The organism is Bacillus manliponensis, assembly GCF_000712595.1.
In the GTDB taxonomy this organism is placed as follows: domain Bacteria; phylum Bacillota; class Bacilli; order Bacillales; family Bacillaceae_G; genus Bacillus_A; species Bacillus_A manliponensis.
In genome coordinates this window covers 1-110,370 of sequence record NZ_JOTN01000016.1, presented here as the reverse complement: position 1 = coordinate 110,370, position 110,370 = coordinate 1, and the positions used below count along the sequence as shown (strand labels likewise).

The 110,370-nt window shown below is 34.9% G+C and carries 110 protein-coding genes and 4 pseudogenes; 29 read left to right on the top strand and 85 right to left on the bottom strand.

What is annotated here, in order from left to right; all coding sequences use genetic code 11:
• Window positions 1-233: 233 nt before the first annotated feature.
• Complete coding sequence (dhaK, locus tag BAMA_RS24130) at window positions 234-1,985, bottom strand: dihydroxyacetone kinase subunit DhaK (protein WP_034641620.1); 1,752 nt, start codon at window positions 1,983-1,985, stop codon at window positions 234-236.
• Window positions 1,986-2,268: 283 nt separating this feature from the next.
• Here dhaK and dhaS point away from each other — a divergent pair, with 283 nt between their 5' ends.
• Window positions 2,269-2,841 carry a dihydroxyacetone kinase transcriptional activator DhaS gene (dhaS, locus tag BAMA_RS17270; protein ID WP_034641617.1) on the top strand — a complete coding sequence of 191 codons (573 nt, stop codon included), beginning with the start codon at window positions 2,269-2,271 and terminating at the stop codon, window positions 2,839-2,841.
• Window positions 2,842-2,852: 11 nt separating this feature from the next.
• Window positions 2,853-3,851: a DhaKLM operon coactivator DhaQ gene (dhaQ, locus tag BAMA_RS17265; protein WP_034641616.1), complete on the top strand. Its 999-nt coding sequence runs from the start codon at window positions 2,853-2,855 to the stop codon at window positions 3,849-3,851.
• Between the two features lie 151 nt (window positions 3,852-4,002).
• Here the strand turns inward: dhaQ and BAMA_RS17260 are convergent, their stop codons facing one another.
• From BAMA_RS17260 to BAMA_RS17240, 5 genes are all read right to left on the bottom strand, one after another.
• Window positions 4,003-4,314, bottom strand: a complete 312-nt coding sequence (locus BAMA_RS17260; RefSeq protein ID WP_034641613.1) for a YfzA family protein — start codon at window positions 4,312-4,314, stop codon at window positions 4,003-4,005.
• A gap of 29 nt (window positions 4,315-4,343) precedes the next feature.
• The gene (locus BAMA_RS17255; protein WP_034641611.1) at window positions 4,344-4,958 is read right to left on the bottom strand and encodes an ABC-2 transporter permease; all 615 of its coding nucleotides are present in this window, start codon (window positions 4,956-4,958) and stop codon (window positions 4,344-4,346) included.
• On the bottom strand, window positions 4,951-5,820 hold the full coding sequence (locus BAMA_RS17250; RefSeq protein WP_034641608.1) for an ABC transporter ATP-binding protein: 870 nt from the start codon (window positions 5,818-5,820) through the stop codon (window positions 4,951-4,953). Before BAMA_RS17250 ends, BAMA_RS17255 begins: the two co-directional genes overlap by 8 nt.
• On the bottom strand, window positions 5,820-6,197 hold the full coding sequence (locus BAMA_RS17245) for a GntR family transcriptional regulator (RefSeq protein WP_034641605.1): 378 nt from the start codon (window positions 6,195-6,197) through the stop codon (window positions 5,820-5,822). Before BAMA_RS17245 ends, BAMA_RS17250 begins: the two co-directional genes overlap by 1 nt.
• A 345-nt stretch (window positions 6,198-6,542) precedes the next feature.
• A complete protein-coding gene (locus BAMA_RS17240) occupies window positions 6,543-7,781 on the bottom strand; it encodes an esterase/lipase family protein (protein WP_034641604.1) in 1,239 nt (412 codons plus the stop codon).
• A gap of 970 nt (window positions 7,782-8,751) precedes the next feature.
• Between BAMA_RS17240 and BAMA_RS17235 the strand changes: the two genes are divergently transcribed.
• A complete protein-coding gene (locus BAMA_RS17235) occupies window positions 8,752-9,969 on the top strand; it encodes a bacillibactin exporter BcbE (protein WP_034641601.1) in 1,218 nt (405 codons plus the stop codon).
• 76 nt (window positions 9,970-10,045) lie between these two features.
• Here BAMA_RS17235 and BAMA_RS17230 read toward each other — a convergent pair whose 3' ends face one another.
• Complete coding sequence (locus BAMA_RS17230) at window positions 10,046-11,188, bottom strand: DUF418 domain-containing protein (protein ID WP_235184471.1); 1,143 nt, start codon at window positions 11,186-11,188, stop codon at window positions 10,046-10,048.
• A 223-nt stretch (window positions 11,189-11,411) separates the two neighbouring features.
• Here BAMA_RS17230 and BAMA_RS17225 point away from each other — a divergent pair, with 223 nt between their 5' ends.
• The gene (locus BAMA_RS17225) at window positions 11,412-11,834 is read left to right on the top strand and encodes a DUF1801 domain-containing protein (RefSeq protein WP_034641596.1); all 423 of its coding nucleotides are present in this window, start codon (window positions 11,412-11,414) and stop codon (window positions 11,832-11,834) included.
• Between the two features lie 67 nt (window positions 11,835-11,901).
• On the opposite strand, the gene BAMA_RS17220 is transcribed toward BAMA_RS17225, so the two are convergent.
• The 4 genes from BAMA_RS17220 to sleB all read right to left on the bottom strand — a co-directional run bounded on the left by BAMA_RS17220 (window position 11,902) and on the right by sleB (window position 15,239).
• Window positions 11,902-12,408 (bottom strand): GNAT family N-acetyltransferase, encoded by a 507-nt coding sequence (locus BAMA_RS17220; protein WP_034641594.1) that lies wholly within the window; start codon window positions 12,406-12,408, stop codon window positions 11,902-11,904.
• A 110-nt stretch (window positions 12,409-12,518) separates the two neighbouring features.
• On the bottom strand, window positions 12,519-13,115 hold the full coding sequence (locus BAMA_RS17215; protein ID WP_034641591.1) for a YhcN/YlaJ family sporulation lipoprotein: 597 nt from the start codon (window positions 13,113-13,115) through the stop codon (window positions 12,519-12,521).
• 24 nt (window positions 13,116-13,139) lie between these two features.
• Entirely contained in the window at window positions 13,140-14,480 is a 1,341-nt protein-coding gene (gene ypeB / locus BAMA_RS17210; RefSeq protein WP_034641589.1) for a germination protein YpeB, read from the bottom strand.
• Between the two features lie 15 nt (window positions 14,481-14,495).
• A complete protein-coding gene (gene sleB / locus BAMA_RS17205) occupies window positions 14,496-15,239 on the bottom strand; it encodes a spore cortex-lytic enzyme (RefSeq protein WP_415782912.1) in 744 nt (247 codons plus the stop codon).
• Window positions 15,240-15,434: 195 nt separating this feature from the next.
• Between sleB and BAMA_RS17200 the strand changes: the two genes are divergently transcribed.
• Window positions 15,435-15,752: a YqzG/YhdC family protein gene (locus BAMA_RS17200; RefSeq protein WP_034641583.1), complete on the top strand. Its 318-nt coding sequence runs from the start codon at window positions 15,435-15,437 to the stop codon at window positions 15,750-15,752.
• Between the two features lie 37 nt (window positions 15,753-15,789).
• On the opposite strand, the gene BAMA_RS17195 is transcribed toward BAMA_RS17200, so the two are convergent.
• Window positions 15,790-16,698, bottom strand: a complete 909-nt coding sequence (locus tag BAMA_RS17195) for a serine hydrolase domain-containing protein (protein ID WP_034641581.1) — start codon at window positions 16,696-16,698, stop codon at window positions 15,790-15,792.
• Window positions 16,699-17,319: 621 nt separating this feature from the next.
• On the opposite strand from BAMA_RS17195, the gene trhO reads away from it, so the two are divergent.
• Complete coding sequence (gene trhO / locus BAMA_RS17190) at window positions 17,320-18,294, top strand: oxygen-dependent tRNA uridine(34) hydroxylase TrhO (protein ID WP_034641579.1); 975 nt, start codon at window positions 17,320-17,322, stop codon at window positions 18,292-18,294.
• Between the two features lie 51 nt (window positions 18,295-18,345).
• Here the strand turns inward: trhO and BAMA_RS17185 are convergent.
• A pseudogene (locus BAMA_RS17185) lies at window positions 18,346-18,572 on the bottom strand (transposase); the annotation flags it as partial.
• A 173-nt stretch (window positions 18,573-18,745) separates the two neighbouring features.
• Between BAMA_RS17185 and BAMA_RS17180 the strand changes: the two are divergent.
• Complete coding sequence (locus tag BAMA_RS17180) at window positions 18,746-19,579, top strand: alpha/beta hydrolase (RefSeq protein WP_034641577.1); 834 nt, start codon at window positions 18,746-18,748, stop codon at window positions 19,577-19,579.
• Window positions 19,580-19,637: 58 nt separating this feature from the next.
• Here BAMA_RS17180 and pulA read toward each other — a convergent pair whose 3' ends face one another.
• The 8 genes and pseudogenes from pulA to BAMA_RS17140 all read right to left on the bottom strand — a co-directional run bounded on the left by pulA (window position 19,638) and on the right by BAMA_RS17140 (window position 30,972).
• Window positions 19,638-22,526, bottom strand: coding sequence for a type I pullulanase (gene pulA / locus BAMA_RS17175; RefSeq protein WP_235184470.1), 2,889 nt, complete (start codon window positions 22,524-22,526; stop codon window positions 19,638-19,640).
• Window positions 22,527-22,751: 225 nt separating this feature from the next.
• Window positions 22,752-23,378 (bottom strand): pyridoxamine 5'-phosphate oxidase family protein, encoded by a 627-nt coding sequence (locus BAMA_RS17170; RefSeq protein ID WP_034641575.1) that lies wholly within the window; start codon window positions 23,376-23,378, stop codon window positions 22,752-22,754.
• A 245-nt stretch (window positions 23,379-23,623) separates the two neighbouring features.
• Window positions 23,624-25,015, bottom strand: coding sequence for an amino acid permease (locus BAMA_RS17165; protein ID WP_034641573.1), 1,392 nt, complete (start codon window positions 25,013-25,015; stop codon window positions 23,624-23,626).
• Window positions 25,016-25,305: 290 nt separating this feature from the next.
• Complete coding sequence (locus tag BAMA_RS17160; RefSeq protein ID WP_034641571.1) at window positions 25,306-26,073, bottom strand: ABC transporter ATP-binding protein; 768 nt, start codon at window positions 26,071-26,073, stop codon at window positions 25,306-25,308.
• Window positions 26,074-26,084: 11 nt separating this feature from the next.
• On the bottom strand, window positions 26,085-28,421 hold the full coding sequence (locus BAMA_RS17155) for an FtsX-like permease family protein (RefSeq protein WP_034641569.1): 2,337 nt from the start codon (window positions 28,419-28,421) through the stop codon (window positions 26,085-26,087).
• 1 nt (window position 28,422) lies between these two features.
• Window positions 28,423-29,339, bottom strand: a pseudogene (locus tag BAMA_RS24125) (MFS transporter).
• A 119-nt stretch (window positions 29,340-29,458) separates the two neighbouring features.
• Entirely contained in the window at window positions 29,459-30,103 is a 645-nt protein-coding gene (locus BAMA_RS17145) for a TetR/AcrR family transcriptional regulator (RefSeq protein ID WP_034641566.1), read from the bottom strand.
• Between the two features lie 305 nt (window positions 30,104-30,408).
• A complete protein-coding gene (locus BAMA_RS17140) occupies window positions 30,409-30,972 on the bottom strand; it encodes an undecaprenyl-diphosphatase (protein ID WP_034641563.1) in 564 nt (187 codons plus the stop codon).
• A 192-nt stretch (window positions 30,973-31,164) separates the two neighbouring features.
• Here BAMA_RS17140 and BAMA_RS17135 point away from each other — a divergent pair, with 192 nt between their 5' ends.
• Entirely contained in the window at window positions 31,165-31,788 is a 624-nt protein-coding gene (locus BAMA_RS17135; protein WP_034641560.1) for a DUF2238 domain-containing protein, read from the top strand.
• Window positions 31,789-31,919: 131 nt separating this feature from the next.
• Window positions 31,920-32,216, top strand: coding sequence for a hypothetical protein (locus BAMA_RS17130; protein WP_034641557.1), 297 nt, complete (start codon window positions 31,920-31,922; stop codon window positions 32,214-32,216).
• A 68-nt stretch (window positions 32,217-32,284) separates the two neighbouring features.
• On the opposite strand, the gene kynA is transcribed toward BAMA_RS17130, so the two are convergent.
• The 4 genes from kynA to BAMA_RS17110 all read right to left on the bottom strand — a co-directional run bounded on the left by kynA (window position 32,285) and on the right by BAMA_RS17110 (window position 35,577).
• Complete coding sequence (kynA, locus tag BAMA_RS17125) at window positions 32,285-33,124, bottom strand: tryptophan 2,3-dioxygenase (RefSeq protein ID WP_034641637.1); 840 nt, start codon at window positions 33,122-33,124, stop codon at window positions 32,285-32,287.
• 26 nt (window positions 33,125-33,150) lie between these two features.
• A complete protein-coding gene (kynB, locus tag BAMA_RS17120; protein ID WP_034641554.1) occupies window positions 33,151-33,780 on the bottom strand; it encodes an arylformamidase in 630 nt (209 codons plus the stop codon).
• Between the two features lie 3 nt (window positions 33,781-33,783).
• On the bottom strand, window positions 33,784-35,070 hold the full coding sequence (gene kynU, locus BAMA_RS17115; protein ID WP_034641552.1) for a kynureninase: 1,287 nt from the start codon (window positions 35,068-35,070) through the stop codon (window positions 33,784-33,786).
• 69 nt (window positions 35,071-35,139) lie between these two features.
• The gene (locus BAMA_RS17110; protein WP_034641549.1) at window positions 35,140-35,577 is read right to left on the bottom strand and encodes an NUDIX domain-containing protein; all 438 of its coding nucleotides are present in this window, start codon (window positions 35,575-35,577) and stop codon (window positions 35,140-35,142) included.
• 157 nt (window positions 35,578-35,734) lie between these two features.
• On the opposite strand from BAMA_RS17110, the gene BAMA_RS17105 reads away from it, so the two are divergent.
• A complete protein-coding gene (locus tag BAMA_RS17105) occupies window positions 35,735-36,580 on the top strand; it encodes an oxidoreductase (RefSeq protein WP_235184472.1) in 846 nt (281 codons plus the stop codon).
• A 64-nt stretch (window positions 36,581-36,644) separates the two neighbouring features.
• Here the strand turns inward: BAMA_RS17105 and BAMA_RS17100 are convergent, their stop codons facing one another.
• The 3 genes and pseudogenes from BAMA_RS17100 to BAMA_RS25650 form a co-directional block, all read right to left on the bottom strand.
• Window positions 36,645-36,854, bottom strand: coding sequence for a hypothetical protein (locus BAMA_RS17100; RefSeq protein WP_034641543.1), 210 nt, complete (start codon window positions 36,852-36,854; stop codon window positions 36,645-36,647).
• 301 nt (window positions 36,855-37,155) lie between these two features.
• A complete protein-coding gene (locus BAMA_RS17095; RefSeq protein WP_034641539.1) occupies window positions 37,156-37,563 on the bottom strand; it encodes a DUF5391 family protein in 408 nt (135 codons plus the stop codon).
• Window positions 37,564-37,729: 166 nt separating this feature from the next.
• Window positions 37,730-37,981 (bottom strand): annotated as a pseudogene (locus tag BAMA_RS25650) (DUF4181 domain-containing protein); the annotation flags it as partial.
• Window positions 37,982-38,253: 272 nt separating this feature from the next.
• Between BAMA_RS25650 and BAMA_RS17085 the strand changes: the two are divergent.
• Window positions 38,254-39,054: a metallophosphoesterase gene (locus tag BAMA_RS17085; protein WP_034641535.1), complete on the top strand. Its 801-nt coding sequence runs from the start codon at window positions 38,254-38,256 to the stop codon at window positions 39,052-39,054.
• A 326-nt stretch (window positions 39,055-39,380) separates the two neighbouring features.
• Here BAMA_RS17085 and BAMA_RS17080 read toward each other — a convergent pair whose 3' ends face one another.
• The 4 genes from BAMA_RS17080 to BAMA_RS17065 are packed head-to-tail and all read right to left on the bottom strand — an operon-like array spanning window position 39,381 to window position 41,775.
• Window positions 39,381-39,749 carry a DUF4181 domain-containing protein gene (locus BAMA_RS17080; RefSeq protein ID WP_051759008.1) on the bottom strand — a complete coding sequence of 123 codons (369 nt, stop codon included), beginning with the start codon at window positions 39,747-39,749 and terminating at the stop codon, window positions 39,381-39,383.
• 15 nt (window positions 39,750-39,764) lie between these two features.
• Window positions 39,765-40,517, bottom strand: coding sequence for a metallophosphoesterase family protein (locus BAMA_RS17075; RefSeq protein ID WP_034641533.1), 753 nt, complete (start codon window positions 40,515-40,517; stop codon window positions 39,765-39,767).
• A 17-nt stretch (window positions 40,518-40,534) separates the two neighbouring features.
• Window positions 40,535-40,933, bottom strand: coding sequence for a PH domain-containing protein (locus tag BAMA_RS17070; protein WP_034641530.1), 399 nt, complete (start codon window positions 40,931-40,933; stop codon window positions 40,535-40,537).
• A gap of 14 nt (window positions 40,934-40,947) precedes the next feature.
• Window positions 40,948-41,775: a PP2C family serine/threonine-protein phosphatase gene (locus BAMA_RS17065; RefSeq protein WP_034641528.1), complete on the bottom strand. Its 828-nt coding sequence runs from the start codon at window positions 41,773-41,775 to the stop codon at window positions 40,948-40,950.
• Window positions 41,776-41,974: 199 nt separating this feature from the next.
• On the opposite strand from BAMA_RS17065, the gene BAMA_RS17060 reads away from it, so the two are divergent.
• Window positions 41,975-42,382 carry a VOC family protein gene (locus BAMA_RS17060; RefSeq protein WP_034641525.1) on the top strand — a complete coding sequence of 136 codons (408 nt, stop codon included), beginning with the start codon at window positions 41,975-41,977 and terminating at the stop codon, window positions 42,380-42,382.
• A 125-nt stretch (window positions 42,383-42,507) separates the two neighbouring features.
• Here BAMA_RS17060 and BAMA_RS17055 read toward each other — a convergent pair whose 3' ends face one another.
• From BAMA_RS17055 to BAMA_RS17025, 7 genes are all read right to left on the bottom strand, one after another.
• Window positions 42,508-42,885, bottom strand: a complete 378-nt coding sequence (locus BAMA_RS17055) for a hypothetical protein (RefSeq protein WP_034641522.1) — start codon at window positions 42,883-42,885, stop codon at window positions 42,508-42,510.
• Between the two features lie 26 nt (window positions 42,886-42,911).
• Window positions 42,912-43,160, bottom strand: coding sequence for a hypothetical protein (locus tag BAMA_RS17050; protein WP_034641521.1), 249 nt, complete (start codon window positions 43,158-43,160; stop codon window positions 42,912-42,914).
• Window positions 43,161-43,180: 20 nt separating this feature from the next.
• On the bottom strand, window positions 43,181-43,804 hold the full coding sequence (locus BAMA_RS17045) for an NAD(P)-dependent oxidoreductase (protein WP_034641518.1): 624 nt from the start codon (window positions 43,802-43,804) through the stop codon (window positions 43,181-43,183).
• A gap of 29 nt (window positions 43,805-43,833) precedes the next feature.
• Window positions 43,834-44,739, bottom strand: a complete 906-nt coding sequence (locus BAMA_RS17040; protein ID WP_051759007.1) for an aminoglycoside phosphotransferase family protein — start codon at window positions 44,737-44,739, stop codon at window positions 43,834-43,836.
• 87 nt (window positions 44,740-44,826) lie between these two features.
• Window positions 44,827-46,035 carry an MFS transporter gene (locus BAMA_RS17035; protein WP_034641516.1) on the bottom strand — a complete coding sequence of 403 codons (1,209 nt, stop codon included), beginning with the start codon at window positions 46,033-46,035 and terminating at the stop codon, window positions 44,827-44,829.
• A gap of 168 nt (window positions 46,036-46,203) precedes the next feature.
• On the bottom strand, window positions 46,204-47,694 hold the full coding sequence (locus BAMA_RS17030; RefSeq protein WP_157406034.1) for an ABC transporter permease: 1,491 nt from the start codon (window positions 47,692-47,694) through the stop codon (window positions 46,204-46,206).
• Window positions 47,695-47,823: 129 nt separating this feature from the next.
• A complete protein-coding gene (locus tag BAMA_RS17025) occupies window positions 47,824-48,705 on the bottom strand; it encodes an ABC transporter ATP-binding protein (RefSeq protein ID WP_034641510.1) in 882 nt (293 codons plus the stop codon).
• A 183-nt stretch (window positions 48,706-48,888) separates the two neighbouring features.
• On the opposite strand from BAMA_RS17025, the gene BAMA_RS17020 reads away from it, so the two are divergent.
• From BAMA_RS17020 to BAMA_RS25210, 3 genes and pseudogenes are all read left to right on the top strand, one after another.
• Complete coding sequence (locus tag BAMA_RS17020) at window positions 48,889-49,470, top strand: TetR/AcrR family transcriptional regulator (protein ID WP_034641506.1); 582 nt, start codon at window positions 48,889-48,891, stop codon at window positions 49,468-49,470.
• A gap of 260 nt (window positions 49,471-49,730) precedes the next feature.
• A pseudogene (locus tag BAMA_RS17015) lies at window positions 49,731-50,387 on the top strand (hypothetical protein); the annotation flags it as partial.
• A 3-nt stretch (window positions 50,388-50,390) separates the two neighbouring features.
• Window positions 50,391-50,780, top strand: coding sequence for a nuclear transport factor 2 family protein (locus tag BAMA_RS25210; RefSeq protein WP_084158039.1), 390 nt, complete (start codon window positions 50,391-50,393; stop codon window positions 50,778-50,780).
• 44 nt (window positions 50,781-50,824) lie between these two features.
• Here the strand turns inward: BAMA_RS25210 and BAMA_RS23585 are convergent, their stop codons facing one another.
• The 18 genes from BAMA_RS23585 to BAMA_RS16925 all read right to left on the bottom strand — a co-directional run bounded on the left by BAMA_RS23585 (window position 50,825) and on the right by BAMA_RS16925 (window position 67,602).
• Window positions 50,825-51,361, bottom strand: a complete 537-nt coding sequence (locus BAMA_RS23585) for a winged helix-turn-helix domain-containing protein (RefSeq protein ID WP_051759006.1) — start codon at window positions 51,359-51,361, stop codon at window positions 50,825-50,827.
• 46 nt (window positions 51,362-51,407) lie between these two features.
• A complete protein-coding gene (locus BAMA_RS17005) occupies window positions 51,408-51,830 on the bottom strand; it encodes a DUF3995 domain-containing protein (RefSeq protein ID WP_034641503.1) in 423 nt (140 codons plus the stop codon).
• Between the two features lie 340 nt (window positions 51,831-52,170).
• Window positions 52,171-53,076, bottom strand: a complete 906-nt coding sequence (locus tag BAMA_RS17000; protein WP_034641501.1) for a DUF2935 domain-containing protein — start codon at window positions 53,074-53,076, stop codon at window positions 52,171-52,173.
• Window positions 53,077-53,274: 198 nt separating this feature from the next.
• Window positions 53,275-53,613 carry a YmaF family protein gene (locus BAMA_RS16995; RefSeq protein WP_034641498.1) on the bottom strand — a complete coding sequence of 113 codons (339 nt, stop codon included), beginning with the start codon at window positions 53,611-53,613 and terminating at the stop codon, window positions 53,275-53,277.
• A gap of 191 nt (window positions 53,614-53,804) precedes the next feature.
• Window positions 53,805-54,194, bottom strand: coding sequence for a DUF3139 domain-containing protein (locus tag BAMA_RS16990; protein WP_034641496.1), 390 nt, complete (start codon window positions 54,192-54,194; stop codon window positions 53,805-53,807).
• Between the two features lie 4 nt (window positions 54,195-54,198).
• Complete coding sequence (locus BAMA_RS16985) at window positions 54,199-54,696, bottom strand: 8-oxo-dGTP diphosphatase (protein ID WP_034641495.1); 498 nt, start codon at window positions 54,694-54,696, stop codon at window positions 54,199-54,201.
• 12 nt (window positions 54,697-54,708) lie between these two features.
• Window positions 54,709-55,497, bottom strand: a complete 789-nt coding sequence (locus BAMA_RS16980) for a class I SAM-dependent methyltransferase (protein ID WP_034641492.1) — start codon at window positions 55,495-55,497, stop codon at window positions 54,709-54,711.
• Window positions 55,498-55,796: 299 nt separating this feature from the next.
• A complete protein-coding gene (locus tag BAMA_RS16975) occupies window positions 55,797-57,740 on the bottom strand; it encodes an AMP-binding protein (protein ID WP_034641489.1) in 1,944 nt (647 codons plus the stop codon).
• Between the two features lie 211 nt (window positions 57,741-57,951).
• Window positions 57,952-59,493 (bottom strand): acyl-CoA carboxylase subunit beta, encoded by a 1,542-nt coding sequence (locus tag BAMA_RS16970; protein WP_034641487.1) that lies wholly within the window; start codon window positions 59,491-59,493, stop codon window positions 57,952-57,954.
• A 2-nt stretch (window positions 59,494-59,495) separates the two neighbouring features.
• Window positions 59,496-60,284, bottom strand: a complete 789-nt coding sequence (locus BAMA_RS16965; RefSeq protein WP_034641484.1) for an enoyl-CoA hydratase — start codon at window positions 60,282-60,284, stop codon at window positions 59,496-59,498.
• A gap of 4 nt (window positions 60,285-60,288) precedes the next feature.
• Window positions 60,289-61,200, bottom strand: a complete 912-nt coding sequence (locus BAMA_RS16960) for a hydroxymethylglutaryl-CoA lyase (protein WP_034641483.1) — start codon at window positions 61,198-61,200, stop codon at window positions 60,289-60,291.
• Between the two features lie 20 nt (window positions 61,201-61,220).
• Window positions 61,221-61,436, bottom strand: coding sequence for an acetyl-CoA carboxylase biotin carboxyl carrier protein subunit (locus tag BAMA_RS16955; protein WP_034641482.1), 216 nt, complete (start codon window positions 61,434-61,436; stop codon window positions 61,221-61,223).
• Between the two features lie 61 nt (window positions 61,437-61,497).
• On the bottom strand, window positions 61,498-62,835 hold the full coding sequence (locus BAMA_RS16950) for an acetyl-CoA carboxylase biotin carboxylase subunit (RefSeq protein WP_034641479.1): 1,338 nt from the start codon (window positions 62,833-62,835) through the stop codon (window positions 61,498-61,500).
• 17 nt (window positions 62,836-62,852) lie between these two features.
• Window positions 62,853-63,998: an acyl-CoA dehydrogenase gene (locus tag BAMA_RS16945; protein ID WP_034641476.1), complete on the bottom strand. Its 1,146-nt coding sequence runs from the start codon at window positions 63,996-63,998 to the stop codon at window positions 62,853-62,855.
• 212 nt (window positions 63,999-64,210) lie between these two features.
• The gene (locus BAMA_RS16940; protein ID WP_034641475.1) at window positions 64,211-65,179 is read right to left on the bottom strand and encodes a YbgA family protein; all 969 of its coding nucleotides are present in this window, start codon (window positions 65,177-65,179) and stop codon (window positions 64,211-64,213) included.
• A 3-nt stretch (window positions 65,180-65,182) separates the two neighbouring features.
• On the bottom strand, window positions 65,183-65,836 hold the full coding sequence (locus tag BAMA_RS16935; protein ID WP_034641472.1) for a TetR/AcrR family transcriptional regulator: 654 nt from the start codon (window positions 65,834-65,836) through the stop codon (window positions 65,183-65,185).
• 24 nt (window positions 65,837-65,860) lie between these two features.
• Window positions 65,861-66,880: an ABC transporter permease gene (locus tag BAMA_RS16930; protein WP_034641469.1), complete on the bottom strand. Its 1,020-nt coding sequence runs from the start codon at window positions 66,878-66,880 to the stop codon at window positions 65,861-65,863.
• The gene (locus tag BAMA_RS16925; RefSeq protein ID WP_034641467.1) at window positions 66,880-67,602 is read right to left on the bottom strand and encodes an ABC transporter ATP-binding protein; all 723 of its coding nucleotides are present in this window, start codon (window positions 67,600-67,602) and stop codon (window positions 66,880-66,882) included. Before BAMA_RS16925 ends, BAMA_RS16930 begins: the two co-directional genes overlap by 1 nt.
• A gap of 408 nt (window positions 67,603-68,010) precedes the next feature.
• Here BAMA_RS16925 and BAMA_RS16920 point away from each other — a divergent pair, with 408 nt between their 5' ends.
• A complete protein-coding gene (locus BAMA_RS16920) occupies window positions 68,011-68,625 on the top strand; it encodes a hypothetical protein (protein WP_034641465.1) in 615 nt (204 codons plus the stop codon).
• 60 nt (window positions 68,626-68,685) lie between these two features.
• Window positions 68,686-69,429, top strand: a complete 744-nt coding sequence (locus tag BAMA_RS16915) for an SDR family NAD(P)-dependent oxidoreductase (RefSeq protein WP_034641464.1) — start codon at window positions 68,686-68,688, stop codon at window positions 69,427-69,429.
• Between the two features lie 83 nt (window positions 69,430-69,512).
• Here the strand turns inward: BAMA_RS16915 and BAMA_RS16910 are convergent, their stop codons facing one another.
• Complete coding sequence (locus BAMA_RS16910) at window positions 69,513-71,168, bottom strand: ribonuclease J (RefSeq protein ID WP_415782911.1); 1,656 nt, start codon at window positions 71,166-71,168, stop codon at window positions 69,513-69,515.
• A gap of 284 nt (window positions 71,169-71,452) precedes the next feature.
• Here BAMA_RS16910 and BAMA_RS16905 point away from each other — a divergent pair, with 284 nt between their 5' ends.
• Window positions 71,453-72,118 (top strand): CPBP family intramembrane glutamic endopeptidase, encoded by a 666-nt coding sequence (locus BAMA_RS16905; RefSeq protein WP_034641459.1) that lies wholly within the window; start codon window positions 71,453-71,455, stop codon window positions 72,116-72,118.
• A 42-nt stretch (window positions 72,119-72,160) separates the two neighbouring features.
• Here the strand turns inward: BAMA_RS16905 and BAMA_RS16900 are convergent, their stop codons facing one another.
• The 7 genes from BAMA_RS16900 to BAMA_RS16870 form a co-directional block, all read right to left on the bottom strand.
• Window positions 72,161-73,498 (bottom strand): DEAD/DEAH box helicase, encoded by a 1,338-nt coding sequence (locus BAMA_RS16900; protein ID WP_034641457.1) that lies wholly within the window; start codon window positions 73,496-73,498, stop codon window positions 72,161-72,163.
• Window positions 73,499-73,597: 99 nt separating this feature from the next.
• On the bottom strand, window positions 73,598-75,175 hold the full coding sequence (locus BAMA_RS16895; RefSeq protein WP_034641455.1) for an aminotransferase class V-fold PLP-dependent enzyme: 1,578 nt from the start codon (window positions 75,173-75,175) through the stop codon (window positions 73,598-73,600).
• Window positions 75,176-75,188: 13 nt separating this feature from the next.
• Entirely contained in the window at window positions 75,189-75,737 is a 549-nt protein-coding gene (gene plsY, locus BAMA_RS16890) for a glycerol-3-phosphate 1-O-acyltransferase PlsY (RefSeq protein WP_034641453.1), read from the bottom strand.
• A gap of 123 nt (window positions 75,738-75,860) precedes the next feature.
• Window positions 75,861-76,691, bottom strand: a complete 831-nt coding sequence (locus BAMA_RS16885; protein ID WP_034641452.1) for a DUF3974 domain-containing protein — start codon at window positions 76,689-76,691, stop codon at window positions 75,861-75,863.
• 21 nt (window positions 76,692-76,712) lie between these two features.
• Window positions 76,713-77,819 (bottom strand): toxic anion resistance protein, encoded by a 1,107-nt coding sequence (locus BAMA_RS16880; protein ID WP_034641450.1) that lies wholly within the window; start codon window positions 77,817-77,819, stop codon window positions 76,713-76,715.
• Window positions 77,820-78,041: 222 nt separating this feature from the next.
• Window positions 78,042-78,650, bottom strand: a complete 609-nt coding sequence (locus BAMA_RS16875) for an O-methyltransferase (RefSeq protein ID WP_034641448.1) — start codon at window positions 78,648-78,650, stop codon at window positions 78,042-78,044.
• A 175-nt stretch (window positions 78,651-78,825) separates the two neighbouring features.
• Window positions 78,826-79,695, bottom strand: coding sequence for a hypothetical protein (locus BAMA_RS16870; protein ID WP_034641447.1), 870 nt, complete (start codon window positions 79,693-79,695; stop codon window positions 78,826-78,828).
• A 578-nt stretch (window positions 79,696-80,273) separates the two neighbouring features.
• Here BAMA_RS16870 and cspD point away from each other — a divergent pair.
• The 3 genes from cspD to BAMA_RS16855 all read left to right on the top strand — a co-directional run bounded on the left by cspD (window position 80,274) and on the right by BAMA_RS16855 (window position 81,613).
• Window positions 80,274-80,477: a cold-shock protein CspD gene (gene cspD / locus BAMA_RS16865; RefSeq protein ID WP_034641446.1), complete on the top strand. Its 204-nt coding sequence runs from the start codon at window positions 80,274-80,276 to the stop codon at window positions 80,475-80,477.
• An 89-nt stretch (window positions 80,478-80,566) separates the two neighbouring features.
• Window positions 80,567-80,752: a cold-shock protein gene (locus BAMA_RS16860; RefSeq protein ID WP_034641445.1), complete on the top strand. Its 186-nt coding sequence runs from the start codon at window positions 80,567-80,569 to the stop codon at window positions 80,750-80,752.
• A 129-nt stretch (window positions 80,753-80,881) separates the two neighbouring features.
• Window positions 80,882-81,613 (top strand): ZIP family metal transporter, encoded by a 732-nt coding sequence (locus tag BAMA_RS16855; RefSeq protein ID WP_034641440.1) that lies wholly within the window; start codon window positions 80,882-80,884, stop codon window positions 81,611-81,613.
• Window positions 81,614-81,717: 104 nt separating this feature from the next.
• On the opposite strand, the gene BAMA_RS24590 is transcribed toward BAMA_RS16855, so the two are convergent.
• From BAMA_RS24590 to BAMA_RS16825, 6 genes are all read right to left on the bottom strand, one after another.
• Window positions 81,718-81,900 (bottom strand): hypothetical protein, encoded by a 183-nt coding sequence (locus tag BAMA_RS24590; protein WP_162176070.1) that lies wholly within the window; start codon window positions 81,898-81,900, stop codon window positions 81,718-81,720.
• Window positions 81,885-82,505, bottom strand: coding sequence for a DUF4937 domain-containing protein (locus BAMA_RS16845; RefSeq protein WP_034641438.1), 621 nt, complete (start codon window positions 82,503-82,505; stop codon window positions 81,885-81,887). The genes BAMA_RS24590 and BAMA_RS16845 overlap by 16 nt, the downstream gene beginning before the upstream one ends.
• Window positions 82,506-83,698: 1,193 nt before the next feature.
• Window positions 83,699-86,788, bottom strand: coding sequence for an AAA family ATPase (locus BAMA_RS16840; RefSeq protein WP_034641435.1), 3,090 nt, complete (start codon window positions 86,786-86,788; stop codon window positions 83,699-83,701).
• Between the two features lie 2 nt (window positions 86,789-86,790).
• The gene (locus BAMA_RS16835) at window positions 86,791-87,942 is read right to left on the bottom strand and encodes an exonuclease SbcCD subunit D (protein WP_034641432.1); all 1,152 of its coding nucleotides are present in this window, start codon (window positions 87,940-87,942) and stop codon (window positions 86,791-86,793) included.
• 86 nt (window positions 87,943-88,028) lie between these two features.
• On the bottom strand, window positions 88,029-88,268 hold the full coding sequence (locus tag BAMA_RS16830) for a DUF2584 family protein (protein ID WP_034641428.1): 240 nt from the start codon (window positions 88,266-88,268) through the stop codon (window positions 88,029-88,031).
• 159 nt (window positions 88,269-88,427) lie between these two features.
• Window positions 88,428-88,688: a hypothetical protein gene (locus BAMA_RS16825; protein WP_034641426.1), complete on the bottom strand. Its 261-nt coding sequence runs from the start codon at window positions 88,686-88,688 to the stop codon at window positions 88,428-88,430.
• 429 nt (window positions 88,689-89,117) lie between these two features.
• Between BAMA_RS16825 and BAMA_RS16820 the strand changes: the two genes are divergently transcribed.
• The gene (locus BAMA_RS16820) at window positions 89,118-90,170 is read left to right on the top strand and encodes an enoyl-CoA hydratase/isomerase family protein (RefSeq protein ID WP_034641423.1); all 1,053 of its coding nucleotides are present in this window, start codon (window positions 89,118-89,120) and stop codon (window positions 90,168-90,170) included.
• 49 nt (window positions 90,171-90,219) lie between these two features.
• Here the strand turns inward: BAMA_RS16820 and BAMA_RS16815 are convergent, their stop codons facing one another.
• From BAMA_RS16815 to BAMA_RS16785, 7 genes are all read right to left on the bottom strand, one after another.
• The gene (locus BAMA_RS16815; protein WP_034641421.1) at window positions 90,220-91,680 is read right to left on the bottom strand and encodes a CoA-acylating methylmalonate-semialdehyde dehydrogenase; all 1,461 of its coding nucleotides are present in this window, start codon (window positions 91,678-91,680) and stop codon (window positions 90,220-90,222) included.
• 22 nt (window positions 91,681-91,702) lie between these two features.
• Entirely contained in the window at window positions 91,703-92,596 is an 894-nt protein-coding gene (locus BAMA_RS16810) for an NAD(P)-dependent oxidoreductase (RefSeq protein ID WP_034641418.1), read from the bottom strand.
• Window positions 92,597-92,617: 21 nt separating this feature from the next.
• Window positions 92,618-94,315, bottom strand: a complete 1,698-nt coding sequence (locus BAMA_RS16805; RefSeq protein ID WP_034641416.1) for an acyl-CoA dehydrogenase family protein — start codon at window positions 94,313-94,315, stop codon at window positions 92,618-92,620.
• Window positions 94,316-94,508: 193 nt separating this feature from the next.
• Entirely contained in the window at window positions 94,509-95,417 is a 909-nt protein-coding gene (gene prpB / locus BAMA_RS16800; RefSeq protein WP_034641412.1) for a methylisocitrate lyase, read from the bottom strand.
• A gap of 16 nt (window positions 95,418-95,433) precedes the next feature.
• A complete protein-coding gene (gene prpD / locus BAMA_RS16795; RefSeq protein ID WP_034641410.1) occupies window positions 95,434-96,870 on the bottom strand; it encodes a 2-methylcitrate dehydratase in 1,437 nt (478 codons plus the stop codon).
• 96 nt (window positions 96,871-96,966) lie between these two features.
• Complete coding sequence (gene mmgD, locus BAMA_RS16790) at window positions 96,967-98,085, bottom strand: citrate synthase (RefSeq protein ID WP_034641408.1); 1,119 nt, start codon at window positions 98,083-98,085, stop codon at window positions 96,967-96,969.
• A 545-nt stretch (window positions 98,086-98,630) separates the two neighbouring features.
• Complete coding sequence (locus tag BAMA_RS16785; protein WP_051759005.1) at window positions 98,631-99,419, bottom strand: N-acetylmuramoyl-L-alanine amidase; 789 nt, start codon at window positions 99,417-99,419, stop codon at window positions 98,631-98,633.
• 236 nt (window positions 99,420-99,655) lie between these two features.
• On the opposite strand from BAMA_RS16785, the gene BAMA_RS16780 reads away from it, so the two are divergent.
• Together BAMA_RS16780 and BAMA_RS16775 are read left to right on the top strand one after the other, a co-directional pair.
• Window positions 99,656-100,495, top strand: a complete 840-nt coding sequence (locus BAMA_RS16780; protein ID WP_034641406.1) for an NPP1 family protein — start codon at window positions 99,656-99,658, stop codon at window positions 100,493-100,495.
• Window positions 100,496-100,837: 342 nt separating this feature from the next.
• Window positions 100,838-101,179: a DUF3992 domain-containing protein gene (locus BAMA_RS16775; RefSeq protein ID WP_034641403.1), complete on the top strand. Its 342-nt coding sequence runs from the start codon at window positions 100,838-100,840 to the stop codon at window positions 101,177-101,179.
• A 162-nt stretch (window positions 101,180-101,341) separates the two neighbouring features.
• On the opposite strand, the gene BAMA_RS16770 is transcribed toward BAMA_RS16775, so the two are convergent.
• Together BAMA_RS16770 and BAMA_RS16765 are read right to left on the bottom strand one after the other, a co-directional pair.
• Window positions 101,342-101,779: a cell wall hydrolase gene (locus tag BAMA_RS16770; RefSeq protein WP_034641401.1), complete on the bottom strand. Its 438-nt coding sequence runs from the start codon at window positions 101,777-101,779 to the stop codon at window positions 101,342-101,344.
• A 486-nt stretch (window positions 101,780-102,265) separates the two neighbouring features.
• Window positions 102,266-102,520, bottom strand: a complete 255-nt coding sequence (locus tag BAMA_RS16765) for a DUF3947 family protein (RefSeq protein WP_034641398.1) — start codon at window positions 102,518-102,520, stop codon at window positions 102,266-102,268.
• 453 nt (window positions 102,521-102,973) lie between these two features.
• Between BAMA_RS16765 and BAMA_RS16760 the strand changes: the two genes are divergently transcribed.
• Window positions 102,974-103,186, top strand: a complete 213-nt coding sequence (locus BAMA_RS16760) for a hypothetical protein (RefSeq protein WP_157406029.1) — start codon at window positions 102,974-102,976, stop codon at window positions 103,184-103,186.
• Between the two features lie 588 nt (window positions 103,187-103,774).
• Entirely contained in the window at window positions 103,775-103,969 is a 195-nt protein-coding gene (locus BAMA_RS16755) for a hypothetical protein (protein ID WP_034641393.1), read from the top strand.
• 278 nt (window positions 103,970-104,247) lie between these two features.
• On the opposite strand, the gene BAMA_RS16750 is transcribed toward BAMA_RS16755, so the two are convergent.
• The gene (locus BAMA_RS16750) at window positions 104,248-104,547 is read right to left on the bottom strand and encodes a hypothetical protein (protein ID WP_034641391.1); all 300 of its coding nucleotides are present in this window, start codon (window positions 104,545-104,547) and stop codon (window positions 104,248-104,250) included.
• Between the two features lie 354 nt (window positions 104,548-104,901).
• On the opposite strand from BAMA_RS16750, the gene BAMA_RS16745 reads away from it, so the two are divergent.
• A complete protein-coding gene (locus BAMA_RS16745; RefSeq protein WP_034641388.1) occupies window positions 104,902-105,552 on the top strand; it encodes a hypothetical protein in 651 nt (216 codons plus the stop codon).
• A 41-nt stretch (window positions 105,553-105,593) separates the two neighbouring features.
• Here the strand turns inward: BAMA_RS16745 and BAMA_RS16740 are convergent, their stop codons facing one another.
• Window positions 105,594-105,944 (bottom strand): hypothetical protein, encoded by a 351-nt coding sequence (locus BAMA_RS16740; RefSeq protein ID WP_034641386.1) that lies wholly within the window; start codon window positions 105,942-105,944, stop codon window positions 105,594-105,596.
• 107 nt (window positions 105,945-106,051) lie between these two features.
• Window positions 106,052-106,486: a thioredoxin family protein gene (locus tag BAMA_RS16735; RefSeq protein ID WP_034641384.1), complete on the bottom strand. Its 435-nt coding sequence runs from the start codon at window positions 106,484-106,486 to the stop codon at window positions 106,052-106,054.
• Window positions 106,487-107,221: 735 nt separating this feature from the next.
• On the opposite strand from BAMA_RS16735, the gene BAMA_RS16730 reads away from it, so the two are divergent.
• Window positions 107,222-107,473, top strand: a complete 252-nt coding sequence (locus tag BAMA_RS16730; protein WP_034641381.1) for a hypothetical protein — start codon at window positions 107,222-107,224, stop codon at window positions 107,471-107,473.
• A 274-nt stretch (window positions 107,474-107,747) separates the two neighbouring features.
• Here the strand turns inward: BAMA_RS16730 and BAMA_RS16725 are convergent, their stop codons facing one another.
• Complete coding sequence (locus tag BAMA_RS16725; RefSeq protein ID WP_034641377.1) at window positions 107,748-107,891, bottom strand: hypothetical protein; 144 nt, start codon at window positions 107,889-107,891, stop codon at window positions 107,748-107,750.
• A 427-nt stretch (window positions 107,892-108,318) separates the two neighbouring features.
• On the opposite strand from BAMA_RS16725, the gene BAMA_RS16720 reads away from it, so the two are divergent.
• Window positions 108,319-108,975, top strand: a complete 657-nt coding sequence (locus BAMA_RS16720) for a GNAT family N-acetyltransferase (protein ID WP_034641622.1) — start codon at window positions 108,319-108,321, stop codon at window positions 108,973-108,975.
• A gap of 362 nt (window positions 108,976-109,337) precedes the next feature.
• Here BAMA_RS16720 and BAMA_RS16715 read toward each other — a convergent pair whose 3' ends face one another.
• Window positions 109,338-110,300 carry a PLP-dependent cysteine synthase family protein gene (locus BAMA_RS16715; RefSeq protein ID WP_034641374.1) on the bottom strand — a complete coding sequence of 321 codons (963 nt, stop codon included), beginning with the start codon at window positions 110,298-110,300 and terminating at the stop codon, window positions 109,338-109,340.
• Window positions 110,301-110,370: the final 70 nt, after the last annotated feature.

Genomic DNA, 110,370 nt, shown 5'->3' with positions numbered 1-110,370 from the left:
GATGTTGACCCATAAGTATTCCTCCCTTACTGATATTCAATATGTGATAAGAGTTGATTTAATATACATCATATACTATGAAAAAAGAAGTTTTGAGTCTATATAGCAATAAAGCCAAATCACGTAACAAATATTATAAGTAAGAGTTTTACAATATATAAATGTAGAATAAAACAAAAAACGTTATCTTTCTAACATATACTAGGAAAGATAACGTTTTAAAAACAATACTATTATTTTAAGCTAGAAGAAAGCTCTGTAAAGATAACTCCTAATGCGTATGCACCTGCATCTGGATAACCTAAACTTCTTTCACCAACTGTACCAGCGCGGCCCATTCGAGCAACGATTTCTTTTGTATATTCTGCTCCTTGAACCGCTGCTACTGCTCCTTTTTCAAAAGCAGTCTTAATGTCTACTCCATCTACAGCACTTTCTGTCCAAGAATTTACACAAGGTGCAAATGCATCCACAAGCGTTTTATCACCGATTTCTGCTCCTCTGCCAAAAGATCGTTCACCGATGGACTGTATACCGCTTAGTGAAGCTTGTAACATTTCAGCAAAATCTTTCACTGTTAACTCTTGTTTTCCTTCTACAGCCTTACCTGCCGCTCGGAAAGCCCCGCCCCAAATCGGACCAGAAGCTCCGCCGCAATGTTCCATAATAATCATAGAACATGCATCTAGAAATGTTCCTATATTTAAATGTTCTTGATTTAAAATTGAATTCCATTCTCGTTTTAATTGTTTGAACCCTTTCGCAACACTCATTCCAAAATCGCCATCTCCTGCATGAGTATCTAATTCACAGAAAGGTACTTCATTTTTAATAATAACCTCGCTCATTTTATCTACGAGATAAATCATGTTATTTAATGTGATAACTTCATTCTTGACGATTGCATGCTCTTCCGCTGTTTCCTTCTCAAAGTAAACTGTTTTTTCTTCTTCGTGATCTTCAATATCAATGTACTCTACATTCTTAATTGGTCCGTCTACTTTAAATGCAGGTGTATGGCACTCTTTCGATAACAATGTTTTCAGTTCATCATCGAGTTTCATTACTGTTAAAGAAATTCCAGCCATATCAATACTCGTCATGTAATTCCCGACAAACGTTCTGTTTACTCGTATCTTTCTTTTACTTAATTCCCTAATAACCGCGTTGTTATATAAGTAAAGCTCTTGAAGTGGTGTACCACCAAAGCCATTTACTAGAACAGCAATTTCATCATTTCCATCTAACGCTAAATCCTTTACGAGGTCATTTGTCATGCGTAAAGCCAATTCATCAGCAGTTGCAATTTTTTCTCGTTTTCTTCCTGGTTCACCGTGAATACCAACGCCATATTCCATTTCGTCTTCACTAAGTTTAAAAGTAGGTGAGCCGCTAGCAGGAACTGTGCAAGAAGTAAGCGCTAGACCAATTGTTCGGACATTTGCGGCTGCTTTTTCCGCTACTGCTTTCACTTGAAGTAAATCCATACCCTCTTCTGCTGCTGCACCAGCTATTTTATGTACAAGCACAACTCCTGCAACGCCACGGCGCCCTACTGTATAAAGGCTGTCTTCTACTGCTATATCATCATCTACGCGAACGTATTCGACTGTAATACCATCCTCACTAGCTAAATGAGCTCCATTTTTAAAGTTCATAATATCTCCACTGTAGTTTTTAATAATGAGCAGTGTCCCCTTTTTACTAGCTGTTGCTTTAATTGCTTGGTATACCTGGATTTGCGAAGGAGAAGCAAACACATCTCCACATACGGCAGCATCGAGCATCCCTTTTCCTACTAAGCCCGCATGCGCCGGTTCATGTCCACTACCGCCACCGCTAATTAAAGTTACCTTATTTTCGTTCATTTCTTTTTTCTTAATTACTTTATACTTTTTTAAAAACTCTAGTTCCGGATGTGCCATTACCATTCCATTACACATCTCCATAACAAGTGTTTCAGGTTTATTGATAATTTTTTTCATTTATTACTCCTCCTTAATTTATCCTATTATGTTCTTAAACTTTGTATCTTACATTCTTCTTAAACTTATTCGTATATACACTTTCTTTACTCATAGATGATTGCTACCACGGTACATTCCTTCTAAATTATGATATATTTGAAAGCGTACGATTACTAACTATAGTAAGTTGAAAGCGCTTTATAGTAAACGGACAAATTTCACAATTTGTCTAAAGACACCTACTCCATTCATAGATTAGGATGTTAATAGTAAAACGAATACAGTTGTAGGGATGATTCAAATGACTTCTTCTATCATTTCAAAAAAAATTATAGCCAATTCGCTAAAGCAACTAATGGAAACAGAACCATTTCATAAAATATCCGTAAGTGATATTATGGTGAATTGCCAAATGCGCAGACAAACTTTTTATTATCACTTTAAAGATAAATTCGAATTGTTAAGTTGGATTTATAAAGAAGAAACGAAGGAAAATATTATAGATTTTCTTGATTACGAAAAATGGGAGAATATTTTTGAATTATTATTTGATTATTTTTACCAAAACCAACAATTCTACCGAAACGCACTAAAAGTAATCGAGCAAAATTCATTTAATTACTATCTATTTGAACACACGAAAAATTTATATATCAAAATTATCGATGAATTATTAATTGGCTATGATGTATCTATTTCTGAAATAGAAAAAGCGACATTAGCTTCATTTTATAGTCATGGATTTGTTGGAACAGTGAAAGATTGGATTGAAAACCATTGTGCTGTAGATCCATCTATCATGTCTTCTATGATGAGAAATATGATAAACAATCAATTTGTACTGTTGCTTGGGCAATCAGCAATCAAACAATAAGGTGATAAACAATGAAAAAAATTATAAATGACGTTCAAAACATTGTTAATGATATGTTACATGGTTTTTATTTTGAACATAGCGATAGCATATGTTATGACGTAAAAAATAAGACTATTTACACAAAAAATCTTGATACAATGCCGCAAAATGTTGTGATTATAAGCGGTGGTGGTAGTGGTCATGAACCAGCTGATATAGGCTATATAGGAAAAGGAATGCTTTCCGCAGCAGTCAACGGAGAAATCTTCACCCCTCCTACACATGAACAAATATTAGCAGCAATTCGGTCTGTTCCTAAAGACAAAAGTATCCTACTCATTATTAAAAACTTTAAAGCAGATGTAGAAAGCTTTTTAACCGCTGAAGCTTTGGCAAAAGAAGAAGGACGGCTTATTAATCATATCATTGTAAATGATGATGCCTCCATTGAAGATGATGCTTCTTTTAATAAAAGAAGACGCGGAGTTGCTGGAACAATTTTCGTTCATAAAATACTCGGAGCAGCAGCTTTTGAAAACTATTCACTACAACAACTGACAGAACTGGGTCGCTCAGTCGTTCGTAATCTACACACATTAGGAGTTTCCCTCTCCCCGGCAAATAATCCTACCAAAGACAACGTTTCTTTTACTTTGCAGGACAATGAAGTCTTTTATGGAGTTGGCATTCATGGAGAAAAAGGGTATCGTAAAGAAAAATTATCTTCTTCTGAAAAACTAGCAATCGAACTAATAAACAAACTTAAAAGTATTTACCGCTGGAAACGAGGAGATAAGTTTGCGATTTTAATTAACGGTTTAGGTGCTACTCCGTTAATGGAACAGTATATTTTCGCAAATGATATTCGCCGTTTATGCGAACTTGAAGGGTTAAATATTAGGTTTGTAAAAGTCGGAACTCATCTAACCTCTTTAAATATGCAAGGGGTGTCATTAAGTTTACTGAAACTAGAAGATCCTCTTTGGGAAAAATGGTTAAAAACAAGCGTTGAAGTGGCTAGTTGGTAGTTAAGATTGATTTCACATGTGGAATCATATTAAGAAAAAGGCTAGATAAAGTGAAACAATTACTACTTTATCTAGCCTTTTTAGTGTTTAAATATTTCTGGCCTATACAATATAGAATAACCGACATACTTATTCATAAAAGGCATTTACATTATTGTAACTTATGTGCTGATTGATTCCTTTTTCTAGAAAAGATATTTTGTATTATACTTGTTAGGGAATCTAGGAATAATAACATCCCAAGAAATATCGTTAATACATTAAATTCTGTTGTTTTATAAGGCGTGAACCATTCCGTAAAGAATTTCCAATTATAAAGGCGATCTAACATTCCGCTTTCTTTGAAATTCGGAACCCATGACATCGTATCTAAAATAACAAAAATAAGTTGCAATACAAGGAATGCCCCGATAGTTTTCATCCAATTTGGTATTCGAACAGGTCGTCCTTTTTGTCTTGTCATGTAACCAATCCTTCCTTTAGAATTTACCATTAAAAGGCTTTGTTTTTATAAATATGAATCGACAACATCCAAGAACATACATATAGACTAATAATCGAAAATATAATTAATAAATAAACATTAATATTTTGTATTGATAATAGCATTCGGAAACTCCCTCTAATTATATCGAGAAAATTTGGAACCAAAGTATTAATCAACACCAAAAAAATAGCACCTAAAACCAGTAAACCTCTGAACAAATATTTGGTTTTGAACTGATAAGAAAATGGAAACATAAATGAAGTAGATATCATCACAAGGCTTACTATAAACATAATATCTTTCCATACTATTAATTCCCTATGAATTATTAAATTTCCAATGAAAATTGTAAGTACAACAATTGAAGTAACAATAAGTGTTCCAATGTACTTTGAACTAACAATTTCCCTACGTGTATAAGGCAGTGCATTTAACAGGGTATTTATGGAAGGCTTTTCATCCATTGAAAAAATGGTCATAACCATTGTAATACTAAATAGAAATCCTGACCAAATATGTGATGATGATCCACCTAGAGCTACATAAACACATAAAACTGGTAATAATATCATTAACGTTTTCGTTTGTAAAAATATATCTTTTCTTATTAAGTTAAACACCCTGCTCAGCTCCTCTCTTTGTATAAAACATTAACTCTTCAATCGTTGGTTTTTCAACTAAAACTAAATCACCAAAAACATCTTCTATTCGTTTTTTATTAGATGTTAATGCCTCAAAGCCAGCCTCAGATTTTCGAATGGAAATAAACTCTTGTTCTGTATCCCGATCTAATAACTCCATTCTTCCTTTTACAATGGCATACTCTTCTTCAATCTGATAAGATTTTTTTGTGAAAATATGCTCACCGTTATGAATAAAGGTAATATAATCTGCAATACGTTCTAAATCTGTTGTAATATGTGTTGAGAAAAAGATCGTTTTCTCTCCATCTTGCATTATATTATGTAGTATATCTAACAATTCCCTACGAAATATTGGATCTAATCCTGATGTAGGCTCATCCATAATAATTAGCTCTGCATGATGTGATAAGGCCATTGTTAAAGAAGCTTTCATCATCATTCCTTTAGAAAATGACTGTATCTTTTTATTTAACGGTAGCTCAAACTTTTTAATATAATGATTGAACAGATTCTCATCCCAATTCGTATAAGAAGGTTTTATAATCTTCTTCATTTCCGCAAGTGTTAAATGTTCATAAAACATATTTTCATCAAATACGAAACCAATTCGTTGCTTAATCTCTTTTTCATGTTCATTATAATTTTTCCCGAATATCGAAATAGATCCGCTATCAGGTTGCAACAAGTTCATAATAAGTTTAATAGTGGTAGATTTTCCAACACCATTACCACCGATAAACCCAGTTATATAACCTTTTTTAACAGTCATAGAAATATCTTGTAGGTCAAAATTACCAAATGATTTATAAACATTTTTCAATTCAATAACATTTTCCACTATTCTTCCTCCCTGTATAACAGTTTTAGCAGAGCCTGTAATTCTGTAAGTGAGATTCCAATTTCTTTACTATTCTGAATTGCCATCAACAATTGTTCTTCAATAACTTTCATTTTTCTTTCTTTAATCATCTCATTATCTTGCTCCGATACAAAGGAACCTTTTCCAACAACCGAATATATGAATCCGTTCTTCTCAAGTTCCTCATAGGCACGTTTAGTTGTAATAACGCTTATATTCAAATCCTTTGCTAACTGCCGCATTGAAGGTAGGGGTTGCCCCGCATGTAATTCATTGATCAGAATATGTTTTTTAATTTGAGTATAAATTTGCTCATAAATAGGTTCCTTCGAATGATTCGAAATTATAATTTGCATGCAAATACCTCTTTCGGAGAATATTGTATATATACTATATGTACAATATATACTATCAAATATTGTAAATCAATACGAAATTTAAGGAATATTTCCACATCAAAAACCTAGCAGTAAATGAAATTCAAGAGATATTTTTCCAGAATAGCAAAATCGACATAAATGTAGGAATCACTTTTAGTTTCATACAATTCTTTAATAGCCTATTTCAACAAACATTTTAAAAAGAAAAATACATCACTAATGAATTAATGATGTATTTTTCTTTTTAAACATAACTTGTAATTTTATAAAAATTTTATTTTAAAAGTTACTTTCTATCTGTGTACTAAATAAAACTAACTCCTATTCTGTCAAACTCGTTACCTTCTCCGCCACACCGCGGTAAAAACTAGTAATATCAGAAAATCCTAATGCATCTGAAACGCTTAATCCTACAACATCAAGGTGATCCCAGTTATGCTTCGTTTCAATATGATTCCATTTTCCAATTTGCGGTACGCCGCTATAAGTGATAACTTCCCCTGTGGTTGGCCCAAGCATAGAGCTTGTGTTGACAACTCCATCATTTTGCCACCAAGAAGAATCAATGTGTTGTTGATTTTCGTTATAACTTGTGTAAGATCCTAAAAATAAAGCATTTGTTAATAGCGCTTTATTCATTGTAATGTGCGGGTAGTGGAAACCTGTTATTGCACCCGGCTCTGTCGCATGTGCACCGTATGAGAAATAGTATACATCCGGCTGCGTCTTCACCCACGCATTTAATTCCTTTGCACCACCTGTACTTAAATCCCATTGGCTAATATCTTTTGTCCCTTTCCAAAGTGGACTATTTAACATACGTTCCGAATACGTATAAAAGGATTCTCCCGGCTGTTTTTTCAATCCCCACTGATCTAATTTAAAATCGTATACAGATAAGCTATTATTTTCTCCCATACTTGCGATATTAACAAGTAGCTCATTAATAGACGGAAACAATAAGCTTGCATCCGCTAATGTTGTCCCATTATGTGGTGTTGCTAAAGTTGTTACACTATGGACATATGATTTTCCACCTTCAAATAAAGGAGAAAGTTGCTCACTCTGTTGCTTTGCATATGCTCTTTCTTCTTCACTTCCCTCTTTTAATAGTTGCGTAAGTGTACGTATTGTTTGGCCCCCCATACTATGTCCCACTAAATGTACTTTATTTTCTTCACTCCAGTTTGAAGTGAAACCTGTATAAGTTCTCCCATATCTAGCATGTCCATGTTTTGCAGCATGTGCTGCCCCATAATCGACAGTTCCGCCGTTAATTTGCGCATAAAGTTCACACGCACGATCCCAGTTACTTGACACAGGACCAACAGCGGCTGTGTGTACATCATATCCATCCCTCTTTAATTTCTCTTGTATATCATGGACTCCACCCCAATACTTCAGTCCAAGCATTTCATCTCTTCCCCAACCAACGAAACCATGGACAAGAATAATTGGATTATCATTCCCTTGTAGCTCTTCTGCTTTTACTGTTGGTGAAATCATCATAATTGGCAATACAAAAATAAAACATAATACTCCCCACAATAATCTCCTCATCTTACATCCCCTTCTCCACTTTTTTATAAAGCGCTTTCATTCATAACTCCTTTTATGTAATAGAAAAAAGATCCGCAAAGAATTACCTATACGCTATGCATAGGCCATACAATGTGGATCTCCAATTCTCTATCACAAAATTAACTTAATGATAATGTAAACTATCACAACAGAACTATCAATACATTCTAAACTTTCTCAATAGTAAAAAGAGACACAAAAACAACATTTTCTGTCTCTTTTTACTATTATTTTGCGGTTTTAATTTTTCGTATCATAAAAATTATAAAGCTAATTAATATAACGACGTATAAAACCTCCCAAATAATCCTGACATATGTATACGCTAACGTAGTCATTTTGAACAAGCAATCAACTAATAAGAAACCAAAATACCCTGACAAACACATCCATAGTGTACTTTTCCGCTGCTTAAACATAAAAATCGCTAAAACAATTAAAAACATTCCAGCTCGCCAATAAAGTGAAACTTCACTCAGTGGGGATTTTCTTCAGCCCCACTGAGTGTCAGCCCGACCAATCGGGCTTTTACGGACTGTTAATCTCCCATCTAAACTTCTTCGCTTTTTCTCAAGTTTTGAGGTGGGAGTCTTACAGCCCGTTAATGCGGTATAAAATTCATCAAATATCCACATTTCCAATTCCCTACCTTCTCGTTTCACATGTATACACAAGTAGACAATTGTTTATTGTAATACATAATGAATCAAAAGAAAGGTGGTTTCTTAATCCACCTAAAATCCGACTATTGTTTCGTGTAGATTATAAAAGTCCCTAATCCTAAGAAAGACGATTTCTTTTCTTATTATGTAATTGTTTTTTTAAAATATAACCTCAAATGAAAAGAAATACTTTTCTTACCATGTAACAGAAATAAGCGCTTAGGGAATAGTAAAAATTGTGACTAGAGAGTTAACAATTACTTAGCAAGGAGTGAATACCCAAACATATGGATCGAAATGCGAAGATGGGACTATGGGCTCTTTCCACCGTTCCTTTAGTGATGACACTTGGAAACTCAATGTTAATTCCAGTCCTCCCATTAATTGAAAAGAAATTAAATATTACTGATTTTCAAGTCTCTCTCATCATTACAGTCTATTCTGTAGTCGCGATTATATTAATCCCGATAGCTGGATATTTATCAGATAAATGGGGAAGGAAAAAAGTTATTATCCCTAGCTTATTTATAGCCGCAATTGGCGGGGCCATAACAGGATGGGTATCATGGAAAGTAGACGATCCTTACATATGGATTTTAATTGGCCGGATCATTCAAGGGATTGGATCTGCTGGTGCGATGCCAGTTGTCATCCCGTGCGTCGGTGACATGTTTCAAGATGAAAAAGAAGTAAGTTGTGGGCTTGGATTAGTTGAAACATCCAATACATTAGGGAAAGTAATAAGCCCTATTTTAGGATCTTTTCTTGCTTCTTTCATATGGTTTCTTCCTTTTTGGTTCATTCCTATTTTATGTCTTATATCCATTATTTTCATTTTATTTTTTGTCAAACCACCAAAACAAGAAACAAAAGCACCACCGCTTCGTATCTTTCTTCAGAACATAAAATCGATTTTACATGAAAAAGGACGCTGGCTTTTTCCTATCTTTATACTTGGTGGCATTATTATGTTTGTTTTATTCGGTACACTTTTTTACTTGTCCTCTATATTAGAAAAACGGTATCACTTAGATGGCATTTGGAAAGGTGTTGTACTAGCAATCCCACTCGCTTCGCTCTCTCTAACTTCCTATATAACAGGGAAGAAAATTGGGGATGCAAAGGTTGTTATGAAATGGTGTATATGTGGTGGTTTTCTCTTACTAGGAAGCACATTAGTCGTCCCCATTTTCTTCAAAAGTATTTACGTTATTATCATCAGTCTTGTGATTGGTGGAATTGGAATTGGTCTGGCACTTCCTAGTTTAGATGCTTTAGTAACAGAAGGCGTTGAGAAAGAACAGCGCGGATCAATTACGTCTCTTTATAGCTCCATGCGGTTTGTTGGAGTTGCAGCAGGACCTCCGTTGTTTGCGGTATTAATGAAAGGACCTGATAATTATATCTTTTACCTTTCGATTGCTTGTTCACTTATTGGAGCTATATTAGCGTTTATCTTTATTAAACCTGAGACCGATAACGAAAAACCTAAAGAAGCACATTGATTATTAACTTTTTCATTACAAGAAAAGTCTCCTTATTTTATGCTATAGGGAAACTTTTCTTGTTTTAAATACTAGATTACATCGTTTTTGTATTTTGCTTTCTTTTCTGAAATGGAAGCAACGTTAAATACCTCCATAATGCTTCTAGTGGTCCTGACTTGAATCGTCTTCTCCATAGATTTGCAAATATCATGAGGAGCACTGAAATGACTATCCAGCATATAATCGTTCCAATAGATTCCACTTTACCGCTTAGTCCAAAGCCCCATCCGTAAAAAATAATAGATGCTAAAATATTTTGCAACACATAACAGCTAAGTGCCATTTTCCCGATCTCTTCTAGTCTCATCGTTAACCATTTTAAAGACCCTTTTTCTACAAGCTTAATAATAATCACCATATAAGCTAATGTAAGAAATGGTGCAAAAAAATAACGAACCATCACTTGTATCCCTACATTTGGTACAAATGATAATAAATTTAAAGGTAAACCGATAAGTAAACCCAACTTTAGTAACTTTTTCCGAACCCTTTTTCCTCGTTCATCACCAGTAAAAACACCAGATCTCATTAATAATACACCAAATAAAAATAAACAAATATTCATCGGAATAATACTAATTGCTTCCGCTCTTAATGCCCAAAAATCTTGATACCGATACATAATTTGATCAAACCAAGAACCGTTCATATATATTTTCGCTATATGTTGCTGATTATACATTACAAACTCATCTGTGGTGAACATGAGGACACCACTCAAAAGTGAAAAAAACAATATATGAATCGTACCAAAAATCCATAAACATATTTTTATAACACGCGTACCTGCTTTTACAATAAACGCGACAATAATCGCTGTTATTGCATAACTCATGAGAACATCAAATTCCATGACAAGAAAGTAATGCAAAAGCCCATCTATAAATAATAAGATAGACGACCATATGTAAATCCCAGGCCACTTCTGTTCCTTTTGTAATGATTTTTGATATTTAATTTCTAAACCAATTCCAAACATGATGGTTAACATTCCTAATAATTTACCGTTCACAAAAAATAGCCATACTTGAGACAAGAACGCATTTAATGATGAAAATAAATGTTCAGATGTAAAAATTAACGTAGGGTTTCCATTTGAAGCAAACACCCAAATATTCGTACCAAGTGTTCCTAAGATGGCAAAACCACGCAAAACGTCTAAAGAACGTATCCTCACAACTTGTATACCTCCTTCAATTACACAAAAGTGCTTCCTATAGTATGTATGGTATTTATCATTGTACTATGCCGATTTTTCTGCACCTTAGGATTATGCACCTCTGATTAAATAAGCGAATCGATGGGAGCAAAACACACTGTATATCAACAACTCCTTATTATGTGTTCAAGTTCACTTTCCAACTTTGTGTTATGATAATAGTTAAAAAGGAGCGAATTTGATGTACGAGCTTAAAACAACAGAAAATGATAATAGTGTCATCGAGTTTATTGAAACCGTTGATAGTGTAAAGAAACGAGAAGATGCATATCAACTATTAGATATTTTCACTGAAACAACAGGTTATCCAGCAAAAATGTGGGGGCCTAGCATTATCGGGTTTGGCAGTTACCATTATACATACGCATCTGGTCATGAAGGCGACGCACCACTCGTAGGGTTTTCACCTCGTAAAGCTAAAATCAGTTTATATTTTGCTCCTGATGATCCTCAGCGAGAAAAACTATTAAAAACTTTCGGAAAACATACATCTGGAAAAGCATGTATCTACATCAATAAAATTGCAGATATTGACGTTGATGTTTTAAAAGAATTAATTAACCAGTCTGTGAGCTTCTTACAAGGAAAATATTCAAATAATTAGTATGTATAACAAGAAAATATGAAAAAACAGGTAGTTTGAGCCCCTCTCAAACTACCTGTTTTTATTGTTAATATGTAACTTCTGCTTTAGTAGATAAAGAAAACACAAACTGTCTACCAACTGGCCCCATTCGTCGGTGTCCCGTATCTTGAAACCCTGCTTTTTTATACGCTCGCTGCGCTGCAATATTTTTCTCATTCACAACTAACAATACTTCATCTTTCCCTGGAAAGTTCATGTGAATAAAACGATGTAATTGTAGTAAAGCTCCCACCGCATAGCCATTTCCTTGTTCATCATGATTAATAGAAAAGGCGATTAATGCTAATGCATTTTTATTACCCGTATAATCCTTTACTTGTTCTCCTGTTAATAATGCAAATATACCAACTGGCTTTTCGTTGGATACAATGACAATGGGTGTACACTCTTTTTCTTCCGCTGCTCTTTTTATAATTTCAGCTGGAGTTGCGGTGAATTTCTGTTGTTCTTCTGGTAAATAAAATGTGTGTAACGTTTCCTCGTATTTTGGATGATAAAAATCTAATGTCACTTTCTCTGTTTGTTTTGTCATTTTCCGACTCTCCCCTCTATATGATTATAAATTATTTACAGAAGAAACAGAATATTGAACTCAAAAGAAAATCCTCCTACGCTTTATTCCTGAAAGCATAGGAGGATTTCTTAACGATCCATATGATGATTTGATTGCTCTTCTTGTTGTTTCTTTAGTTCCTTTTCATCCTGCTCTGGAACCTGCTTATCATTTTCTTTCACCGGTTCTTTATCGTTATTCTCTAATAGCTCATTTGGAACTTGTGGCATCACTCGTCCAACAATCGCAGCAAGTTCATCTAAAACACCTTCGCCGCCATCGCCTTCACGAATTTGTTTTCCCATTTCTTTTAGGCGCTCAAATGTATCAATGTCTGCAACAACAACTGCATTTACACCTCTTGGATCATGCTTTAAACTTTCAGCAACAGAATACTTAATTGATTCTACGCGTGAACGATCAAGCTTTGCACCCACATCAATACCAACAACTGCATAATCACCAACAACAACAGCTGTCGCATCTTTTACCCCTGGTATACTAGCAGCTAAATTCGCTAAATGCTGCCCTACTTCTTCATCTGATTTATTATTTTCTTTCTTATATGTGACATTTTTTGTTTGCACCATATCGTTTCTGTTCTTTTCATTTGCATTTTCTTTTTCACTCGTCCAGCAACCTACTAAAAAAAAGCAAACGCCTAACACACATAGTAAAAGTCTCAAAGTTTTCACCTCACATTCTTACGTTTAATCATACATTTGTTCAACAGTACGTAATTTTTTCACTTGCTCTTCTGTACCATCATCTGCATTAATGAAAATTTGATACGTATCGTTTCCTAACGTTCCAATAAATTCGTAACACAATACTTCTTTATGAAGATCATTTACAATAATCGCTTGATGCTCTTCCATTACTTTTACACTTGGATTAATTTTTTGACGTGCTTGTTCAGCAGATAACTGTGCTGCTGGAATCGTATATTTTTCAGAAGCTGATAAGTAATCTCTTGCAGAAAATCCAACAATGGATCCATCATCTAAAGCAATTTTCATTTGAATGGCTTTTGGGTAAATACGAACACCATCTTGATTCACAACATACGTAAAGACACCAACGTTATCATACTGTGCACTATCAAATAGCTCCATGTTCGTAAACTTATGGTCTTTTAAAAAAGTGAGTCCTTTTTCTCCGGCCTCATTTAAACTAATTTTTGGCGTGTTAATTTCCCTATTATCCATCACCCAAATTGGATACCCACCTTTCACAGTAATATCCATATACGCTTCATTATTTGTTTGTGGACCTTTAATTGTTAAGCTATAAAATGCTTCCGTTGCACCTTTCCCACTTTTTTTGACTGTGATTTCTTCTCCACCCTTTAAGCTTAAAAATCTTTTTGCTATTTTCTTTGCTTCTTCTTCGGAAATTGTCTTTCCCTTTATTTGATATTCACCACGTTTTGCTTTCTGCAAACTTGTAAAGGTTGGTCCAAAGTCATTTTCTGAATAAGACTTAGCATTTTTTTCAACTGTTTTAAATCCATCAATAATTGTGTTATCTGCCGGGTTACGATCCGCTGCAAGCGCCAGTTCTACATCCATCCAGCGCAAATTGTTTTTTAAGGCAAGATGTTGTACTTTCCGAAGTTCATCTTGAATATTTGCTGAATCTTTATAAAGCTTTTGCAGCGTTTCATATTCTTCATCGTTTAACGGTTCCTTCTCTAAGTCGCGCACTGCAGTCCGGTAACTAAAATCACCAATTTGTGATAAAAACTCTTCCGTCTTGTTAAAAGGTAATAATGTTAATGGCAACTGTGCAACATCTGAACGCGCTTCTGAAGTAATCCGCCACACATCCGCAAGTGCTGGTGATAACGATGTACGAGAATTCATCGCAAGCGTTGTTCCAATTTCGTCATGCAGTAAATCCATCTCATACGCTAAATTATGAAACGCTCGCTGATAATCGTTTTCTGCATGAATTAATACCGCATTCTTTTCTTGATGTTCTTTATACCCCCAGTATCCAACTCCAACTACACCAATTGTTAAAAAGACAATAAGTAATCCTCTTAACATACAATCACCTCCGTTCTATTTACAGAAAATATGTTTACCGATTTTTTTAATTTGTGGACGACTCCAAATCCAACCGCTTGTTGCGGTATCTGGATTGAAGTAATATAAAGCTTCTCCGGTTGGATCCCAGCCGTTCAGTGCATCTATTACCGCTTTTTTCGCTGTTTCATTTGGCGTTAAATAAATTTGTCCATCTGCTACTGCCGTAAATGCGCGCGGTTCAAAAATGACCCCTGAAACAGTATTCGGAAACGATGCACTTGCGACGCGATTAATAATAACCGCAGCGACTGCAACTTGTCCGATATACGGTTCACCACGTGCTTCACCATATACCGCATTCGCCATGAGTTGTATATCATTTTGTGAATATCCATTTGGAACATTTGTCCCTGTACTTGTTGATGGCTTACTTCCACTTCCTTTATTCCCTTCATTTTTATTTGTATTCCCTGTATTTGTACCACCTTTATTTGCTGTAGACTTTTCATACTTTGTTGCTTTTACAAGCTTTTGCTTCGTCTTCCCCCCAGCTAATCCATCAACTGGAAGACCAAATTGTTCCTGGAAATTTCGAAGTGCCCAGTATGTACCCCAGCCAAATACACCGTCAACTTTCCCGTTGTAATATCCGATGTATTTTAACCGCGATTGTAGTTCAATTACATCTTCACCGACGGCTCCGCGCTGGATCACTTGATTTGTAAATGCGTAAACTGCTGAATCATACATACCACCTCCAAACAAAGTCGCCATCATCAATAACAATATAAGTGGCACTTTGAAAAGAATATTTCGACGCATGTAATAACCTCCTTCATACGTAACAATGATTTTACGGTTATTTTTTGTAAAGAATGTTTTTTTATGTAAAGAAGACAAAAAAATACAAACTGATAATAGGGGAGGATTGCGCACAATAAAAAGAAACAAAGTGAAAAAGGAGTTTTATTTATGAAGCGTCTTCTCGCAAGTTTCATACTTATCATGACACTTGTCACAATATATTTTAGTTTCTCTGCACACGCTCAGCCCCCTTATGCAAAGTGGGGAAAAATTGCAGTGCAAAAAACAAAGGAAAAATATCCAAAAGCTCAAATTATTGATTATCTTCATATTGGAAGAAAGCCAAAAACGATTCGTATTTCTGTTGAGAAATTTAAGCTATGGTTAAAAGAAGGTGAAAAAGAATTTGGTGTATTTGTTGATGTAGAATTTGAAACGAAAACAGAGCAGTTTTTAAAAATTTCATTTCAAGAAACAGATCGGTAAACATAAAAAATCCCTCCTATCTAGCAAGAGGGATTTTTTATGAAAGCTCTTTTATATATTTTAAAAATGCTTTTAACGGCACTAATCCACGCTTCGGCATATGGCTGCTTATAACTGCAGTCAGTTCTAATTGCGGAATAATAATAATATATTGTCCGCCATAGCCCATCGCAAAATATGTATGATACGGCATATCATCTACTTTTGGATCAAGTACCCACCAATGATAGCCATATGATGCAATATGATCATATGTTTTAAACCTTCCAATAGTCGACTCCTGCATCCAATCTTCCGAAATCAGTTCTTCTCCATTTAGTCGGCCATTTTGTAAACAAAGGACCCCGATTTTCAGTAAATCTTCCGCCTTCATCTTCATACCAAATCCACCAACAAACACGCCTTGTGGATCTTGCTGCCATTCATACTCTTCAATTTGTAATGGCTCAAATAAATATTTCTTCGCAAACATTTCTGTTGTCATTCCAGTTGCTTTCTGCAAAATATAACTCAGCAAATGAGACGAGCCAGAATTGTAATTCATCTTCAGTCCTTGTTCTTCGGAAACTGGTGTTTGCAAAATATAATCAATCCAGTTGTCAGAATGAGCAAAGTCATTTGGAAAAATAGCTCCCTTTCCAAACTCATGCCACTCCTCACCCGTTGTCATTGTTAATAAATGATACAGTGTAATACCTTCCTTTTCCTTCGGTACATTTGGAATCCACTTTATAATTGGTGTGTGTACATCACATAAAAAACCTTTCTCAAGTGCAATCCCGATTAAAATAGCAACAATACTTTTTGTAATGGAATTAATTTTATGTAATTGTTCTTTATATGCTTCTTCCTTATAATACGTCACCTTCCGTTCACCATGCTGATGAACAAGAAAAGCGTGTACATTCTTTTCTTTAAACATACTTTCTAATGCTTGAAAATCCAAAAGGCGTTCCTCCAAATCCAAACTTTTCCTTACGGTTGTTCATTATAGCATGAAATCATTTTAGAAATGAAGGGCCCTATAATTTCTCTTATAGCTTTACTGGTTTTCCATATTGTGTAGCGAATAACAGAAACTATAATTCATCATAACAAATTCATTTATAAGTAGTTACTTATTTAATAAGTATGTAATAAAGTGAAACTTCAATCAGATATAATATTAATATTTTCATTTGAACATAAATATTTCTTTAATTCAATTTATATGACTGTGTGCAATAGGTGTGTTAAAGTACAAAAAATATTTTAGGGATTTATGGATCTTAGGTGGAGGGAAGATAGTAAATTAAAGGGTTATTTTTGAAATTTTTGTGAACAAACAGCCTATAATACAGCATATTAATTGCTGGAAACGAATTTATATGATATATAATATATTGCGATTACAACAAAACCATATTGTTTTGTTATGTAATCTTGTTTTTGTTAACTTACAAAAAATATTATAAATAGAAGAAAATGGGTTTGTTACAATTTTGTATACATTTTCTTATTATATATGTTTTGATATGATCGTTAACTTATACATGATTTTAAAATTTAGATAGGTGGTATAAATACATTGGCAACTACAAAAGCATATAGAGTATTACTGTATTACATGTACACTACAATTGAAAATCCTGAAGAATTTGCTGCACAGCATTTAGAATTTTGTAATTCACTTGAATTAAAAGGAAGAATTCTTGTAGCAACAGAAGGAATTAACGGAACTGCTTCAGGTACTGTTGAACAAACGGAAAAATATATGGAAGCAATGCAAAACGATCCTCGTTTTGCTGGAATCGTTTTTAAAGTGGATGAAGCAGATGAGCATGCATTCAAAAAAATGCACGTGCGTCCTCGTTCAGAGCTAGTTACACTTCGCTTAGAAGATGACATTAATCCGAAAGAAACAACGGGAAAATATTTAGAGCCACAAGATTTCTATGAGGCAATGCAACAAGAAGATACAGTTATTATTGATGCACGAAATGACTATGAGTTTGATTTAGGACACTTTAGAGGTGCGATTAAACCAGATATTAAATCATTCCGTGAATTACCAGATTGGATTAGAGGGAATAAAGAAATTCTTGAAGGTAAAAAGATTTTAACGTATTGTACAGGTGGAATTCGTTGTGAGAAATTTTCTGGCTGGTTAGTTCGAGAAGGTTTTGAAGATGTAGGTCAGCTTCATGGCGGGATTGTAACTTACGGAAAAGATCCAGAAGTACAAGGCGATCTTTGGGATGGTCAATGTTACGTATTCGATGAGCGTATCGCTGTTCCAGTAAACCAAAAAGAACATGTTATCGTTGGGAAAGATCACTTTACAAATGAACCTTGCGAGCGCTATGTAAATTGTGCAAATCCAGAATGTAACAAGCAAATTTTATGTTCTGAAGAAAATGAAGCGAAATATTTACGAGCATGTTCACATGAATGTCGTGTACACCCACGTAATCGTTATGTGAAAGAACATGAATTAACAGAAGAGCAAGTAACTACTGCATTAGAAAAAATTGAAGCGAAAAAGCAAGTAGAATTAGCGTAATATGAGCGGAATGAAAAAACAGATGGTATCACTCATGATGTCATCTGTTTTTTCATTCCGCTCTTTTAGACGAAGCATTTCTTTTTCATTCGTTTTAGGTCTTCTAGTGTCATTTCATCCTCATCAACTGATGTGATAGGAGAATATGCTTTAATCCATTTATAAACGGTTACTTCTGATACGCCATACTCGCTGCTTAATTCTTTTACAGGTTGTCCTGAACGGTATAATTCAACTACCATTTTCTTAAACTCTTCATTAAATTTCTTGTTTGTCATACGGACACTTCCTCCTTGAAATCCATTGTAAGGACTTAACTAAGTTGTGTCCATATGACTATACTAACTCCAGGGAGTCTTACATCCCGCAAATAGTGGGATAAAAACATAATTAAAATGAAACTCTACTTACTGAGTAGCTTGTTCAACAAATAACATAAGGAGGTTATTGTATGAAAAGATTTAAAAAATTAGCGTTCGCCTTGCTTGTCTTACTCATCAATTTATCACTACTTTCACCAGCAAAAGCTGAGACGGTAACAAATAGTGAAGAGCCAATTACTTTTGTCTTAATTCACGGAGCTTGGGGTGATGCAAGTTACTGGGATAAAACCGCTCAAGAACTCCGAAACATGGGACACACGGTACATACCCCAAATCTTTCAGGACATGGCCAAGATACGAATAAAGCAGTCAAACATGCAGACTATGTGAAGTCAGTTGTTGATTACATTAAAGACAAGAACATTAAAAACTTTGTTCTTGTTGGACACAGCTTTGGTGGCACTGTTATTTCGAAAGTTGCAGAACAAGTACCCGATCGCATTCGTAGACTTGTATTTATGGATGCCTTTGTTGTGAAAAATGGACAAAGTACAGCTGATCAAATTCCAAAAGAAGGCCAAACCCTTTGGAGAAAGCTAGCAAGAGAGTCTAAAAATAAAACTATTCAATTACCATTTCCAATTTGGCGGGAAACCTTTATGAATACAGCTGACTTAACATTGGCAAAAAAGGTATACGCAACAGTTACTCCTGAACCTGCGGGACCACTTTTTGAAAGGCTAGATCTTACAAAATTTTATCAACTTAAAATTCCAAAAAGTTATTTCTACTTAACAGAAGATATTGCTGTTCCGCAAGGTGAAGAATATAGCTGGCATCCTCATATGTCTAGTAGACTTGGACTATTCCGCTTAATCACAGCAAAAGGAGACCACATGACACCATTTCATGTAAAACCAAAAATGGTTGCACATAAATTAGTTCAAGCTGGGCGAGATTAACCTTCAAAAAAGATGCCTCATAGTCGAAATTTCGACTATGAGGCACCTTTTATTCATACTATTTTATTCTTACAAGCACAAAAGTACTAAGCGGTGATACTTGCACAGAATCACCTTTTACTTTCATGATACTTTTCGTACCAGCTTCTTCTCCATTAACAAGTAGCTTCCAAACACCCTCTTCTGGTAGTTTCATTTCAATCGATTCATTGTTAGCATTATGAATCACTACAAGTTGTCCACGCTTCTTTCTCCCTTGTTGTACTGTATAAGCTACAGTCTGCTGCGGAGCATCAATGAATTTCACGTTATTTTGTATGTCTTCTTTTGTTGTTAAACGAAGTGCTGGGTACTTTTTACGTAGCTCGATAAGCCCTTTCATATACTCGACTTCATCGTTGTACATCACACGGCGTTTCCAGTCCATTTGATTCACTGAATCGGGCGATCTATAACTATTATGATCCCCTCCCTTTGTTCTCATAAACTCTTGTCCCGCATGAATAAATGGTATGCCTTGAGAAGTTAAAACGATTGAAGACGCTAGCTTGTGCATTTGTTTTCTTGTTATCTCGTCTGCTTCATTATTTGTCAGTAGTAATTTATCCCAAAGCGTGTGATTATCGTGTGCTTCTACGTAAGTAATTACTTGCTCTGGATCATTGTAATTACCGCTATTCATTTCAGCTATAACCCCTGACTGAATTTGTTGTAATTTAGTAACGTTTCCATTCACAAATCCATTATCTTTATCTTCAAATACACTTCCTTTTAAAGAGTCACGAATACTATCATTAAAATGACCTATACCATTCATTTTTAATGCATTTTTTTGATTTGCTTTTTGTTGCGGGTCTAGCGGCGTACCTAAATCCCAGCCTTCTCCAAACACAATAATTGTAGGATCAATTTTATATAATGCTTGACGTACTTCATTCATTGTTTCTACATCATGAATGCCCATTAAATCAAAACGGAAACCGTCTATATTGTATTCTGTTGCCCAGTATGTTACTGAATCTACAATGAATTTTCGCATCATCTTTCGTTCTGATGCTGTATCATTTCCGACACCTGTTCCATTCGCTAACGTTCCATCTTCGTTATAACGGAAGAAGTATCCTGGAACAATCTTATTGAAGTTCGATTCATTCACCGTATAGACGTGGTTATATACAACATCCATAATCATGCGTAAATCATTATCATGTAATGTTTGTATCATTTTCTTCAATTCAAGAATGCGAGTTGTCGGCTCATACGGATTTGTAGAATACGAACCCTCTGGTGCATTATAGTTCTTCGGATCATAACCCCAGTTATATTGCGGCTCATTTAGTTTTGTTTCGTCAACCGTCGCATAGTCATAGATTGGTATAAATTGTACGTGTGTAATCCCTAAATCTTTTATATGATTTAAACCCGTTTTCACACGGTTTGGTCCTGTTGTTCCTGTTTCAGCTACGCCGAGAAACTTCCCTTTATTTTTAATACCGCTATCTGGCGCGATAGATAAATCTCTTACATGTGTTTCATAAATAATCGAATCTTCAGGATTTTTCAGTTTTGGCTTTTTTGCTGTCCATTTTTTTGGATTTGTACGTTTTAAATCAACAACAACCCCTTTATTTCCATTTACAGTAACTGCTCTTACATACGGGTCTACTGCCTCGTTCCATGTGTCGCCTATTTTCACTTTATATGTATAAATTAACCCGTGTTGGTCACCCGTTTTCTCAGCAATCCAAGTTCCCTTTTCGGACTTCTCCATCGTTACTTCAGTTCCTTCTGCCGCATCCCATGTATGATATGTAACCAACTTCACTTCACTAGCAGTTGGTGCCCATACTCGGAATGATGTCTTTCGTTTTGAATAGTTGTTCCCTAAATCTGTTCCCTCATAATAAAACGCGTTATCAAATTCAGGTGTACGAACGACAGCACCGATTTCTGTATTTTCACTCCCGTAAAACTCCTTTGAAACCGTATATGATTTCGTAAAATCTAACGGTTCTTTCGTAATAATACGAACTTTATTCGTTACATCTCCGTCAGCTTTATTATATGGTACAACTTCTGTAATTTCCGTACCTTCCACTGTAATACCCGCGTTTTCATATTCTTTTAATGAAAACGGAATATTCGTCTCAACTGTAATTTCATTTACGTTATCAATAGAGGCTCTTTTAATTTCTGGCTTGTTCTTCACTTTATCACGATCATAGTAAACGCCCTTCATTCCTTGTGATAGCCAAATTTCAGCTGAGCCATCTTTATTAAACTTTGTAATGTATCGCTCTCCGAATTCTTGATATGCCCATTCATTTTCAGCTAAACTTTTTCGAACGATAAAACCAACCTTTTGTATTCCTTCAGCACTTTCTAGTTGTATGTTCGCAACTTTTCCATACTCATCTTCTTCCGTAAAGGAAACAGCTTGTCCTTCTTTTCCCTCAGGCCAAATCCACAAATTCCAATCGTTATAATTACCATCATAACGCGAATAATGAATTTTAAGATTAATATTTTTATAGGATGGTAACTCTTCAGGACCATCTGGTGATGTTGTATATGTATTAGAATCACCTGATTTTACCCATACTTCTCCTTCACCATTCTCAATTTCAATCCATCTATCACCACCGTCTTTTTCCCAACTATCTGTCTTTACAATAAAACCTACTCGGTCTACGCCCTCAGCAATTTCTATTTCAACATATTTCCCAAACTTATCCTCACCTGTAAATGAATACGTTTTTCCCTCTTTTCCTTCAGGCCAAACCCAAACATTCCAATCCTTTTCATTATCCTTTCCAGGTTGATAATGAATCTTTACTTTAACAGTTTCATTCGCAAACGTTTGCATTGAATTTGTCAAAAAAAGTGTAAAAAATAAAATTACACTTAAAAAAATAGATAATGATTTCCTAAGCTTTTTCTTGTCCATACTGATTCCTCCCCTTCATCCCCAAATAGTGAATTCAAAATTATTATACAAGATAACGAAAGCGTTTTCATTATAAAATAAAAAAATTCAAAAAATAAACTGAAACTTTAATCAGTGGGGGCTTCATCTCCCACCTAAACTTCTTCGCCTTTTCTTAAGTTTTAAGGTGGAAGTATTATAGCCCGTTAATGCGGGATAAAACTTTCATTCATAATACTTATTTGCTCAATATAACCTTTTACTATAACTTTCATCAAGTCTTTCTTGAATAGACTCTACACTACTATTAGGAAGCTTCGCATGTTCAAATAATATTTTAGAAGCAAAAGGTAAAGTATCTTTGTTCGCCCAAGTATCCATTTCCCATAGACCAGATCGTTTAAAAGCTTTTGCACAGTGAATGAAACATTCCTCTACTTCTACACCAATACCTAGAAGTGGATTTTTACCTTTCACGGCCATTTTCTCAAGTATTTCATCATTCTTTACAATCGTTGCACGGCCATTAATCCGTAAAGTTTCCCCAAGTCCCGGGATAATAAAAAGTAGGCCTACTTTCGAGTTTGATAAAATATTTCGCAATGAATCCATTCTTTTATTACCGGGCCTTTCTGGTATAACAAGTTGTTTTTTATTTAATACAAGAACAAATCCTGGACGGTCTCCTCGTGGTGAAACATCACAAAATCCATCTTTGTCAGAAGTAGATATCATTAAAAATGGTGATTTTGAAATGAAATCAATGCAATGATGATCTAAATATGTAATCACCTTATTTTCTACTAGTTCACTTGGATAACCAACAATCGAACGTAATTCTTCTTCTGTTTTAATTACATTTTTATGTAGCATACTATTTCCCCCTTTAAACCTATAGAATGAAAAAGCACGTGAAAGGTTTATTCACGTGCCCTTTTATATAAGGTGAAACTTCAATCAGCGGGGGTTTTCTCCATCCCCCACTGATTGTTAGTTGAACGAATCGGGCATTTACGAGCTGTTTATCTTCCACCTAAACTTCTTCGCTCCTCTTAAGTTTTGAGGTGGAAGTCTTACAGCCCATTAATGCGGGATAAATGGCCATTTCTAACATTAATCTATCGAATAGCAACTTTATCTTCTTGTTGCGTATGAGCTTGGTTTTGTTTCCCTAGGCCCAAAACATAAAAACTAATAACAACAAGTACTAAGAAAGCAACTCCAACCATAAGAGAAACTCGTGTATCATCGTTAAACCACATACCGATTAATACCATAATTAAAAAGCCAATTGTTAAATAGTTTGTAAAAGGTGCAAATGGCATTTTAAATGGATGATTGTTCATGTTAGCTCCTTTTGCTTTCCTAAACTGGATTTGACTAATTAAAATAACAAACCATGGAACCATTCCTGGCAGTACACTTGCACTGTATACATGTACAAATAAATTTTCCGGTGCGATATAACTTAAGAACACACCAATTGCTAAACCAATTAGTACACCGATTGTACCAAATAAAGGTACACCGTTACGAGAAACTTTCGCAAAGGATTTTGGCGCTTGTCCGTTCATTCCTAATGTATAAAGCATACGTCCTGCACCGTAAATACCGCTGTTACAGCCAGACATTGCTGCTGTAATAACAACAAAGTTAATTAATCCAGCAGCTGCGGTAATTCCAATTTTCGCAAATGTCGCCACAAACGGACTACCAATAGCGCTTAATTGATCCCAAGGGTAAACGGTTACAATTACAAAAATCGCACCGATATAAAAAATTAAAATACGCCAAATTGTACTTTGAATTGCTCTCGTTAACGTTTTTTTCGGATTTTTTGCTTCGCCAGCTGCAATCCCTATCAATTCAACACCTTGATAGGCTGCAACAACTAGAGATAAAGCAAAGAAGAAGCCTGATAAACCACCTGTAAAGAATCCGCCATTTTCCCAAAGATTCGATAATCCAATTGCATTACCTCCGTTACCAAGTCCAAAGAAAATAAGGCCAAAGCCCGCAATAATCATGAGCACAATCGTCACAATTTTAATCATCGCAAACCAAAATTCAAATTCACCAAATAATTTAACAGAAATAAAGTTTGCTGCACCGAGAATTACCATTGCAATAATACCAGGTATCCAAGTTGGTAAATCTGGGAACCAATATTGCATATAAGCTCCAACAGCTATAATTTCTGCCATTCCAACAATAACCCACTGAAACCAATAACTCCATGCAGTTATATAACCTGCAAGTGGATGGATATATTTATGACCAAATGTAGCAAATGAACCTGTACCTGGCTCTACATACAACATTTCTCCCATTGCACGCATAATTAAAAATATAAAAATCCCTGCGATTGCATAAGCAAGCATAACTGACGGCCCTGTCCATTTAATGGTACTGGCTGAACCCATAAATAAACCAACACCAATTGTACCACCTAGAGCAATCATTTGAATATGACGTGCTTCCAAACCTCTTTTTAGCTCTTTATCTGCCACTTCATTTCCCCCTTTGATACTATAAATAGTAGAATTTCTAAGCAAGATTTCATAGTACAACACCTATGTTTTCTCTAAATAGCGAAGCACACGTCAGTTGTTAATCTTTCTGTAACAGCACTCCTCACTTTCGTTAAAAGATTATAAAATTACTTATTTTATATTAACTGATTTATCAGAAAAATACAATTACTCCACGAATTTCACCCGCTGATAAAGATGCACTTTTATTGTTGAAACAGGACAAAAACGCCTAAATGAACGCTTTTGTCCTGCTTTCTCTTAAAAGGTTAAAACCCTAATTCGGATAGCCAACTTAAAAGCCTTCCTTCCCGTATTTGTACATCCTCTTTTTGTTTCCCATACTTCCCGAAATACTTTTCAGCGATAATTTCTCCATCAACCATAAAAAAGACTCGATCCGCTTTTGCCGCTACTTTTGCATCATGTGTTACTAGCATAATTGTAGTCCCCAATTGATTGATATGAGTTAAAATCTCCATTACTTCATTCGTTGCTGCTGAATTTAATGCACCGGTTGGTTCATCTCCAAAAATCATACTTGGATTGTTTATAAGCGCTCGGCAAATGGAAACCCGTTGTAATTGTCCTCCAGATGCTTCAGTTATATTCCGAGTCGCTAACTCTGCAATATGCATTTTCTTCATTAGCTCACTTGCTTTTTGATTAATCTGTCTTCTGCTTTCTGCTTTTGCCATAAATCCTGGCAAAATAATATTATCTAAGAGAGTTAAATTTTTTAATAGACTGCTTTGCTGAAAGATAAATCCCATCTTATTTAAACGCAAATTCGATAACTTTTCCTCTTGCATAACAGAAATTTCTTCCCCATCAAATATAACGCGTCCTGAAGTGACACTATCCATACCACCAATTGTATATAATAAAGTTGACTTACCGGATCCAGATGGGCCCATCACAGCAATGAATTCTCCTTCTTCTATTTGAAGGTTAATATTTTTTAATACATGGTGCTTCTCTGTTTTATTCATTTCATATACTTTATTTACATTCTTTATTTCTAAAATGTAGTTCATTCTGCTCCCCCTTATCTTTCTTTCACATGTAAATCATTCTTTTGAAATCCTGAAATACTCATAATTGTCATAGTCATTACTGTTATAATAAGTAACAATGGACATATTACATACGTTTCTAAAGGGTTAACAATAAACTGCATACTCGAAGCCCCTATCATCCCTCCTAGTGCATTCACAATCCATTGACCAACTGTATTTGAAAGAACCGTCCCAATTATCACTCCGATACATAACGTAATAAGCGAACGTGTAATGTACTGCATTCGAATATCACTATAAGAAAAACCGATACTTTTCATAATTACAATTTGGGAGGCATCCTTAGCAATTAACATTTTAAAGAACATAGCTGTAACAAGTGCAGCTATTATAATAGAGATAATAATAGACAAAACCGTAACAAGTTTTAATTGATGAATCATTGGTCCTAATGTTTGTGAAACATATTCATCGATACCTGTTACTTTTGCAAGAGGAAAAGCTTTTTCATATTCTGCTATTTTTTCATTAACACTTCCATCTTTTAAGACATTTACATGTACCACATACCATAAAGCATCATGTGAATTGTGGTGTAGCAACGCTTTCGCTGTTTTTCCGCCATTCGTTATATCTTGGTATATGCCGCATACAACGAATTCCGTCTTCTCCCCATCTACAAGAAGTGTTAACTGATCCCCAACATTCTTTTTAAATTGCTTTGCATTCATATAAGAAAGTGCAATTTCATTCTCCTTTTTTGGCGCCGCCCCTGTTACATAATTTAAAGGAAACACCGTAAAATCACCAATTTCTACATTTATATTTTCATAGGTACCATCATCATTGAATACTTGAAACCTCTTTGTTATAAGCGCTGTATATTTTTCTACATCTTTGTCACGTTCCATATAAGATATCGTACTTTGAAATCGATTTGTTACATTTTCAGAATGCTGTAAATCAATTCGTATATCACTTTTCCCAGCACCCATATACGTAATAAACTGTGGAGATTGTACTGTATTGAAAACATTAACCGGCACGATCATCGCAAAGGTACAAATGATAAAGATCATAGTTAACAAGCTATAGGTTTTAAAACGTTCAAATACATCTTTTAAACCAAGTAATAGATTCACGTTAAAAAATTGACTTTTATGCACGTTAAAAAATTTGCTATGTCTTCCGCTATATGGTGTTTCTCCTTTCTTCAGCGCCTCTACAACAGTAATGTACCGAAACTTTCTTAATATAAATTTACAAAATGCAACAACCGTTATAAAAACTATCATTGCACTAAGTAGCGACCCGCTATAATCAAGCATTGTTCTTTCCGCTGTTCCCATGTACAAAGAAATATTTGCAGTAAATATTTCGTCTATAAATAATGAAATTACATAACCACATATCGTTGCAGTTGCTGCTAAAATAATATATTTTGTGACATAAAGTTTTTGAATGTCTTTACTAGCAATACCAATCCCCTTCATTACACCAATTTCCCGGTAATCTTCTTCCATTGTCGCAATGATAATAAAACGGATACAAAGAAAAGCTATCCCCATTAGTAATATACTAATAAAGATAATAAGTAACACTGTAATACCGTCGCTTACGCTATTTAATGTTTTATAGAGTGGATAAGTAACTGTAGTTCCTGTTTGAGGTAGTTTTGATGAGGTATATATGCTTTCAAATACATTTATTTTATTCACATCTGTTAATTGAAATTCAATAAGATATTCAGTTTCTCCTATGTTTTCTTTTATCACCTCCCAATCTTTATCATGTATGACAAATCGTTTTGAACTAACAATGGAAGGATTCATTTGAGCATCACGTACAAATGTCGTTATTGTAAATTTCATTTCAAAATCATGATTAGCAATCCAAACTGTATCACCAATATGCAAATCATTTTTCTTCATATAATAGATTGGAACAGCAATCTCACCTTGCGAAACATTTATTACTTCATTGTTTAAACCAAGTAAAAAATCAAAAGAAGAATTTTGTTTCACGAAACTATTATCCATGACACTATTATTCTGTCGTTGTTTCTTATTATGAAAAAACAAATCTGAGCTATCAATGTTAATCATTTCAGCGGTTTGTTGCGCCTTTACAAGTTTATTTTCACTGACAAACTCATCAATTAATTTTTGATTGATTTCACCCGTATGCATTTGTACAAAATGTGGTAATTTTGATTTCTCAAACATATGATTCATCGCGTTGGATAGATTTATCATAATATTAGTAGCACTTGCAACCAATAAAGAAGATAACATAATAAAAATAAACACAATGATGTTGATTATTTTATTTCTTAAAAAATCGCTTTTTAGCATTCTAGCAATCATCTTATACTGTTCCCTCCTCATTTCGTAACATTCTCTTCGTCATACTAGCTATTCCTATTAGTAACACGCTAACAAACAAAATTGGGACATAAAGATTTCCGTTAAATAATTCAAATAAAGATCCATATAGAATTTGGCCAATAGGTGCCATACACTGTGAAACCATCATAATAATTGCCATTACTTTTCCTAAGTTTTCATTAGGTGTTTTCTTTTGTACAGCGCTAATCACAAAAATAGAAATCATTGTCATCATTGTTGCGATAAGAATGGAGGATAAAATGTAAAGGAAAAATGATGAATAGTATCCAAAGCGAAGGATAACTGGTGTAATAGAGAGAGCCATTGGAATCATAAGTAATGCGCTCCAAAATATCCATTGGTATAATTTTTTCATGCTCATCTTTTTAGCAAAAAAGCCGATCGATAGAGCTCCAAGGATAGTAGAAAAATCAATAAACGCCATTCCTACACCATAGATTACATCATTGCTTTGTAATGTAATTCGTAAAATAACTGGGGCACCAATAACGGAATGCTAGCCATAACAAGAGGTGCATACAATGTGCTAATGACCGCTAACAAAAACATAAAAATACCAATAAATATAATAGAAATATAATTAGTTAATAGCAAAAAGAAGAAGACAAAAACTACTAAGCTATTTGCTATATCCAAAATAACCATTAAGTTACGACGATTGAATCGATCTGCCAGTGCCCCGCCAAGTGGTGCTAAAAGCAGTGGGATACTTGATATTGCATACAACATCGCAAAAATATCCGCTCTTCCTGTTAAATCGAGCACATATAGCGCTAAAATAAACCGGAGAAGCGAAGAGCCAACAATCGATATAATTTGACCAATTATCATGATCCGAAAATCTTTTGTAAAAGGTTTCTCACTAACGTTTTTCATAATCTCTTCACCTTTTGTTTAAAATATAGACCGACTGTCGGTCTATAAAATACAAACTTATTAAAGAAAAGTAATCTTTTTAGCGTACAAGTCGCTTTTCTTTTATGATGAAATATTTTTCATTTACTTTCAAATCCTTTCATTAACATATCTAAAATGTAATCAAAACTTCCTTTTCTAGCTCCCAAAGACAACTCCATCATCACAATGAAAGCTTTCGCTCTTTGCATCGCTTCCTCTTGTTTCCATTCGAACAATCCTTCATCAAATATCACTTGCGCAGCAGCGAGTAAAAACTCCATTGTTTCTTGCGGATAATCGGTTACAAAAACCTTTTCATTTATCCCTTGCTGAATAACCTCTGTCAAAACGGGGGTTACATGTACAATGGATTGCACTAAGCTTTTTTGATGCATCTCCGCATTATTCGGCTTATGAAATTGTTCAATCATCTGCTCTTTATTGCCTCCAGATTTTGGAGCTTGCACCGTTAAAATATGAAATAATTTTTCAAGTACAGGAATAGTTGAATCTGAAGCAATCTTTTTCGCTACTTCTACATCAGCCTTTACTATCCTTACAATAACAGCATCCATTACTTCTTCTTTTGATTTAAAATAATGATAAAACGTTCCCTTTGCAATTCCTATTTCTTGCAAAATATCATTTACAGTCGTCTTCGTATAACCTTTCGTAACAAATAATTTTTCTGCTGTATTCAAAATTTCATTACGACGTTCTTCATATTCTTTCGTAATTCTCATATAAGGCCCCTTTCACACAGACCGACTGTCGGTCTAATTTAAATATATGCTGACCTGACAAAAAAGTTCCATTTTCATACAAATATTTATCAACTTTTAGAGGATGTTATAATGAACTGATATTTTTCTGAAAATTACGGTGTTAATCAAATGGTTTATAAGCTCATACAGTTATGAAAATTCCCTATAAATTCAAAAAACTTTTAAACCATATTTATGTAAATACGGTTTAAAAGTTTTTTCTCCTGCATTATTCTATTGAATTATTATCTATATTACATTTGATTCTTTTATCAAAAAAAACATTAGAAATCTTTCGAACCTATAAAAATTAGCTTTCTGCATAATTTTGTAATCCAATAAAAAAAGTAGTTGAATATGTCTATAATACCGTCAATAACCAGACTTATAAATGTCCCTATAAAAGCACTCCCTACTATATCAAATGGATAATGATGCCCTACCCAAATACGTGAGAACCCTGTTAAAATTGCTAAAAACCACATGATTAAGCCAAATAAACTGTTACGAAGTAAGATAGAGGTCGCCAAAGCAAATGCTAGTATTGTATGTTTACTCGGAAATGAAGAATTATTTTTTGATGGAATTAGTAAACGAACACGATGTACTACAAACGGACGAGGTTTAAAATAAAAAAGTTGAATTAAGTAGTTTATAATTAAAGAAAACCCTACTGATACCCCTGCAAATAAAATCATTTTTTTATAAGGCTTGTTTCTAAACCACATGAAGACTAATAAAAACGTATATAACAATGGCGTTCTTTTTGACATAAATATCATAAATGTATCCAATGTTAAATTACGACCCGCTAGACAATTAATAATCCTAAATATCCTGTAATTCACGCGAGTAGGCTCCTTTCTTTTTTAGATATTATATAAATACGATTCCCCTACGAACGAGAAATATGTAATATGCTAACTGATTATTAGCCCGACCAATCGGACTTTTATAGGCTATTACTCCAAGTACTTTGCATACAAAATCACGATTTTTTCAATACTTAAAGCAAACCCATTTCAAGCAGGAGGAAAAAAGTGATAAGAAATAAAAGCACAAAGATTCATCTATCGTTGTTACTACTTGTTACTGTATTTTTTATATGGTCTCTTATTAAACCAGCAAGTTACTGGACATGGGCATCAGAGGCCATCCCTGCCGTTCTCGGTCTAATTATTCTCATTGCAACGTACAATAAATTTCGTTTTACCACCCTCTCTTATATCATTATCGCACTACTCGCTATCACCATGTTCATCGGTGCTCATTACACATATTCAAAAGTTCCTCTATTTAATTGGCTAAAAGATACTTTTGATTTAAATCGAAATCATTATGATCGCTTTGGACATTTGTTAAAAGGATTATTTGTAATCATCCTAAGAGAAGTATTACTGCGAAAAACTCCATTAACTGAAGGACCTTGGTTAGTCACGATAAGTATTAGTATTTCTCTTGCTATCGCTGCATTATATGAAATCATTGAATGGTTAGCTTTTATAATAACAAAGGGAAAAGTAACTGAAAATTTTTTAGGGACACAAGGCGATATGTGGGATGCACAATGGGATATGTCACTGACTTTTATCGGTTCGATTTTAGCGTTACTTATCCTATCACCACTACATAAACAACTATTAAAGAAAATAAAACAATATTAGGGCTTTAATAAAAAGCCCAGGATTATTTAGTATAAGTTGGCATCATAAATCTCAATAAAATATAGCAACATAAATGATATGAAATTGAACTTAATGTTTCTTTTTCCTAATTATGATTACAGGAGGAACAAATGAATACTCTTAACTTCTTAATGTCATTATTTAATTCTAGAAGAACTCAGCGTATGTTTAACTTGTTTCGAAATAGACGAAAAAAGAATACGGGATGGCTTTGGATTTCTTTAGTAGGGTTAGGAACAGTCTTTAGTATAGCAGCAGTTCGCAATGCAAATCCGATTCAACGCTTATTCCAAGGCGCTCAAAATACAGCCAAAACCATTATTCTATCCAAAGTAAGTTTGGCAAATATGGAGTTTGCTGATGAAATCACTCCTAACAACCAAAAGAAACAAAGCAAAATACGATAACTACGCTATATAGATGTTTAACAAAAAGAAGTAAAAAAGCATGCCGCATCAAAATGCGGCATGCTTTTTTATAACTTCGTACGAATATTCCAAAGCTCTGGGAAGAAGCGCTGGTCAAGTACACGTTTTAAATAAGATACACCAGAAGATCCACCTGTCCCCATTTTATGTCCAATAATGCGCTCTACCGTTTTCATATGACGGAAACGCCACTGCTGAAGCCAATCTTCAATATCAATTAACTTTTCAGCAAGCTGGTACAAATCCCAATATTTTTTCACATCGCTATACACTTCCAGCCAAGCTGCTTCCACCGTTGCATCCTCTTCATATGGCTGCGTGAGATCACGCTGCAGTAGGTTCGGATTAATTGGAAAACCTTCTTTCACAAGTGCTTGGATTGCTACGTCATATAAACTTGGCGCATGTAGTGCTTCTTTTAGACGAGCATGTAAATCTGGATCTTTCTCATAAATTTTCAGAGCATGAGGTGTTTTATACCCAAGTGCATACTCTATCATACGATATTGATATGACTGGAATCCTGATGCTTGACCTAGCGAATCACGAAACTCAATATATTCAGACGGTGTTAACGTCGCTAAAATATCCCATGATTGAATAATTTGTGATTGAATTTTGGAAACGCGTGCTAACATTTTAAAAGCTGGTGCCATCTTTTCATTTTTTATACTTTCAATTGCCGCGTTTACTTCGTGTAAAATGAGTTTCATCCAAAGTTCACTTGCTTGATGAATAATGATAAATAACATTTCATCATGATGATCAGATAATCGTTTTTGACTGTCTAACAAACGATCTAACTGTAAGTACTCCCCATATGTCATATTATTACGAAAATCTGTATGAATGCTGTTTTCCATAATTACTTTTTCTTTTTCCTTCATCATTTGTAGCATCCTCTCTATGCAGCTTATAGTGGTCTAACAATTGCGCGAACAGGACTTCCATCAGCGTGTGATAATGGAAGTGGTAAAGCAATGAGTTCATAGTCCCCATCTGGTACATGATCTAGTACAACGTTTTCTAAAATATGAATTCCATGTTCCCATAATATATGATGAGCAACTAATTCTTTATCATCAAGCGGATCTACTGACGGGACATCAACACCGATTAAACGAACACCTTTTTCTTTTAGAAACGGTGCAATATCTGCTCGTAAGTGCGGAATTTTCTCTGGAAATAGCTTTATATTTCCGTGAGAAGAAGTTCGTAATAATACTCTCTCTATCCCTTCTAACTGAAATGTTTCTAAGTCACTTGCCCCAATACTTTCTAATCCTGACACATCAATGATGCGAGCAGGCCCCACATAAACATTTACATCTAAATCTAGTACTCTTTCTCCATCATTTTGGAAATGAAACGGCGCATCAATATGCGTCCCTGTATGTATGCTCATCGTTATTTTCCCAACGTTAACAGAACCACTTTCTTCTTTTGAGCACGCAACTTCATACGAAAATGGTGTATCACCTGGCCAAGTAGCGATATCATTTTGTAGGGGCTGTGAAATATCAATCCATTTTCTATCTTCCATGTATTACGCCACAACCTCTCGTTTATTTTCAAATTGTTTGTACGTCTCTTCTTTCATAATACGCTTTAAAATTTGCACTGCTTGCCATACTTCTTCATACGTATTATATAAAGCAACCGGAGCTAAACGAATACCATTTGGCGCACGGAAATCAGGAATAACACCTTCTGCTTTTAACGCTTTACAAATGCGAGCTGCTTCTTCATGCTCTAAATAAATATGCCCACCGCGTTTTTCATCCTCAAATGGATTGCCGATTGTAAAGCCCATATCTTTTAATTCATGTTGCACTAAATTTAGCATGTAGCGTGTAATGTGAAGTGATTTTTCTCGTAACCTTTCAATACCCGCCTCTTTGAAAATTTCAAGCGAACCGATTAATGGTGCCACACTTAGTACGTGCGGTGTTCCAATTTGATATGCACCAGCATGTTCTGCTTTTATTAATGTATGCTCCATATCAAATTGTTTATCTTTTCGTGAACTAAACCAACCAGAAAGCCCAGGAAGACGACCGAAATGTTTCTTATTCACATATAATCCTGCAACTCCGCCAGGACCGGCATTTAAATATTTATAATTACACCAAATCGCAAAATCAACATCCCATTCTTGGAAATGGTGCGGAATAGATCCGATAGAATGACATAAATCAAAACCGATTGTAATACCCCGTTTATGAGCTTCTTCTGTTAGTCTCTTCATATTTAAGATTTGGCCACTACGATATAAAACAGCCGGAAGTAAAATAAGCGCAATTTCCTCTGTCATTGCTTCGATAATATCTTCTTCTAATAATGTGCGTCCATCTCGGCTCTTCACACGGATAAGATGCTCATCTGGATCTAATCCTTTTAAGCGAATTTGACTTTGCAGTGCATAAATATCAGAAGGGAAATTTAATTCATCCGCAAGAATTTTTGTACGATTTCCTTTTGGTTCATAAAACGTCGCCACCATTTGATGAATATTTGTCGTTGTTGAGCCAGTTACAACGATTTCTTCTGGTAATGCACCAATAAGTGGAGCCGTTAATTCACCTAATTGCTCTGATAAGAAAAACCAAGGATGTTCCCCTTCTGTCCATCCGTCAATGCCGTAATGCTTCCATGAGTGCAGCATTGTCAGTAATGACTGTTCAGCACGCTTAGATAAAAGACCAAGTGAATTACCATCTAAATAAATAGTACCTTCTCGTTTATAAAACTCTTCTTGAAATAATGCGAGTTCATCGTACTTATCACACTCTTTTGCGTAGTCATAGGACGGTTCAAAAGGTTTTGTATACATAATTTCACCTTCTCTTAATTTTCTTATAATTCAATTTATCACAAATGTATCACTGGAATCGATATACCGTCAACAAAACAATTCTTCCGGATATGGTAATACAAGCTTTGGTCTTTCATCTGACCGGAAATATTGAAGTTTTATAGATTCTCCATCCACTGACTGCAGCTTCCCACCTAACACTTTACATTCAAATACAGCAACCATATACTCCACTTCATCACCATTTTCATATGTATGACGAAATGCCTTCCCACTAAATACCCCCTTTATAAAAATGGGCTCTACGTGTAAACCTATTTCTTCAAATACTTCTCTAACCACAGCTTCCTCTGCTGTTTCACCAAGTTCAATTGCTCCAGCTGGCAAACTCCAATAATCACCACCCGGATATTGAAACAAAATTTCCCCTTGTTCATTTCGAATAATTGCTGCAACGCTTGGCATGAAAATAATTTGAGAACCGATTTTCTCTCGTAACTCCTTGTAATACGTTGAAATTGGCATAAATATCTCCCCTTTAACATCTTTCATTATACTACCGGAAATAATAATCAGAAAATACAAAACTTATTTCCCTGGTAAGCGCATATTGTGACACATTTCATCATAGATTTTTCATGAATGACTCTATATGATGAGAATAGAAGGAAGTGATAAAACAATGAAAAAAGTCGCTATCGTTACAGGTGCTTCAAGTGGATTTGGGTTATTAACCTCTCTTGAACTCGCAAAAAGCGGATTTCATGTAATCGCAACAATGCGAAATCTACAAAAACAACAAGAACTTCTCTCACAAGCTACCAAACTACGTATTTCAGAACATATACAAATTGAACAATTAGATGTAACAGATGAAGCTTCACTACGCACATTTCAATCATTTTTAACAAAGCTAGATCGTGTAGATGTACTAGTGAATAATGCTGGTTATGCAAGTGGCGGTTGCTCTGAAGAAGTTTTAATAGAAGAATATAGAAGACAATTTGAAACAAACGTATTTGGTGCTATCGCAGTAACGCAGCTTGTATTACCATCGATGAGAAAGCAAAACGCTGGAAAAATTATAAACATAAGTAGCATTAGTGGAAAAGTTGGCTTCCCTGGTCTATCTCCCTATGTTTCTTCTAAACATGCATTAGAAGGCTGGAGTGAATCACTTCGCCTTGAAGTAAAACCATTTGGGATTGACGTTGTTCTTGTTGAACCAGGTTCATATGATACAAACATTTGGGAAACTGGACAAGAACTTATTGCGGGAAATGACTATACACAATCTCCTTATAAAACACACATAGAGAAAATACAAAGTCATATTAATGACGGAAAAGATCAACTTGGCAATCCAAATGAAATTGCCAAAAGAATTGTTTCCATTGCAACAGCGAAAAAAACTACACTTCGTTATCCAATAGGAAAAGGAGTAAAGTTTGCGATTATGATGAAAAGCATACTTCCGTGGACTTGGTGGGAGTATGTTGTTTTGAAGCAGTTTAAGAAGAAAAGATAAAGTCGATTTCCTAAGAAAATCGACTTTATTTCCATTCAAATTAGAAAGCTATCTCTTTTTCTTTTTATTTTTCTCCTCTTAAAATCGCTTTTTTCCCAATAAAATAAATACCATACATTAATAAACAAGCACCTATCGTTCCAAAAGTGGCAATGGAAATTTTTCCTCCTAGCGTTTCATTTGGATCTAACGCATTTGGTAAGACTGTACCGCCAACTGCAATACAAGTTAATAGAATCATAATATACTTTAATATTTTTACTTTATTATCCATGACATTCATCTCCTCTTAAACTTGCGTAAAATAAAGTGAAACTTCAATCAGTGGGGATTTTCTCCATCCCCCACTGATTGTCAGCCCAACCAATCGGGCTTTTACGTGCTGTTAATCTCCCGCCTAAACTTCTTCGCTTTTTCTTAAGTTTTAAGGTGGGAATCTTACAGCCCGCAAATAGCGGGATACACCAATTCATGGCTGTTTCCTAATAATTCTCTTCAAAAGAAATAAGCCTAAACTTTATATACTCCATCATTTAGGCTTATTTCATACTCATATACAATTTTTCTTCTATTTATTAAGCGCCATATCGATAACCTCGACCTTTTGATTTAAAAGCAACCGAGAACCATATTATATTGACAATAATCCCTGCTATACTTATTGCAAGAAGAATAATATTATCTGCATTTAACCCAAGAGCAGCCAACAAGGTCACAATATTCATTAGTATTCCAATTACACAAAAAAGAGCCATTATAAACCTCATTGCACTGAATCCTGCTGCATATATAGCTAATGGGATCAAATAGAAAGCAAGTACCATACCAAGTGATGCCCACATTCCTAGCGTACCAAACTTATTCACAGCCTCACCCGTATGAGCAAGTGGTGAAAGTGAAGAGACAATGACAAGAGCGCTACAAAGTATGGCAGAAAGAATTGTCATAACAATAACTCGTTTTTTCTTCGTTTGATCGAACATATTGCTATTTCACCTCCTTAATTATCATTTGAAACTTAAACATATATGTATGTTCATAACTATCTTCAATTTAAATTGTACCAAATATACAGAACATTTAAAAACAAACATACATATTTTAAGGTGAAATTAAGGAGTGTTCACTCCATATCTTTAAGCTACGCGGCTAAATATAAAGCATATATCGTATTAACACAAGTCCAATAAAAAGAAACACTACACCGCCAGCCGTTATCGTATACTCTTTCGATTCCCGGTTATATTTCCATTCCATCCATGTACGAACACTATGTAAAACAATCAAAAATGCAAATATGAAATAGCCAATATTAAAATTCTCAAACATGAATATAAGCACAAATAATAAGATAAAGTACATGCCATACATGCCTTGTTCTATTTTTTTATGCAGTTTATTTACATACCAACTTTTTCTTTTGTATGTCCCACTTCTTTCTCGCCCATTTTTCTAATAAAAAGGCTACTACCAAAAACATTACAAGCATAAAAAGATTCATCCAAAACATGCTATCTTTCCTTTCAAAACTCACAATCTTTCATATTATACCACAAAAGGAAAATATAACCTCAATCTAGTTAATACTAACCTTAAAATTGCCAGAAAAAATAAAATATACTAATATTAATAAATAGAATATCATGGGAAAATTATCGATACAGGAGGGGAAAATGCTTTTATTAACTAGTATTATAACAATATTATTCATTGCTATTCTAGCAATACATACCTTTTTAGTAAGAACTAACACTTATAATATGAATTGTAGTGCGCGCACTGGAAATGTTAAAATTATACAAATTTCAGATATCCATGGAAGAACACACTTTATAAATGGAACTCTTTCTAGACTTGTTAACAATTTAAAACCAAATGTTGTTTGTATTACGGGGGATCTTGCTTCCAATAGAAAACAATTGCCAAAAGTACTAAGTGAAATAAAGAGAATACAATGTAAATATATATTTTTTATTCCAGGTAATTACGAAAGAGAAGAACTCACATTTATAAATAAGCACTTACTAAATGAGTTAGATTACGAGAATCTAAAAAAACAGTTGAAAGAAATAGGGGTCTTTTTTTTAGAAAACCAATCACAAACATTAGAATTTAATGGTTCATATTATTATTTTTACGGTTTTGATAACTCTATTTATGGAAATGAAAAACTCCCAATAGACGATTCGAATATAGAAAAAGCAGATAAAAAAATCTTTCTAGCTCATTCTCCTAATATAGTACACTTATTAAGGAAACAAAAAATGAACTATAATTTACTTATGACTGGTCATACTCATGGTGGTCAAGTTAGATTGTTTAATAAAACCATTGGAGCATATAAACATTTTCATATAGGCGTTTTAAAGGAAAAAGAAGAGCAATTTTTTGCTATTAATAGGGGATTAGGAACAGTTAAAATTCCAGTAAGGATAAATTGTCCTCCAGAAATATCTGTTTATATTTTTGACTAATTTTGTAATACGATTGACTATATATGATTTCAAGTATACCAATCACACTAAGATTATAACCATGTCCACTTCTATATTTTTGAGGTTAACAGGAAAACTCAATTTCCCTGTTAACCTTTATATTCATTTGATAATTTAACTTTTATTGTAAATTATCAATCTTTTTTATAAAACTACATTAAAATCTTTTATCTCAAAATACTTTAGCATGTACATAAAAATCCTCCTTAATTTTACAATAAAATGAAACTTCAATTAGTGGGGGTCTTACAGCCCGTTAATGCGGGATAAAGAAAAAAAGAGTGATCTTCTCACTCTTTTCCAAACTAAAAAAACAAATACTTCATCAAAATAACAACAGCAACAGCGCTCCCCATACTGCCTATCGTGATTACATATTCTTTCGATTCCCGGTCATACTTCCACTCCATCCAAGTACGAACAGTCCATTGTGTAACTAAAAATGCAACCATCATATAAAAACTAAGCATGAAATTTTCTAATATAAAAATAGATGTTAATCCTAACATTAAATAAATTGTAATGATTCCGATATCTATCCATTTATGCGTTTTATTTACATATCGTTCTGTTATACTTTTCCTCGGTATATCCCATTTTCTTCTTAATAATTTTTCAAGAAAAAGAAGAGCAATAAACATAACAACAACAAAAATTACTTTCCACAAAAACATCTCATGTCTCCTATCTTATTGTTTTTGGCCATAAAAAATTAAAAGTATTGCTTTAGAATCAGGTACTTTTAACGTTTCAAACTTACTCATATATTCTGTCCAGTCATATGATACTTCTTCTAGAAAAAGAGAATGATTACTGTCATATAATTGGATTATGCCGTACTTTGCAATTGGTTTATCATTACAACCTAATGATCCAGGATTAAAGAACGTTTGATACTTTGTCTGTATACAATGCACAGGGTGATGGTGCCCAAAACATATAATTTCTTCATGATAATCTTGAAAAAGCTCTGTTATATTTTGCTTTGTAGGAGAGACAATCGTGCTAAATGGCTCTTCACTTATATGTTTATTGCGCTTTTCTTCTGCCATATGATAATGAACAAACATAAGTGACACACCTTCAACCGTCATCTTTATATATCTTGGAAGATTACTTATCTTTTCAATAAATGCTGGTTTTATGTTGTTACAAATCCATTCATGATGTCTCTTTAGTTGCCCAACATTATGACTTTCTGGATACACTTCTCCTTTCGCTAAAGCTAATACAGCTTCATCATGATTTCCAGTAACAAAAGAAATATTTTCGCGTGAAAATAAAAGTTCAAGTACTTCATTTGTTTCATGTCCAATGGCAATCATATCACCAAGACAAACGATATGATCAATATCGCTCCGTCTATCAATTGCTTCTAATACAACTTTTAGTGCTGCGGCATTTCCATGTATATCTGTAATAACTGCAATATTTTTCATCATTCATCTTCCTCTTACTGTTAAGAAACTCGGATTTTAGGGTTTACTTTCATTAATAACCGAATAAATTCTTCTTTTTGAAATGGCGAAATAAAAATGACTTCATTTGTATCTCCATATAGAATTTCTAATCGTTCCACTGATAAAGCTGGTGATGCAAATGGATTTTTCGTTTTTGTTATTTTCTTTATGTCAAGTATAGAAATACCTTTTGTTAACGGGCCACTTTTTACAATAAGATCCGCTTCTTTCACTGTATAACCTGTCGTGAACCAACTCCAAATGAGTAAAATACCGAGTGGAATTGTAAAGACAAGAAATATGAAATCTTCACGAAATAACAATGGTAAAAAACAAACAATAATACATCCCCACCAAAGAGGGCATAACCATCTATCCTTTTTGGATGGAAAGTACATGGAATCCCTCCTTTTTATTTCTGCATATCACTTGGATATGTAGAAGAAGTTTGATTATCATAATCCCAGCTAATGATCGTTGCGCTATCCCGCCCTAATTGCTTGTGAACATGTTGTAACACTTTTTCAACAGAGCTTTCTAATGTTTCATTTTCTTTATTTTCATATAAATCTTTATACAAATGGACAGGTGTTTCATAACGATGCTCTCCGCATTCTAATACACCATCCGTTACCATAACAATTCGATTTTTTCCTGTTCGCAGTTCACGTATCCCTGAAGAATAACAAGGAACTGGTAATGAGAATGTATTCACAAATCCAACCCACTCATAAAAATGACGTTGATTGAGCATGTATTGACCTAATTGATGTAGTTCTTCATGTAGTACATATACGAGACAATCTCCTACTGAAAACCACCATATATAGTTTTCTTTTCGAACGCAGATTAAACACGCTGTTTCTCCTTGTATCTTTTGACACGATGTCTTAAATTTTTCTGAAGTAAAAATGGATAATATGTGCTGCTGAATCGATTGAAAAGCACTCTCTACTCGTTCTTGTAACAATTCATTAAAATTATGAAACTCGTTTTTGATTGTATTTACTAATAACGCTGTACTTTCCGCACTATAGTGACCATCTAATATCATAGCGAACTCCCAATCTTCACTACACGAAACGAATAATCCATCCTCATTTTTATGAGCGCCTGATTTTATATTCCCACCATATTTACCAATTACAATTTGGTCACATTGCTTTACTGAAACTGTATGTAAACACATTTCTTCACGGCCAATCCATGAATATTGATTTCTACTATTCACTTTCTGCATATTGTCCGAACCCCTTTGTCAATAATTTGAAATATATAATAACATAAAATTCAGATATTTTATAGTCTCATATATCATACGAAAGTTGTAGAAGATTCCTCCTAAATTGATGGCGCTTTTATTTTGTATAATTGATATCTTTTTATTATAAAAGTTCTTAAAGAGGGAATAAACGATGGATTTTACATGACCAATAAATATGCCAGTTATGCAAGTACACATTGCACGTCCAACTGATAAAATGAAAGAAATTGAAGCATTTTACTGCGTGGGATTAGGGTTACAAAAAATTGGTTCATTTACAAAACATAGTGGTTATGATGGCCTTATGATCGGATTCCCTAGTTTTGATTATCATTTAGAGTCTACAGCTCATGAAGATGGCAGTCCTTGTCCTGCGCCGACGAATGATAACTTACTGGTCTTTTATATTCCCGATGCAAATGTAATACAAACAATTGCTAAAAGACTAAACGAGATGGGTTATCCAGCTGTTTCTCCTGAAAATCCTTATTGTGGAGAACATGGTGTTCCAATTGAGGACCCAGATGGCTGGAGAATTGTATTAATGAACTCATTTGGTATTGGGCCGAAAAAAGATGAATGATTCTTTCCTTTCATACATGCTACGAAAAGAAAACGAGCAAAAAATTAACAAACTTTACCTAGAGCGTTTTTTCTTATTTTCTGTTATCTTAAAGATACTCCTAAAAGTATTGCTGTATGAAAGCCCTAGCTCTCTAGGGCTTCTTTACTTTGTATATACCTTCTTATTTCTGCCGCTATTTTCGTTGGATTGTCCGCTTGAAAAATGATATATTTATATTTTTCACGACCATTTAACTCAATATTTACAAGAGGGACTGCTCCTCCATACGAAAGGAAATACCATTCATCCCTATATTTGTAGCTACCTTCATAAATATTTAAAAATGGAATAGCCATGCCAGGCATACGAAGCATCCACATTGGGGCTTGAAAGTAATCAACATGTACATTACTGATAGAATCATAGGGCATCTTGATTTCTGTTCGCAGTGCAAAAAATGCATTTACACCTATCAATTTTAAAATGATGTTATCACCATTAAACTGTATTTCCCTACCCATATCGATTTCTCTCCTCTTTATAGAATTCACACAACATTTTTAGCAATGATTTTTAAATGTTCCGGAGGAATGATTTCAACAATGCTTTCTCCAAAATCTTCTGCTAACACTTCGCGAATATGTTCAAGAGAAACTTCTACAATACTACACTCCATTGTATTCACATTAAGTAATGAGTAATGCTCATTTTTCTTAATGACTAAGAAATGATGGTTTTCTGTTGCGATTAATGAGCCAAGGCGAATGCCTAACATTCGATTATCTTCAAACTTCATATTATATCTCTCCTAGTCCTTCAATTTGCGATAAATGGACACTTTCTTATATATGTGTTATCAGAAATTTGCTCAATTAAAAAGCGAGCAATATCCCCGTTATGAATTTTCACACCGGGCATATTGATTAAACTTTCCTTTATTTCATTTGATGAAATATCATCTACAACAAACGGTAAACGAACAAGTGTCCACTCAATATTACTTTTCTCCACACAAGCTAGTTCTTTCTGTTTATCCTCCATCATAGCTGGTAGAAAGACACGAAACATTTTTGCACCTAATTTGTTTATAAAACTTTTTCGATCTCCTTCTACATCTAGTGATCCACCTGAAACGAGAATATATCGATTGATATGCAACTCTTTCATTACAGTAATTATATGTGATGTTACTTGATGAAATATGAATACTCCTTTTCCAGCTGGACCAATTGTATTGATGACGGCATCACAGCCTGTTAAGACAGAGCGAATGTCTTCTATATTTGTCGCATCCCCTTGTATAATTTTAACATTTCCAGAAAGATTTGTAGATAGATTCGGATCTCTCATTAACATTTGCACTTTATACCCTGCTTCTACTGCTGTTTTCATTAAGAATCGTCCTACTTTGCCATTCCCACCGATAATCGCAACTTTCATCGTAGTTTCGACCTCTTTTCTTCTATAAATTATACAAGTAGCTCATCAAAAAGGTGAGCACAAGCTAATGTTTCTTCCGGAACACGTCCGTGACTTTCTACATACCACCACGCTGAAAGAATACAGTGACTTAATCCCCAGCTTACAATTCGTTCTTTATTTAATTGTAATTCATCTATTAATATATGTATTCTATTCTCAAGTACTGCTTTCGGATTTTGTTTATCTAATAAATGATTTCTTAAATACGCAACGACCTCATATTCTGCTTCGCCAATTAAACCTTTTGGATCAATAACGATATATCGATCATTCTCCATACGTAATACGTTATCATGATGCAAATCACCATGAATGAATATTGGTTTTGAAATTGTCGCGATAAGTTCTGGGAATAACCGCTCTGCTTTCTTCACAAGTTTTTCTGGTAAAGGCCCCGTGCCCCCATGAAAATGGTTTTTTATATTTTGCAGACCGTTTGCCCAGTTTTCAATAGAAGGAAATTGATGATGCATTGGAACCTCCCTCCAAAAACTTTTCATTGCTTTTGCCATTATTTTTGTAGCTTTTGTTTCATCATGTAGCTGTGCTAACGACTCACCAGGTTTTGCACGCTGTAACAAAAGAAAACCAACATTTTCATCATAGTCTAGTAACTTTACAACACCTTCCCCTTGTGAATAACGAAGTGCTTCTATCTCATGTTTAAATTCTAGACTTGGTACTCCTAACTTTAAAACAAGCTGTTCTCCTTGTTTGTTCTCTGATAGAACAACGTAATTATAAGAAAGGTTTTTGAATGGTTGAATGACTTTTATTGCTAACTTTTGTTCTAATGTTTGAATTGTATGTGGAAGTTTTGCAATCCATGTTTCACCGTGCTTACCATGTATATCTTGTATCGTTTTTATGAGAGAAGAAGGAATATTTGTCATATATACTGCCGCCTTTCAATTGTCTATATTGTTTTATTCTTGAAAAATATATAATCTCCTTTTAATACGTTACATGAAATTTTCATTTCATCCTGTTTGTTCATTTGTTACACTCTGCATGTTCTTTAACTGACGATTAAAAACGAAAAATCCACTAATACATAATAATCCGCAGCTACCAATAATCATCATCGCTTTCACACCAATTATTGGCGTGAAAATTCCCGCTAATAGTGATCCTATCGGCATTGTAGATACAAGTACACTATCAATAATAGTAACGACTCTTGAAATCAATTTTTGATCTAATGATGTTTGCAAATACGTAATAAACAAAATACTCATGATTCCAAAGGGGACGAATGCTAAACCAAAAATGAATAATGTTACTATTTTTCCGCTTATAAAGACTGATGATATCCATAAAATGAAACTACTAAACGGGAGTATTGTCATCATCTTGCCAAGTGGGTATTTCATGCATTTTGTTGCCAATAACGATCCTAGTAAATTCCCTACTGTCATTGACATAATAAGAATACCGTAATCATTTTGACTCATTTTCTCGTCAGCATATGCTGGTAAAATCGCTAGCGTCATCCCCGATATAAAGTTTGATAACAAAAACGGAAAACATACAATCGCAATGTTAGTTGTAAAGAAATAGATAAATCCGCTTTTTAAATCTTGTTTATATATTTTCCAAGTAAACTGTTTAGGCAAAGTAGACTGTTTAGGCATATACGTTACTTTCATGAAGCAAAAAGTTGCAAGTAAAAAAGCAAATGAACTAAATAAATAGATGTTTCCAATTCCTATGTACACGATAATAAAAGCGAAAAAACCTTTCATGCAAATCTCTACCATTTGCTGTCCGCTACTAACAAATGAATTATATGTGCCTAAATATTTTTTATCAATCACTTTCGTAACAATTGAAATTTCTGCTGTTCCTTGTATATTTTCAACAAAAGAAACAACACCAATTACAAATAAAACAAGCCATATATTTTCATAACCAAGTAGTATCATAATTGGAACGATAAACAGAAGTGAACATTGAATAAATTGCGATCGAATTAAAATCTTCTTTTGATTCCCAAACTCTATGAACGGCCCAAACAAAAAATTAAGCGCCTTCGGAAAAAATGTAACTGCCGAAGCCAGCCCTGTATAAAATACATTGTGTGTCAACTCGTACACATACCATATAACAACAATTTGATATATGCTATCCCCTGTTGATGAAATAAGCCTTCCTAAAAAAAGATTTCTTGCATTACTGTTCTCCCACATACCAACATCTCCTCAAATAATTTTATCGTTAAAAATAATTTTAACGATAAAATTAACATTAGTAAATTCATAAAATCCGACAAAAAAGATGACCCCTGTTCAATCCAGAGATCATCTTCTTTTAATAGTCCTTTAGGAAGGACACTTTTCATTACCTATATAAATTTGTTACTCATTAACTAAATCTCGTTTTTTATAGCCGATAAAACCAATAACTACCATAAAGAGAGTCAATAATTTGATGAGGATTGTAGTTCCCCATTTCCATTCTTCAATTGGAACTTTTGGAATATAACTAAATATATCAATGTTAATTATGAATTCTGGAATGTCCATCATTTGTCCAAAATAACTAACAAAGAAAACGAATACTATATAGCCCCAAATTGTTACCGTAAAGCGAGGTAGCCAACCAATTAGTACAGCTACAATACCGATAAAGAACCAAATTGCAGGTATCCATGCCATCCCAGCCTTAGTGACTTCCCACAAACTTAACGGTGTTTCCATCACACTTCGTTGTGCTAGATAGAGCCCCAATATTGCAGAAATTTGTCCGACCACTCCTAGTATGGAAGTCAAGATCACATGGTACCAGTAGAATTTTGTCCGGCTTAATTTCGTAGCATAAAGCTGATCCCAGTGCCCTTTCTTTTCTTCGTTTACGAGTCTCATCAAACTTCCTACAATAAAAATGGTAGTTAATAAAGATAAAATGAGAAAAAGAACACTCATAAATTGTTCTTGTATAGTGTACTTTGCATTGTGAAGGAACATTTGCTTCATGATCTCATTTTCACTCACAAAATCCTCCATATCTCCAAAAATTGATCCATACATTGCCCCACATATAAAGAGAGCGAAGAGCCAGCTAATAATAAATATTTTTTGAAGGCGTAATATTAGGCCAGAAAGACTCAACAGACGTTTTTTTGCATGAGCACGCCCAGTCCGTTCCGGTAAATATCCAGCTCCTATGTCTCGATCTTGTTCCAACAGATAGGAAAATGCTAAGAAAACGATACTGGCAGCAAAAACAATGACGATTGGAAACCAGTTATCATTAACATAAACACTTACTAAATAGCTCCATCCTAACGGGTTGAACCAAGAAGCATCCGGTGCGTTCATATCTGTTGCCATTCGAACAATGTAAAAAAAGCCAAGTGTCAAGAAGCTTAGTCCTCTTGCACTTCCAGCTCCAGCTGCTAATTGGGCAAATATGAGTGCAATCATTGCCCATAAGAAACCTTGCATACCTAGTGTAGTCGAATATAACAAATTACTAGAAAAATTCATTCCTGGCACATTTTGCACTTGTAGCAAACCTGTAGAAAGAGCAATTATAACTACATGTAAAAGAAACATTTCGATAACGATTGCTGTCGTGCCGGCCAGTCTTCCAACTTGAAAGGAACGGATAAGCTCTGTTGTTCCACCATCCTCTTCTTTCCTTGTGCGGCTGATTACATGCGTAATAGAGACAATTGCAAATACGAGTGCTGTAAAGAGGGTCATTTCATGTGCATACATTGCCCCCACAGTATATGTCTCGGCAGTAGCTGTTGTCGGTCCAAGCATGGCAATCATTGCTGGATTTTTCATAGTTTCATACATAGCCATTAAGCTATTAGGGTCTTTTCCATAGATTTCATACATCGCACTGGCAAAGCCGCCTGAAAAAAGACTTAAAGCTACTGCCCAAATAAGAAGCTTTAACCAATCTCGACGTAATGTATGAAGAAAGAGCATTCCAGTCTTATTAAATTGATTTTTCATCCTTCTCACCTACTCTCCAGTGTAGTGACGCATAAACAACGCTTCAAGAGTCGGCGGCATACTCTCTAACTTTGTTACATGGTAAGGTATGATTGCTTCTAAAATAGCCTCAATTTGGTCACTATCGGCTTGGAAAATAGCTTCTTTTCCATTGATCACCAGATCATGCACACCGCTCACTTCTTTTAATCCAATAGGTTCGTTACGAGTAGTAATCTTATATTGATAACGAGTTAAATGTCTTAGTTCATCTAGTGTTCCGGTTTCAATTACTTCTCCTTGACGAATAATCGCTACGCGGTCACATAAGCGTTCTACCTCGCTTAAAATATGGCTCGAAAGAAGGATAGACTTCCCTTGATTTTTTAAATTCGCCACTTCCTCTTGAAATACAGCTTCCATCAGAGGATCCAGACCACTTGTCGGTTCATCAAAAATATAAAGTTCCGCATTACTAGCAAGCGCGGCAATAAGCGCAACTTTTTGACGATTTCCTTTAGAATAAGTCCTTGCTTTTTTCTTAGGGTCAAGTTGAAATTTATGAATTAATTCATCGCGTCTTGTATCGTTCTTCGTTCCTTGCAGACGCATAAATACATCAATAATTTCACCGCCTGTTAAATTTGGCCAAAGGTTTACATCGCCAGGAACGTATGCAAGTCGTTTATGAATTTCAATTGAATCTTTCCAAACATCCTTACCGAAAATCTTAGCTGTTCCGCCGCTAGATTTTATAATGCCAAGCAGGATTCGGATGGTTGTTGATTTACCTGCACCATTTGGTCCGATAAACCCTAACACTTCACCTTCTTTTAACTCCATCGTTACATTTTTTAAGGCATGGGTAGATTTATATTTTTTCTGCAACCCCTTAATTTCTGCTATTACCATTCGTTTCATCCCCTATTCTATAAGGATTAAAGTTTTGTACTGAAATTAACTTTACAGTTCATAATATACACCCTTTTGGAGCAGTAATCAAATTTATTTTTATTAAAATGTTTGAATTAGTTTAAAAAATGAAATACTATATAGGTAGAAAGTAATTGTAAAAGAAAAAAATGTGGTGAGAAGATGAAAAAAAATGGCTTTGATTTAAGACGCGAGAAGAAAATGAAAAATATTGAAGAAGCTACACTTGAATTGCTGAATCAAAAGGACGTTTCAAATATAACTATGGATGAAATTGCAAAAAGTGCTAGCGTTAGTAAAGTAACATTATTTAATTATTACAATACAAAAGATAATTTAATTAATACTACGATTCATAATTCACTTGCCTCTGTCCTAGAAGAATATGAACGTTTGATTGAAAGTGACTTACCATTTGAGCAAACGTATATAGAACTCACGCAATATAAAATGAAGAAATTCCAAAGTATGTCATCCGTGTTTTTCCATAATATGATGCAACAATATGCAAGTGACCCGACTTTTTTTGATAAAGATGCACAAGAAACAAGTGATCAATTAGTGTTAAGAATGTTTCAAAAAGGGCGTAAAGAAGGAAAAATTAATCCCGCATATTCTGATGAAGTTTTACTAATGTTAATGCACATTTTCACAGAAGGATTGAAGAGTCAAGCAATCAATAGTGATCATTTGATAAAATATGGTGCTCAAATTTCTCAAATGTTTTTGAATGGCTTGCGCTAAAGAAAACATGACACATCGAACAACTTATAATATATATTGCTACTTGTTTAGCTAAAGAGCGCTTTAGTTCAATAAGATATGTAGATGAGATTGACCGCAATCGGATACTTTCATGGAGCAATGATAAAAGCCTAATTTCATGCTAAGAAATTAGGCTTTTTAAAATGTTTCCTTAGTACAATGAGCAGGAATATTAAGTAGTTAATCGTATTACTTTAAAGAAAAGAACTATACACCGTTAAAATTTAGGAGTGTGTTATATGCTAAGGAGCAAACTAATTTCTGATATAGCAACTAAAATATTGAGTTTGAAAATGAACCATCCAATTCGAGTTGGAGTGAGTGGAATAACCGCATCTGGGAAAACAACATTTGCTAATGAGCTTGCTGAGGAACTTCAATACAAAAATAAGAAAGTAATCCGGACGAGTATCGATTATTTTCATAATCCACGAGTTATTCGTTATAGACAAGGAAAAGATTCGGCTATTGGATATTACGAAGACGCTCACGACTATAAATCTTTTAAAGAAAAACTTTTAATTCCTTTAGGGCCTACTGGAAATCTTCATTATAAAACTAGTTCTTTTGATTTAACAAAAGATGAGTATGTGAATCCCTATACAGAAGTAGCAACTCACGATATGATTTTCATTATCGATGGAACTTTTTTATTTAAAGAGGAGTTATATAATCTATATGATTTCAAAATCTATATCGATACTGACTTCGATATAGCCAGAAAAAGAGGTGCTAAGCGAGAGGCGCAAGCTTTTGGGAGTTATAAAAAAGCAGAAGAAATGTTTATAAAGAGGTATCACGCTGCTTCCAAACTGTATTTAGAACAACATACACCGAACCTTCATGCAGATGTTGTCATTCAAAATAATGATATACACAATCCAGAGTTCTTGTATCCTATTGCATACACCGTTGATTCTCAAGCACTTTCTTTTGTTGAGCTAAAACAGCATTTACATGCACTAGAACAACAATTATTACAACCTGAAACACGCACCTCACCAAGTGAATTAGATAAGTTACTTGCAGAGGATTTCTTTGAATTTAGCAGTTCAGGAAAGGTTTGGTATAAGAAAGATTCTTCCCACAATGGCAGGCTTACGCTAACGATTAGAAAAATGAATCTTTTTAACTTTGAAATACACCCATTATCCGATGATACTGTACTCACAACATATCATATACATGATGAAACGAGAAAACAGCAAACTTTGCGCAGCTCTATTTGGAAACATAGAAATGGCAGCTGGCAAATGTTTTTTCATCAAGGAACACTAACAAAAGAATAAAGAAAGAGCATGTTTCAAAGGATATATAGAAACATGCTCTTTCTTTATTCTTTATATGAACCAATAATGTAGTTAAACGTTTCTACATCCTCTACCTCTTCATTATCTCTATATGAATCAATAAGATTATTAATTTTCTCACTTAACTCTTTCCACTTCTTAGGTGTTGTTTTTACATTATGAAATGAAATTTGAGCATTCCCTAAATCATCTTCAGCATGTGAACGATTTGCATCTTCTTCAAGCTTCTGTATCAATTTTGTCTGCAAATACAAATAGTATTTTATACATCCTTCAAGATGTTCCTTAAATTGCTCTCCTTCAATTACAATTCCGTCTTTATTCAATAAATGTGAACTGGAATAATAGTATTCTGTAATGTTCTTTACTTGTTTTTCATGCGCTACTTGAATCGCATTTACTTCAAGTAACTTCTTAATTGGATAGTATAAATTTGAATTTTTCACGTTCATAAGAGTAGCAAGCTCTTTCGTTGATTTCGGTACATCTTTCGTTAACTCTATAATTTTCACTGCTTTTTCATCTACTAATATCTTTATTAATTCATTTGTATGCTTCACTACTCTACGCCCCTTATAAGAAATCATGATTACTATTATTTTATCATTATTCCATACCGATTACCGCTATTAAAAATGACACAGCTAAAAAGGCACAAAGCGGAATGAATAACATTGTATCCATTTTCGCAAAGTACGTTCCCTTTTTTCTTTTAAAGATACCAAAATAGTTGAACTCTCCGATTACTCTTACAGTAAATACGAACATACAAATCCAGCAACCAATTTGAACAATGATTTGCGGGACAAATAATGGAATAATATCAACCTGCAGTAACAACAAAATTGCAGCCATACTTAATAATAATCCAACAAACAAAGTTATAACTGGACTCGGGGTAAAGGCTCTTTCTCCAGATTCACTTGGAATTGCAGCTGCAATTCCCCACCTCCCACCAAACGCCCAGTAAACATGTATAAAACTAATAGTGACCAACAAACATACTGCTATAACAATGAATACAATCACGTGTAGCACCTCTTCTCTCTTATCATGGTATACTCAAATTATCATGATATACTCATCACCTACAAATATTCAGATTCATCTGAACACTTTAATTCATCTAGGCGTTGTAAATGGTTTTAATTTTATCTTTAAAACGATTTGTGTTCCACGTTTATGACATATTGGAGAATAAAGTTATAGTAATCCCTTTCGTTTCTATTCTGAAACACAAAAAAGCACTTGGTGCCTTGAGTAGACAAGAAGTGCTTTAAGTTTATATGAATAGCTTAGTTCCTTAAAAATCACAACACATATACTGGCACATAACCTATCATGGAAAATAAGTAACAACTCTATTCAACTACTGGGTAGATTGTTCCGTTTGCTTTTGTTTTAATCGCTGTTCTAAAACGTGGATCATAAATAGAAAATGTTCAGCTTCTCTTGTAACATGATCTGCTAATAGTGGATTAATTACACTTTTGATTTGACATGTTTGGATGAGCTCTAATCCTGCTTTTTTAAAGTTTCTTAGTTCAACAGTTGCATTTTCACTATCCTTATTCAGTTTTCCAATAATCGGATATGTCGGCTCCTTCTTGTATAGCATGGATTCAACATCTCGAGCCTGATTAAGCAAAATCTCAAAATCATCCCCGAATTTTGAAGCAGTATGAACCAACTTCCGTTCTGATTGATCAAGTAACGAGGCAATAAACCGAGAATGTTCCATCATAATTCGTAACCAAAATACATTTTCACTAATTATGGCATCTTGAATTGGATCCATTTTTCCTTCATTAAATTTTTGAAGACTCCTTATAAAATATTCTGCTTCTCGTGCAATATGATCTACTAATAATGGGAAATTAAAGCCCTTTACTTTACAATTAATAATTAAAATTAAAAGATTCCTTTTATAATTACGAAAAGCATAAACGAGCTCAATGCTTTCCTCATTTAATTTCCTAACTGCTTGAACAGTCTCAGGAACAGTGAATGCTTTTTGTAAATGTCGATCAAAAAGATGAAAAAATTGTTCTACTTGCTGAATTAGTTTTTTCTCATTTCGATTAAATCCTTCACTAAGAAATAAAGCATGCTCCTTCATAATTCGTAACCAAAATCGATTTTCAGTTAAAGATCTCTCAATAAATAGTTGTTCTGTTAACGATTCAGGCGGTGCTGCTTTCAACTCTGGAGGTAAAAGCATTGCACGTTGAGGGTCCATAACAAAGTGCTCAGGAATCGGCTGATCTGTAGACATAAAAAATCACTCCTTCTCTTTAAAATCACTCTATTGTGTATATGAATAGAGAAAAATTAATATGCTTAGGAGAAATAATTATTTTTTATCCCGTATTAACGGGCTGTAAAAGCCCAATTGGTTCAACTAACACTCAGTGGGGGATGCCCCCCCATTTCACTTTATCGTTATTAAACATACTATAGCTCTGTATTAACTCTATTTATTACCTGGGGCAGGTTGATCTACCCCCTTAATATGATGTTTATGTCCGCTATTTTCAGTTGTATAAAAGTCGTAATAGTGGACATGCATCCCATTCCCTACAGGAATTGCAGGCCCTGAGTATGCCTTATAATAATGCGTATGTCCATCCTCAAAGACAACATATCCTTCAGTATAATGTATATGTCCACCATTCTCTGCGGGAATTGGTGGGGATGTTACATCGAGACATTGATGTACATGTCCTGCTTCAACTGATGTATAGTCTACCGATCCATGGTTATGATTGGGTACAAATCCAGAAACAAAATCATTTTTCCCTACCCTGTTCAATCTATCCACTCCTTTTTACATAAAGACATAGTTTATAAACTTATATGTATAGAGTGCTGTGACAATTCCTTATAATCGCCTGTATGAATTCGTGATATTAAGCTAAAAAATCATTATATATTACAAGAGTATCACCAACATTTTAAAAAATGAGAGCATGTTTTTTGATCAAACACGCTCTCATAAGCTACTCAATAACAATCTTTCACCATATATTTTCGCTCTTCCGTATATTCCACCTCAACTGCATTTGTATCCTCATTATAATAGTCGCACTTTTGTTGGATTTCCCTGGAATCTCTCCACTGAACATACAAGTATTTTTCTTTCGGTTCGTCTTGAAAAATAACGTATGCTATTGTTCCATTTATATCACCGGTATTAAACTTCATATTATAAGTTGCTTCGATGGATGCAATCTCTTCTTTTTTATACCCTTCATTCATTAAATGTTCTTCTGTGCGTCTTTCCATCATATAATCTCGTATGAAATTCCCATGAATACCATCATACATAACGAGAACAATACTCAGAACAAAGAAAACGATTGATACAATTATCCACGTACGATAACGTTTCAATCTATCAAACTCCTTTCAATTCTCGTTCCTTATATACCCTCTCCATTTTACTTAATGTTGTACCGCTTTCTTTATCCCACACCGCATGCCATTCAAAAGTACCTTCTTCAAAGAACAGTGGTAATCTTTTTCGAAACCACTCTTGCATTGGCAAGTTCATTGCTTCTTTTCTATTCACCCATACTAATTCGCCTTCTGGTGGGTTTTCTATTAAATTACCTTCAAATGATGTAGCAAGGTAATTAAACACCATATAGCGCAGCTTTGTATTTGGCTCGCAAAATTCATCTATTCCTTTAAAAATAATATCTTTTACAATTAAACCTGTTTCTTCTCGTGTTTCACGAATCGCTCCGTCAACAATACTCTCTGGAAAATCTACTTTTCCGCCTGGAGCAATATAACCCGGGAACCCTAAATGATCTGGACGGTTGATTAATAATATGTTATCCCCATCTTGTACCATACACATCGTTAATATTTTACATTCTAAATGACTCATCTTTACACCTCGTTATTTTTTCTTTGCTAAGTATAATGCTACAAATTGTGGTTTTTCGATTGTACCACCATGATTTTCAATTACTGTGTGAATACTATGAAACAGTTTTTCTTTTACATTCCCTGGAAGGAGCTGATGCGCTGATTGCGTATGAATTAAATCGATATATTCATTACTTGTGTACGTATCTACCCAAGTATATTCCTTCACAATGATATCCTGAAATAAATCCTGCTTCTTCGTCAAATTTGTTCGCTCTTCTATAAATTGCTTTGGTGTCGGGACATTTCTAGGATGCAAGTGCGATGCATATTTGTCATAGCAAACTGCTATTTCTCTAAAAATTTCTGTTTCTGGTTGCACATAATATGTCCAAAAGAACGCCATCGTTCCGTTTTTTCGTAATAACTGTGAAACTTTAGGGTAGCCAATATCAGGATTGATAAAATGAAATGCCGTTGCGGACACTGCTAATGCATAGCTATTCTTTCCCATATTCCATGTTTCAAAGTTCTCATTGTACACATGTATATCTTTTTCATCTTGAAACTTGTTCGCTGTAAACTTCGCTAAATTTTCTCCAAGCTCCACACAATCGATATTTTTATAACCTGACGCTACGAAACCTTCCGTTGCTTTCCCTGTTCCACATCCAATCTCAAAGATACGGTCCGTTTCCTTTACATTGGCGTATGTAAAAATATCTGTAAACAACTCTTTCGGATACGTTGGTCTTATTTTCTCATATTCTTCTACAATATTATTAAATGTGTGTTTTCTCGAATCTAAACTTACGTCCATTTCTATAACTCCCTTCTATTTTTTAAATAACAATGTATTACATTCTATACATACAACCATTTTCCTGGTTGTTTTTACATACAAAAGCCCTAAACTATGAACTTTCCATAATTCAGAGCTTTTTCGAGATTTATACAACAATACTCCGTAAAAGAAGCAACGAACTCTTTCATTTTTCCGTACATCCTCTTGGAAATAAAAATGTTAAAAATTGCAGGAAGATATTTACCTTTTAATTCACTCCACAATCAAAAAACAATAAAAACGAACTCTTTCTAGTAAGAGTTCGCTTACATAAATTATAATTGCTGATTTAAGTGAAGGCTTTGAATGTATGTGACAACTTCTGGGTTTACAAGAGACGACAAGTCACCTAATTCTTTTCCTAAATACGCAGCTTTAATGACGCGGCGCATTACTTTTGAATTTCGCGTTTTCGGTAAATCTTCTACAACGTGAATATCTTTTGGACAAAGTGCTTTTCCAATATGTGAATTCACTAAACTCATTAATTCTTTTTTCAGCTCTGATGAGAAAGAAACTCCTTCTTTTAATACAGCAAAGCAATGACATACTTCACCTTTTATATCATCCGGTACACCAATAGCTGCTGCTTCTACAACATTTGGATGTTTCACAAGAATCGATTCATACTCAGCAGGACCAATTCGCTTACCAGCAATATTTAATGTATCATCTGAACGGCCCGTAATAACATATTGCTCTCCATCATAAATGACCCAGTCACCATGAACCCATTTATTTTGGAAGCGGGACCAATATGTGTCAACATAACGTTTATCATCTTGCCAGAAGCTCTTTGTCATTCCAACCCATGGTTTCTCTAAACATAACTCTCCAACATGATCTTGAATAGGTATTCCATTTTCATCAAGAACAGCCGCTGCCATACCTGGAAGTGCAGCGTTAAAGCTAATCGGAGCAATTGGCTTAATCAATACGTTTCCGAAAATACCACCAGAAATTTCTGTACCACCGGAATAGTTACAAATTGGAACTTTTCCTTTTCCAACTGTTTCAAAAAGCCACATCCAAGGATCAGGGTTCCACGGTTCACCTGTTGATGCGAATACCTTTAGACTATGTAGTGAATGTTTGTTCACCCACTCATCGCCTTTTGCCATTAATGAACGGATTAACGTTGGAGAAATCCCAAGATGTGTAATTTCATAACGATCTACAGTTTTCCATAGACGATCGGCTTCTGGGAAATCAGGTACTCCTTCATACATCACCATTGTTGCACCATTTAAAAGTGAACCAAATAATAAGAACGGTCCCATCATCCAGCCCATATCTGTTACCCATAGAACACGATCGCCTTGTTTAATATTCATACCAAAACCAGCATCAAATGCGGATTTTAGAGGGAAACCAGCATGAGTATGAACCGTTCCTTTTGGCTTTCCTGTCGTACCAGATGTATAAATCAGCATAAGCGGATCATCACTCTTCATTTCTTCCGCATGCGTCAGCGGCTTTTCTTTTTCAAGAGTAGCCCATGACATATCGTAGTGATGCGGCGTGAAGTCATTACCAGCATGACGGACAACAACAACCTTTTCAACGGATGGACAATGTTCACATGCTTTATCCACTTCATCTTTTAACGAAACTGTTTTACCGCGTCTTGCAAAACCGTCAGCTGTAATAATCATTTTCGACTCCGCTGCTTGTACACGTGTCATCACTGCGTCTGATGCAAATCCTGAAAAGATTGGCGAAATAATGGCTCCAATTTTCATGACTGCAAGCATTGCAACGACAGTTTCTGGGATCATCGGCATATAGATTGTCACACGGTCACCTTTTTCAATCCCAGCATGCTTTAACCCATTTGCAACACGGCTTACCCAGTTGTCTAATTCCTCGTATGTAAAAGATTTTGATGTACCATCTTCACCTTCCCAAATAACCGCTGGCTGCGTTTTTGTTTCGTCTTCTCCAATCCAGCGTGCTAATGCTGATTCCACAACATTACAAGTTCCTTCTTTATACCACTGTGGGAACGGAACACCATTTGCTAAATCAAGAACTTCTGTATATGGTTTCATCCATTGATAGCCAACGGCACGTTCTGCTTCTTCCCAAAACCATGCTGTATCTTCAATTGACTTTTTAAAAAAAGTTTCATAATCTTCATACCCAAGTGATTGCATCCATTCATATAAACGTGTTGTTCTTTTATACTCTTCTGTCGGAAACCAAACTGCTTGCTTCAATCTCTTCGCCCCCTTATATACTTGGAAAGAAAGCCCGACAAGCCGGGCTACTTCAACCATTTATCCCGTTATTTGCGGGCTGTAAGGCTCCCAACTCAAAACTTGAGAGAAAGTGAAGAAGTTTAGTTGAGAGATTAACAGCTCGTAAAATCCCGATTCGTTCAACTAACAACCAATGAGAGGATGCTCCCCCGCTGATTGAAGTTTCACTTTATACCGGATATACTGGATGCTTTCGATCTGTAAAGATTTGATATTTACTCATGTACATGTTAAAACGATTTTTTAATTCATCGCGAAGTGCGTTTGGATGTACTATTCCATCAATAACCATTTCTGATGCTAAGCGGTAAATATCAATGTCCTGTTTATATTCTTCACGTTTTTGTTCAATGAAGCTTGGACGCTCTTCTTCAGGAAGCGCTGCAATTTTATTTGCATAAACGGCATTTACTGCAGCTTCAGGTCCCATAACAGCAATAGAAGCTGTTGGAAGTGCTAAGCAGCAATCCGGTTCAAACGCAGGACCTGCCATCGCATATAAACCAGCACCATACGCTTTTCGGACAACAATTGAGATTTTAGGAACTGTCGCTTCACTCATTGCGGAAATCATTTTCGCACCATGACGAATAATGCCAGCCCGCTCAACTTTCGTCCCAATCATAAATCCTGGCACATCCGCTAGGAATAGAAGCGGGATATGATATGCGTCACAAAGTGTAATGAATTTTGCTGCTTTATCAGCTGAATCATGGAATAATACGCCGCCTTTCATACGCGGCTGATTTGCAACAATACCAATTGGTTTTCCATCAATACGAGCAAACCCTGTAATGAGTTCTTGTGCAAATAACTTCTTCACTTCAAAAAATGAATTTTCATCAATAATACGGTTAATTAAGTCCTTCATATTAAATGGAGCATTTTGATTTTCTGGAATAATGTCTTGTAACGTTTTTTCGAATTGTTTCGGTTCTTGAGGTTGGGCCATTGGAGTTTTTTCTAAGTAGTTACTTGGGAAATAAGAAATGTATTGACGAGCTTGCTTAATTGCATCTTCTTCTGTTTTACAAAGAACATCTCCGCAACCGGATACAGAGCAATGCATACGTGCTCCGCCCATTTCTTCTAAGGAAACTTTCTCACCGATTACCATTTCAGCCATACGAGGTGAGCCGAGGTACATCGATGCATTTCCTTCAACCATCATGACAACATCGCAAAATGCCGGAATATATGCACCACCTGCCGCAGATGGACCAAATAATAAACAAATTTGAGGAACTTTACCTGATAATTTCACTTGATTATAAAAGATACGACCTGCTCCGCGGCGCCCAGGGAACATTTCAACTTGATCTGTAATACGTGCCCCTGCAGAATCAACAAGATAAAATAATGGTACACGTAATTTTTCTGCCGTTTCTTGAATGCGCAAAATCTTCTCAACTGTACGCGCTCCCCATGATCCTGCTTTTACCGTTGAATCATTTGCCATAACGCAAACTGTGCGTCCATGGATTTTTCCCGTTGCTGTCACAACACCGTCTGCCGGTAATCCTTCACTTTCACAATTTGAAAACATTGCATCTTCTACATATTCACCGTTATCGAACAAAAGAGCAAGACGATCACGAACGAACAATTTTCCTTTCGCTTTGTTTTGTTCATGATATTTCGGCGCTCCACCTTGTTGAATCGTTTCAACACGTTCTTCAAGTGTGCGTGATTGTTGTTTTTGATCTAACATGGTTATTCCCCCCTATAGATTGGTTTTCGTTTTTCACGAAATGCCTGTAGTCCCTCTGTACGATCTTTCGTACGAATAACACCTTCATACGCTTGTCTTTCCATTTGCAGTCCTGTTTTTAAATCTTCTTGCATTCCTTTTGTGATTGCTTCTTTTGCAAGTCGAATAGCGATTGGACCATTTTCTGCAATCTTACTTGCAATTTCCATTACCTTATTCTCTAGCTCATGAGAAGGAACAACATGCTCAGCAAGTCCATATTCCTTTGCTTCACATGCAGTAATCCGTCTTGCTGTATAAATCAGTTCCTTGGCGCGGCCAAGACCGATTAAACGAGGCAAACGCTGTGTACCACCAGCTCCTGGAATAATTGCTAATGAAGTTTCTGTTAAGCCTAAAGTGGCTGTTTCAGAAACAATGCGGATATCACAAGCTAACGCTAATTCTGTGCCACCACCAAGAGCAATCCCATTAATTGCTGCAATGACTGGCTGCGGTAGTTGTTCCGTCATATCCATCATTTGACGGATCATACTAACTGCATGACGCACTTCATCTTCATTCATATTTGCTCGTTCTTTTAAATCTGCTCCAGCACAAAATACCTTTTCACCAGCTCCTGTAATGATAACTACTCGCACATCAAAGTCTTGCTTTATATTGTTTATAATCGATTGAAACTCTTCTAATAACGCAAGAGATAACGCATTCGCTTGTCGCTCACGGTTTAATGTGACCTTTACAATATGGGGCGTCATATACTGCATCGAAATGTTTTGTAATGTTAACATCGAATCACCTACTAACTAGTTTATGTTCTAAAGCCCGGTAAACGTTGCTTGGTAATGGCATATCAAGTTTATTTTGAATAAACTTACTCGCTTGTAATAATTTCTCTTCATTTACATTCGTCTGTACACCCATTTTATGAAGCATATGAACTAAATCATTTGTTGCTATGTTACCAGATGCACCAGGTGCGTACGGGCAACCACCAAGTCCACCACATGAACTATCAAATACTGTAATTCCACACTCTAGTGACTTCACCACATTGGCAAGCGCCATACCATACGTATTATGAAAATGCATTGCAAACTTAGTAGAATCATATTTTGCTAGCAAATGTTCTAATACGCGTTCTACTTGCGCTGGGTTGCCCACACCGATTGTATCCCCAAGCGAGACTTCGTAAATTCCATACGAAAATAGTTGATTACATAATTCATCAATAACATCTATATCAACTTCTCCTTCATACGGACAACCAAATACGGTAGATACATAACCACGCACTTTTTTCCCAGCGAACTGCGCTTGTTTCGCTACATCTTCTATAACAGCGAGTGCTTCTTGCATAGATTTATTTATATTTTTCTTATTATGTGTCTCACTTGCAGATAAAAAGACATTCACCTCATCTACATTGTGAAGCAGTGCTCGTTCCAAACCTTGTTGATTTGGAACGAGAGCTGCATATGTAATATGTGGATTTCGCTCTAGCATTGTAAAAACATCTTTTGCATCAGCTAAAGCTGGAACCCATTTTGGGTGAACGAACGATGAAACTTCAATATAGGAAAGTCCTGCTTCTGTAAGTAGTTCAATCCATTTCACTTTATCTTTCGTACCAACAATCTTCTTTTCATTTTGCAAACCGTCACGTGGACCGACTTCTTTAATGAAAGCAAATGAAGGCAGCTTCAATCGATTGCACCCCTTTTCATTTATTCAATTTCTAGTAATACATCCCCCTCGTTAACAAAGTCGCCCTCTTGTACGTTAATTTTCATAACGGTTCCAGCTTCTTCTGCCACGATTGGAATTTCCATTTTCATAGATTCTAAAATGACGACATCTTGTTCTTCCTCTACTGTATCTCCTACACCAACTACAATCTTCCAAACATTACCTGCCATCGTTGCATATACTTTCGTCATCATTTTTTCCCCCTCAATTTTTCGTAAATTTTACTGTGCTGCCCTTTCTAAAGGCAGCACCAGCTTATTTTTTCACAAGTTGCTTTGCTACAAAACTTGTTGTATAAATTCCACCTTGGAATACTTCATCTTCTAATACTTGCAGAAGCATCGATGTATTTGTTTTAATGCCTTCAATTTGTAATTCTTGCAATGCACTTTGCAACTTTTGAATTGCTTCTTCACGCGTTTCACCATGTGCAATAATTTTTGCAATCATTGGATCATAAAAAGGCGTAATTGTGACACCTTCTTCAACAAAATGATCAATACGAATGGATGACGGAAGAGTAAGTGCTGTAATCTTCCCAGGAGATGGGAAGAACGTTTTTGGATCTTCCGCATACACTCGTGCTTCAATGGCATGACCACTACGCTTTACTTCGTCTTGTGTAAAGGACAGCGCCTCACCTGATGCAATTCGTAATTGCTGCTCTACTAAATCCAGACCTGTAATTTCTTCTGTTACAGGGTGTTCCACTTGTAATCTCGTATTCATTTCTAAGAAGTAAAAGTTCTTTTCATCATCAACAAGGAACTCAATTGTTCCAGCATTTACATAACCAAGTGCTTTCGCGGCTTTTACAGCTACCTCACCCATTGCAGTTCTTGTGCTCTCATCTAAAAATGGAGACGGTGCTTCTTCGATTACCTTTTGATTACGGCGCTGCACAGAACACTCACGCTCCCATAAATACACAACGTTTCCTTTTGTATCTGCAAGCACTTGAATTTCAATGTGATGTGCGTTTGTAATTAATCGTTCCATATACATTTCGCCGTTACCAAAGAAGTTTTGCGCACGTGTTTTATTGCTTTCAAATGCTTTGATGAGCGCTTGTTCAGTTTCAATCACCTGCATACCAATGCCCCCGCCACCAGCGGATGCTTTTAACATAAGCGGATAACCAATTTGATTCGCAATTTCTTTTGCTTCCTCTACATTTGGGATGTTCGTTGAAATCCCCGGAACGATTGGTACATCAGCTTCAAGCATTGCTTTACGAGATTCAATTTTACTTCCCATTCTCGCAATTACTTCTTTTGGTGGTCCAATAAAGACAATACCTTCTTCTTCACAGCGTGCTGCGAATGTCGTGTTTTCCGATAGTAACCCATATCCTGGATGAACAGCTTCCGCATTTGTTTTCTTCGCAACTTCAATAATTTTTTCTAAATTTAAGTAGCTTTCTTGTACACGCGGTCCACCAATAAGGTATGCTTCATCTGCTAATTTCACATGAAGCGCATGCTCATCGGCTTCTGAATAAATTGCTACTGTACCAATTCCAAGCTTTTGACACGTTTTAATAATTCGAACAGCAATTTCACCGCGATTGGCAATTAATACTTTTTGAAACATCATAATTCCTCCTTTATTTAACGACATCCTAAATGCCTTGCAATAACGAGACGCTGAATTTCAGAAGTACCTTCACCAATTTCTAATAATTTTGCATCACGAATATGACGCTCTACTTCGTATTCACGCATATAACCATAACCGCCATGAATTTGTACTGCTTCATTGGAGACACGGCTTGCTGTTTCAGATGCAAATAACTTTGCCATTGCAGCTTCTTTACCGAAAGATTTCTCTTGATCCTTTAAATATGCTGCTTTATGTACCATATTACGTGCTAATTCAATCTCCATTGCCATGTCAGCTAATTTAAATTGAATCGCTTGGAAGTTAGAAAGTGAACGACCGAACTGTTTACGTTCTTTCGCATATTGAAGTGCTCTTTCAAACGCAGATTGTGCAATTCCTACCGCTAATGCAGCAATTGAAATACGCCCTCCGTCTAATGTGTATAAAAATTGTTTAAAACCTTTATTCACATCACCAAGAATGTTTTCTTTCGGTACACGTACACCATCTAACACAATTTCACATGTATTTGATGCGCGTACTCCCATTTTGTCGTAAGGGCTAGAAATTGTTAATCCCTTACTATCTGTTGGTACGATAAAAGCAGAAATACGTTTTTTCCCACTCTCTTCAACACCGTTGACAGCGGTTACAATAATTGTATTTGCATACTCAGCATTTGTAATCCAACATTTCTCTCCGCTAATTACATATTCATCGCCTTCTAAAACGGCCTTCGTTTGTGTTCCTCCTGCATCAGACCCTGCATTTGGCTCTGTTAATCCAAATGCACCAAGTGTTTTTCCAGATGCCATCGGGATTAAATATTTTTGCTTTTGTTCTTCTGTACCAAAATAATAAATAGGAGATGCACCAAGTGAAATTGTTGCCGCATAACTTAATCCAGTTCCCCCGCATGCGCGGCCAATTTCTTCTACGGCTAATGCGTATGATAACGTGTCGCCGCTAGATCCCCCGTATTGCTCTGGAAACGGAATTCCTAGTAAACCAAGTTCACCCATCTTTTGAAAAGTTTCATATGGGAACTCTGCTGTTTTATCGTAATACACAGCTTTCGGAGCGATTTCCTTTTCAGCAAAGTCACGCACCATTTCCTTGATCATTTGTTTTTCCCTAGTAAGAGTAAATTCCATGAGTCACACCCCTTATCGAATCTAGTATTTCGACAGCGTGCGCATGTATAGTGCAAGTATTACTCGAACGAAAGTAGGAATAGTATTGAGAAAATTGTTGGAATTCTGTCATATTCTAATTGTAAAACAGAATCTGTACTAGTGCATAAAAAAATTCCTACATTGTTCTACAACAACATAGGAATATACATGTCGAATTTTGCGATTTTTATTTAATAATCGCGTCCTTTCCCAGAATCCGTAATTTCAACTAATGCTTCTGGATATGGTTCAAAATAAGTTTGACGTAATAAATATTCTTCTTCAAAGCGGAGTGCCCACGATTTTAAAACAACAAGTAGGCTGCTTAACGGCATTTTCTTTTCTGCATACTTCTCTAGTAAAGATAAGAAATGATCTTTCTCTACTTTCTTTAATTCTTTTTTAAAGTACCCAAAGATGTGCTGGCATACATTCACATTTGATGTATAACGCGGTGTGCGATGCAGCAATTCATATAACACACACTCATATTTTTCAAATACATCTTCAACCGGCAGTTTCACACTGTTTGCAATAATCCTTCCAAGTTCTTTTTGTTTCGTCTGATTATATGCCATAAATAAATACTTGTTATCGGATTGAAAATGAATGAGCTCTTGCATATTTTTATTCTTTTTTACTGTTTTAAAATATGCAATGGTAAACAGTTTCGTAAAGAAATGTTCCCGGATTGTAAAATTCGACAAACGCCCTTCTTCTTCTATTGCTAAATGCGAAAATTTTTCTAATACCGCTCCGCCAAACAAACCGCTTCCTTTTCCTTTTGAAGGTGATTTTTCTAGACCAGTATATATTTTCACATCACGTGTGCCACAGCTTGGGGAACGATTTTTTAAAATAAATCCATCTACATGGGAGAGTGAAGATAGAAACCTTTCCGAGAAAAGCTTCATCTTTTTTGTTACATCCGCTCCTGTTGATGGTTGCATTAGCTTTTGCACACCATCTTGATCCACAATACGAATTGTTTCACGCGGAATGCCAAGACCAATTTCTACTTCAGGACAAACAGGAAGAAATTCTACATATGGCTGCAAATTTCGGACTGTCGCATCTGTAATAACATCTCCATTATAACGACAAGCTTCAAATTCTAAACATTTACTAACAACAACTTTCGGCTTTTCAAACTGTCGCATCTCTTACCTCCGCGGTGTTAAACCGTATAAAACGAACTGGATTGTGTATTCAATTTCAGCTTCGTCATCCCACTTTTCTTCTGGTAATAATAAAAATCTCGTTAACATAAACCCAACAATTGCTGAAATCGTCAACCGAATGACAGTTGGTTTTGGTATTTCAATAATTTGCCCTTGCTCTTGAAAATACCCAACAATATTCTTAACACGATTGTACAGCTCTTTTTCAAACAATTGTTGTACTTCATTTTTTAACTCTGGTTGAAATGGTACTTCCTGCATTAATATTTTTAGCATTGGAAAGTGTTTTTTTACAAACTCAAAACGATTTTGTATGACTTTCCGAATAAATTGCTCATAGGAATCATACTGAACATCGAGTACTTCCTTGGCGAAAACTTGCACGAAAAGCGGCGCAACAAACTTTGTTAACGTCGGCATAACAACGGCAAATAGCAAATCTTTTTTCGTTTTATAATAGCGGAAGATCGTTCCCTCTGCTACACCTGCTCGTTTTGCAATTTCATTTGTTGATGTTGCTGCATATCCTTTTTCCCCAAACATGGCAACTGCTGCTTCTAAAATACGCATTTGCCTGTCATTTAATTTCTCTGCATCTGTTGCTGCAATTAATTCTTGTAACCAATCTTCTTTCATCCATAAAGCCCCTTTTTCTTCCCATTATATTCTTCTATGTTTCATTAAAGCAAACACATTCCCTATTGCAAATACACATGCAAATAACAATAGTATGCCGAGCTCTAAAGCAATATGTGAAAAACCCTGTCCGCGAATCATCACTTGACGCATCGCTTCTGCTCCATACGTTAACGGAAACAGTTTACCAAGAAACTGTAACCATGTACTCATCGATTCCATTGGAAACAAACCGGAAAAGAATATTTGCGGCACAATTACTAATGGAATGAATTGAATCATTTGAAATTCATTATTTGCATACGTAGATAAAAATGTACCAAGAGTTAATGCTGTAAGTGATAACATACATGTAATAAGTAAAATTAACAGTGGTGACCCTGCTATATATAAATCGAGAATATATACAGAAAAGCTAACGATAATAATTGACTGTAAAAATGCAAATATCCCGAATCCGACAACATAACCAGCAACAATTTCCCAGCGGCGAATTGGCGTTGATAATAACCGCTCTAACGTTCCGCTTAGTCGTTCTCTTACAAATGAAACACCGGATAAAATAAATACAAAGAAAAAAGTGAAAAAACCAATTAATACAGATCCTAAACCATCAAACATCGTCATATCTTTTGAACCATGTAAATAATCAATTGTTGGCTTCATTATTGCTGTTTCTTTTTTTTCAGTGCTTTTTTTCAACACTTGTAACGTAGCACCGTTTTTCGCCGCATCACTCCCTTCTAATGTTATGTTCATTTTTCCATTTTCTATTGTAATCATTGCATCTATATTTTGATTTTCTAGTTCGTCCAATGCCTTTTCTTTACCATACTCGTAAATTGTAGCATCTTGTTTTTTTAACAATTCTACAACTGGAGCTGGTACATCAACAAGCGCGATATGTGGCTTATAATCTTCCTGCGTAAACACAAGAGAAAGAAGCCAAAGAAGTAACATCGGTGCGCCAAACATAAGCGCTAGCGAACGTTTATCTCGAAAGAATTGACGGACAATCCGGATGACAACGCCAAACACTCTCATTATACATGTCCTCCCTCTAATACGAAGACATCTTCAATTCTGCCAGATGCAGTTCTTCCCTTTAATTCATCTGGTGTGCCAATCGCAATTAATTTCCCATCACGGATTAATCCAAGTCGTTCACAAAATTCTGCTTCATCCATAATGTGCGTTGTAACAATAATTGTCGTCCCTTGTTTTTTTAGCTCATAAAACTTCTCCCAAATTGATTTTCGAAGTACAGGATCAATCCCCACTGTTGGCTCATCTAAAATTAATAACTTCGGCTCATGTAAAAGCGACATTGCTAATGATAGACGTTTCCTCATTCCACCCGAAAAATACTGTACTTGTTTCTTGGCATGTTCCAAAAGCTGCACGAGCTCAAACACTTCCATAATGCGCTTTTTCTTTTCCTTTCCTTTTACCCCATACATCATCGCAATAAAGTCTGCGTTTTCATAAGCTGATAGTTCTTCATACAATGCATCTGCTTGTGCCATATATCCAATTTGCTTCATGCAACTTAAATTTGGCATCTTTATATCTAGTGCTGTTACCTTTCCTCTTGTTGCTTCACTAATGCCTGCAATCATTTTAATTAACGTCGTTTTCCCAGAACCAGACGGCCCTACTAAACCAAAAATTTCTGATTGTTCCACACGTAAAGAGATACTTTGTAATACTTCCTTTTTACCAAATCTTTTTGAAGCATTATCTAATATAACAGAAGCATTGTGCATGAAATCTCCTCCTTTATTAATGAGTGAGTACTCACTTTAATTATATTCTCTCCCCTTATTATCCGTTCTGTCAATTTTTACTTTCCGACATTTAGTTACTAAAAAGTAAATATAGTATAAGCTCTATTACTTGCTATATATTTTTTCAAGTTCGTAATTTAACAATAAAAATCACAATATATGCAGCACATTTTATTGACAAAATGTAACAGAAGAAGTAGATTTTATTAATTTATTACTTGAATTAATTTTTAAATACAGTATGTGAAATTTTATTTTTTAACTTCGTAACATACACCATCTTAAAAATGATATAATATGGAAAACTACCTTTATGCATGAAATAGACTCACTCCCAAGAAATAGGTCCTTTCTCATTTCAAATCGAAAACCTTGGAGGAAATCATTGTGAAAAACCATTATTTACTCGGTGTTTATAAAGGCGCTACTTCTGAAATCCATTTAGATGAACGCATTACAGATTTTCACTTCCACTGCATGAAACGAGAAATACAAATAAATGACAACTCCCGTTACACCCTTCTACTAGCAGAAATTGATACGCATTTAAATGTTGGTATGACTGATCAATTTCACTTATTTACAAAGAAACTACAGACTCTTCCTATTAATGAACATTGCTATTTTATATATGATTACAAAACTAGAAAACAAGTAGCCGAACCTTCACAACTTTGCTTCCCACTTATAAAAATTGAAACATCCGTTTTCAAGCTAGAAAATATCATTCAAACGATGAAAGATGTGAAATATCCTATGTTTGTCGGATTTAAAGTATCCCAAACAAATTCTCTGTCCTCTATCGTTATGGAAATAACTCTCTCATCTCAACTTCTTGGTATATTACATACAAATAAAGCTCTTTCCTATAATGAATTAAAAGATGATGCAGAATATTTATATTTACAAACTATGACATCTTTACTTTCCAAAAAAGAAATCACAAATAAAGTTTTGTCTAGCAATCTATTACAAACAACAAGTTCTGTTAACTACATGTAAGAAGTTAATTTTTCATGTCTATTCACTATGCAAATAATACTATTAAAAAGGAGAATAATTATGAAACTTACAGGTAAAGTTGCTGTCATAACAGGCGGCGCCCAAGGGATCGGAGAAGCAATCGTCCGCCTTTTCGTTCAAGAAGGTGCGAAAGTTGTCATCGCTGACCTTTCTCATGAAGGAGAAAAATTGGCTAACACATTAAACAATACGGGTAGCGGAGCTTGTTTTATAAAAACTGATGTTTCTAAAGAAACCGATATTCAAAACCTAGTTCAAGAAACCATCAATCGTTTCGGAAAACTTGACATTATGGTTGCCAATGCAGGAATTGCTGAAGATGTACCTATTCATAAACTTAATCTTGAGCACTGGCAAAAAACAATTGATATTAACTTAACTGGTGTATTTTTAAGTGATAAATATGCGATTGAACAAATGCTGAAACAAGAATCTGGTGGTGTAATCGTAAATATGGGCTCTATACTAAGTCATGTTGGTCAAGTCAATACAACATCATATACAGCAGCAAAAGCCGGTGTCGCTAACTTAACGAGAACACTTGGGGTCACGTATGCAAAACGAGGTATACGCGTAAATGCGGTATGTCCAGGTTACGTTGACACACCTCTTCTTAATGATGTAAATAATGAAACAATAAATAAGTTAATTACAGCTCATCCAATTGGTCGCCTTGGTCGCCCCGATGAAATTGCAAAGGCGGTACTCTTTCTAGCTAGCGATGATTCTTCATTTATGGTAGGAGCTAATTTACTCGTAGATGGTGGCTATACCGCTCAATAAAATGTATGTAATCTGCTGAACAAAAAATAAGCCGGTTCTTTTTTTGAACCGGCATTTTTTATTTCTAATGTAACAAACTGTAATCAAACTTCGATGATTATTGGAAGAATCATCGGTTTCCTTTTTGTCTGTGAATATAAGAACTGTCCCAGTTTTTCTTTTATTTCTCTCTTTAACACATTACGTTGATGAATATTTGCTTTTTGTAAATTGTTAATTGTTGTTACAACAAGTTGATTTGCTTCTTTTAACAACTTTTCTGAATCACGAACATATACAAAGCCACGGGAAATTGTGTCCGGCCTTGAAATCATTTTCCCTTCCGCTTTACTAAGCGTAATCACAATCACAAGCATACCATCTTCAGAAAGCTGCTTTCGATCACGTAGAAGTGTATGTCCAACATCGCCAATACCTAAACCATCTATATATACATTTCCTGCAGGTATCCTTCTAGTTTGAATTGCTACTTGGTTACGAATATCTACAACATCGCCATTTTTAATAATAAAAATATTATCTTTATCAACACCAACAGACTGCGCCAATAAGCGATGATGATGCAACATTCTAAATTCACCATGAATAGGAATAAAATATTTCGGTTTCATTAACGTAAGCATTAACTTTAATTCTTCTTGATAAGCATGTCCGGAAACATGCATTCCCGACGAACTTCCCGATCCATAAATCACATGTGCTCCTAGCGAAAATAAATTATCTACAATGTGAGAAACATTACGCTCATTTCCAGGTATAGGAGTTGCAGCAATAATAACTGTATCTTCAGGTAAAACATCGACTTGTCGATAGTTTCCGCTCGCTAAACGTGCTAAAGCTGCCATCGGTTCACCTTGACTACCTGTACAAAGAACTGCTACTCTGTCTGGATTCATTTGATTGATATCATGTGCCTCAATTAACATCCCTTCAGGAATATGTAAATAACCTTGCTCCATTGCAACAGATACTACATTTACCATACTCCGCCCAAGCAGCGCAAGCTTTCGATTTGTTTTTAAAGCAGCATCAACTACTTGCTGTACCCGGTTTACATTAGAGGCGAAAGTAGAAATAAAAATTTTTCTATGAGCCTTCATAAAAGCTTCTTCAATATGCTCACCAACATGTCTTTCTGATGGCGTAAATCCTGGTCGCTCTGCATTCGTACTTTCAGAAAGAAGAGCCAAAACACCTTCACTACCGATTTTAGCCATTTTATGAATATCCGGATATTGCTTATTTACAGGAGTAAGGTCAAATTTGAAATCACCTGTATGCACTACCGTACCTTCTGGTGTATGAAAAGCAATTCCAAGACATCCAGGAATGCTATGATTCGTATTGAAAAAAGTAAGGCGAATCTGCCCAAACTCTACTGATGATTCGGAGTTAATTGCAAACAACTGTGTAATATCTTGAATTTCATGTTCCTTTAACTTCACTTCAATTAATCCTAACGTTAGTCGCGTTGCATAAATGGGTACATTTAATTGCTTTAGTAAATAAGGAATACCTCCAATATGATCTTCATGTCCATGCGTGACAACTAAAGCACGAACTTTCTCTTTATTGTCTTGTAAATATGTAATATCAGGTATAATCAAATCAATCCCTAATAAGCTTTCATCTGGAAACTTAGAACCACAGTCAATAATGATAATATCGTCTCCATACTGCAATGCATACATATTTTTCCCTATCTCATTTACACCGCCTAAGGCTAAAATAGATAGCATATTTTCTGCTGTCTCCAAGAGTCATACCTTCCTTCTTCACAACATTATATTTCTAACACATATCTTCAATCAGAATCTTGAATATTATTCCTTTATATCTATTCAATTCCACAATATAAGTATTAGAAGAAGTTTATATTTAAATTCTGAATCCCTATAATATAGCTATCTCTTCTATAAGTTACAATCCCTAGATTATAATGTAAAATATATTGAAATACAAAATATTCAATTTATGTTAAAATATCCTTAAACATTAAATTTAAATATTCAGGAGAAAAGGAATGCAAACGAAAGTAAATTTTGAAAGCGTATCACAAAAAAAATTAACAAGATTCATTGTTTATCTCGTATTATTTTATTTGCTATGGACTTTAAAAGAATTGCACTTATTTAACTTGCCTCAAACAAACGATACATTATCTGCTATATTAAGCGGACTCATAAAGATCCTTATATGGATTATACCTATCTGGTTATACATAAAATACTTTTTACACACAAGCCCTTCCGATTATCTCAAATTAAATCAAAATGTGGGGAAAGGTATATTTTGGGGTATTTTTCTATCACTTCTTCTTGGATTATACTTTGTAGTTAACATTTATATCATCAATGAGCAAACATTTGATTTCTCTTTATCACTGCATCATTATTTAAATGTCTTTCTATTAGTTGGTATTACGGAGGAACTTGTATTTCGTGGGTTTGTATTACAAGAAATTAATAAACGAATATCATTTTTAGGGGCCAACATTCTCTCAGCGTTACTTTTTTTATTCATCCAATACCCGATTTGGATATACGATGGCGTATTTTTTCATCTTGGAACGCACATATACGTCTTTCTTGTTGGGCTTATATTTGGTTTTATCTTTAAGAAAACAGGCTCCTTATGGTCAGTTATTATATTACATTCGTTTCATAACTTCTTTTTATTACTTATATAAAATAACCCGGCTTAGAATAAGTCTAAGCCGGGTTTCTTTTCATTATCTTGTACGTGAACGTTTCTGCCTAGATTGTCCGCCACGCTTTTTTTGCTCTGAAGATGGGTACTTCTTCTTTTTATTATCTGAGCTACTTCGTTTATCTTTTTTGCTGTACTGATCTGTTTTTTGCTTTGGCTTTGGCTTCGGTTTTGAATGAGATGTTTGTTTTTTCTCTTGCCTTTTCGGCTTGTCGTCCTTTTTCTCTTCTGTGGTAGGTGACTCAATTACTTGTCGTTGTATTGTTGTGCGAATCCCTTTTTCAATTTCCTGTAAGTATCCCTTGTCTTTCGACGCAACCAATGTGATTGCTAAACCACTACCTCCCGCTCTTCCTGTACGCCCAATGCGGTGAATGTAACTTTCAACATCTTCTGGAATATCGTAGTTAAATACATGCGTTACACCATCAACATCTAATCCACGTGCCGCTACGTCCGTTGCAATTAAGTATTGACTTTCTGCATCGCGGAAACGTTTCATGACACGTTCGCGTTTTCCTTGTGATAAGTCACCATGCAGTTCGTCACAATTATAACCGTATCCTTTTAACGCTTCATACAATTTATTTGCACGACGTTTTGTACGGCAAAAAATAACAGCAAGAAACGGCTGATCTCTATCTATTAAATAACGAAGCGTATCTTGTTTCGCTCTATCTGTCGTCTCGACAACACGTTGTTTAATGTTCGTTACTGTTACTTCTGCATGCTGAATTTTAATAATTTCAGGCTTATTCATGTAACGCTTTGCAAGCGACTGAATTTGTTTTGGCATCGTTGCTGAAAATAGCATTGTTTGTCTCGTAGATGGCGTCTGCTCCATAATCTCTTCCATCTCTGGTAAGAAACCAAAGTGGAGCATTTGATCAGCCTCATCTAATACAAGCATCGAAACCTTTGAAAGCTCAATTGTTTCACGGCGCACATGATCTAATAAACGACCTGGCGTTGCAACAACAATATGTGTACTTCCTTTTAACTTTCTCATTTGCTGCGCAACATCTTGACCACCATATATCGCTAATACATTCACATCATCTATATGAACAAGTAATTTCTCAATTTCCGTTGTAATTTGCAGTGCTAATTCTCTTGTTGGCGCTACAATTAATGCTTGAACATGAGTTGCCTCTGAGTCAATCTTTTCAATGATTGGCAATGCGAATGCTAACGTTTTTCCCGTTCCTGTTTTCGCTTGTCCGATAATATCTTTTCCTTCTAACACAACCGGAATTGCTTTTTCCTGAATAGGAGTTGGCTCAGCAATACCATTTTCTCTTAATGTTTTATATAATGTTTCATGGACTCCTAATTGTAAGAAATCTTTCAAATATATCACTTCTTTTCTTCTTTTTTCACACTGAATCTCTATTGTACCACTTGTTAGCTTAAATACGAAAAAAAGTTCTCTTTTTTGAAGAGAGAACTCTTATTTCCTTCAGCAAACAGAAATTCTCATCTGCGATTGCAAACATACCAACATATTTTTCATATCTCGTTCTTTATACGGATTTAGACAAGCAATTTGAATCCAGTTATTTTCTTTTAAATAAGCGGATTCATAATGTATAACGAATCCTTGCAGAACTAACATATCCCCTACTTTTGTAGATGAAATCCCTCTCGGCAATTCAACCGTTATAATGACTGGTCCCCTGTATTCTTTCTCCGTAACTATATGAAGTCCTATATTTTTAATTTCTTTTTGTAAAAACTCATGCGTAGCAGCTACCTGATTGTATACCACATCATCTTCAAATCTCTTTAGCGCTTCATGTAAAGCAAAAATAAGATTCCAAGAATGCGAATATGGAATACTTTCATTTGTTGCATATTCCCCAATATCCATGTATTTCGGAATATTTCCATTCGGCTCAACATGATGATTATGAAATACAAATGACAAGCCCGTATATGCACCAATTGCTTTTCCGCTTACTCCACTTGCTAAATATACATCTTTTAAATCAAGCGGAATTGCTCCAATTGAGCTAATACAATCAACACATATTTTCACACCATACTGTTTACATAATTTAATTATCTTTAACAATTCATTCAGCATACCTGTTGATGTCTCATGATGGACAAACCATAACCATTCATAATTTCCACCTGTAAGCAGCTGTTCCATTTCTTCATAAGAGAACGGTACTCCCATGGCAGTTTCATATGTATCAAATGAAAGATTTGCTCTTAAAGCATGCTGCGTAAGGCGGTTGCCAAACTCACCATTTTTTAAAATGAGTCCGTGACTACGTAACGACTGAAGCTGTAAAGCAATTGCATCATTTGCCAACGTTCCTGTTCCAAATAGCACTTGTACGTCAGTAGCTTTTGTCATACGTAGTAGCTGCTTTTGAACCTGCTTCATTGTCACTTTACATTGATTTGAACGATGAGAAATTGGAATAGACGCAAAAGCATTTTGTACACCTGGCATAATCTCAACCGGACCTGGCAAGTACGTATACTCTTTATTTACAATTTTTGCGATTTTTGACTGTGCAAATAACTGTGGTGTAATGTACATCGGTTGAAACGCTGCTTCCTCTGTTCCAACCAATGTAGAAAATGGCTGAAAACCAACTTGTTCATATAACTGAATTTCACGCGTTGTACCAGAAATAATAGCCATATCGTATCCTTGCAAAAGTAGATAACGATGCAAAAACCTTCCGAGCCCTAATAAAGCCCGTCCGTTGCGATACTCCTTTTCTACAGCTAATAATCGAACTTCATATAAAACGTGCGCACGTTCTGGTAATATCTCATCTAAGTTATGAATTTTATAATCAAGTGAAAATGGGCGCTGTCCTCGCACAGCCACCATGCCAACGATTTTCTCGTTATCTAAACAGATTAAATATGTATTTTCCTCATGAAACCGGTCAATTCGAATTTTCTCGTCTGTCTCCTCATGCTGTGGAATTTCTTCTACGAATGTTTTGTAGTTAAGCTTATGAATTTGCTCAAACTCCCATGCTTGATCTGCAACTTTATACGTTAATCCCATTCTATAAACTCCTTTATTTTCTATGTGCATATGAAATAAACCCTATAATAAGTAATGCGAGCATAATGCAAGCCATTGTGTAATCAAAAACAAGCATAACAATTGGTAAGCTAGTAATTGTTAGTAAGCCTGCTTTCGTAAAACTCCTACTTAGCGCATATAATACAACAAATAAGGCAGCGAGAGTAAGTGTTACCAAGATATCAAGGACAAGCAATCCTCCAATAAAAGTTGATATCCCTTTTCCCCCTGAAAACTTTGTCCAAATTGGATAGAGATGCCCAAGTATAACTGCTAACAAAGAAAGAAATAGAAAACTCTCTTCTTCTGATACAAAAGTGGCAATATAGACAACAATTGCTCCCTTCAATGCATCGCCAACAAATGTAACAGCAAAGTACCCTTTTCCATATACACGTCCCATATTTCTTGCGCCAGGATTCCCGCTCCCAAGCTCACGAATATCGGCATGATGTTTCCATTTTGTAAGGATATAAGCTGTTAAAATCCCTCCTATCGCATAAGCCACTAATACATATAACAATCCGTTCATACTTATCATGTTATCAATCTCTTTCTATAATCAAATATCCCTTACACTCTACAGTATTACTTTATTATTTTCCACATTTTTCTTTATTTTCCTGTACAAAAAAAGACATCGGAATATATCCAATGTCTTTTTTTAACGTTTAAATTTTTCTTTCGCTGCCTTCATCTTTACTTGCAAATCATGGTCAACAGCGTTGTGAATATTTTGTTCTACTTCTTCCATCTCTTTTTGAAACTTCTCCAAATATGTTGCAAGTTCTTCTTCTTTCGCTGCACGCTGTGATGATGGAATTTGTGCGACAAGTGATAACATTGCAACTAAATCCTTCATTAAAAATGTCTCGAGCTTATGTTGTTCTTCAAATAAGCGATTTTCTTGGTAATAAGGGAGTGCTTGTAATACAGAGATTGTCACGTCATCAATTGTCTTTTGCAGTGACGGGCTTACTGAACGTTTATATCTTTCAATCTCTTTTAACGCATCTGGATAACGATCATAGAAATACAATTTATAAAATGAAAAATCATTTTGCGTCGTTGATTGCTGTACTTCTTTACGTAAAAAATCTTTTACCTTTGACGCCGTTACATCTATATCTTCACTTGTAATTGACTTTGTTGTTTTTGCTGCACCATGTAATTTCTTTTGTCTGCCTTTTGGCAGTGCAGAGAAAACACGCTCTTTCGTTCGTTCATTCGCTGCGCAAAATAGTACTGTAAGAACCTTTTGTTCTTTTTCTCCCTCTGTTCGAGCCCAGCGATAAAAGACTGGATGCTTTGTAAATTCTTTTAAAAACGGTGTTGATTGATGTGATAGCTGCTGAATGGACTCTGTTCCTCTTTTATATGGCTTTGTCCATGATAGAATGAACTTTCTTCCAAAATAAACAAGTAAACCAATTGCCGTGATCCCTAGTAGCAAAAAGATTCCAATCAATAGCAAAACAAATTCAAAAAATCCCATTGTTTCACCTCCCTACAATGTTTATTTTATTGGACGTTGAATCAGCTTTTGTTTCATTTCATCATTAAACGTATCTAGCTCAATTACAAACTTCTTACTTGATTCAATAATACGCTCAGTTGATTTTTCAGATGCTTCAATTGCTGCAAAGACATTTTGGAATGATTCACGAAGTTTTTCCATTCCAATTGCTGGGTTTTCAAGTAAGCGTGTTGTTTCTTCTGTATTTTCTTTTAATGCACGTGAATTACTTAATACCATCGATTCAATTGCTTCATTTGTTGCATTCACTGCATCAATTGTTTTACGCTGATTCGTTAATGCAAGCTGGATCGCAGCTGATACAGTGACAACATTTTGCGTCATCGTAATCGCATTTCGAATTGCTTCTGATAACTTTTCGTTGTTTTTCTTAATAATATCAACTGATGCAATCGACTGAAGTAATACACTTTTCGCCTGTTGCATATTACGTGTACGAACTAAAATTTTCTCTAGTGCATCGTTAATTAATGGTGTATCCTTTTGTCTTTCTGGATTTTGCTTTTCTGCTTCAAGCATACTAGCTAATTTCTTACCTAAATATACTTGCTTATCCAGTGCATGAATTTTTTGTTGTGACTGTTCTTTTAACATTTCAAGCCCAACTGTATCTTCTTGTAAATTATCGCGTCCTACTAATAATGAACGAATAATTTCCTCAATTTGTTTATCAATGGATTGATATTTATGAACATAGTTTTCAAGTGGATTTTTCTTGAACACTTTATACATCATACGCTTCATACCAGTTACTTGTAATGAATTTGGATTTAACTCTGACACAACTTTACGTAAATCCAGCAATGTGTTTGGAATTTCATCATTTTTTCCATTCATCATCGCTGATACTGGTCGTTTTAACGCCGATAATGTTTGCCCTGCATCACGTTGTTCTTTATCTCCTAAATCAGCAAGCTGTGATAATACTTTTGAAAGATCCGCATTATGTTCACTATTTAACTGTTTTACATATAAATCAGCTTCTTTATTTAGTTCTACTAATTCTTCTTCTTTAATAACAGTATCAACTGCTGTTTTTACATCCTCTTGTGATGATATAATGTCGTTTCTTTGTAATTCAGTCAATACAAATCTCTCCTTTATATTATGCGTACATCACACGCATGTATATCATTTTCATATAGTATCGTTAGCTTATCATATTCAAAAACACGCAACAATGTAGTCATGTGTATGACAGAAAAACAAGTATAAAAATGTCATATTTCATGATTTTTTCCTACTATTGCAGTCATTCCCTGTTTTGTATCATAAGTATACCTGTTTAAAACTTTATTGTCCTCAGACTTAAGACTGAGTCTTTTCTACACCCGAGTCTGATTCTTTCCGAACGAAATATGCTCCTGTTCCTAAAGGAACTAATACACCTTTAAAAGTTTCATCCTCTTTAATGAGACGAAAAAAAGGCTGTAACTCTTCTTCGTGAGAAATTGCATTATCAATGACAATAAGACCACCTGGCATTAAAATACGCTTTATATTTTCCCACCACCATACGTATTGTGTACGTTCTGCATCTAGAAAAATGAAATCATATAACTTAGGAGGCTGTACTTCTAAAAAAGCTCCCGCTTCTTGATGATGAATATCGATTTGATTTGTGAAGTTTGCTAGCTTGAAGTTTTCTAAAGCTTGTGAGATACGATCTGATGAAAGTTCAACTGTTGTAACTGTTCCACCATTTTCTTTTGCTGCACTTGCAAGCCATAGTGTAGAAAATCCATTTGATGTACCAATCTCTAATATTTTCTTTCTATTACACCCTTTTACAAGAGTAAATAAAAATTGCCCCATATCTCGAGAAATATTCCGAAATCGTTCTTCTCGTTTCGTTTTTACGCGATCATGCTCTACCCCAAACTTTTCAAGTTGCAATAGTAATTGATCTAGTTCCAATCCATAACACCACCATTCATAAAGATTTTCGCAATGACATGGTTGCTTACTTATTTACAATTATATGCTATTCCAAAACATTTTTCCTGTCTTTCTGAAACAATTCAAAAAAAACCTTGTTAAATATATTACATAAAGTAACAATCTAACAAAGCTTTTTTATATCATTACTTATTTAAAACTCGGATAAAATCGGATACTTATACCCAGCTAACTCTTTAACATATTTACCTTTAACCATTAAAGATTTCGCTGATGTATATGTTTTTACTTTTGTATTTTCAACACCCAATTGATCTGGATAAAAATAAAAGTTAATCTCTGAGAATGCTTCTTTAATTTCTGCGCATACTTCATCAAGTACAGGGATAATTGGAGCATATACACCGTATAATTTTAATACTTGATCTACCACTTCATATATGACAATTGCATCCAAATTATTTGAGTAATATAATTTATCGTTCCATTTATCAGACTTCATATTTAAATAAGAAGAAACTTGGTGATTTAACGAGGAAAACTCTCTAGAAAGAGACTGTCCTTCTTCTAATATTTCCTGAATCAGTTGTAGATCTTCTTCCTCTTTACAATTGAGCTGTTTTAACGGTGATTCCACTATGTGCTCTTTCTCATAAGACATGCTCATTATTTGCTGTGGTATAACTTGAAAGTCGAATGATGTATATAAGTCTGGATGTTCTGTAAATACAAAAATATTTTCATATTTTCCATTTACGTTTTCTAATAAATTATGAATTAAATGTTTCATCATATCTTTTTCATAACATTCTGAATTAGATAAAATACAATGAACACCTACTGATTTTGTATACACGTGATTTATAATCATGGGTAAAGCAAAAGTTGTTACGCTCGCACTAATTTTATTTTTTTGAACATATGCTAATCTATCACATGTATTTTCATATAACTTTTGTAATGCTTGGGCAGGTATATGTAGCATTTCTTCCCAAAAATCATACAATTGCTCTTTCGTTGGTTCTTCAAGTTCATAATCACTATAAAGTGTACAATTCCCCATGTTGTTCCTCCACAATTTCCTTTAACAATATTATTTAAACATCGATGTTTTTATATAAAAAGGTCTTACAACTGACATACTAACATAAAAAATAAAAAAATAAATCGTATTTACAAAAAATTTAAAAACAGAAATTAAATCCGAATAAATAGATATAACATTATAGAAATACTACCCTACCTACTATTACTATTTTAGAAAAGAAATAATCCTTTGTTCCTATACAATGTTTTCTTTATACTTTCAAAAGATTATTTCCAACGTACTAGTTTTTATTGAAACCTCTTCTTTTCATTCGCAATTTAAACGAATAACTTCGGCGGCTCGTTCATTTGAAATGAAATTTCATTTTATTTCAAATTTATAACTTCCCACGACTTGATATGTACATCTTTTTGTTGTATGATAAGTACATAAGAATAGTAATTAAGCGAACAATCCACTTCACATATTATCAAGCATCAATTAGGGATGATATGCGTTCCTTATGGGTTTTTGATAATATGTGAATTTTTATTTTATACGAAATAAGACGGATCATATTACTTTTATTTTTTTATTTTTAGGAGGCATTTACCATGACATTAACAGGTAAAGTAAAATGGTTTAACAGCGAAAAAGGTTTCGGTTTCATCGAAGTTCCAGAAGGTAACGACGTATTCGTTCACTTCTCTGCTATCACTGGCGACGGCTTCAAAACTCTTGACGAAGGTCAAGAAGTTAGCTTCGAAGTTGAAGAAGGTAACCGCGGACCTCAAGCTAAAAACGTTGTAAAGCTATAATTTAAGCTAAAAAAAGGTTGTTAACACTGAAAGGTTAACAACCTTTTTACTTATATAAACAAATATCTTCACATAAAAGGAGTGGTCTCATGTATCGAAATAAAAAGAACGATGTGACAGAAGTAGCACCAGAGCAAGTCCCTGTTTGGGAATGTGGATCAGAAGAATGTTTAGGATGGATGCGAAAGAACTTCTCATTTGAAGAAGAACCAAAATGTCCTTTATGTGGAAGTGAAATGACAAGTGGTGAACGTTTACTACCGAGATTAGGGTAATGCCCAATCCCCTTGCAAAAAATCTTTTCCAAGGGGATTTCTTTATTAGGAGTAACAACATAAAGAGTTGGACTATTCATCTCTCTTACACCGTATGATATACAATATAGTGTAAAATGAGGTGATTGTATACAACACATTTCTACTTCGCTTGTCGTTACGATCCTTTCATTTGGAGGATTATTAGTTGGCGGATCTGCTGGTTTTGTAGCAAAACAGTTTATCTTAAATAAAATGAACCGATTATACGCATTATGTGGTGGACTACTACTAGCACTTCTTATACTAGAAATTATCCCCGAAACATTTTCTACTTTTCATCTTATAGGTCCTTTACTAGGTATTATACTTGGCGTGTTATTTATGATTATTATCCATTCTTTCTCGCATTCGTCGCATTCAACTAAACAACAACCTTTGCAAACTTTTTTGTTTTTATCACTCGCTATTTTTATTCACAATATACCAAATGGTATTGCATTAGGCGCTGCATTTGCAAGTGATAGTACAATTTCTAACTCATTACTACTCGCAATTATCTTTCATCATATCCCAGAAGGTTTAGCACTCATCATTCCCTTTTTCTTCACACACTATCGATATCCTTTCTTCCTCCTTATCATTTTTCTATTATCCGCTACACTTGGGTTTAGTACAATTGTTGGCAACACACTTGGGGATGCAACGACTCATTTACAAGGAATTATTATGGGCAGCGCGATTGGTTCATTATCATATGTAACGTTACAAGAGATGCTGAAAAAAGCATATAACAGTATGACGATTAGTTCTTTTTTTATCTGGGTATTAATTGGTTTTTTTATTGTAAATATGTATATTCGCTTTCTTGTTCATCATTAAAAGTCGCACCTGTAAACTTAGACAGGTGCGACTTTTTAAAATTCAACTAAAAATGAATGTTTTTCTTCATCTATACAATTTGCACTTCGCTCTTTATAATTTTTCTACGTTACCATTTGAAATGCTTCTTCTACAGACACGCACTTCACTTCTAAACTTTCCTCACTCGTTGTGACAATTCCTCCAACGGGCTTTCCAACAAATAAAATATCTTCATTTTGAATAACAACAGAAGTACACACAATATGCTTAGGATGTAGTATTTCTCCCTTTATATCACTACCCATTCACGTACAAATGGAACTTGTTTACCTTGTATTGAAATTGTATATTCCGATACGTTTGCTTGACGATATAAATATGTAAAATCTCCATCTACGTACTTTTGATGAGCTTCTTCATCTTCCCATAATGAAATAACAATAAAACGGTTTGTTTCAGAAACCGACTTCCCAACAATCCCACCTAACATTCCATCTTGCTTATTCATTCCTTCATTCCAAACTGTTTCTTGTATATGTAAGAACTGATCTTCTTTTCCCTTTTCCACATCACAAATAGCCACTCTTATGAAAGAGCACTTCCCTAGTCCGTGTGTAAATGAAACGTTTGATATCGAAAATAGTGATTGATATAGTGTTGTTTTACATGATGTATATGTAAGCTGTTGCTGTCCTCTCTCTAGCACTGCATCATGTATATTGTTCATAAAATTTTGATATGCATTCATATGTTCCCATACAGAAAATATACAAGCTTCATTTCCATCCCATCCACCAACTTGTCCGTGAAAACCTTCTACATGTCGCAAAGTATTCCACTCCTCTTGTGCGGTAGAAAAAGCAGATTGATGTTCTTGCTCTACTTCACATATAATTGTTTTAATAAGCATAAGTTCCCTCCTGTGTGATGCGTATGTTTTGAAAATGATTTATTTACATAATATTTTTATCGTTTATGAAATATATAAATCTATTCAATATTATATCAAACATGGGTTTAATAGTCTAAATTATTAGAATAAACAGTTTTGCGTTATTTAATTTATGGTTATATGTAGAATTTTTTATTCTATAGGGATGGAGAACAATTATAAGAACAATCGAAGTTAACTATGATGAACTTTTTTGAACTAAAAAAGAAAATTGATGAGCCTGGTTTTATGCTATATGAACCTGTTGACGAGTACTATTTATACAAGCTACTCATAAACAAAAAACTTTCTCAACCCTCTCTACATAGACTTTAGCAGCAACTACTGATAAGATTTAATTGTAAACTCCTTAACGGATTACATTATCTAGTCAAGGGCCCTATTTCAAATAGGGCCCTTTGACTTTCTTTTTATTTCTCAACGTATAAAGTATGGAATCGAAAACATATTTTTGTTAAGCTATATGTATCTCTCCGATATGCACAATGTGTAACTATGCCAAAAGGCCTGCTTATAGCAGGTCTTTTTTCCATGAAATTTCCTCTTCCCTTTCCATTTCATAAAGTGAAACTTCACTCAGTAGGGGTTTTCTTCATCCCCTACTGAGTGTCAGCCCGACCAATCGGGCTTTAGCGGGATAAAAAGCCTCAGCCTATTTATGATTTTTAATAGACTTAGTATAATGAAAAGATGGAGGTGAAATAAATGGATTGGTTATTATCACAATAAAAATACAACTTAAGATGAGTACTAATATGAATAAAGCGTATATAGAATTCCTGTCATATAAAATATATACAAAAAATCAAAACAGAAGAAACTTTCATCACTACTCACTTACATATAAAAAACCAATCTATTTATAATAATGAATAAAAGAAGATGGAGTGAACTGGCTTTAATCGCAGGTTTAATTATTGTCGTTCTAACAACTGATTATAAAAATCCTGATGGCGTTGACTATTTAGGAATTGTTGCAACATTTACCATTCCTATCGCACTAATATTAGCTGTAGTTATGTACATTCAGGAAAGGAAAGAGAAGAAACAATAGTTCTTTTTTCTTTCCTCACTCATTAATTTATATGCTTATACACAAATTAAAGAGTCCCTACTAATGAATCATTAGTAGGGACTCTTCTTTCCTATCTTTACTTCACCACAAACCTCGTCGTACTACATCCATCTTTCCTTTTCGTTACTTCTAGTACAGCTGGCATCGCATTTTTTAATTCTTGTACGTGTGAAATTACACCGATGAAACGGCCTGATTTCTGTAGATCAATTAGTGCATCAACTGCTTTTGTTAATGACTCTTCGTCTAATGAACCGAATCCTTCATCAATAAACATCGTTTCAATTGAAATTCCACCTTCATATGACTGAATAATATCAGCCATACCGAGCGCTAAGCAAAGTGATGCGTTAAACTTTTCTCCACCTGATAATGTTTTCACATCACGTGTTTGTCCTGTGTAAGCATCATATACATCAAGACCAAGTCCACTTTGACGATTTCGTTTTTCAACACGTTCACTTCGTTTTAAGTAAAATTGTCCATTGGATAGCTTACGAAGTCTTTCGTTTGCTACTTGTACAATTTGTTCTAGATATTCAATTAAAATGTATCGTTCAAATGAAATACGACTTTCATTGTCACCTTTCATTACTTCGTATAAATCAACAAGTTCTTGGAATGCACTTTCTTCTTCGTGAATTTGTTCATCAATACGGCGGATGTTTTCATGCAAATTAACAACATATTCCATCGTACCTTTTGCAGCTTGTCTTTTTTCTTTTACAATATCGAGTTCAATTTCAAGATTACTTACTTGTTCTGCTAATAAAGTTAAGTCCGCCCATACTTTTCCTTGTAGCTGTTCTGTTAACTCTTCTACTTGCTTTATTAATGCTTGTAAAGAAGAATGGTAAGACTGAATATGATTTTGAAGTTGTTCTCGTTCCATTTCTGATAATTTTGCTTCTTTATACGATTGCTGATCTATAAATCCTGCTTGTTCTAATGCAGCAATAAAACGGTGATAGTTTTCTTCTTTCTTTTCACTTGCTACAGCAAATTGCTTCATACTCGCTTCGTACTCTGCCTCTACACGAATGTTTTCATTCATTAAGCGTTGGTAATTTTCTTGGGCTTGCTTCCAAGCTAATTCAAAGTGTTGTAACTGAGAAGTTATTATTTCATAATTCTCTTTCCACGCTTGCATCGTTTGTAATTCATTTGGAATTTTTTGTTGATCATTTTCAAATGATGTGCGAAGTTGTACATGTTCCATTTCAATACGATGCAATGAATTTTCTACTTCATGTTTTTGCTTTTGAATTGTTTCCAGCTTTTCATCTAACTGCTGAACTTGCGGCAATAGTTGTTTTCTTTCTTCTTCCTTTTGTTTTAATTCATTTACTTCGGCTGCAAGTTGTTTACCAGTTTGAATGAGTAATGCATAAGCTTCTTGTAAGTTTTCAGCATGATAACCACGTTCTACCACTTCTTTCCTACATTGTTCATACTGCACTTTGTAGAAGTTCCACTTTTCCTCTACTTGCATATGAAGTTTTTCCGCTTTTATTTTTTGTTCACGTAGTTCATTTAATTCTTTTTCATTAATAGACACACCTTGTTCCGTCGCTTTTTTCGGGTGAGATGTACTACCACACACAGGACAAGATTCCCCATCGTGTAAATGTAACGCTAATTGTCCTGCTTGTTCATTTAACCATTGTTTCTCTAACGTGTCGTAAGCTACTGTCGCTGCATCTTTTCGTTCTTCTGCAACTACCTTTTCTTTTTCATACTGTTGTACTTCTTGCCATACATCATACGCCTGTTTTAACACTTTCGCATCATCGCGCATACAACTTAACTGGTCTAGTTTTGTTACATAATGTGCTAAAGCTGCTTCTAATTCTTTAAGTTTCATAGAAAGCTGTTGCTTTTGCATATTGTTTTTTTCTTGCTCGGCCACTAGATTTTGTATGTTATGTTTTAAGTTTATGATTTGTTCTTCGCACTGCTGTAACTTCAATTTCTTATCTGCTAACGAAGCAATGATTGGTTGTAACTCCTCAAGCTCTTGTACATTTCGCTTCTTTTCTTCACGCACAGCTTCTTTTTGCTTTTCTTCCTCATACTGTTTTGTTGCTTCTTTATAAGCTACATCTGTTTGTTCTTTTTTTGTACGAACATTTTCTAATACTTGCTCGGCTTCTTTCACACTTTGCATTGCCTCTTCATACCACTGCTCAAATGGTAATAGTCTACTTGCTTGCTCTGCTCTCTTAAATCGTTCTTCTTTCTCTTCAATTACTGATCGTTCGCTTTGTAATTCTTCATAGCGCTTCTTTTTTACTTCTAGTTCTTCTAGCCTATCATTTATTGCTTTTGCGGCATGGTAGCGTGTTTCTAACTCTTTTAATTGTGTGAGTTGCACGCGTTGTTTTTCCTCTAATTGACTTAGTACATGCTCGTAAAATGTAAGTTCTTGCTGCAGCGCTTCTACCACTTGATGTGTATTTACATATTCTTGTGCACTCAATCCTTCTAACAGTGCCCCATCACGAATTGGTAACTGGAATGCGTTGCGAAAATATAACTCACGCTCTTTCAACTTTCCTTGTAATAGTTCTTTCCATTCTTTGCGCTTTTGATCAAGTAGCTCACGCATTAATTTATAGCGATCCGTTTTAAAAATACGGCGTAAAATTTCTTCTTTATTTTCTGTTTCTGACGTCAACAGTTTGCGAAATTCTCCTTGCGGAAGCATAACAATTTGACTAAATTGATGTTTCGTTAATCCTATTAACGTTTCAACTTTTTTATTTACATCTGTAACATGGAAACGATCCACGCAAGGGACATGTTCATCATCAATGACTTCATAAAACTCTATAGCATGACCTGTCACTGTTTTATTTCCTTGTTTTCTATGACCAAGCTGACGTTTTATACAATACGTTTTCTCTTTTAACTGAAATAACAACTCTACACTCGTATACATGTCATCTTCTGCAAATTGACTGCGAAGCATGTTTGTATCATTTCGTTCTTCTCCACTTGCTTCGCCGTACAATGCATAACAAATCGCATCAAAAATCGTCGTTTTTCCGGCACCTGTATTACCAGAAATCGCAAAAATGCGGTGTTCCCCTAATTCATCGAATCTAATTGTTTCACATTGCTTATATGGACCAAATGCTGTCATTATAAGTTGTATCGGTCTCATACTTATTCACCTTCCCGCTTATGTACTTCTTGTAATACTTCTAAGAAGAAACGTTCCTTTTCACTAGACAACTCCGTTCCTTTCATTTCCTTATAAAAGGCTCTCACTAGCGATATATCATCCATCTTATGGCGTGATACAACTTCTTCATTGTTTTCTACTACTTCTCGTCGAAGCATTGCTCGCTCTACATGCATCGCATTTGGATAAACAGAACGAATTTTTTCCATTGGCTGCAACACTGGATTTTCATCTAGTAATTTCACAAATACATAATCTCCACAAACATCATGCTGAAGCAAATCATCTATTTTCGCTTCTACTGTACGCATTGTTCGGCGTGGAGTAAGAAGACGCTTTTCTATCTCAATTTTTCCTTCTCCATCTAATTCCACAATATAATATCCTTTTTTATGATGTTCCTCTGAAATAGAGTATGTAAGTGGTGAACCAGCATAACGAATTGTTTCATCTCGTACGTAGTGCGCTTGATGCAAGTGACCAAGTGCTGTGTAATGGAACTTTTGGAAATAATGGCTATTTACATATTCTGCTCCTCCAATTGATAATGGACGCTCTGCATCACTTGTATTTTTTTCTGCTTCACCAGATGGGGTCACAAATAAATGTCCGACAAAAACGTGTCTTACTTTCGTATCCATTTTCTCTCCAATTTCATTCATGAGTATACGCATTGCATCGTCATGACTACGAACGTCTTCATTTTGCAAAACATGACGAACAATACTTGGGTCCGCATACGGTACTAAATGAAAATGCACCTCGCCATACTCATCATGTAAAATAACCGGATTATATGGATACTGATATTGCCCAGCGATATGTAATCCTTGCTTTTTCATGAGACCACTTCCGAAGTGAATACGATCTGGACTATCATGATTTCCTGCCACAGCGAGCACTGGGGTCTCTAAATCTATCACAATTTTTTCTAATACTTCATTTAATAAATCAACCGCTTCTGTTGGTGGAATTGCTCGGTCATATAAATCTCCTGCAATAATAACGGCATCTGGCTTTTCTTCTTTTACAGCTTGAACAAATTGTTCTAATACGAAGCACTGATCTTCTGTCATATATACACCGTGCACAAGCTTTCCTAAATGCCAATCCGCTGTATGGAAAAATTTCATTTCTTCCTTCCTCTCTATTTGTTAGTTTACAGAATGTAGTGATAGAAGTTGATACTGCAAAATTGTCCTTCCTTCCTCTCTATTTGTTAGTTTACAGAATGTAGTGATAGAAGTTGATACTGCAAAATTGTCCTTCCTTCTGTCCATTCTATTTTTTTCACAAGAGCATTCCCTACTTGCTCTTGTTTTGTTTTGTATAAAGGAATGGTTTCATCCATCACAAATAAATAGTAACCACTTAATGTAAGCTCAAATATATTTTTTTCTGTATGTAATCGAACTTCTTCATTATTTGTTAAAATCGTAGTACACATTTCAAACTTCATTAAAAACAGCTCCTTTTCTACCATCTCTCTTAATAGTATAGAACGTATCAACGATTGACAAGAGACTGCTTTATCGTTGTTTTTTGTATATATTCCTTAAAATACGGTATGTGAAATTTCTTATATTTCACAAAAATAAAAATGCATTAGGATGCACTTTCATTTTTGTAAGTAATCCTTCATGACATAATATAAGACCGTTACCAACAGTATCGTTGTACATAAAGACGTAAAAATGGCAACATAGTCATTTTTGTTTAAAGCAAAGCTAACCGCTATTGTAAGAATAAAAACTGGAAATACAAGTCGCACTTTATCTTGAACACTTTCTTGATTTGTATCTTCTTGCTGAAAATAAATTGTTAACCAAATCATAAGAGAAGACAAAATTATAACCGATAATAATAATGGTCCTGACATTCTGCTCTCCCCTTTCCTTACTTTCTATTATATACAGTATTTTACTCACTTTTAAAGAAATAAACCTTTATTTACCAAAGATATTTCACTCGTCTAAAGTAACAAACTAGATGCCACCACATATAAAGTGAAACTTCACTGAGTGTTAGTTGAACCAATCGGGCTTTTACAGACCGTTAATGCGGGATAAAGTATAGTCTTTGCGCATTTTCTATCCTGTATCTCCTTAAAAAGCGAATTGTATTCCCACAGTTAAATATTTAATATTCATTTTTCCTATCTAAAATCCTGCAAAAACAACTCACCAAAAAGTGATATTATTTGCTTATTTTCGCTAATACACGTGATATGTAAAGAAGGACTTTCTCACCTTTATCACGAAGTAGAAAGTGATATTCATATTCTTGTAAATATAATGGGGGATTGATGATGACAGAAAATGTTTTATTTTCCATTCAAGAAAACGGTGTAGCTTCTATTACGTTAAACCGTCCGAAGGCACTGAACTCCATATCACATGATATGTTACAGCCAATTGCTACAAAGTTAAAAGAATGGGAGCACGATAATACCGTTCGCATCGTTGTTGTACAAGGAGCCGGTACGAAAGGACTTTGTGCTGGTGGTGATATTAAAACATTATATAGCGCTCGCGAGAACGAAGCGAATCGCAAAAAAGCTGAACAGTTTTTTGAAGAAGAATATGAGCTTGATATGTTTATTTATAAATTTCCTAAGCCCATTGTCGCTTGCTTAGATGGTTTTGTCATGGGCGGAGGAGTTGGTCTTACATACGGAGCAAGTCATCGCATTGTAACTGAGCGAACGAAATGGGCAATGCCAGAAATGAATATTGGATTTTTCCCTGACGTTGGAGCTGCTTATTTCTTAAATAAAGCACCTGGTTATGCCGGTCGTTATGTTGCTTTAACTGCCTCTGTGATTGGGGCTGCTGACGCTCTTTATATAAACGCTGCAGAACGTTACATGCCAAGTGAACGACTTGATCATTTCTTTAACGAACTTAACAAAGTAGATTGGCATAATACAAATGTACAAATTACTTTACAAAAAGTACTTGATCAGCATACTGAACAACCTTCAAAAGAAAGCGAGCTACATCTCTTCCAACAAGATATCGACAAACACTTTTCCTTTTCTACAATAGAAGAAATTATTCATTCTTTAGAAAAGGATGCTAGCCCATTTGCTCAAAAAACAAAAGAGACTATATTAGCAAAATCTCCGTTTTCCTTAAAAGTTACTTTAAAACAATTTATTAATGGTAAGGGAAAATCGTTAGAAGAATGTTTTGCCACTGACCTTATACTTGCAAAAAACTTTTTAAAACATGAAGACTTCTTTGAAGGCATACGATCTGTCGTCATCGATAAAGATCAAAACCCACAATATAAATATAAGCAACTTAGTGATGTAACAGAGGAAAATGTAAGTGCCTTTTTCAACCTACAAAACACGTAACCCATATAAAAAATGCTAGTAGCTATAGAAGCTACTAGCATTTTTTATATTAGAACCAACGCTCTGTTACGACTTTTTTACGTGTATAAAATTGCACGCCATCTTTTCCATTTGTACCAAGATCACCATAGAAAGAAGCTTTATTTCCTGCAAATGCAAAGAATGCCATTGGAGCAGGAACGTTCACGTTTACACCAATCATTCCTGCATCAATTTTATCACGGAATGTTTGTGCATGCTTTCCGCTTGAAGTGTAGATAACTGCACCGTTTGCAAACTTTGATTTGTTTGTTAACTCGATACCTTCTTCTAAACTCTTCACTCGTACAACACTTAATACTGGAGCAAAAATTTCATCTTTCCAGACTTTCATATCCGGTGTTACATTATCAAAGATTGTTGCTCCTACGTAATAACCGTTTCCAACTTCTTCTTCTACTTTTCTACCATCTACTAATAAACTTGCACCTTCCGTAACACCGCTATCAATATAACCAATTACACGATCTTTATGAGATTCACGAATTAATGGCCCAACAAAGTTTTCTTCATAGCGACCATCACCAACTTTTAATTTCTTTGTTTCAGCAACAAGAACTTCCATAAATTCATCGGCAATTTCATCTACAACGGCTACAACAGAGCATGCCATGCAGCGCTCTCCGCTACTTCCAAAAGCAGATCCAATCACACCTTGTACTGTTTTTTCTAAATGACAATCCGGCATAACGATTGCATGATTTTTTGCTCCAGCAAGTGCTTGAACACGTTTTCCATGCGCCGTTCCTTTTTCATATACATATTTTGCAACCGGCTCTGATCCGACAAAAGAAATAGCTTTAATATCCGCATCTTCTAGTACACTATTTACTACTTCTTTCCCGCCATGTACTAAGTTTAGAACACCTTTTGGAAATCCTGCTTCATAAAATAACTCAACAAGCTTTTCTGCTAATAGAGGTGTTCTTTCAGACGTTTTTAAAACGAATGTATTTCCACATGCAATTGCAAGTGGGAACATCCATAACGGAATCATCATCGGGAAGTTAAATGGTGTAATTCCCGCAACAACCCCAAGTGGGTATCTCCAGATTGAACCATCAATACCAGCTGCGATGCTTGGTAATGCTTGTCCCATCATTAAATTTGGCGTAGATGTAGCAAGTTCAACCGCCTCAATACCACGCTGCACTTCACCACTTGCATCTCGCAATGTTTTACCATTTTCAAGTGTAATAATTTGTGCTAATTCATCTTTATTTTCTTGTAACAATTGTAAATATTTATATAACATACGTGTTCGGTTTGGAACCGGCACTTCTGACCATGTTTCATATGCACGCTTTGCAGCTTCAACTGCTTGCTTCACGTCTTCTTTTGTAGATAGTGGAACGTAAGCAATTATTTGTCCATTTGCTGGATTTGGGACCGTTTCAATTTCTTTTCCCGTTGATTCAACCCATTTTCCATCAATATGATTTTTCACTCGTTTTACTTCTGTAATAATCATTGTACTCTCCCCTTTGCTTCTATTATTTTTCGTTCGTAATTGTTTTTTGTGTGCTTACTTTTTTATAAAGCGCTGCCATATCATTTTCGCCATATCCTTCTTCTGCTGCTTCACTATATACGTTTAACAACATGTTACTTATAGGTAAATGGAGTGATTTCTCCTTTGCTAAATCCATCGCAAATCCTAAATCTTTCTTTAATAGATTGACAGTAAACCCTGGGTTGTAATCTTCTGCTGCAATAAAACTTTTATAATTACGCTCATAAATGCGACTTTGTCCATAACTTACATTTAACATATCAAATAATTTATCTAGGTCTAAGTTACTTTCTCTCGCTAATGTAAGTGCCTCACTCACACCAGCTGTGTAAAAACCAATTAATAGATTATTAATAAGTTTTACCTTTGTACCGCTATCAATATCATCACTTACATGAAAAATGTTTGCTCCTAACACTTCCATAACAGGTAGCGCTTTTTCATATACAGACTTTTCACCGCCCACCATAAATGTAAGTGTTCGATTTTCAGCGCCAATCACTCCGCCGCTAACAGGAGCCGCTAAAAACGGAATGCCTTTTTTCTTTGCAGCTTCTGCAATTTTTATATTTAAGCCTGGTGTTACTGTACTCGTGTCAACTAATACTGTATTTGCATGACCATTTTCAAGTAATCCACCAGCTCCTAAATACACTGCCTCTACTGCACCAGCTGAAGGTAAACTCGTGAAAATGAGCTCACAGTTTTCTGCTAGTTTTTGCATTGGAATACCAATAATTCCACCTGCTGCTTCAAAGGAAGCTTCTGCTTCTTTATTTAAATCAACACCACATACAGTGAACTTAGACTCAAGTAAATTTTTAGACATTGGTAGTCCCATATTTCCTAGCCCTATGAAACCAATTCTTTTCATACTTCTTTTCCCCCTTTTCGATCACACAAAATAACGATCGCGTTTTATACTGCTTTTCGCAATTTCTCTCTTTTTCATAAAAAGATTCGAATAAAGTGGTACTGAAAGATGACGAATTTCGTCTAATAACATTTGTTTTTTCTGTTCATCTTGCATCGCTGCCGATATAACACATACTGCATACTCTTCTATTTGACGATATCCTTCTTCACAAATGACATCTGTAATAAGCTGCTTTATTCTTGCTTTCTCTTCTCCTTCATTTTGTAATGCCTTTTCTGTACGCAAAAATGCCGATTCCATTACATACACATCTTTTGCCATGTCAGATAATATGCGTAAATACTCTTGTTCCTCATCAACTTTCACTTCAATAGCTTGAGAGAGCGTTTTCAAAGATTTCTGAAGTAATTGTTTTGATAGTTGAATATACCGGTGGTTCCTATTTTTTTCTACACCAAACTCTTTCTCTTCACTTTGCTGACTCTTTTTGAGTAACATTTTTGCAATCGTTAAACGATTAATTTCATTTGTTCCTTCAAAAATGCGGCTAATTCTTGCATCACGATATAAGCGTTCTACTTCGTACTCTTGCATATAGCCATATCCACCATGAATTTGTACCGCTTCATCAACAACAAATCCTAACGCTTCTGAACTCTTCACCTTATTAATTGCACATTCCATTGCATAGCTTGATAATTGTTCTGTAACGTTACCGCCCTCATCAATCGCTTCATCTAATAGTCCTGCTGTGCGGTATGCAGCACTTTCCGCGCCATATGTACAAATAATCATATTGGCAATTTTCTCTTGAATCATTTTGAAATCAACAAGTTCTTTTTGAAATTGCTTTCGTTCTTTTCCGTATTGAACAGATAAGCCAATCGCTTGTTTAGCCGTTCCAATATTCGAAAATGCTAGTTTTAAACGAGCTAAGTTTAAAATATTTAACGCAACATGATGTCCTTTTCCAACTTCACCTAATACATTTCCCACTGGTACTTGTACATCTTCTAAAATAAGCGTTGCGGTCGAAGATCCTTTAATCCCCATCTTTTTCTCTTCAATTCCAATTGAGACACCTTCAAATGCTCTTTCGACAAGGAACGCGGTCATTCCTTTATTTGTCTTCGCGAATGTTACATATACATCTGCCATATGAGCATTTGTAATCCATTGTTTTTCACCATTCAATATCCATTTCGTTCCTTCAGAATTTAAAATAGCACTTGTCTTTGCGCTCAACGCATCTGATCCTGCATCTGGCTCTGTTAATGCATAAGCACCAATCCATTCCCCGGATCCTAATTTCGGTAAAAACTTTTTCTTTTGTTCGTCTGTTCCGAAATAAACGTAAGGCAATGTTCCGACACCAGCATGAATATTAAAGGAAACACTAAATGAGCCACCATAGCCCATTTTTTCAGCAACAAGTCCAGATACAGTTTTCCCTAAGTCTAGTCCATCATACTTTTCAGGAACTTCAATACTTAATAAACCAAGTTCACCAGCCTTTTGAAACAACTGACGTGATACATCATAATCATGGTCCTCAATACAATCTAGCTTTGGAACAACTTCTTGTTTTACAAATTGTTCTGTCGTCTTAGCAATAAGCTCTCCTTCATCAGCAAGATCCTCTGGGGTGAAAGTGTTTACATTTATATCATCACTTAATAAAGAAAACGTATTTTTCTTGAACTGTGCCTTTTCCATCTACATCCCCCTTACCTATGTTTCGCGATATAACGAAACATCAGTTAGTATGTATTTTCGAAACCTCTAATCATCTAGAATACGAAACATTAAAGCTGTTCAGTCAAGATAAAAAGGCGATGACTATCTTTCCATCAAGCAGCTGTATATGCAAGAGGTGTCAAATCATCGCCTTCGTCAAAATTTAGTATTGTTATTGATCTTCAGATAAAACTGTTTTTGCAATCTCACCATCTAGTTCTTCAAATTCATGATATGAGATTGTTTCATATAACTCACTTCTCGTTTGCATATTCGAAAGCCCTTCCTTTTGCGAGCCTGTCTCTTTAATAAGCTGGAAAACACGCTCATATGCTTTCGCTGCTACGCGAAGTGAAGTTACAGGATAAATAACCATTTGGAATCCCATATTTGCAAATTCCTCTGCACTATAATATGGTGTCTTGCCAAACTCGGTCATATTTGCAAGTAACGGTACCGTCACTTTATTTGTAAATAAACGAAATTCTTCTTCTGACTGCAGCGCTTCTGGGAAGATTGCATCCGCACCAGCTTCTACATAAGCCACCGCACGCTCTATTGCAGCGTCTAATCCTTCTACTGCTCGAGCATCTGTGCGGGCAATAATAACAAGAGATGGCGCAACCTCTTTAATCGCCTTAATCTTTTGCACCATTTCTTCTGTAGAAACAAGTTTCTTTCCATTTAAATGACCACATTTTTTCGGCATTTGCTGATCCTCAATCTGAACAGCCGCCACATTTGCTTCAAACATCTCTCTTGCTGTACGAGCAACATTTAATACACCACCAAATCCTGTATCAATATCAACAAGGATTGGTAAATCTGTCGCTCGTACGATATCTCTCGCTCTTTCTGCTACTTCCGTAGAAGTTACAATTCCAAGGTCTGGCAAACCGCGGCTTGCTGTATAAGCTGCCCCCGATAAATAAAGAGCAGAGAATCCGGCTTGTTTTGCAACAAGTGCAGCCATTGGGTCATGTGCACCGGGAATTTGTAATATTTCAGGAGATTGCATATGAGTTCGAAATTGCATCGCTAATTGTTCTTGCGTTGATTGCTTATTTACAATCCAAGCCATCGCACTTCCTCCTTACTTAAATTAAAAATAAATCTACAAATTCATTTACATTCATATTTCCTAACTTTTCTTCATTTAAGCATACTTCATGGATTCTTTCTTGCTGCTTTTTCGAATAATGACCTGTCATATTCGCAGTGAACTTTTGAAGCACTTTCGGAATCGCTTCATCTCTACGGAAACGATGACCAAGTGGGTATTCACACTCGATACTTTCCGTTGCTGTACCGTCTTTAAAATGCACTTGAACTGCGTTGGCGATTGAGCGCTTGTTCGGATCAAGGTAATCGATGCTGTACTGTTTATTTTCAATAACAACCATTTTATTACGAAGTGCATCTACTCTTGGATCAGCTGCTGCTTCGTTTTCATAATCGTCAGCAACAATATCTCCTTTTAATAGCGCAATTGCTGTAATGTACTGTAAGCAATGGTCACGGTCAGCTGGATTATGTAACGGACCTTCTTTATCAATAATACGAACTGCCGATTCATGAGTTGTAATTGTAATACGATCAATTTCTTCTAAGCGGTCTTTCACTTGTGGATGTAATGCTACTCCGCACTCAGCTGCCGTTTGCGCGTGAAACTCTGCTGGATACGAAACTTTAAATAGAACGTTTTCCATTACGTATGAATCTAATGGACGAGAAATTTTCAGTTCTTTTTTATTAAACAATACATCTTGGAATCCCCACCCTGGTGCTGATAATGCTGTTGGATATCCCATTTCGCCTTTCATCGCAATCATCGCAAGGTATACACCACGGCTTGTTGCGTCTCCTGCTGCCCATGATTTACGAGAACCAGTATTTGGAGCATGACGATATGTGCGTAAGCTTGAATTATCAATCCATGCATGTGACAATGCGTTGTTAATTTCTTCGCGCCCGCCACCTAACATTTTCGTCGCAACTGCTGTCGTTGCAATCTTTACAAATAACACATGATCAAGTCCAACGCGGTTTAAACTATTTTCTAATGCTAGCACACCTTGAATTTCGTGCGCTTTAATCATCATTTCAAGTACATCACGTACTTTTAACGGCTCTTTTCCTTCAGCAATTCGCACACGACTAATATAATCAGCAACTGCTAAAATTCCGCCTAAGTTATCAGATGGATGTCCCCACTCTGCGGCAAGCCATGTATCGTTATAATCTAACCAACGGATCATACAACCGATATTAAAAGCTCCTCGAATTGGGTCAAGGACAAATGAAGTTCCTGGTACACGTGTGCCGTTTGGTACAACTGTTCCTGGTACAACTGGTCCAAGTAATTTTGTACATTCTGGATATTGAAGCGCTAAAATTCCACATCCAATTGTATCTAGTAGTACGTAACGAGCTGTTTTGAATGCTTCTAGGCTTGTCACCTCTTTGTCTAATACATAATCAGTAATCTCTTCTAGTAATGCATCTCTTTTCTTTAATTCATTTGTCTTTAACATACTATCCTTCCCTTTCTGTCGAAATTTCGGTATTATTGAAGATGGGTGTCCTCTAAACACCCACCTGGCGGGCGGCCGAAACAACTCCCCAGTTGTTTATTTACTCAATACATGGCGCTCGCCGACATATTTTACACGTGGTCTAAACAAACGATTATTCGCATGTTGCTCCATTACATGTGCACATAATCCAACTGTACGTGAACTAAAGAAGATTGGTGTATATAGCTGAATTGGAATACCAAGCATCCAGTATACCGGCGCTGCATAGTAGTCTAGATTTGGATAGATTCCTTTTTCTTTCTCCATAATCTTTTCTCCAGCTTCGCACATTTCATATAGCTTATAATCACCCTTTACTTCACAAAGCTGCTTCAATGCTTCTTTCATCATAAGTGCACGCGGATCCATCTTCTTCATATAGACGCGGTGACCAAATCCCATGATTTTTTCCTTTTTGTATAGCTTCGTTTGCAGCAACTCTTCAAATTTCTCTGTGCTTCCAGCCTCAAGTAACATGTACATAACTGCTTCATTTGCACCGCCATGTAAATTACCTTTTAAAGAAGCAACTGCGCCTGTTAACGCACCATATAAATCAGACTGTGTTGAAGCGATAACTCTCGCTGTAAACGTTGAGTTTGGCATCTCGTGTTCGCTATAAAGAACTAACGATTTATCAAAAATCTTTTCTTCCAGCTCTGTTGGCTTTTTACCTGTTAACATATAGAAGAAATTCGCACTGTAAGAAAGTTCTTGAAGCGGATGCATTGGCTCTTCATTGTTTAAAATACGATAGCTGTTCGCTACAATGTTTGGCACTTTGCTTAATAACTTATAAGCACGCGCTTTATTTACTTCTGATCCACGATTTTCAATATCGTCATCATAACCAGCTAATGCAGATACACCTGTTCGAAGCCCATCCATTGGATGCGTTTTCTTCGGTAGCGCTTTCAATACATCAAACACTCCTGCTGGTACTTCATATTCTTTCTTTAACTCGTTTTCAAGTACTACTCTCTCTTCGTCACTCGGAAGTTTCCCTTCTAGTAGAAGGTGCACAATATCTAAGTAACCTTTTGCTTTCGATAACTCAATTAAATCATAGCCTTGAACAACAATTTCACCCTTTACTGTATCAAGGAACGAAATTTTCGTCTCTGCTGCCACTACACCATCAAGTCCTGGAAAAAATTTTTCTTCAGCTTTCATATTCTTTCCCCCAATCCTAATAGTTCCCTTGCGCATACCTATAATCTATCGTTATCAAACTGTATTTCTATTTCAATGTATCAGAGTTTTTAGAACATTTCAATTTATTTTATTTTTGTAATTCCCTTATGTTTTTTCTACTCGAATATTTCTATTTTATGAAAATATCATTTTCTTTTTTTCATAAAACAAATGCCTCTCTTGCTGTTTTCTGTATAAAACGATTATGATTTTCAGCTTATTATGTCTTGTTTACTCACAAAAAGAACGCTCTACTTACTTTCATACGAACTTAGAAAATCCCCAACATATCATACAAAAATTTCTCTGTATTTATATATCACTATCTTCTCAATACGATATTCATATAAAATGTTTCTATTCTTAACAAAATAATTATTTTACATAGTGAAATTCTATTTCCTATCTAAACTTCTTACATACATAAAAAAACCAGCTAATATAGCTGATTTTTTACATAAATCTATTCATTTTCATTCACTATGAAAAAAGATAATCTCTTTTCTAAGCAAATGCTTTATATATTATAGTTTTTCTACCCACATACCATAGTTCGGAAACGTCTCTTTTAATTTATTAAACGTTCCATTCACCCATGCTGTTGAATTAAAATTGCCTATAGCAATGCGATAACTGTGACCTTCTAAATTCTCTATCCACACACCGTAATTAGGAAGTAGCTTTTTCACTGTTCCTAACGTTTCAACCGCCCATTCAACTGAGTTAAAATCTCCTAAATAAATTCGGCATAATGGTAGTTTTGAAGCTAATGTAAAGTCAAATACATTCGCGTATGCGCACGCATATACTAGCGCAAGATCATCTAAAAATCTTTCATCCGCTAATAGTTTTGCATGACTTGCATGGTCAATAAATCCATTTTCAAACAAACAAGCGTCCATCTTTGTTTCTCGTAAAACGGCAAAATCTGCAGTTCGAACACCTCCGTCATTTATACCATACTTCATAAAGAACGCAGCAACTTCTTTATGAACCCCTTCTGCAATTCTTCTCGTTTGATTTGGTACGCTCGGATGAATATACGTCGTAAAACGATTTCCTCCACCTGCATCGACATGATAAGAAGCGAAAAAATTTGCTCCCCAGTTATTTGCGCGCCTTACTCGCTCTGATAACCCAACATACACATCACTACTTCGAGTCCGATTTACTTCTACCTGAGATGCTTTCTCCCGTAAAATTGCATGTATACGGTTCCCGATTGCTAATGTAATATTCTTTTCAGAAAGCCCATGTCCCATTGCTCCTGGATCATATCCACCATGCCCTTCATCATTCCAAATTTTCACCATGTATTCTTTCTCCTCTCTATTTATCCTCAAAAGATTCACTTTCCTTTTATAAATAAATAGAAATAAGGAAAAGTGGTAAATGAATTTAATCTATTAAAAAACACTATCACTCTACTTTCTTCTAATTTACTCATCTGTATTTTAAAATATAAATTCGACATAGTTTGACAACCGCTTACTTCCTTTCCTGTTATCCTATACTTGCACATCTTATATTGTTTATTTGGAGGAAAAATATGAACAAAAAAATATATGTAAGTATGCTTTGTACTTTTAGTGTGTTTACAGGTGGACTAACAGTAACATTAGCTGAAGATACTAGCAATCCTGTTTCTGTACAAACAAATCTAGATCCAAAAATTTTTCTACCAACATTACAATTTGACGGTACAGACTGGTTCGATTCAGGAGAACAAACTTTTCCACAAGCCTTTCGTTTCAATTCTTATGATGAAAATATTGAGCATAACAAAGAAAATGTAATCGAATTTAAAATTGGACAGTCCGTATTTGGAATGGGCTCAACAGGATTGCAGCATAGAGGTCCAAATGACCAAAGACCTGCTGTATATTTCCATTATGTTACAAAAGAAGACTATGAAGTATACCAATACTGGCTATACTATGCCGACAATGATTGGATTAACAATCACGAACATGATTGGGAGAAATATTTTGTATATATAAAAAATGGCGAACCAACTCATTTACTTATTTCTAATCACAATAGCTACAAAATAACACCTTGGTCAGACGTTCCAAAAGACAATGGACATCCTCTTATTGGAGTCGATGGTGGTTCACATGCTATGAAATGGAAAACAGAAGATGGTGTGCAAATTCGATATAATGGAGAAATCTCAAAAAATAACGGACGGTTAGATGAGGGCGATGGTTCCACTCAGCAATGGGTCATCTATAGCAACGACACATTACAAAGCATTATACCATATATAAATAAACCAAATATTTTCTATTACGGCGATCCTGCATATACGTTATACTCTCATGAATATGATGATTCAAGAGACGCCCCTTGGCAAAGAGCTGAATGGGATACCCCTCCTCTTCTATAAAGTGAAACTTCACTCAGTGGGAATTTCTTTGTCCCCACGGATTGTTAGCCCGATCAGTGGAAGATAAGAATGTTTCTCAACATTTAAATATAAAACATATGATAATATAAATATAATAGTTCTTAATTCTCAGCAATAAGATGCGCAATACACCAGAACAAGCACTCACGCCAGGAGTGCTTGTTTTCTTTTCTATTCAGACTTTTACATCACGTTAATACGGGAGAAAATGCTTAAAACCTTAGTGAAATTGAAACAACTGCCGTAGACATACAGTACAAGCATTCATATTGGCTAAAGCGTATATATAAACATAACCTTCAAGAAAGGCTGATATTCATCATGACTATTTCTAATTTAACTTGTTGTTCTTATAAAAAAATAGTACAAGATCGAATTTGTACTGCTTGGTCTATTACTGGCGGAGAAATAGGTGTACAAACTATATATTCTAATAACTTTTCCAAAAATATTACTGCATCCGGTTTCATTAAATATCAAATTGGAACTAACGAAATTACGGTTGATTTCTTCCAAGGTACAACAGTAATTGATTCGATAACACTTCAACCTCAAAGTAGTGGAACTTTCACGGTCAAAGGATTCACCCATATTCAAATTGTTACAGCAACAGGTTTACATCAAGGAGAATTTTGTATGACGCTATCCTATCCTCTTCAATAGATTATCACTAAACAAAATAGAACTAAAAAAGAGCGCATGTTCATGCGTTCTTTTTTAGCATCTAATTTATTCAATTTTAAAATCTAAGATAAAATATTTTAGATTTTTCATGATCATGTATTCGCTTGATTCAAAAACTCCCTTGAAAGGAAAAACAAACACTTATTTTCCGGCATATACCTTCGGGCATTCAATCGTTGTTGGTTGATAGAAACAATGTTCTTTATATTGTCCTGCTAATGTCTGATTCCACCAAACAGATGGACAATTTCCTACAGGATTAAAAAACCAAAGAGAATTGGTCGCTGGATACCCTCTCCAATAATCCAAACATTTTCTCGCCAAGTCTTTATCTATTTCCCTTGCACGCTGATAAAAATATCCTTTTGTCACCGCTTCGAATGAATAACTTCCTCCTTGTTGTTGGTACACCATTTGTTGAATATTTGTAATTCCTTTAAAATCTAGACAATTACACATCACTCTATTCACACCGACATTACCAACGCAAAGCATCCCCTGTTGCCCTTCTCCTTCTGCTTCTGCTCTCATTAAACGAGCTAATAAGCTTACATCATTTTCTGTGTACGCAATTCTCATTCCTATCCCTCCGTTCTTTTTGCAACTAAATGTAAATAACATACAAATACGAATGAAAGGTATGAGTTTTTCACCCTACTTCAATAATCTTAAGCTGATCTTTATCAAATATATGCTTTATAATGTTCGTCCAAGTTTCCTAAACTTCATTTCATGTTTCCAAACTTCTCATATTTTCAGAAAAAGAAAAACGTGTCCTTGTTTTGTAACATTTTATAGTTTCTTAGTTCTTTAATAATGCATCTACAAATTTTCTTGTCAGCAATGTTTTCGAAAATGGTATGTACTCTGTTGACACGCTTTCCGGCTCTACATAAAGTCCTGCGCATGCTATAAAATGAAACTTTTATAGCAATCTTCATCCCGCATTTAAAATTTAAAATCATATATTGAATACTAATTCATTAGACACCCATCATTTCTTAGAAGGGCACTATTTACTTGTGCCCTTTTTTTAAATACTTAACTTCATTCCCTACATATTTTTTATAAATTGTATACAGTTCCATATGGAATCGTTGAAATAGACATTCCATATGGTGTAATTTGATGCATTGGATAATAATACCCCATAGATGAATAATAGTAAGGTTGTATACTTTGTTGCATTTGTTGCGCCTGTTGCTGTGCTTGTATCGCTTGTTGGACAGCTTGAACTGTACTTTGTGCCGCACTATATGTTATACCACCACCATATCCAGCAGGAAATCTCATTTGATTATTAGGATAAGCATAAAACATTATTATTCAACTCACTTTCATAAAAAATGATTATTGAACATATTATGAGCATTAATTGTGAATGATCCCTCCCTACCACTAGACTATGTCCTGTACGTGCTTGAGGAAGAGGACTTCTGTTGGAGTACTGTTAAATTTAAAGCACCAAAATCAAATAGATCTCTCTTTGAATCACAGAGTTTTTTACAGATCAAAAAGATTTCGACCTATTTTTATTAGATAGTAAATGTAATGATTCTTTATCATACTTCTTCTCCTACATAATTTTCAAAATTATACACATACTATAAATGCATCATGACCTTGCAACTTGTGGCATATTCGTTGAGTTTCTCCTTTGGAACAAGCAGTTAGCTTTTGCTAACTGCTTGCTTTATGATCCTCCATCAAGGGACAAAAAGAATATGCCGAGCTTACCTTGTCATATTCTTTTTAAAAAGGAGTGTGGTAACATTGATTGAAAAGAACAACCGAGTTATCTTCCACACAATAAAAGTAAAAAAATCAACAATTAAAAATTTTATTATCATTGATTTAATTACTGGAACCGGTATTTATTGGATAGCCAAATTTATCTTCTCAAGTTCAATAATTGCCCTTATTAGTAGTGCTGTTGGTGCTGAAGGAGTCAAAAAGATAGTCTCCCCTTTTAGAAAAACAACTTAAATTTTTATTTATCCCCTCTAATTTTCTATAAAATACCATTTTCATAATCATAAACCAATTTTCACAAAATATTAACATTACATCTAACTCTCCGGATATATGTTACTATAATCGGGCCAATCACTTTATTTTCCTTAAGCATTCCCCTTCGGACCTTAACTCCTATCCTAGTTAAGGTTTTCCGCTTTCAATTGGACGTATTTACCAATTTTATTTTTCAAAAATTCATGTTATATTTATTCAGTCGAGTGTATCTTCACTCGGCAAAATACCCTTCGAAACCCCGTTTTTACGGGGTTTCTTTATTTAAGAAGAAACTTCTATTGCTTGTTCATGTATCGTAATATTTAACTATATTTATAAACGAAATATAAGTTATAATTATTAAGTAAATAATAATTACTTGTTCAAACATCCCCATAAGCCCTGACACCCCCTTCACCCTCTCAGGGCTTGTCTTTATGATCAAATAACATTTTTGTCTAGTTTTATACTATTAATTTTCCGAACCTTCTCTATATTTTCAAAAAAATGTAGTAAAATATGTTTAATAGTTAGACTAAACTAAAAAATAAAAGAGGTCATCGTATGAACAAAAAACTTAAAATATTAATGAAAATTACACCTTTCCTAAGTGCACTTTTTATCTTAACAGGATTCGTTATGGCAATATTAGGAGTACTAGATCATAACCTCACATTATTTACTGGTGCACTATTCATAATGGTACAAACTGCCCTTATAATCACATATTGGATGCGATTTAAAAAAATAGGGTTCTAAAACTTATTACGCTTAGTACCAGCTGAAATGCTAAAGTATATCTACTGAACATTTCAGCTTCCTTTTTTATTCGAATAAATATTTTAGATAACAATTCATATAATACAAAATCCCTTACAAACTCCATATATCACAATTAAAATTAACTACTTACCTTTTCGTTTTTAACCATTCTTTAGCACTTCCACAAGCAAGCAACCTATCATGGGCACTATCTATGACTAAAAGATAATTATAATCTGTATCTGTAACACAAAAATCAAAACAAAAACATTCACTTACCACATTGACAATTTGCTCTCCATTTTCAAATTGGAAAGCCACCTTTTCATCTTTAGGAAAAAAAATAAAATCGATTCCGATCCTTCAATAAATTCAACAATCCATTTCCAGCTTTCATCATTACAGACAATTTCATAATCAACAAGATGTTCATAAAGCCATAATCTCAATTTTCCTGCCGCATATTTATCAACTATACTATTTACAAGAATTTGTGCCTGATTTACAGGTATTTCTTCTAAATTCACACCTAGTTTTTGAGCGGCATTCATAACTTCTTTTTTTATATTCCACATTATCTTTCACCTCAAACTATCTATTAGCAAGTGCACCGTCTACAAAATATGTACTACAATGTTACCCCTGGATGCCTTTTCACCAGATTTCAATATCAAATATGTATCTTAAGAGTAGCAGTTGAATTCCCTGCCGATACTTTTGATATATTTAGTTAAATCTTTATCAAAACTCTCGGATCATATAAACCTTAACATATATGCCATACTTTGTTGCACACTGCTCCAATTTTTTCTCAACATGACGACTATATATATTTCTCCTATATTTATTCAAAATGATAACCTATTCGTTTACAATAATTACAAAACTAAGGAATAATAATTTATGTCTTTATTAAAAGGGGTTTGTACATGAAAAAACTTTTCTTTTTAATGACTGCGTCACTATGTATAGTTGCATCTTCTTGTTCCTTTCATGAACAGTCTGAAACGAAGATAGAATCCGAGACGAAAAAAAGTGGAGAAAGGGAAACTAACATAGGAGTTAAACCGTATAAAGAGCCATTATCTCAAGTTGGTGAAGAAGCAAAACATCCACTTGGAACATTTATGTTAAAGCAATTAAGTGAGCCCAATGCGACAATAACAGCAGGACCACTACAAATCCAAATAGAAAGAGTTAAAATCGTCCAAAGTACACAAGAAATAAGTGAGATTGGAATATATAATTTGAAAGAACGTGGATTAAGTACAGAACAAATGAATGCAATTCAGTTTACCGCTATTTTAGAAAACAGTTCAGAGCAAGATATCGACTTAAATAACGGGTCATTTAAAACATTACTTTTAAGTAATGGTGAAGAAGTAGATGTAAGTAAAATGAGTGCAGATCCAAAAAAACAAACTTTAAAGGCAAAACAGAAAATGCCATTTACACTTATCTGCTTCTTAACTCAAGCTCCTAACGATATTAAATCTGTAAAAGTCATTACAGATGTGGTAAAAGATCCACAAACTAGAAATGAGTTAAATTCATCAACTACTACAGAAATTACAATGTAAACAAGAGAACAGCCTTATGAGGCTGTTCTCTTGTTTTCTAATTAAAACGAGCAATATCCAACAACTGGTTTAGACGAACCAGTTTTAATGAAGTAATCAGGTGCATAACCGTAATCTACCTCGCCACTATAACCATTATCATCTACATAATCCCAAACCTTAGTTCCCATATAGCTCTCCCCATTTACATAGCAGTATAACCAAAGTTGTGTTCCATCTGGAATATTCGACTCAGTCCGCAGACCATTTATGGTTGGCGTCGTACGAAGGTCTAAACCAGATCCAGTTTTTTGTACTGGATAAAACTTAGCTTCTGTTACCGATTGACCTGCAAATAAAACCGTTCCTGCTACAGCAACTGAAGCAATTGATAATGCCACTTTCTTAAACATAAATTACCTCCTGATAAAATATATTTTTGTTGCAAATGGGGAATCCCCCTCATACTTATCAACTAAAAAATTAAACTGGTAAGCATGAGGGAAATCCCTCAAATCTATTATTTGTTTTTCTCAAACCAGTCTTGATAAGTTTTTCGAGACTGTTCACCTAAAATTCGATTTGCTTCTTTCCCTTCTTTATAGGAAATTATTGTAGGCGTCCCTTCTATTTGAAACATATCCCACCCACCACTATAATCCTCTAAATTTAAAACTTGCATACTAATATTCATATTTTCAGCCATGGGAACTATAATCGGGGAAACCTTTGCACAATAAAAGCATGTTGTTTTATAGAAATACACAATTTTTGCTTCATTATTGGAAATATCTTGTTGTAGTTGTTCAGGTGTAATTTGATTTTTATAGTAATCTATTGTTTCTACCCCTGTTCCTAGTGTTTTTTTATTTTTTGATTCCTCTTCATTTATGATAAAAGTAATAACGACAAGTACTAAAAGAACAGTAATGCTTAAAATAAACATTTTTTTCATACGCTACATCTCCTCATTTTATTTAGTAGTAGCTATAAATAACTAATTTGAAATAATCGTTAAAAACATACTGTAAATATTACCTCATTATTTTTAATTTTCCTTCGGAGTATTCTGAATCTATTTATTGAGAAATTTTTATCCCGCATTAACGGGACGGAGACCCTCCACTGAGTGAAGTTTCACTTTATTAGAATGTAGTTCTATAGAGGAAGGTGATATTGAAATAGAGGATACGTTAACACAAGATTAAGAAACTAAAACAAATTAGCATAAAAAAAAGCCAGCTCCTTACACGAAGGAACTGGTTATTGTATTTTATTCAACTAAAAAATATCTATTAGACTACCCCCACTATCGTCTAACGACGCTTGAAGTGGGAGATGAATCAGCTGGAAAGCTAAACGTTATTTTTAGCACATTTAGTCCACTGTCCATTACTTAGGACATGTGAAGAACATACTATAAACTTATGAAACCACATAAAAGAAAGGTTAAAAGTACAACGGTTAAAGGATGTATTCTAATCTTTAATACATCTCTCGTCATAGTTAATATGTGAATTTGCTTATTCTCTTTTATGTATAGGTATTTTAAGATTATTTAAATTATCGTTTTCATACATTATTGCCAATATGCAACTAAATGTGTTTATATATTGTTCCAGAGTATAAATTTCATGTTGAATCTGGACCTTTATTTTACTACATTCAATATGCTTTTAGGAGTGATTGCATGATGAATATTTTTTCTAAAAGATTTGATGTTCCTGTAGCTACATTTGATGTTACTGTAACTATGCCAGTTCATGTTTCCGCCCATATAATACCGCCTGTTATCCCTTATCCTAAATATTATCCACTCTCTACAGACATATCCCCTATTCCTACAAATCCGTATTACTTATACCCGTATCCTAAAGTAATTTATAGCAAAAACTTCCCATCAATATACTTCCAAAATTTAAACAACACAGTTAATATTTAACCTAAATTGTAAAATACCTATTATAGATACATTTAGTAAAGTCCAATCACATTGAGTCGTGTTTTATTAGCTTAATCATGATTCTACAAGAACATCATTTACTATTCTCCTTTCTTTATGGGCTACAATCTAACTATATTAGATGACGTAACGTCACTTACAACTCTTACTTTTAGAAGGAATGAAATGAAATTTTTATTATGTTTATCTATGTAGTTTACCTATTTAAATTTTTAATAGATAGGCGAGGAAAATCCCCACCTATCTACCTTAGCTATTCCTCACACTGAGGAACGCCTATAGCTAGCAACAATTGAGCAACCCCTGGAAGAATCGGTACTCGTAAAGTAACCACACCCCCAACTGTTACTACTAAAAAGAAATTGGTTCCTTGAACTTCAATACAAGTAATTTGCAAGTGAACTACCTCCTTTCTATTAAACTACTAGTACTATATGAACTGTTTAATAGAAAGTGATAGGATTAACATCCAATAATCGTAATATGATTAAAATGACATATAAAAACCCGAGCTCTATGCCAAAGATTTCACATTTTTCCCGAAACATTTAGAGCAAGTAAATTTCACACCCGTTTCACGTAAGCCCAAACCGAATCTACCTTCTTTGATATAATAGTCTTTGCTGAAAATAAAGCCTTTCCCGCTGCACGATTTGCATTTCCTAGCTTTCATCCTCATTCCCTCTTTCTATTCAAATAACGCTTTTGTTACAACTCAATTTATTTACTATCTACTCACCTAGGCTTATTACACAATAGGTTCTCCAGTTCTGATATACTATTGCTAAGGAGGAGGATCTACGTTGCTTTTATATTTTGAATTAATGACAATTCAGGCAAATGTTTTATTTTCCCATGATCGACTAGGGAGAATAATCAGTGTAAATGAACCAGGAAATTCAATTGCACCGCGTTTTTTTCTAGGCTGTACCAATAACGGTAATGTAACGAGATATCGCTATGACCTTCCCAATGAAACAATAAGTGAGCTTAAGCAATTGGTCAGCAAACACTCTAATTACATAGATTTAGCAAAGATTGTTAACATTTTAAGTAGAGAACAAAAAATAAATAATATTTGGGTAGGTCCCGCTTTTATGTTTTCGAATCATTTAACCATGCCAAATAGAGTAATAAGAATAACAGACTCAAATAAAGAACTTCTACAATGTAACTTTCCAAAGTTGTTAGAGCAACTAGAATGGCGACAGCCCTGCTTTGCAATTATTGATAAAGGAACAGCGGTTTCTATATGTTGTAGCGCAAGAAGTACATCTTCGGCTTCTGAAGCAAGTGTAGAAACATTGGAAGATTTTCAGGGAAAAGGATACGGGTCTGATGTTGTAACTGCTTGGGCTATAGCAGTACAAAAAGAACAACGCATCCCCCTCTATAGCACTAGTTGGGATAATTTTTCTTCACAAGCACTAGCAAAAAAGCTAAAACTTATTAATTATGGAACAGATGTACATATTACTTAAGTTTTGCTTATACTGTTGTTTATTTTCCTCTTAATAAAATTCAAATTGTATTAATTTAGTAAACTCATATCTGATAACATCGAGTCTTCTTCCCCATTAAGAAAACAACTTATTAAATATATAATGAGGTAGAAGGATTGACTGTACCATAAAGCACAAAAATTCCCAATAAATGTATCAAAAAAAAGAAACACAGAGTTTTCACTTCTGTGTTTCTACAAGTTTTTATTAATTGATTGCCGGACAATAAAAACCTTGTGATATACTGGCTCTTTCTATTATTCCTTTTATATGATGACAACTTTACGGTTAGAACAGAACCTAAGTTTAGTGGCGATACAGCAAGACCCCTAATTATAAAATTATCTATCCCTCTTCTTTTTTACTAATAAATTATCTACATCTAACCACTCTTCTACAGATCCCGCATCTGGAAAAACTGTAACAACATTAAATTTGTCGCCTTTTTCTCTCCCGATTTGTTTAGCAGCCAATAAGTTTGCTGCAGCAGACGTACCTATTTTAATGCCAGTTTCATTATAAAAACGTGCCATTTCATACAAAGTATCTTCATATGAATAATTCCATTGTTTATTTATCAAATAATCTTCCTTTTCTAAAAAATGCTGTTTCCGTCCTAAACCAAATCCACCTGATCCAGCATATTTTTTTAATCCATTTGGAGGTTGTTCAGAGCCGTAAGGTAGTTCTGCGGGCATTACCAAATGTAACTCAACATCAGGTGTATACTCCTTCACAGCTTTGTATACCCCCATTAAGGTTCCGCCTGTTCCAGCAGATGCAACCCAAGCATTAACTAATTTTCCATCCATTTGACTTATGATTTCTTTTCCCGTTCCTTCTATATGACTTAAAAGATTAGCATAATTATAATGTTGAAGTAAAAAGTAGTAATCTGATTTTTGTCTACTAATCTCTATTGCTTTCTCAATTACTGAATAAAAACCTTTTGATTTATCAACTAAAACAACATTAGCTTCATAACCTTCCAATTCATTTAATAGCGATTTTCCCGTTCCGGAACTCAACACTAAGGTGCATGTAATACCTAGGTGATAACAAATCTGACCAATTGATTTTGCTAAGTTCCCCCCGCTATACTCTAAAATATGTGTGCTATTATTAGTTTCTTCTAGATATTTTTTTATCATTCCAAGAGCTGCTCTATCTTTTATTGAACCTGTAGGATTATACCATTCACATTTCGCATAAATAGAAAGATTCTTTGTTTCTTCGCACTCTAATTTAATTAGCGGTGTGTTTCCAACTTTTCGAGAAAATTTTTCAAAATAGTTGAATCTCATATTTCTATCCCTCCTCAACTTCTCATTTCCATTAATTTCATCTCGCATTAACGGGCTGTAAGACTCCCAC

Coding starts and splice junctions, on each gene's coding strand:
- BAMA_RS17180 (WP_034641577.1), top strand. CDS start 18,746: ATGAAAAGATTTAAAAAATTAGCGTTCGCCTTGCTTGTCTTACTCATC.
- BAMA_RS16940 (WP_034641475.1), bottom strand. CDS start 65,179: ATGCGACAGTTTGAAAAGCCGAAAGTTGTTGTTAGTAAATGTTTAGAA.
- dhaK (WP_034641620.1), bottom strand. CDS start 1,985: ATGAAAAAAATTATCAATAAACCTGAAACACTTGTTATGGAGATGTGT.
- BAMA_RS16775 (WP_034641403.1), top strand. CDS start 100,838: ATGACTATTTCTAATTTAACTTGTTGTTCTTATAAAAAAATAGTACAA.
- BAMA_RS16785 (WP_051759005.1), bottom strand. CDS start 99,419: ATGGTGAAAATTTGGAATGATGAAGGGCATGGTGGATATGATCCAGGA.
- BAMA_RS16825 (WP_034641426.1), bottom strand. CDS start 88,688: ATGTCAGGACCATTATTATTATCGGTTATAATTTTGTCTTCTCTTATG.
- BAMA_RS16895 (WP_034641455.1), bottom strand. CDS start 75,175: ATGGGATTAACGTATAAAGTTGCAGATCAAGCATGGGAGTTTGAGCAA.
- BAMA_RS17075 (WP_034641533.1), bottom strand. CDS start 40,517: ATGATGAAAAATATTGCAGTTATTACAGATATACATGGAAATGCCGCA.
- BAMA_RS16935 (WP_034641472.1), bottom strand. CDS start 65,836: ATGAAAGAAGATTGGTTACAAGAATTAATTGCAGCAACAGATGCAGAG.
- BAMA_RS17200 (WP_034641583.1), top strand. CDS start 15,435: ATGAAGCGTCTTCTCGCAAGTTTCATACTTATCATGACACTTGTCACA.
- BAMA_RS16970 (WP_034641487.1), bottom strand. CDS start 59,493: ATGTTAGATCAAAAACAACAATCACGCACACTTGAAGAACGTGTTGAA.
- prpB (WP_034641412.1), bottom strand. CDS start 95,417: ATGGCTTGGATTGTAAATAAGCAATCAACGCAAGAACAATTAGCGATG.
- pulA (WP_235184470.1), bottom strand. CDS start 22,526: ATGGACAAGAAAAAGCTTAGGAAATCATTATCTATTTTTTTAAGTGTA.
- dhaQ (WP_034641616.1), top strand. CDS start 2,853: ATGAAAAAAATTATAAATGACGTTCAAAACATTGTTAATGATATGTTA.
- BAMA_RS16980 (WP_034641492.1), bottom strand. CDS start 55,497: ATGGACGTAAGTTTAGATTCGAGAAAACACACATTTAATAATATTGTA.
- BAMA_RS17055 (WP_034641522.1), bottom strand. CDS start 42,885: ATGGGTAGGGAAATACAGTTTAATGGTGATAACATCATTTTAAAATTG.
- BAMA_RS16965 (WP_034641484.1), bottom strand. CDS start 60,284: ATGTTAACATTACAAAACATTTCGATGCAGTATATGACGCCCCATATT.
- BAMA_RS16950 (WP_034641479.1), bottom strand. CDS start 62,835: ATGTTTCAAAAAGTATTAATTGCCAATCGCGGTGAAATTGCTGTTCGA.
- BAMA_RS17130 (WP_034641557.1), top strand. CDS start 31,920: ATGAATACTCTTAACTTCTTAATGTCATTATTTAATTCTAGAAGAACT.
- BAMA_RS17155 (WP_034641569.1), bottom strand. CDS start 28,421: ATGATTGCTAGAATGCTAAAAAGCGATTTTTTAAGAAATAAAATAATC.
- BAMA_RS24590 (WP_162176070.1), bottom strand. CDS start 81,900: ATGGGTAGTGATATAAAGGGAGAAATACTACATCCTAAGCATATTGTG.
- BAMA_RS16840 (WP_034641435.1), bottom strand. CDS start 86,788: ATGAGACCGATACAACTTATAATGACAGCATTTGGTCCATATAAGCAA.
- BAMA_RS17100 (WP_034641543.1), bottom strand. CDS start 36,854: ATGGATAATAAAGTAAAAATATTAAAGTATATTATGATTCTATTAACT.
- kynU (WP_034641552.1), bottom strand. CDS start 35,070: ATGTATACAAAACCTTTTGAACCGTCCTATGACTACGCAAAAGAGTGT.
- BAMA_RS16735 (WP_034641384.1), bottom strand. CDS start 106,486: ATGAAAAAAATGTTTATTTTAAGCATTACTGTTCTTTTAGTACTTGTC.
- BAMA_RS16780 (WP_034641406.1), top strand. CDS start 99,656: ATGAACAAAAAAATATATGTAAGTATGCTTTGTACTTTTAGTGTGTTT.
- BAMA_RS17240 (WP_034641604.1), bottom strand. CDS start 7,781: ATGAGGAGATTATTGTGGGGAGTATTATGTTTTATTTTTGTATTGCCA.
- BAMA_RS17000 (WP_034641501.1), bottom strand. CDS start 53,076: ATGTCTACAGATCAGCCGATTCCTGAGCACTTTGTTATGGACCCTCAA.
- BAMA_RS16755 (WP_034641393.1), top strand. CDS start 103,775: ATGAACAAAAAACTTAAAATATTAATGAAAATTACACCTTTCCTAAGT.
- BAMA_RS17110 (WP_034641549.1), bottom strand. CDS start 35,577: ATGCCAATTTCAACGTATTACAAGGAGTTACGAGAGAAAATCGGTTCT.
- BAMA_RS17025 (WP_034641510.1), bottom strand. CDS start 48,705: ATGGTAATAGCAGAAATTAAGGGGTTGCAGAAAAAATATAAATCTACC.
- sleB (WP_415782912.1), bottom strand. CDS start 15,239: ATGATGGCGACTTTGTTTGGAGGTGGTATGTATGATTCAGCAGTTTAC.
- BAMA_RS16930 (WP_034641469.1), bottom strand. CDS start 66,880: ATGAGAGTGTTTGGCGTTGTCATCCGGATTGTCCGTCAATTCTTTCGA.
- BAMA_RS16905 (WP_034641459.1), top strand. CDS start 71,453: ATGCAAACGAAAGTAAATTTTGAAAGCGTATCACAAAAAAAATTAACA.
- BAMA_RS17030 (WP_157406034.1), bottom strand. CDS start 47,694: ATGTATGAAATCTATGGAAAAGACCCTAATAGCTTAATGGCTATGTAT.
- BAMA_RS16870 (WP_034641447.1), bottom strand. CDS start 79,695: ATGGGGAATTGTACACTTTATAGTGATTATGAACTTGAAGAACCAACG.
- BAMA_RS16830 (WP_034641428.1), bottom strand. CDS start 88,268: ATGAAGTTTGAAATGTGTACTACGATTTTAACAAATAATGAAGAAGTT.
- BAMA_RS16715 (WP_034641374.1), bottom strand. CDS start 110,300: ATGAGATTCAACTATTTTGAAAAATTTTCTCGAAAAGTTGGAAACACA.
- ypeB (WP_034641589.1), bottom strand. CDS start 14,480: ATGTTAAGAGGATTACTTATTGTCTTTTTAACAATTGGTGTAGTTGGA.
- BAMA_RS17085 (WP_034641535.1), top strand. CDS start 38,254: ATGCTTTTATTAACTAGTATTATAACAATATTATTCATTGCTATTCTA.
- BAMA_RS16740 (WP_034641386.1), bottom strand. CDS start 105,944: ATGTTTAAGAAAGTGGCATTATCAATTGCTTCAGTTGCTGTAGCAGGA.
- BAMA_RS17045 (WP_034641518.1), bottom strand. CDS start 43,804: ATGAAAGTTGCGATTATCGGTGGGAATGGCAAAGTAGGACGATTCTTA.
- dhaS (WP_034641617.1), top strand. CDS start 2,269: ATGACTTCTTCTATCATTTCAAAAAAAATTATAGCCAATTCGCTAAAG.
- BAMA_RS16835 (WP_034641432.1), bottom strand. CDS start 87,942: ATGAAATTTTTCCATACAGCGGATTGGCATTTAGGAAAGCTTGTGCAC.
- BAMA_RS17170 (WP_034641575.1), bottom strand. CDS start 23,378: ATGCTACATAAAAATGTAATTAAAACAGAAGAAGAATTACGTTCGATT.
- BAMA_RS16845 (WP_034641438.1), bottom strand. CDS start 82,505: ATGCTTATTAAAACAATTATATGTGAAGTAGAGCAAGAACATCAATCT.
- BAMA_RS17235 (WP_034641601.1), top strand. CDS start 8,752: ATGGATCGAAATGCGAAGATGGGACTATGGGCTCTTTCCACCGTTCCT.
- cspD (WP_034641446.1), top strand. CDS start 80,274: ATGACATTAACAGGTAAAGTAAAATGGTTTAACAGCGAAAAAGGTTTC.
- BAMA_RS16915 (WP_034641464.1), top strand. CDS start 68,686: ATGAAACTTACAGGTAAAGTTGCTGTCATAACAGGCGGCGCCCAAGGG.
- BAMA_RS16805 (WP_034641416.1), bottom strand. CDS start 94,315: ATGGAAAAGGCACAGTTCAAGAAAAATACGTTTTCTTTATTAAGTGAT.
- BAMA_RS17145 (WP_034641566.1), bottom strand. CDS start 30,103: ATGAGAATTACGAAAGAATATGAAGAACGTCGTAATGAAATTTTGAAT.
- BAMA_RS17220 (WP_034641594.1), bottom strand. CDS start 12,408: ATGACAAAACAAACAGAGAAAGTGACATTAGATTTTTATCATCCAAAA.
- plsY (WP_034641453.1), bottom strand. CDS start 75,737: ATGATAAGTATGAACGGATTGTTATATGTATTAGTGGCTTATGCGATA.
- BAMA_RS16810 (WP_034641418.1), bottom strand. CDS start 92,596: ATGAAAAGAATTGGTTTCATAGGGCTAGGAAATATGGGACTACCAATG.
- BAMA_RS17080 (WP_051759008.1), bottom strand. CDS start 39,749: ATGTTTTTGTGGAAAGTAATTTTTGTTGTTGTTATGTTTATTGCTCTT.
- BAMA_RS17160 (WP_034641571.1), bottom strand. CDS start 26,073: ATGAACTACATTTTAGAAATAAAGAATGTAAATAAAGTATATGAAATG.
- BAMA_RS16860 (WP_034641445.1), top strand. CDS start 80,567: ATGTATCGAAATAAAAAGAACGATGTGACAGAAGTAGCACCAGAGCAA.
- BAMA_RS16720 (WP_034641622.1), top strand. CDS start 108,319: ATGACAATTCAGGCAAATGTTTTATTTTCCCATGATCGACTAGGGAGA.
- BAMA_RS16925 (WP_034641467.1), bottom strand. CDS start 67,602: ATGCACAATGCTTCTGTTATATTAGATAATGCTTCAAAAAGATTTGGT.
- BAMA_RS16815 (WP_034641421.1), bottom strand. CDS start 91,680: ATGATTATTACAGAAGTAAAACGAGTGAAAAATCATATTGATGGAAAA.
- BAMA_RS17105 (WP_235184472.1), top strand. CDS start 35,735: ATGAAAAAAGTCGCTATCGTTACAGGTGCTTCAAGTGGATTTGGGTTA.
- BAMA_RS17040 (WP_051759007.1), bottom strand. CDS start 44,739: ATGACAAATATTCCTTCTTCTCTCATAAAAACGATACAAGATATACAT.
- BAMA_RS16910 (WP_415782911.1), bottom strand. CDS start 71,168: ATGCTATCTATTTTAGCCTTAGGCGGTGTAAATGAGATAGGGAAAAAT.
- BAMA_RS16730 (WP_034641381.1), top strand. CDS start 107,222: ATGATGAATATTTTTTCTAAAAGATTTGATGTTCCTGTAGCTACATTT.
- BAMA_RS16745 (WP_034641388.1), top strand. CDS start 104,902: ATGAAAAAACTTTTCTTTTTAATGACTGCGTCACTATGTATAGTTGCA.
- BAMA_RS16955 (WP_034641482.1), bottom strand. CDS start 61,436: ATGATGACGAAAGTATATGCAACGATGGCAGGTAATGTTTGGAAGATT.
- BAMA_RS17035 (WP_034641516.1), bottom strand. CDS start 46,035: ATGTGGGAGAACAGTAATGCAAGAAATCTTTTTTTAGGAAGGCTTATT.
- BAMA_RS16750 (WP_034641391.1), bottom strand. CDS start 104,547: ATGTGGAATATAAAAAAAGAAGTTATGAATGCCGCTCAAAAACTAGGT.
- BAMA_RS17020 (WP_034641506.1), top strand. CDS start 48,889: ATGAAAAAAAATGGCTTTGATTTAAGACGCGAGAAGAAAATGAAAAAT.
- BAMA_RS16985 (WP_034641495.1), bottom strand. CDS start 54,696: ATGAGTCATTTAGAATGTAAAATATTAACGATGTGTATGGTACAAGAT.
- BAMA_RS17095 (WP_034641539.1), bottom strand. CDS start 37,563: ATGTTCGATCAAACGAAGAAAAAACGAGTTATTGTTATGACAATTCTT.
- BAMA_RS17225 (WP_034641596.1), top strand. CDS start 11,412: ATGTACGAGCTTAAAACAACAGAAAATGATAATAGTGTCATCGAGTTT.
- BAMA_RS16770 (WP_034641401.1), bottom strand. CDS start 101,779: ATGAGAATTGCGTACACAGAAAATGATGTAAGCTTATTAGCTCGTTTA.
- prpD (WP_034641410.1), bottom strand. CDS start 96,870: ATGTTAAAGACAAATGAATTAAAGAAAAGAGATGCATTACTAGAAGAG.
- BAMA_RS17050 (WP_034641521.1), bottom strand. CDS start 43,160: ATGAAGTTTGAAGATAATCGAATGTTAGGCATTCGCCTTGGCTCATTA.
- BAMA_RS16765 (WP_034641398.1), bottom strand. CDS start 102,520: ATGTTTTATGCTTATCCTAATAATCAAATGAGATTTCCTGCTGGATAT.
- BAMA_RS17245 (WP_034641605.1), bottom strand. CDS start 6,197: ATGCAAATTATAATTTCGAATCATTCGAAGGAACCTATTTATGAGCAA.
- kynB (WP_034641554.1), bottom strand. CDS start 33,780: ATGGAAGATAGAAAATGGATTGATATTTCACAGCCCCTACAAAATGAT.
- mmgD (WP_034641408.1), bottom strand. CDS start 98,085: ATGAAAGCTGAAGAAAAATTTTTTCCAGGACTTGATGGTGTAGTGGCA.
- BAMA_RS17260 (WP_034641613.1), bottom strand. CDS start 4,314: ATGACAAGACAAAAAGGACGACCTGTTCGAATACCAAATTGGATGAAA.
- BAMA_RS16885 (WP_034641452.1), bottom strand. CDS start 76,691: ATGGGATTTTTTGAATTTGTTTTGCTATTGATTGGAATCTTTTTGCTA.
- BAMA_RS16945 (WP_034641476.1), bottom strand. CDS start 63,998: ATGGAATTTACTCTTACTAGGGAAAAACAAATGATCAAGGAAATGGTG.
- BAMA_RS17065 (WP_034641528.1), bottom strand. CDS start 41,775: ATGCAGAAAGTGAATAGTAGAAATCAATATTCATGGATTGGCCGTGAA.
- BAMA_RS17060 (WP_034641525.1), top strand. CDS start 41,975: ATGCCAGTTATGCAAGTACACATTGCACGTCCAACTGATAAAATGAAA.
- kynA (WP_034641637.1), bottom strand. CDS start 33,124: ATGAAGGAAAAAGAAAAAGTAATTATGGAAAACAGCATTCATACAGAT.
- BAMA_RS16820 (WP_034641423.1), top strand. CDS start 89,118: ATGACAGAAAATGTTTTATTTTCCATTCAAGAAAACGGTGTAGCTTCT.
- BAMA_RS17070 (WP_034641530.1), bottom strand. CDS start 40,933: ATGTACTTTCCATCCAAAAAGGATAGATGGTTATGCCCTCTTTGGTGG.